Origin of the sequence: Marinobacter sp. F4206 (assembly GCF_019392195.1) — a bacterium.
Taxonomy (GTDB): domain Bacteria; phylum Pseudomonadota; class Gammaproteobacteria; order Pseudomonadales; family Oleiphilaceae; genus Marinobacter.
Map to the genome: position 1 here is coordinate 1,375,287 of NZ_JAHXKI010000002.1, position 115,343 is coordinate 1,490,629.

The window sequence follows — 115,343 nt, forward strand, 5'->3', positions numbered from 1 at the left end:
GATCACCGCCATCCATTTTTTCCTGAAGTGGCTGAACACCGTGGGCATGTGGCCGTATGTGGTCTATCGGATTATTCTGGCGGGCGTGATTTACGCCGTTCTGATGTAATCGGCAAAAGAACAGGGCTGGAAGCAGCGGTCCGGTAAGGCATTCCAAAACTGTGCGGAGCCATGGATGGCGGAGCTCAAGCGCCACATGGACGTGCTTGAGCGGGTTTTGGAATGCCTTACCGGACCGCTGCCACCCACGACGACTAGCAAGCCTCCAAAGGCGCATACGCCAGCACCAGCCACTTGGCACCGTCTTCGAAGTTCACCTGAACCCGGGTGTGGTGCCCAGTGCCCTCGGAATTCATCACAATGCCCTCACCAAACTTGGGGTGTCGTACCCGCTGACCGAGACTGAACCCGGATTGCTGGGCCGAATCCTGGCTGAACAGGCTCTCGTTGGGCCGTTCAACCATCGCCGGGCGGGTAACCGTGTTGCGTAACCGCACTTCCTGCAGGCAGTCGCCGGGAATTTCCCGGACAAACCGGGACAGGGCGTTGAATTTTTCCTGGCCATACAAACGGCGGGATTCCGCGTAAGTGAGTACCAGCTTTTTCATCGCCCGGGTAATGCCCACATAGGCCAGCCGCCGCTCCTCTTCCATGCGCCCGGGCTCTTCCAGGGACATGCCATGGGGGAACAGGCCCTCTTCCACGCCAGCCAGAAACACCAGCGGAAATTCCAGGCCCTTGGCAGAATGAAGGGTCATCAGCTGAACGCTGTCTTCGTGCGCCTCGGCCTGGGACTCGCCGGCGTCCAGCGCGGCCTGGGCAATAAATTCGGCCAGCGGGTCGACGCCGTCGTCCACTTCGAAATCGGACAGGGCATTGACCAGTTCCTCCAGGTTTTCCACCCGGGCCTGGCCTTTTTCCCCTTTCTCGCTGGCGTGATAGTCCTTCAATCCGCTGTCTTCGATGGTCTGCTTCATCAGGCCATGGAGGGTGGCATCGCCGACCATGCCCGAGAGCCCTTCGATGATGGCAATGAACGATTGCAGGCCGGTCCTGGCCCGGCCTTTGACCTGGCCCGCCTCCAGTAGCCGTTCCGCCGACTCCCAGAGCGAGATGCTCTGTTCAGTGGCGTATTCCCGCAGCTCTGCCAGGCTCTTGGCGCCGATGCCGCGGGGCGGCACGTTCACCACCCGCTCAAACGCGGCGTCGTCCCGACGGTACTGAACCAGCCTCAGGTACGCGAGGGCGTTGCGGATTTCCTGGCGATCATAGAACCGCAGCCCCCCGTAAACCCGATAGGGAATGCCCTGGCGCATCAGCGCTTCTTCCAGCACCCGGGACTGGGCGTTGGAACGATAGAGAATCGCCGATTCGCTGCGAAGGTTGCCGTCCTGAACCCAGGCCGAAATACTGTCGGCAATGTAGTTGGCTTCGTCCTGCTCGTTAAACGCGGCATACAGGCTGATGGGTTCGCCATCCGGCCCGTCGGTCCAGAGCTCTTTGCCCAGACGGCCCTGGTTATTGGCAATCACCGCGTTGGCCGCCTTCAGGATCATCTGGGTGGAGCGATAGTTCTGTTCCAGCCGCACCAGCCGGGCATTGGGAAAATCCCGCTGGTACTGCTGGATATTCTCGATCTTGGCGCCCCGCCAGCCGTATATGGACTGGTCGTCGTCGCCCACGACGGTCAACGGCACCCGATTGCTCGCCAGCACCTGCAGCCAGGCATATTGAATGGTGTTGGTGTCCTGGAACTCGTCGACCAGAATGTGCTGGAACCGCTTCTGGTAATGGGCGAGCAACTCGGGCCGATGCAGCCAGAGTTCGTGGGAACGCAGCAGCAGCTCGCCAAAGTCCACCAGCCCACCCTGCTGACAGAGCTTCTCGTATTGGCGATAGATCTTGAGCATCACCGAGGTGAAATGGTCACCGGGGTTTTCCTGGATGTGGTCGGCCCGCAGCCCCTCGTCCTTCTGACTGTTGATGAACCACTGGGCCTGCTTGGGCGGCCACTTGCTCTCATCAATCTGGTTTTCCCGCATCACCCGCTTGACCAGCCGCAACTGATCGTCGCTGTCCAGCACCTGGAAATTCTCCGGCAAGCCGGCATCCTGCCAGTGCGACCGCAGCAGACGGTGGGCAATGCCGTGGAAGGTACCGAACCACAGCCCCCGGGCCGGGATATTCATCATCTGCTCGATGCGGTAGCGCATTTCCTTGGCGGCCTTGTTGGTAAAGGTCACTGCAAGAATCCCGGTGGGTGGCACCCGGTCGACCGTCATTAACCACGCTATCCGATGCACCAGAACCCGCGTCTTGCCACTGCCAGCACCCGCCAACACCAGCAGGTGATCGTTCTGGGCGGTAACGGCCTCGCGCTGGGCGTCGTTGAGGGGATCGATAATGTGGGAGACATCCATAGGGAATCGTTCGCTACTGGTTAAATAAACAGGAGTGGAAGTATAACAGGAGAAAAAAGGGATTTCCGCGCGGAAGGAGTATCAGAAAAGCCATCAGCAAAAGTCAGAAAAAGCGCGGGGGATGATCCCCTCCAGGACTGTGTGTGGCCAGGGATGGCCACACCCAAGCGCACATGGATGTGCTCGTAGCGTGTCCTGAAGGGGATCATCCCCCGTGCGCCCCCACCGTGGAGGGCCGTCGGCTTCCGTTTTCTCTTAAAAGCCTCTGGGCACCGTCTGGGCCTCAACAAACTCAAACAGGCCTTCCAGACCGCCCTCGCGGCCAATACCGGAGGCCTTCATGCCGCCGAACGGAGCTTCCGGCGTGGGACCGGTGCCGGTGTTCCAGCCACAGTGGCCGAAGCGCAAGCCGGCGGCCACGCGCTGGGCGCGCGCGGCATCGCCGGTGAAAACGTAGGAAGCCAGACCGAACTCGGTGTCGTTACCCGCGTCAATGACCTCTTCTTCGGTACGGAACAACGCCATGGGAACCAGCGGACCGAAGGTTTCTTCGCGATAGCAGCACATGTCCCGATCCACGTCGGTGATCACGGTTGGCGGGAAGAACAGGTTATCGCCAAGGTCCTCCGGCTTCTTGCCGGCCACCAGCCCGGCGCCTTTCTCCAGCGCGTCCTCGAGATGGCGCTTGACCTTGTCAAACCCTGCCTGGTTGATCAGCGGACCGAGATCCACGTCACCGTTGATGCCGTCGCCCACGGTCATCCGGTTAACCCGTTCGGCAAGCTTCTGACCAAACACGTCGGCCACTTTCTCATGCACGAAAATCCGGTTGGCACAGACACAGGTCTGGCCGCCACCCCGGAACTTGTTGGCAATCAGGTTATCCGCGGCCGCATCCAGATCCGCATCGTCAAAGACAATGAAGGGTGCGTTGCCGCCCAGTTCCAGCGCCAGTTTCTTGACCTGCTCCGCGGTGTCGAGAATGAGCTTCCGGCCCACTTCGGTGGAACCGGTGAAGCTCAGCATGGGCACGTCCGGGCTCTCACACAGAACCTTGCCAATCACGCTGGCCTTACCCATCACCAGATTGACCATGCCATCGGGCATGTCGGTGTGTTTGTCCATCAGGCTGAACAGGGCAATCATGGTCAGCGGCGTTTCGCTGGCCGGCTTGATCACCGACGGGCAGCCCGCAGCCAGCGCGGCCGAAAGCTTCTTGGCGATCATGCCAATCGGGAAGTTCCACGGAGTGATCAGACCGGCAACCCCGATCGGGCGGTAGTGAACCGTCCAGGTGCAGTCTTTCGGTTTCTCAGGAATCGTGTGCGCGTCCAGAGCCTGGATGTGCTTGGAGCAGTAATCGAAGAAACCGGCGGCATAATCGACCTCGCCCTGAGCTTCCTGCAGCGGTTTTCCGTGCTCCATGCAGAGGATACGGCCCACTTCTTCCTTGTTGGCCTTGAGCGCATCCCGGATATCTTCCAGCCACTTCCTGCGGGTCTCAATGGAGTAGGGTGTGGTCAGCCGAAGCGCCGATTTACCCGCAGCAACCGCTGCCTTCACCTCGTCCTCGGTCATCGAGGCCGCCTGCGCGATCACCTTGCCCGTTGCCGGGTTGTAGACGTCAAACGTATTGCCATGGGCGTTGTCCGTCCAGCGACCGCCGATATAGCCAGTCAGCTTTTCCAGCAGTGGTGACTCGATCATCTCGGCTCCTCTTCTGTCAGTGCCTGCATGCCCTAAGGGCATGGTTGCGTCGGTTGAATATGTCTTCCATAGTGGATGCTGATTCACTGGCTGTAAAGTCAATGGCCAGGCTTTTGATCACCCTCCGACTGTGCCTATACTCGGAGAATCGAAAACCACGGAGGTCGGATAATGAAAGCGTTTTTCCATCCTGCTCAGGACCAGCATATCCCCAAGACCTACTTTACCCGCGGGCAGATGCGACAACCGCAGGAGGTCCCGGACCGCACCGGACAGATGCTGGAGGGCCTGAAGGAGATGGGAGTTCCGGTGCTGCAGCCCTCTGACCAGGGCGCCGCATCCATTGCGAAGGTCCATGACCTCGGTTACCTCCGCTTTCTGGAATCGGCCCACCGGCGCTGGGTGAAGATGGACGACTGGGGTGACGAGGTGATTTCCAACATCTTCGTGCGTTCCCCCAATCACCTGAACGGCATCCTGGCCGAGGCCGCCCGCTATCAGGCCGATGGCAGTTGTCCGATTGGCGAAAACACCTGGCACGCCGCTTACTGGTCAGCGCAGACTGCCCTGGGTGCGGCGGATGCCCTGATCGCCGGTGACCGCACCTCTTACGCCGTTTGCCGGCCGCCCGGCCACCACGCCCGAAAGGATGCCGCCGGTGGTTTCTGTTACCTCAACAACGCTGCCATCGCCGCCGAGCACATGAAGAGCCGGTTCCCTCGCATTGCAATCCTCGATACCGACATGCACCACGGCCAGGGCATTCAGGAGATCTTCTACGACCGCAGTGACGTGTTGTACATCTCGATCCACGGCGACCCGACCAACTTCTACCCGGTGGTCACCGGTTTCGAGAACGAGCGGGGCGAGGGTGACGGCTTCGGCTACAACATCAACATGCCCATGCCCCACGGCGCCTCGGAGGATGATTTCTTCGAAAAACTGGACGAGTCCCTGGCGGCCATCAAACTGTACCAGCCGGATGCCCTGGTCCTGGCCCTGGGCTTTGATATCTACAAGAACGACCCCCAGGCCAAGGTTTCGGTCACCTCAGAGGGCTTCTGCCGGCTCAGCTCCCACATCCGCCAACTCGGCCTGCCGACGCTGGTGGTGCAGGAAGGCGGGTATGACCTGGACGCCCTGAGCGAGAACGTCCAGCAATTCTTCAAGGGTCTGGCCGGCTGACCGGTCAGGAGGCGGGTGCGTAGACCTTGACGTTGTCGTGCCCCTCGGCCTTCAGATGGCCAGCGTGCATCCGGCTCATTGACCCCCGATCGCAATAGAGCAGGTACTGCCGGTCCCCCGGCAGTTCAGCAATTTGCTGATTCAGCTCGTAAAACGGAATCTGCACCACCTCGTTGTTGGTCAGGGTCAGGGGTGACTGTTCGCCCTCGCTGGGGTGGCGCACATCGATGATCACATCGTCCACGCCCGGGGTCTGCACCAGTTCCACCTCTTCCGGGGTGTGGGTGGTTTCCAGCAGCCGACTGATCGCGGTTTCCTCACGGGCTTCCACTGCTCCGGCCAGCACCGCGGGATCCATCTCGGCCTCGTCCGCTTCGACCCGGTGCAACTTGGCGCGCGTGGCCGGCTTCTGGGAGATCACGCCACAGTACTCGGGCATGTTGCGGGCATAGGATTCGGTGCCAATCTCCCGGGCAATGTTGATGATGGTTTCCTTGTCCATGGAGATCAGCGGGCGCAACACCACTTCGTCGCTGGCCCGGTCCACCACATTGAGGTTACTCAGGGTCTGGCTCGACACCTGCGCCACCGCATCGCCGGTTACCAGACCCACGGCATTGTTCTTCTTGGCGATCTCCGCCGCCGCCTTGAGCATCTGCCGCTTCAGCACCACGCCCCAGTGGCGGTGATTGACCGAACGCATGATTTCGGCGACGACCCCGTCGAAGGGCACGGAAATGAATTTGGCGTGATGGGAAGCGCCGTAGCGGTCCCACAGGTAGTGCACCACCTGACGAACGCCAACCTCGTGGGCCGTTCCACCGAGATTGAAGAACAGGAAATGATTCCGGAGCCCGCGACGCATCATCAGATACGCCGCCACCGAGGAATCGTAGCCACCGGAAATCAGGGTCATCACGTTCTCGACGCTGCCCAGCGGGTAGCCTCCCAGCCCCCGGTGTTTGCGGTGGGCAATGTGGAACTGGTTGTCCCGCACTTCAATTCGCACTTCCACATCCGGTGACTTCAGGTTCACGCCCGTGGCCCCGGACGCCTGCATCAGGGCAGCGCCCACAGTGCGTTCGAGATCAATCGACCGGAAGCTATGCTCGCCATGGCGGCGGGCGCGGACGGCAAAGGTCTTACCGGCCAGCCGGTCGGCAAAGGCATCCACGGCTTTTTCGGCAACGTCATCCAGGTCGATAAACGGAAACACACCGATTTCCTGGATGGTGGAGATGCCAGGAATGCGCAGCAGCTCCTCAACCACAGCCCCTGATAGCCCCCGATCCTCCGGAACGGCCACATCCACCCGGTCCCAGCTGCCTTCCACGACAATGTCATGATCCAGCCTGGCCAACAGCTTGCGGATATTCTGCCGCAGATGACGCATCTGTTGGCGGCGGACGGGTTTGCTCTTGATGGCGACTTCGGGAGCCGGACGAATAAGTAGTTTCATAATCGGAGTATTGTCGAGTGGCGTAAGACGCGGAAAGATCTTAGTCTACCTTTTTGGGACCATGCCTCAAAATCAGGCATTGCCGAAACACCGGCCCAAGGTGCGTCACACGCCCTCGCGGCCGGAACCATTCAGGAGTTTTACCGTTCATGCAAGAACCCACCATCAATGCCCTGGTATCCCCGGAGGGCAGCCTCGAAATCCTCTCCAATCATGAGGTAAGCCGCCTCAAAGACCGGAGCGAGGGCGGCCTTTACCGACTGTTCCGCCAATGTGCCCTGGCGGTGCTTAACACCGGGATCGAGACCGACGACTGCAAGGCCCTGATGGAATCCCACGCCGATTTTGATGTCCATCTGGTGCCCCAGCCCCGGGGCCTGAAGCTGGAACTGATCAACGCACCTGCCCACGCCTTCGTGGACGGTGAGATGCTGCGCGCGATTCGCGAGCATCTGTTTTCCGTGCTGCGGGACATCATCTACTCCCATTCGATTCCCCAGAGTGCCGCCGGCTTCCGTCGCGACGATCCGGAAGACCTCACCAACCTCGTTTTCCATGTACTGCGCAACGCCCGGGTCCTTGAAGCGGGACGACAGCCAGACCTGGTCGTGTGCTGGGGCGGCCACTCCATCAGCCACGACGAATATCAGTACAGCAAGGAAGTCGGACACCAGCTCGGTCTGCGCTCCCTGAGCATTATCACCGGCTGTGGCCCCGGCGCCATGAAGGGTCCGATGAAAGGTGCGACCATCGCCCACGCCAAGCAGCGCGTGAAGAACGGGCGTTACATCGGGATTACCGAACCCGGCATCATCGGGGCCGAGGCGCCGAATCCGATCGTCAACGAACTGGTCATCATGCCGGACATCGAAAAGCGCCTGGAAGCCTTTATCCGCTGCGGCCATGGCGTCATCGTATTTCCCGGTGGGGTGGGTACCGCCGAGGAAATTCTGTATCTGCTGGGCATTCTGTTACACCCCGACAATGCCGACCTGCCCTTCCCCGTGGTCTTTACCGGGAAACAGGAAAACGCGGAGTATTTCGAGATGATCGACAAGTTCATCCGGAATGCCCTGGGTGACGAAGCGGCCAGCAAGTACGAGATCATCATTGATGACCCGACGCGGGTTGCCCAGACCATGAAGAAGGGTATGAAGGAGGTGGAGACGTTCCGCCGGGCAATGCAGGACGCATACTACTTTAACTGGATGCTGAAGATTGACCCGGTGTTCCAGCTGCCGTTCCATCCCAACCACGAAAACATGCGGGCGCTGGAGCTGCATCGTGACCAACCGGTACACCTGATCGCGGCCAATCTGCGCAAGGCGTTCAGTGGCATTGTGGCGGGAAATGTGAAAGAGGACGGGATTCGCCAGGTTCAGGCGAAGGGGCCATTCGAGATTGCCGGAGACCCGACCCTCATCGAACCGCTGGAAGCCATGCTGACCCAGTTTGTCGCACAGAACCGGATGAAACTGCCCGGCTCGTCGGCCTACCGGCCCAGTTACCGAATCGTCAGCGGGGCGGCCTGAGCCGCCTCACTGATCAGCCGAACGGTTTATTTGCCGCCGTCAGCGGGCAGACTGGCAAAATAAGCGGCCAGGTTGGCGATGTCAGTATCACTCAGCGCGGCGGCCTGGCCCTGCATGATAGCCGCCTGACCACCGGTGCGCTGCTTGTTCTTGTAGGCCTTGATCGAGGACACCAGGTACTGCTCGTTCTGGCCCGCCAGGTTCGGGTAAGTCGGAATCTGGGCCAGGCCGTTCTGGCCATGGCAGGCCGCGCAGACAGCCGCTTTCGCCTTGCCGGCTTCCACGTCGGCGGCAGAAGCGATGGCCGGAATGGCAGTGCTGAGCGCAAAAATTCCTGCAACGGCGTAGTGTTTCAATGTCATTGTCTTTACCCTCTCATCATCGTTTTTAGTAGTTGCCTGCCGGCGGTCGATACCGGACTGTAAACCGTGTGACTTTTATATCACAGAGACTGTTGAAGCCAAATGCGTTATATCAACGGCTTTGTTCGACGTTGGTCCTCTTTTAATCCGGGATGATTGACAAGACAGTACGGAGAACGACGTGGCCCAGATTATTTTTGAACACCGGAGACTCCTTCAATGCCCATAGAGGTTCAGGAAATTGAATGCCTGGAAGGCCACATTGGCCTGCTCACCCTGAATGCCCCCGCCACCCTCAATGCGCTCTCGGAGGCCATGATCGATGAGCTTCAGGCCACCCTTGATCGCTGGGCGGCGGACGACCGTATCTGCGTGGTATTGCTCCAGGGCAAGGGTGATCGGGCCTTCTGCGCTGGTGGCAACATCCGCGACCTGTACGACGCCATCAAGGGCGACGGCGAACAGGAGACCGCCGCCGGCTTCTTCACCCGGGAGTACCGCCTGGACTACAGCCTCCATCGCTTCCCAAAACCCGTTGTCGGCATCGGACACGGCGTGGTGATGGGCGGCGGACTGGGCCTGCTTGCGGCCTGTCGTTACCGGTTGGCAACGCCGGACGTCACCGTGGCGATGCCGGAGATCTCCATCGGGCTGTTTCCGGATGTCGGCGCCAGCTGGTTCTTGAACCGGCTGCCCGGACGGATCGGGCTGTTTATGGGCCTCACCGGAGCCCGGCTGAACATCACCGACACCATCCGCATCGGCCTGGCCGATATGGTGCTGCTGGCAGAGGACCGGGAACTCCTGCTGGGGGAGTTGCAGAACCAGCGATGGACGGGCGAACCGGCAGCGGACGACAACCGTCTGTTCCGGCTGCTCAACCAGATGCACGCACCGGACTACCGCTCGCTTCAGCGCAGCAATCTCGAACAGCACGAACAGCATATTGCCCGGCTCAGTGCCGGCGATGAGCTGCCGGAGATTGTGGATCAGCTACTCTCGGCGGAAATCGACAGCGAGTGGTGGAATGCCTGCATGAGCAATCTCAGGGGTGGTTGCCCGGTATCGGCATGGCTGGTCTGGACTCAGCTGCAAAAAGCCCAGCAGATGTCGCTCAAGGACGTGTTCCGAATGGAATTGGCCATGGCGATGGAGTGTACCCGCCGACCCGATCTGCCGGAGGGCGTCCGGGCGAGGCTGGTGGACAAGGATCAGAGGCCGGTCTGGTCCTTCCCCAGTGTGGCGGACGTTCCGACGGACGTGGTTCAGGCCCACTTCCAGCCGGAATGGGACGATGAAACCGATCCGATGCAGCTCGGCTAAGCCCTACAGCTGGGCGCCGGCCTGGACCAGCAACATTTCAAGATCGCGGTTGTTGCTGGCCCGTGCCATATCCAGCGCGGTGCGGCCATCGTCGGTACGGTAATTCACATCGGCACCGGCAGCCAGCAGCATTTCCGCCGTCAGCAGGTCACCACTGTCGACAATCTTCATCAGTAGCGACTCACCGCCCTGGCTGACATTAACGTTGGCGCCGGCGGCCAGCAAAACCTTGACCACCGACAGGTGGCCCTGCTCGGCAGCTCGAATAACCGGAGTATAGCCATTGGCATCCCGGGCGTTCACCCGTGCACCGGCGGACAACAGCAGCTGGACCAGGCGGCGACTGCCTTTGGCCGACGCCACCATCAGCGGCGTTTCGCCATCGGCTGCGGCGAGATCGGGGGACGCCCCCTCCGACAACAGATACCAGGCGACACGGTCCTGCCCCCCGCTTACAGCCGCCATCAAGGGTGAGCCTTTTTCGGTCAGGGTATTGAGCGATTCCCCGGCCTCCGAAAGCGCCATCACCCGATCCAGATCCCCCTGCTCCGCCGCCTCAATCATGGGCGTGGCCGCCCGGGTGGCGGTTTCATGTTCCAGGTTGGTCGGTTCGGAGCGCGACGCGCATCCGGACATCCAGGGCAACAGAAACATCAGGACTGGAAGCAGATAACGGGGGGAGCCGGTTCCCTTGGCCATAACAACGATCTCGGTCAGATAGTGTTTGGCCTATTCTGGGCAGCGGGGAATGAAAATTAAATCGAGCGGGTCACAACTCCGGCCCCTTTTGCAGGAGTTCACGAATCAGCGCACGCAGGCGATCTTCACCGTCCCGCTGGCCGAGGCACAGTCCGGCAGCCTGCAAACCAGGCCAGTCCCTTTGTTGCAGTACCGCCGCCACCCAAAGCGCGAGGTCATCCTGTGCCTGTAGCCAGGCCCCGACGTTATTCACCATGCTCGTTTTCCGGAGCACCGGCAGGCTGAGCAGAAACCCGCGATGGCCTTCGGCAAAACTGTGCAGGTCCCGACGGTCATGGTCATTGAGGCGCTCGGTTGCCGGCAGGCCCGCACCGATGGCTGCCAGCAGGCCGGGCTCCAGTGACGGCCAGGCCAGCGGCAACAGCGCCAGCCAGTGTTCGGCCTGGCGCTGGCGAAGCTGCGTTAGCAGTCCCACCCCCGCCTCACTGAGCCCGAGCAGCATCTGGATCGGGTATTCGCCACTGGTTGCCTCCTGATTCAGCCCGAGACGCACCAGCCGTAGACCACAGGCGCGCCAGAACGCCAACAACGCCTGGCTGCCACCAAAGCTGGTGCCGACGGTGTCCAGACCTTCCTCGCGGGCTGCCTCGCTCGCCGCTGCCACCAGCCGACGACCAATACCATCGCGCCTGGCCTTGTCAGACACGGCTATCCGGACCACCCGCAGGCAGCGTTGGCACGCGGCGTCCGGGAATCCGCTGTGGCTCGCCAGCGACTGTGGCAGCAAGTGCCCCCGAAGTCGGCGCTGCCCGAGGGTCACCTGTTCGGCCAGTTGCGGCGCCAGACCGCCTTCCACCGCGCCCCACAGTATGCCAACCGTGACCTTGCCCACCCGCGCCCGCCAGCTCCGCGCCGACGGCGCATCCATCCACTGCCGCAGGTCCGCCGGCGTGGTGCGGTAGTGCGCATCCACCAGCAGTCCAAACGCATCCGACAGGTCTGAATCGTCTGCGTCCCGGGGATTGAAGGGCTCGATGATCACGTCCCCGGGCGGGATGACCCCGGAGGCCGCAGCCCGATTCTCGGCCGCCAGCAGAAACAGACGCGACACCAGCGGCTCCAGCGGGTCATGGGCGGACCAGCGGACCGGCGCGGACAGGCTGATTGACTGCCAATGCGGCGTCTCCCGGTCCAGGATCTGCCGAAAACGGATGGCAAACCCCCGACCGGCGCCTTCATAGCCATGGACGGTGGAGGAAAAGGCAACCCGGGGCCAGCCCAGCAACACCTGTTTCAGCAACGGGGCCGGAATCGCCGCCGCTTCATCCACCAGCACCACTTCCGCTTCGGGCTTCTCCGCCAGCAGATCCCGAATTGCGAGAAATCGCAGGCAGCCGCCCGACCGGGTCTCCAGAACGGATTCCGAGGCAGCGAGGAGCTGATCACCCAGCACTTGCCGGGCGTGACGGAACAGGGTGGCTACGTTGTCACGGGATGGCGCCGATACCAGAATCTGACGCCGCCCCTGGTTCAACAACTCCGCGGCCGCCACCCCCAGCGCCGCGGATTTGCCCCGGCCACGGTCCGCCGTTACCACAATCGGCCGGCGCCGACGGCCCAGACCAAAGTGCACCAGGCGTTCGATCAGGTGCTGCTGATCGTCGGTGGTGTGAACGGCAAATCCGGTGTCCGGTTCGGAAAGCTCCGGCAGTACCCCGGACGTCCCTTTGGTGGGGGCAACGCGTATGACCGCCGGATCGGCCGCCAGAATGCTGGCCATTCGGGTCGCAAAGGGGTGTTCGGCCAGTTCGCCCAGCCCGGTCCGAGCGTAGTCCGGATCGTCAAAGCCGGACCACTGGTCCAGCGGTGGCATCAGCCAGAACAGCAGACCGCCCGCCCTCAGGGTTCCCGAAAGTGCGGCCAGGGCGTCCGGCGGATTGCCCTGCCAGCCATCCCAGACCACCACCGAGGACTCACGGCCCAGCCATGTCCGGGCACGCCCGGGCACCAGCGGAGTCAGGGCCGAATTCGGGCGGTCTGCCTCCGGACCGGTCCAGATGCCGGGATCCGTTGTCAGTGCCGGCAACAGGGCCTTCAACCAGCTCAGCGCCTCTGCACGCTCGCCTTCAAGCAACACCAGACGCCGCTCCCCCCGCTGAGCGAGGCGGTGCTGGAGCTGCCGCCAGGATTCGAGATCGGCGTCGGTGACCTCGACCGGGGTCATTAACTGAGATCCACCGAATGCCGCTTGAGGTCGTTCAGGTCGCACATTTCCAGCGTGGCCTGGTGAGTGGCCCGCAGACGCACCCTTGGTGCCGAGCCTGCTTCGAAGGCTTCCTGCCAACGCGCGGCGCACAAACACCAGCTGTCGCCCGCCTTCAGCCCCGGAAAACCGAAATCGGGACGCGGGGTGCTGAGATCGTTGCCGCAGCTTTTCGAGAATTCCAGAAACTCGTCGGTGACCACCGCACACACGGTGTGGAAGCCAAGGTCATCGGGACCGGTGTTGCAGCAGCCATCGCGGTAGAACCCGGTTTTCGGATCGGTGCCGCAGGTTTCCAGTTCTTCGCCCAGTACGTTTACGGATTCGGATATCTGCATGCGTTTATCCTCCAACTCCACAAGTGAGCAGCCTTTGGGGTTGGCTTTCCAAAACCCGCTCAAGCACGTCCGTGTGGCGCTTGAGCTCCGCCATCCATGGCTCCGCACAATTTTGGAAAGCCAACCCCAAAGGCTGCGGCCAAGCGGGGAGTATTCGTTGAATGACTTTCAGTAATTGGTCCTGATTATGCGGGACCAGTACCCGCACTGCCAGTTGGCCCGTACAATACGCGTTATGCCAATCGAACCCCAACAATCTACCCCCCTTGATCTCCCGGAGTTCCTCACCGACGAGCAACGGGCCATCATCACCGCCGGTTACGAGCACTCGGTGATCACCGCCGTGGCCGGCAGTGGCAAGACCTCCACCCTGGCCTGGCGGATCCGCTACCTGCTGCAGCAGGGCCACGATCCCAACCGTATGCTGGTGCTGATGTTCAACCGTAGCGCTCGCGTGGATTTCGAGCGCAAGCTGCAGGAGGTTTGCCACCAGAGCGGGCTGGCGCTGCCTGAAATCCGCACCTATCACGCCATGGGGTTACGACTGTACAAACGTTTCGTGCGTGAAGGCTATCTCCCGGGATTCTCCGACAAGATCCTGACCGAGCAGGAGATCAGCTTTCAGGCCTGGCAGCTGACCCGTCGGCTGGCGCCGGAGGATCTGGCCGATGAAATCCGTCGCAACAAGAAGGATTTCGTGGAAACCGCCACCGGCTTCATTGATCTGGTCAAGACCACCCTGTCGCCCGCCGAGATCGTATTCGAGGAACTCGGCTACGCCGACAAACACCGCTACCTGATCGACCTATTCCACAGCTTTGAGCAGTGGCGCAAGAGCCAGGCCCGGATCAGCTACGCCGACATGCTTTACGAACCGGTGATGGCGATTCACCAGAATCCGCCCCTGCAGCGACTGGTGGGCAACAAGATGGATCTGATCCTGGTGGACGAGTACCAGGACACCAACGAGATCCAGCACCTGTTGCTGCGCTACGTCGCCGGCGACCGGGCCCGGGTCACAGTGGTCGGCGATCCGGACCAGACCATCTACGAGTTCCGGGGCGCCAAGCCCGAGTTCATCCTCAAGCGCTTCAGCGACGAGTTTGAAAGCCCGCTGGAGCAAACCCTCAGCTACACCTTCCGCTATGGCCATCGGGTGGCCCTGCTAGCCAACCATCTGATCTGCCACAACACAGGCCGCAAGGACGTGCTGTGCCATTCGCACCCGTCCACCCCGGCCACGGATGTGACACTGCACCGGGTCGACAACGACAGCGACACCATCGTCCAGATCCTGCAACAGACACCCGGGAGTTTGCTCAGCGGCACCGCGATTCTGTTCCGGGTGTGGAGCCAGAGCGTCCCGATCGAGCTGAAACTGCTGGCCCGGCAGATCCCCTATCGCATCGATGCTGGCAAGGGCGCGCTGTTCAGCCGCGAAGTCCAGGCCCTGGTCTCGCTGTTGATGGTGGTCACCGGTCGGCTCGCCAACCTGCCGGACGAAGACCGGATCGAGGTGGCCCGCCAGCTGCTGCGCTTCCCCCATGTGGGACTCAAGGAACCGGAACTGGAACAACTGGCCCGCTTCCTGGCCGGCTTTTCCGGCGACTGGCACGAGCGCCTGCTGGCGATGGACTTTGACGCCCTGTCGCCGATGGCCGGCCGCAAGCTGCGCAAACTGGGCGAGGTGCTGGGCCAGCTGAGAGATTACAAGGGTCCCGTCGCCGGTCTGATCAGCGTGTACGCCGAGCACACCGACTTGCACGAAGGTATCCGCAGCCTGGCACTGACCCACGAGGGCGCCGAAGAACGCATCGACACCATTCAGGGCTTCCGGCAGTACCTCAAGGGCCTCGATGTTGACGCGAACGGTGCCGTCGACCACCTGCAGACCCTGAAACAGCAGGCCGGCGAAAACCGACAGGGCGGCGTACTCATGTCGACCATCCATCGAACCAAGGGGCTTGAGTGGCCCCGGGTGATTATTCCCGGTCTGCAGGAGAAGTACCTGCCCTACAGTCCCCGGCCCCACGACGACGCCCGCGCCTTTCTGGAGAGCGAACGGCGCCTGCTGTACGTGGCCATGACTCGGACCCGCCAGCAACTCCACCTGATCAGTCGCCCGGTCACTTCCCAGCCTCACCTGGACGGCGACCAGGGACCCAGCCGCTTTGTCGCGGAGTGCTGTTTCGACCTTTCCAGCGAGCTTGGGCAGTGGCTCGACGAGCGAATCCAGGAACCTGGTCAGTCGGTCAGGCTGGACCGACCCATCACCCCGGTCAGCCAGCGCTATGCAGAACGTGAGGGGATTGTGCTGGACGGCACCGTCGCCACCGTGTCCGATGCCGCGGAAGCGCTGTGGCACCACGAGCGTCTGAGTCACGCCATTTTTGGCGCCGGACAGGTAGTGGCCGAGGACGAGAACTCCTTTGAAGTCCGTTTCGACAACGGTGACACCCTGAACTTCAGCAAAAAAAGCGCCCACCTGTATTTCAGCCCTCTGGCCCAAAACGACTGAAACCAAACCAGTTCCGGAGGCGTAATATTGCTGTAAGCGTGGATCGTGTCTATATTCTGTTTTTCTACACCCAACAGACCGATAGACACCGGGTATCCCCGCAGTTTCCCGCTAATGCAGTCTCAATAACGAACTATGAACAGGAGGTTCAGCATGGATTTCATGCGCTCGTGCGCGATGGCTGTCATCGCATCTGCTCTGGTGGCCCCGGCGATCGCCGCCGAACGGAAGGACACTTTCTACATTAATCCGTTCGCGGCGTACCAGTATTTTGACGACAAACGCGATCTGAGTGAATCCGACACTTACGGCGTTGGCCTGGAATATCGGTTTGCACCGAGATGGTCGCTGGAACCGGTGTACTCCCGGGCGAACGTGGACCGAAAAAATGCGGTGGGTGAGTCCGACTTCGATGAGATTCGTCTGGATGCCACCTACTACTTTGCCGGTCCGGACGAGACCTGGAATCCCTATGTTTCCCTGGGTGGCGGCCACGCTGACTTTGGGGACGACGCCAACGGCCCGCTGACGTCAGGCAGCAACCACGACGAAACCCGGGTCAACGTTGGCACCGGTTTTCGCTACAACCTCAGCGATTCCCTGTCCCTGCGCGCCGATTTGCGTGAGTTTCACGGCATCGATGAGAGCACCTTCGACACCCAAGTGTCTCTGGGCCTGAGTTTCGCGTTCTTCCGAACAGTGGCCGCCCCGGCGGATGCCGATGGCGACGGCGTTCCGGACGACGCCGATGAGTGCCCCGGCACCCCGGCCGGCGCCACGGTGGACAGCACCGGGTGTGAGCCGGATGCCGACCGCGATGGTGTGGCGGATGCCCGTGACGAGTGCCCGGATACCACCCTCGGCGCCGAGGTAGATAGCCGCGGTTGCGAACCGGACAGCGACAACGACGGCGTCATTGATGGCGTCGATCAGTGCCCGAGCACAACCCCCGGCGCCACCGTCGACGAGCGGGGCTGCGAAGGGGTCACCGAAGTCATCCAGACCTTTGAAGTGGACGTTCAGTTCGCCAACAACAGTTCGGTGATCAACAATGCCTACGATGAGGACCTCCGACGCGTCGCGGACTTCCTCAAGGAAAACCCGAGAACCTTTGTGGAAGTTGCCGGCCATACTGACAGCGTTGGCGATGCGGACTACAACCAGTTCCTGTCCCTGCGTCGGGCCGAGGCCGTGGCCGCGCGCCTGGTCGACTCCCTCGGTGTCGATCCGAGTCGGGTGAAAGCTTCCGGGTATGGGGAGGAGCAGCCGATTGCCCGCAACGATACCGCCGAGGGCCGCGCCGCCAATCGCCGGGTTGAGGCACTGATCCAGGTCGAACGCTGAGGCGCTCGGTCTGGTGCAACCTGATGCAGTAAAGGCGCCCGCACGGGCGCCTTTTTTCTTGGAGGCGCAATGATCAGAGCCGCTTACGTTCTGGTGCTACTGATGCTGGCCATGAACGCCCCCCAGGCCGGGGTGTTCCGCTGTGAAACCGCAAACGGGGTGGTATTTACCGATCAACCCTGCAATGGCGAGGGGGAGCGTATCGAAATCCCCGACAACCGGATCGGCGGTCAACTGGACCGCAACCTGCCGCCGCCACAAGTCGAACCACCGACCGAGCAAGTCGACAAGGAGGTGTCGACCGAAGCGCCTTCAACCTGTCGGTTCATCAATTCCACCGATCTAAGGCGTCATATCGTCCGGGAGGAAGTGGTCCGGGGCATGACCCGGGAGAATGTCCGCCGGGCCTTTGGCAGTCCACCGGAAACCTACAGCAGCCCCCAGGAGGTCTGGATTTATCAGACCCGATATTACGGGGCTCTGTACGAACTGACCTACGTCTATTTCAGGGATGGCTGTGTGCAGCGGGTTGAGTACCGCAAACCCTGACCGCATCCAGCAACAGGTTGCGGGGGGTCAGGTCACGGTCGCAGAATTCGCCCAGCCGTACCTGGTAACCCTGCTCTTCCAGGAAGACGGCATAGTCGAGCACGATCCACAGTTCCAGGGGGCGTCGGAACAGGTGGCGCAGCAGTTCCTGGCGCCGGACCTGCTGCCAGCGCCGGGCGCCGAATTCGGACCAGTGATCGAACACAATGTTATCCGGCAGGACCAGTCCCTTCTTTTGCGCGGCCCAGTGACAGAACGCAGCAAACCCTTCATGCACCAGGCTTGGCGGGTGGGAAGGCACCGGCAGGTACTCATCACGTCCCCGAAGCTGACGTTGAAGGCCATCAAAGCCCAGACGCCATTGGCTGAACAAGCGGGCCTGTTTCCTCACACGGGTGGGCGCGGTCACCGTTTCCCGAACCGCCAGGCGTATGTCGCTACGGCTCAGTTCGAGGGTATCGACATCGGCTGCAGCACGACTCGACAATGGCCGATAAATTCCCGTCCCCGTCAGGTGGTAGCAACAGGGAGATACACTCAAACGCGGCAGGCTGGCCTCTGCGCCACGGCGGAGCAACTGTCGGTGCAGGTCCCCACAGGCGTGCAGGGCAACGCCGTGGACGCTCTCCGGCAGGGCAAGGTCCGGGGCCATCACATCCCGGCATTGCACCGACACCGAATCACCAAAATGCGCCGCCAGCCGGTTGCCGTCGCGCACCAGTTCGGCATTCCATTCATAACCCTGGACCGGCTCCGGACAGTCAGCCGCCAGAGTCCGCGACAGATGGCCCTTGCCACAGCACCAGTCCAGTATCGGCTGACTCAGTGGCCGAACCGCAGCCGCAAAGGCCCCGGACTGGAGTCGTTTCCGGCCCGGCATGTCAACGGCTTTAACTTCTGACAACGTGGCGCTCTGCACCGCCGCTGGCGAGGGCGACAAGACCGGCAGGGCTATCAGCCGCGCGTAGGATTTCAGTGACGGCAGATGCTCAGATGCCAGGCTTGCCAGCCTCTCCGTGTCATCATTCAGGCCCTCGCACTGACCGTCACTGAGCCCGGCCACCATTCGAGCCAGGCCCGGGTATTGCCGGGTCCATTCGGGCGCCGGCTCCATGAACGGCGCCGGCTGCCAGAGCGACCGATGCTGCAGCAACCAGTCGTTGAGCTCTCGCCAGCGGAGGTAAAAAGAGTCGGCGGGATCGTACATGTAGCTACTCGCTGAATCGCCCGGGACGGAAGGCATCGAGACAAACCGAAGGCGTTTCGCCATCAATCACCTGGGCGATCACATCGGCACTGCCGGCGGACAACGTCCACCCGAAGGTGCCGTGGCCGGTATTGAGAAACAGGTTGTCCCTCGGCCCCCGACCGATGATGGCGGGACCATCCGGTGTCATTGGACGAAATCCGGTCCAGGTTTCCGCGGCGTCCAGATCGGCACAGCCGGGGAACCGGGACATCACGGACTTCCGGATGGTCGCCAGTCGGGCCTCCGGGATATCGCGGTTGAAATCCGCCAGTTCCACAAATCCGGTGGCCCGAAGCCGATTACCGAGGCGGGTGGACACCACCTTGTAATTATCATCGTGGATGGTTGAAGCCGGAGCGCGGTCGGGATTGCTCAAGGGCGCGGTCAGGCTGTAGCCCTTGACCGGATAGATTGGCAGTTTCAGACCAAGGGGACGGACCAGGAAATCGGACCAGCAGCCGGCACTGATGACGAAGGCGTCGGCCTCAACACGCTCCCGCTCCCCATCCTGGCTCGTGAGCTCAATGGCCTGCACCGCGTGGTCATCGGCCACCAGGCGTTCCGCCTCAACCTGATACCGGAACCTCACGCCGTTGGCCTCACAGGCCCGGGCCAGGGCCTGTGAAAACTGGTGACAATCTCCGGTGCCATCGGTGTCATAACTCAGGGCGCCGTATAGGGGGCCGCCGCCCACCATGCCCGGTTCCGCTTCCCGGACCTGGTCCGGCGTCATCAGCCGGGAGGGAATACCCAGTTCCTTGAGCAGCTGATGAGTGCCTCGATAGCCCGCCAGCGCTTCCGGAGTACTGGCCAGATGCAGCAGGCCCTGGTGGCCGCCATCAAAGGCCAGGTCGAGTTGGTTTTCCAGGGCCAGGAACCGTTCCCGGCTGTGGATACCGAGGCGCAGCATGGCGCGCCGGTTCAATCCGAACAGACCGGGGGACCAGGCGTAGCGCAGGGTGGCGAACATGAACCGGACGGCCTCGACAGAAGGTGGCAGCCGCATTTTCAGCGGGCCATCCTGTTTCAGTAACCAGGGCAGAGCCTTGAACACCATTGCCGGATCCGACCACGGATAGACGACGCCGTAGGAACGTTGTGCGGCGTTACCCTTGCTGGTCTCGTTACCAGCCACATCGTGCCGTTCCAGTACGGTTACCTCATGGCCCCGGCGGTTCAGTTCGTAGGCCGTGGTTACCCCCACAACACCGCCACCCACTACAACTATGCGCATCTGCGCCTCCCTGTGTTGGTCTACTTAACGCCCTTGCTGGCCAGCAATCGACGGTACTCCTTCAGTACCGACTCGTCTTCCTTCGGGTAGTCCGGAGCCAGGCTCTGCAACTGCTCCGCCAGGATCGCCGCAACTATCGCCCGGGCCTGGGGTTTCCGATCACCTGGCACCACAAACCAGGGAGCCTCCCGGGAATGGGTCTGGGCCAAGGCTTCTTCGGCAAACTGCCCATACTGATCGCGTTTTTCCCAGCCATCAATATCGGATTTGTCGAATTTCCAGCGCTTGCGGGGTTTGTCCAGCCGTTTCAGCAAGCGACGGCGATGCTCGTCTTCCGAGAGATTCAGCCAGACCTTGACCACGGTTGTGCCCTCCTCCACCAGGTTCCGCTCAAAGTCCCGGATTGCGCGATAGCGGTTGCCCCAGTTGTAACTTTCGGGGTCATGAACCGGCCAGATCCGCTCGCTGATCACCGCCTCGTGGTGGCTGCGATTGAACGCGACCATCTCGCCGAAACCCGGCAGGAACGACACCACACGCCAGAGGAAATCATGGCGGGTTTCCGCCCCCTGGGGACGACTGAACGACCAGGCATGAAATCCAGCGGGATCGGCATAGGTCGCCAGGGTCCGAATCAGGCTATCCTTGCCACTGGTGTCCGGCCCGTGAAGCACCACCAGCAGTGCCCTACTCCGGTTGGCCCACAGCCGGCGCTGATATTCCCCGATCTCCTCAAGGCTGGACTCCAGGGCCGGCAGGGGATCGTCATCCTCCAGCAGCGAGGGGTAATCGCGGAACCGGGGCTTGCCGGGGTCATAAATCCAGGTCTTTGCAAATGCTGAAACGTGCATTCCGGAAACTCCCTATCGCTGTAATGTGCGTCAACAATCGTACAAGCTGGTAAACTGTGGTCGACCAAATTTTCAGGATAGCAGTCACAGCCCGACTGCGATGGAGCTGAACGCCCGGCAATGAGCAAAAAACGTCGCGAAATTCCCGTTTTCGATCATCCGATTATCGAAACCCACTGCCATCTGGACTACCTCAAGGATCGCCCGCTCGAGGAGACCCTGGATCAGAGTCAGCGGGTCAACATCGAGAAGGTGATCACCATTGCAGTGTCCCCGGACAACCTGGCCCGCGTCCGGGAACTGAGCCAGGCCGCACCGTGGGTTTATGGCACCCAGGGCATACACCCCCATGAGGCCGAAAGCTATTCCGATGCGGCCGAAGCGGAAATCCGTGCCCACGCCAGCGACGACAAGATCGTCGCCGTCGGCGAGATCGGGCTTGATTATTTCTACGACAATGCCGATCGGGACGTGCAACGGGAGGTATTCCGCCGCCAGCTCCAGATCGCCTGCGACCATGGCCAGCCTGTGGTCATCCACAGCCGTGAGGCCGACGACGACACCATCGACATTCTCCGGGACTTCGAGGAGACCCTCACCCGCCGAGGTGTGATCCACAGTTTCACCTCCGGCCCCGGACTCGCCCGCTACGCACTCGACCAGGGCTGGTGCCTGGGCTTTAACGGTATTACCACTTTTAACAAGGCAGAGAACGTGCGGGACATTGTGCGCATGTCGCCGATCGAGCAGATCCTGCTGGAGACCGATGCCCCCTTCCTGACGCCAGTGCCTTATCGGGGCCGCGAAAATGCCCCGTTCTACCTGCCCTTCGTGGCAGAAAAGATTGCCGAGGTGAAGGAACTGGCGCTGGAGGAAGTGTTAAGCAAGACCTACCAGAACAGTTTACGGACGTTTTTCCCGGCTCAATGATCAAGCGCGTTCCCATTTCGGCACTGAAGGTCGGCATGTACATCACCGACCTCAACAATGACTGGATTCCTCACAACAGCCAGCGTAAGCGCGGTGTCATCAAAAAAGAGGAAACCATCGAGAAAATCCGCCGGATGGGCGTGGCGTTTGTCTACATTGACGCCTCGAAGGGACTGGACACCCAGGATTCCGAAACCGCCACCGAGGTTGATCGGCGCAATGAAAGCGCACTTCAGAGTGCCGGTGAGCAGACACCCGGGCTTCGGGCGCAGGTGCCGATGGCAGAAGAGCTGGTCATCGCCCAGAAAATACACAGCCAGGCCCAGGGGCTCGTTGGCGACTTCATGAACAACGTGAAGATCGGTGGCGCCATCGATATTGCCCCCATTCACCAGTTGGCCGACGAGTTACAGAATTCGGTTTTGCGCAACGCCAACGCGCTGAGCTGCCTCGGGCGCATCCGGGAAAAGGACAACTACCTGTTGGAGCACTCGGTCAACCTGAGTGTTCTGATGTCACTGTTCGGCAACTACAGGGCGCTGCCGGGAGACGTTCTGCACCAGACCATTGTTGGCGCCCTGCTGCATGACCTTGGCAAGATCCTGACGCCCGACGAGATCCTGAACAAACCAGGCCGGCTGTCCGCTGAAGAGTTCGAGGTGATGAAACTGCACGCCCGCCATTCCCGGGACATTCTGTCCACCACCGAGGGCATTGGCGAACTGGCGGTCATCACCGCCGCACAACACCACGAACGCCTCGACGGTAGCGGCTACCCCGAGGGCCTGAGGGGCGACGAAATTTCCGTTTATGGCCGCATGGTTGCCATCACCGATGTCTACGATGCCATTACCGCCGACCGGGTCTACCACAAGGGCATGACACCAACCCAGGGGCTGAAGAAACTGCTGGAGTGGAGCGGCGATCACCTGGACCCGGATCTGGTCAAGCAATTCATCCGCTGCATTGGCCTGTACCCGGTTGGGGCCATGGTATTGCTGGAAAGCGGCCGACTGGGCGTGGTGGTGGAGGCCAATGAGCAGGATCAGCGCCTGCCCGTGGTCCGGGTTATGTACCACACCCGGTTCCGCATGCCGATCACGGTGGACACCGTGGACCTGGCCAAGCCAGGAGCCCAGGACCGCATTCTACGATCGGTGGACCCCGAGGACTACCGGATCGACGTTCGAAAATTTATGGTCTGAATGTCCGGTTACGCAGACCCTCTGCTAGGCTTCAAGTACCCCCCCTGACCGGACGCCGACATTCCGATGACTGACTCCATTTTCCAGATACTAGGTGGCGTGGCGCTGTTTCTGCTGGCTATGGAAATGATGACCGACGGTTTGAAGCATGCTGCCGGGCACCAGTTGCGCCACATGCTCGCGGACTGGACGAAAACCCCGCTGAAGGGATTTGGCACCGGGTTCTTGATCACGGGTATTGTGCAGTCCTCCAGCGCCGTCACCATTGCCACCATCGGCTTCGTCAACGCCGGACTACTGAGTCTCGGCCAGTCGCTTGGCGTGATTTTCGGCGCCAATGTCGGCACCACAATGACCGGGTGGCTGGTCAGCCTGGTGGGATTTGGCGTCAAGATTGAAGCGTTTGCCATGCCCATGCTCGCCATCGGCATGATGCTGAGACTGATCAGTTCCGGGCACCGGGGTAAAGCCGTGGGCGAGACGCTGGCCGGCTTTGCCCTGTTCTTCCTAGCGCTGGCGTTGCTTAAGGATTCCCTGGGAGTATTTACGGAAGGCGTTGACGGGGAGGGCATGCTGGGCCAGAACTACAGCCTGCCTATGTTTCTACTGTTCGGCTTTATGGCTACCTTGCTCACCCAATCCTCGAGCGCGGCCCTGGCCATCATTCTCAGCGCTGCCTCCAGCAACCTCCTGTCCATTGAGAGTGCGGCTGTCGCCGTCATCGGCACCAATCTGGGAACAACGTCTACCGCAGCCATTGCGGTTCTCAATGCGACGGCCAATGCCAGGCGGTTGGCGCTTGCGCACGTCACGTTCAATCTGGTGGCCGGAGCCATCGCCTTGGTCATCCTGCCGCTTCTGATCTGGCTGGCAACCGCACTGGCCCAATGGATTGAACTCGATGCCAGCCCGGCCGTTTCCCTGGCGCTGTTTCACACCCTGTTCAACGTCCTCGGCGCTGCCGTCATGTTGCCATTGGCACCCCGATTTTCCCGCTACCTGAGCCGCCTGTTCCGTAGCAAGGAAGAAGACAATGCGGAACCGCGCTACCTGGACGACACGCTGGTGACGACGCCGGAACTTGCCGTCGGGGCCGTGGATCAGGAAATGATACGCTTGATCAGTCTTACCCGCGGGATCCTGAGGGTCTGTGTCGACCGAGAAGACTTGAAGCCAGGCCAGATACAGCCGAAGTCCGAATCGGCCCTCAGCCTTAACGCCGCGATCACCGATTATATCTCCCGACTGCGTGCCGAAAAAATGCATCCCACCACGGTCGATGCCCTCACGCGAAGCATCCTGACCTGTCGCTATCTTGCCGAGGCCACCGACCTGGCACCAGCACTGTTACAGCTTCGAAAAGCCAGGCAACAACAAGAGCTTGCTCCCCTCAGGACCGTGTTGGAGCGTTATCTGGATGTGCTTCGTACGCTGATTGCCTCGGAGGACACGTCTCCCGGAACTTTTGACGATGCGGAGCAGACTTATCATCAATTGAAATCCTCCCTGCTCGAAATGGTCGTCAAGCGGGACGTGCCAACCAGCTCCGGAGACCGGTTACTGGACGATCTCAGCTCGGTGCGCCGGCTGTCCGACCAGTGGAACAAATCCCTGCAATGGAAGCCGGGAACTGACGCGCTCATCGAAGACGATCAGGCACTGTCGAGAAAGAACCGGCAATAACGGTTTTTGCCCTGCTGTTTGGCTCGATACATGGCCTGGTCAGCCTGGCGCAGGAGTTGGTCGCCATCCAGATCGGTCAACTGCGGGAACAGCGTGTAACCAATACTGGCGGATACCTCAACCGCATAATTCGACACCCAGACCGGGGCCGAAACCGATCGCAGCAACCGTGACAGCAACCCCTCCAGATCGTCCTCATCGGGCACATTAACCACCACAGCGGAGAACTCATCCCCCCCGAGACGGGCCAGCGTGTCCTCCTCCCTCAGGGCCAGACGCATCCGATTGGCAACCTGCACCAGCAACGTGTCGCCGGCTTCATGGCCAAAGGCGTCATTGACGGGCTTGAACTCATCCAGATCAATGTACACCACCGCGATTTTGTACTCCTGACGCCGAGCCTGGGCCATGGCCTGTTGCAGGCGATCAGCAAACAGAACGCGGTTGGGCAAGCCGGTGAGGGCATCGTAGTGCGCCAGGGTGAGCAGCTTCTGCTCCTGCTCTTTCAAACGGGTCACGTCACTGAAGATGCCGACAAAATGAGTGATATCTCCATTATCGTCCCGAACAGAGCTGATTGTTACCGCCAGGGCCATAGGTTCACCATCGCCCCGGGTGGCGGTGAATTCGCCGTGCCAGAACCCCTGGCTCCGGGCACTCTGAAACACGCTGCTGCCCTCATCGACGGGCAGGGGCGGCTGCCGTCCAATGATGCAGCTGCGCGGGCTTCGGGTGATCGAAACGTAGGCGTCATTCACGTCGACGACCGTACCGTGACGATCGGTGATGAATATGGCCTCCCGGGCATAGTCAAACACACTGGCGGCGAGTCGCTGTTTCTGCTCCGCCTGCTTGCGCCCGGTGATGTCGTACAGTGAGCACAACAGAAAAGGAATGGACTCGCTGGAGTCGTAGGCCGGTGCGATCGTCATATCGACCCAGACACTGGCGCCGTCGGCCCGTCGGAACACCCACTCGCCGTGGTTCACTTCCCCACCGCTGACCCGGTCGATAAGGGCTGTCATCTTCTGGCGGGACAGCTGGCCATCCGGCTGCAGCTCCGGAGAGAAGGCGGCGATATCCTTGCCCATCAGGGATTTTCCGGAAGCATAGCCGAACAAATCCACCGCTGACCGGTTGGTATCCACGAACACGCCGCCCTGAATGATCATCATGGGCTGGGGCCAGCTCATGATGAGCCGGCGCAAGCGTCCTTGCGCCACTGACAACTGGCGCGTCCGCTTTGCGAGCCACAACGTGCTGGTGACCAACAGCATCACCAGGACCAGTACCGTGAACACCCAAATCCGGTACTGATGAAGGGCATCAATCCAGGTGACTTCGGGCACCTTGTTGTAAGGTGCAATCCGCAGCTTGCGGGCCAGGTATTCCACCGACTGGTAATCCGCCGGCGGTGAGAAACCCGCAATCCCCGAAGCGCGGGCCACCGGGGTGTCAGCTTCCAGGGCAAACAAAGCGGAGGCCGCCCGACGGATAACACGGCTATCGACATGGGGGAGCGCAACCAACGGCCATTCCGGATACAGGCGTGTGGACACCCGGAACGGAAACCCCGTGAGACCCTGTTCGTTCACTACCCGAAACTGGTCCATCAGACCGGGCTGGCTCAGGTTCAGTTGCTCCAAAAGACCGGAACGAACAAAGCCGACATCGGCATCCCCGGTCAGTACGGCGCGAATCACCCGATCGTGACTGCCAACCAGTTTGATACGGTTGCTGCGGCGAACATCCAGTCCCGCCTCCATCAGTTCCAATACCTGAGCCTGGTACCCACCCAGAAAGTGTTCTCCGGGAGCAGCAATGCTTTTGCCACGGAGATCCTGGAGGCCATTGATATCCGTGCGCCCGGCACTGGTAATGATGACGCCGCCCAGGCTGGTCGTCGACGTTCCCTGCCAGGTCCGCACCATCGTGGCGAGCACCCCGGTCAGACTGCGTTCACTTCGAATCACCAGAAAGTGGCTGGGGTTGGTCGCGATGAAATCCAGCCGGTTGGACGCCAGGGCACGATCCATCTCGCTCTGGTTGAGCAACTGCAACTCGACGGGGTTACCGATCGCCTCCGAGAGATACTCGGCCAAGGGTTCGTACCTTTCGACCAAAATGGCCTCGGGTCGGGAGGCGAACACACCGAAAGTCAGCGTCGGCCCAGCCGCCCACGCCGCGGCCGGCAGCAGAACCCAAAGCGATACGACGAGGCGTAGAGTCCTCAAATGACACTCCGCGGCAGAAACGATGGGTCACAGAGCCGGCGGGAATCGGGCATCTGGCCGATCATGCCCTCGGTCGTCATGATATGCGCCAGGTTGCGTGCCATGAGTTCGACCCGACCGGTCGACGCGAGGTACCGCTGATTCGAGGCCAGATCGGGCAACATGACCGTCGCCAGGGCCTTCCGGATTGCAGCCGGCGATGTTTTGTGGCGACTCGCCACGCGGTAAACCGAATCATGCAGGTTGCGAACCAGATGCTGCAGCCCCGTAAAGTGAGCGGTCAGAAGGTCCCGGACCGCCTGGGGATCAGTCTCGGCGACCTGGCGGGTCACGACCAGCACGTCAAAAATGGTTTCAGGCAGGTCACCGCTGTCAAACAACCGGACGCCGCCCTGACTTTCGAGAACCGAAGAAACCGGCTCATAGGAGACCGAGGCGTCCACATCCCCGCGGTTCCAGGCGTCGACATGCTCATTCACCGGAAGATTCACTTGAACGATATCGTCACGACTCAGCCCCGCCTTCTCCAGAACCTTGATCAGCAGGATGCCGGACACGCCCGACAACTCGACGGCGACCCTGCGCCCCCGGAGCTCAGACAATTCTACAATGTCAGGCTTTACCATCAGCACATCAGCGCCGGCAGAGACATCCGTTACCCCGACAATAACCAGATCACCGCCCTGGTCCCTCACCCTCAGCATTTCGTCCAGGGTAAGGGCAGCACCCTCAAGCTCTCCGGCGAGCAGGCCGGCCATGGAATCCCCCGCTGCTTCCCCCTTGACCAATAGGACCGACTCGGGAAGCCAGCCGAACTCCTCGGCAAGATACAGGGATTCATAACCAATCCAGGGGTGGATTCCCAATCTCAGCGGTTGCGACCGCCCACACCCTGCAACACCGGTCGCCGCCATGGCAGCGGCAACAGAGAGTCCCAGAAAGTGGCGTCGGTGCATTGCTCAGTCCAGAGAGGAGAGGTTAACTTTTCTCAATCTTACTGTGTGCACTGTACCGGTAAAACCCTTACCTGCCCCGAAACACGCCAATTCAGCCCAACGACAGGAAAACCCCCATCATGACCGGTGACAGGAACGACAACAGAAAGCCCGAGGCAATGGCCACCGGAACACACGCCAGACCACCGCTGCTGCGTATCACCGGGAGGGTAAAATCCATCGCCGTGGCCCCGCCATAGCCGATCGCCATGGCAGGGCGAGTCGCGATCAGCAGCGGAATAATCGCCAGCGCGATGATTTCCCGCAGGACGTCATTGAGGAACGCAACGCCGCCCCAGGCCGGGCCCAGCGCCTCGCCGATCACAATGCCGGACAGCGAGTACCAGCCAAACCCTGAGGCCAGTGCCAGCACATCGTGCCAGGGCAAAGCGAGAACGGGGATCAGCAGAGCACCCGCCGCCAGAGAACTGAGTGTCAGGGCCACGGCAATCCCGAGACCCTGTCGATTCATCAGCAGCTTGCGCAGCGATAGCCCGGCATTGCGAAGCTGCAGTCCGATCAGGAACAACAACAGCATGAGCGACCAGGTGGCAACGTCTTCAACCAGAGGTACCGGCGGCAGCAGGAAATAGCCGGCGAGCAGGCCTAACAGGACCGCCAGCAACGGCTTGAGTCCAGCCATGAACAGTCGACGGTATCCCGGACTCTCGCCGCACTGGCCCTGTTCCGTCGCCATCGGCTGCAAGCGATGCAACAGCCAGAGCCCGGCCATGTTGGCCATGAACAGAACCACCACCAGCAACAGAACCTGGACCGCCATCCCCCCCAACTGGCTGGCCAGGCCCTCCATCTGCCCCAGCCCAAGGCCCAACAGACCGAGGATGAAATAGACAAGGATCTCGACCAAGTAGTGAATGACCGTCATTGCCCGACGGTTCTCCAATGGCAGGGCGAATCCCAGAAACAGGGGGGCGAGAATCAGCAAAGCACTGGTCAGCATGGTGTCCTCAGGCAGGATATGGGAAAGCGTCAATCAGACGAGGGGTTCGAACTGGTCGGGATCCAGCATGGGCCGGTCTGCACCAGTGCCTTGATCAAGTCGCAGGGTACGGGCCAGCCGTTGGGCGGTCACCGACCACACCACATAATCAGACGGGCGCGGTTCATAGCCGTTTCCCATCAGGGCGCCGGCGGTACTGCGCAGAACCGATTCTGCGCGGGCCAGGGTGGCCCAGGGGCCCTGGCAGTGCTGGCGTTGAGGCTGCCCCTGATCGGGGCCGGTAAGGGCCACCAGTGCCCAGGTACGCTCACCCACCGGCTTGATGAAGAGTTCCAGACGATGTTCCCGACGAACCATCACCAATGCCTTCAGGGGACCGCGACCATGAAAATAGTGCAGATTCATTTCAGACCCGCAGGGTGATCAGTGCAGCACATGGCCGGACCGATCCTGAACCAGCACCCAGGGCGCAATCACCACCGCCCAGAGTTCGGCATTGCTGTCGTACCAGGCCTGCGCCAGATCCGCCGGGATATCACCAACCTTGCCGTCCGTCATCCACTGCTGGAACCGGGCTTTGTTATCGGCTGCCAACTCGGTCGCGACATCCAGCAAATCCAATTCGGGGGCGACCCGAACGACTTGGCCGCGAGCAAAATAGGTTTGCAGATCGTGCCAGTGAATGCGGGAGGTTTCCAGGTTCAGCTTTGCTTTCAGCTCATCACTGGAGGGTTCAGACGACATGACGGGGCCTCAACAATGCCAGATGGTTCGTTCCCAACAGGGTAACCGAATCGCCGGCTGCGACACCAGTGCAAGCCGCCAGATTGCGTCATTCCGGACGTGCACTGGGGTCGAGGCTGGCCCAGATCTCGCGAATCCTGTCCGACAGCGCCATGGGGTCAAAGGGTTTGGGAATAACGGCCGCCGCGCCTTGGCCGAGATATCCGCTGACTTCATCCGGCTGCACCTTGGCAGTCATGAAGATCGCGGGCACCCGGGAAAAGCCAGGCAGCTGGCGAATCGCGCCCAGGGTAGAGGGACCGTCCATGCCCGGCATCATCACATCCAACACAATCAGCTGCGGCTGGAACGCTTCAATCGTTGCCAGGGCATTGTGGCCGGAAGCGCAGGTTTTCAGGGTAAATCCACCCACCGCTTCCAGGGCAAGTTCGGCCACCGCACGGATGTCCTCCTCGTCTTCGACCAACATGATTCGCTCAAGCTCGACACCCGTTTCCGCCATCTTAACTCCCATCGTTGCCTTGCCCCTTTTCCTGACCAGCTGCCTGCCAGTCTTCCAGTCCGAGCTGTCGCAACAGTCTGCTGCGTTCCGCCTCGGGCGTCGTATCATTGACCATCAACGCCGCCGCCCGCATGATCAGGCGGTCCTGGGTGACGTTTTCACGGGACACATAGTGAACCGCACCAATCAATTGCCTGAGCTCCAGTGGCAGACGCCACTGCACCTTCAGCCGGTTGCCGTAGGGCTGGGCCCAGTCCCGAATCGCCTGTTCTGTCTGCTTGTCGCCCAGGGTGCCACCCTGCTTCAGGTACTGATCCACCACTTTCAGCACGGCAAGTTCGCCCATACGGCTCAGCAAACCGGCGGTCTGGAACTGCGCGGACTTTTTCCCCAAGGCCAGCGCCATCCTCTGTGCCTCAAGGCCCACAGCCTCAGCCCGTTGCTGAAAGTCCACGGCCAGGTCGGTCAATAACCCCGAAGAGAACGCCGCACTGACGTCCAGCGATAACGCCAGCGCCTGATTCAGCGCCATGGGCACACCCATCGACGAAATCGCGTCGCGCAGATTTACCAGCGGGGTGCCGGTTCTACGGAACGAGGACCGGTTGGCGACGTCCAGTAACCGGCTACACAGCGAGGCGTCATTCTGCCACCGCTCCGCCAGTTGAGCAGCCGCCAGGCCCTCAGCACGGGCCATAAGATCAATCACACTGGCGGCATCGGTTTTCGCCGGGAGCTGAATAACCGAATCGAGGCCGCCTGAGAGCATCTCATCCAGGGAGGTAACGTCGGAGGTACCCTCGGGCAGGGCCTTGCCGACCATCGCCAGCAGGCGCTCGTGCAACATCTCGACCTTGAACGGTTTGCTGATATAGCCGTTTATCCGGTAATGCGCCGCCTTGAGAATGGACTCCCGATCGGCACGCCCGGTAATCATCACAATGGCCACGTCCCGGTCCGTGGCCCGGACCTGACGGACGATTTCCAGACCCGAACCGTCCGGAAGATTCCAGTCGACAACCAACAGCCCCGGCTTTTTTTGCTGCCAGAGCGCTATGGCTTCCTGAAAACCGGCAGCCTTGGAGACGGTCATGGCCGGGTGCAGTCCCGCAACCACGGTTTCCAGCAGGTCGGCCATCAGATCGTCATCTTCTACAATCAGGGCATCCATCACTCAGCTGACCGTCCCTGCCGGTTCCGGTTCGTCACCACTGACCATAACCCCATTGCGCCCGCTCTGCTTGCGCCGGTACAGAGCCTGATCCGCCGCCTCAAGGGCATCGTCACCGGTCGGAGAATTCTGGAGTGGCGCTACCCCCACGCTCAGGGTGACGGTGAATTCCTGGCCATTAGCAGTGAAAATAATCCCGGCCATGTGATCGCACACGGATTGCAGGACCTGGCGGGCATTCTCGACGGAGCAATCGGGCAGCGCTACGACAAACTCCTCCCCGCCATAGCGGCCGATGACGTCGGACTTTCGGAGCCGATGTCGCAACAGGTTCGCCAGCCCCTTGATGACCAAATCACCGGTTCTGTGGCCGTAGCGATCATTGACCTGCTTGAAATGATCAAGGTCGAGCATGGCGACCACGGACTGCTGACCCAGGCGCTGACAACGGGCATGCTCTTTCTGGATTTCAAATTTGGCGACCGAATGCTTGAGCAGCCCGGTCAGACTGTCCCTTGAGGCCAGCTTGCCCAGTTGCCGGGCGCGGTAACACCTGACTTTCACAGCACGCAGCAGGAAGGCGTCTGACACCGGCTTGGTCAGAAAATCATCCCCCCCTTTGGCGAGGGCGGCGACCTGGAATTCCCGGTCTTCCTCCGATGACAGGAAGATGATGGGCAAGCCCAGCCATTCCGGATCAAAACGCAGCATTCGGGCAAGGTTGGGGCCCGTAAAGGTCCCCATCTGCACATCCATCAGCACGATGTCCGGCCTGAACTCTGACAGGACGCTCAGAATCTCCGCCGGTTTGTTCACTCGCCGGACTTCCATTCCGCCCTCTTCCAGCACCAATCCGTAGTGCTCCAGCAGCTCGGGATCATCGTCCACGATCATCACCCGGCCGGAACCACCTTCATCGCGCTCCGTAATAAGCCGTTCCATGTAGTCCGCAAGCACCGGGATGTCCACCGGCTCGCACACGAACCCATCAACGCCGCGCTCAGCGAGCCGGTACCGCTGGCTGAAAGAATCCCCGGCACCCACGCAGATGATCGGAGGCTTGTCAGCAACTGAACCGAGTTGCCGGCTCTCCCGGATCACCAGATCGTCCCTGACCACCATCACCGAAACGCCGGCCAACCCGTTCACCACGGCACTCTCGACTGAAGGAAAAATGTTGGCCAGAAACCCGTGAAACTCCAGACCACAGGCAAGATCCCGGGCAGCATCCTGATCCGGATCCACGATCAGCACCACCGACTCTTCCGAGCGCTCGGCCGACGCCCGCGGCGAGGCGTCGTCACCGGTCAGGGGCGCGCCCTGCTCCAAAGACAGCAGACTTTCCAGCTGAGCCACCCGGTCCACGAACGCCTGGTTGACGACGTCCCGTCCCTGCTCAGCCGCTATGGCCGAGCCCGATGAATCGTCATCCATGTCGGCCAGCGGCTTCAGCATGATCTCCAACGACCGCGCTTCCTCACCCAGAGCACTGAAGCCAAACGTGCCTGCCGACCCCGCCAGCCGGTGGAGAGAGTGGTAGACGGACGCGATGTCGCTGGCGCTGAAATCACCTGCCCGGAACCGGTCCGCCGCTGCCCGCAAGAGACCAATGTCCGTCGTTGCTTTTTCCTTGAACCGCAGCTTGAGAAGTTCCAGCTTCCGTGCAACTTCAGAATTTTTCTCTTCAGGCATGGTTGTTCAGTGTAATCTGCTCCAGAATTCGTGTGTGCCAGATTCAAAGACATCAAAGCAATATTTTCGGCAAAGTACCAGTAAGGAAGTCGGTTTGCGTTCATTTTCACTGGGCACGCGCCTTGCCCTGATCATTCTGGTCGGAACCATCGCGACGGTCGGGTCGGTGCTCTTGATTGCCTACGGTGCCCTGGTCGACGATTTCGAGACCATTCTGACCGAACGACAGCTGTACGAAACCCGCCGGATTTCCGCGGAAGTTGACCAGCGGCTGCAGTTAAAGCTCGATGTTCTGTCGGAATCCGCCAGCATGCTCAGCGATGGCGACCGGCTTCACAACCAGAACGAGATCGCCGAACAGCTCGAGCGCCAGAGACTGCTGCAATCCCTTTTCCCGGACGGCATTCTGGTGTTCGATGAAAAGGCAACGGCCATCGCCCAGACTCTGTTTGTGCCCGGGCGCATCGGCACCAACTATGCTGACCGGCAACACTTCAAGGAGGCCATCGAAACCCGGCAACCGGTGATCAGCCGGCCCATTATCGGTCGGACCACCGGCGTCCCGCTGATTTCCTTCATCGCGCCCATCGAAACGGATGACGGCGACCTGCTGGGATTCCTTGGCGGCACCATTAATCTCGGTGAAACCAGCATCCTCCCCGCAGCCATGCTGAGGGAAATTGCCAACGACGATGCCACGTTCAAGGTCATTGATTCCGACAACTTCCTGTACATCGAGGGCGGACCGGAACCGGAGAGCGACATCCAGTCTCTGCCGGACCCCGGCACAGACCCGCTGATTGACGCGGCACTGTCCGGTATCCGGTTTGGCCAGACCCAGGGGCCGGCTGGTCAGGACCTGATTTATGCCACCAGCCACCTCCAGAAGCTCGGCTGGCAGTTTATACGTGCCGTACCCTACGAATGGGCCACAGCACCGGCGAAGGAATCGTTCGCCCGCTTTTTCGGGATCAGTCTTGGCATTGCCGTCCTGATTTCGCTGATCAGCTACTGGCTCAGCCGGTCGGCGACCAACCGCCTTGACCGCATGACCCAAAAGATCGAGAACATGGTGAAACACCCCTCCGAGGCGGCAAGACTGGCCCCCGCCGGCCCGGGTGAAGTCCGCAACCTGGCCCTGGCGTTCAACCGCCTGATGGACGAGCGCGATGCCATCAGCCAGATGAAGGAACAGTTTGTTTCCAATGTCAGCCACGAACTGCGCACACCCCTGACCTCCATCAACGGCGCGCTGAGACTGATTCAGTCCGGGGCGACGGGCGAGCTGCCGGAGAAGGCTCAGCAGATGAACACACTGGCGCTTCGCAACGGCGAGCGGCTGCAGCTTCTGATTTCGGACTTGCTGGATTTCAGCAAACTGTCTGCGGGCCAGATGTCGGTCACGCTGGCCCGGGAACCGCTACAACCGATCATCGAAGCGGCGGTCTCCGGCAATCAGGCCATGGCCAGCGATCACGACATCACGCTGACAGCCACGTGTGATCCCGAGCGCGCCGTGGTCGCGGACCCCCACCGTTTGCGCCAGATACTCGACAACTTTGTCAGCAATGCCATTAAATTCTCACCAGCCCGGGGAACGGTGGAGATCCGGGTTGAGGACGGAGACGCCGGGTCGCTTAGGATCACCGTTCAGGACAGCGGTGAGGGCGTGCCGGAAACATTTGTGGAGCGCCTGTTCGAGCGCTTTTCGCAGGCTGAGGCCGGCACCACCAGATCGACAGCCGGCACCGGGCTCGGGTTGGCCATCTGCCGTGAGCTCAGCATTCTGATGCAGGGCCGAATCGGTTACTACTACGAACAGGGTGCCAATTTCTGGATTGAGCTCCCCACCGCCGAACAAGAGAACTGAACACACCATGAAAGCGCCGGAATTCACCGCACATGAACAGGAGCGCCAGGCCGCGCTTGACCGGTCCGGGCTATTGGACTCCAGCCCCGAGGAACGATTCGACCGTTTCACCCGCATAGCCTGCAAGATGTTCGATGTGCCAATTGCGCTGGTCAGTCTGGTCGACCGGAACCGGCAATGGTTCAAGTCCTGTCAGGGCCTGACGACGCCGGAAACCCCCAGGGACATCTCCTTCTGTGGCCACGCCATCCTGCATTCGGACGTTTTCGTCATTGAGGACACACTCCATGACAGCCGCTTCAATGACAATCCGCTGGTTACCGAAGCGCCCTTTATCCGATTCTACGCCGGTGCCCCGCTGCACAGCGCCGACGGTTTCAGACTGGGCACGCTGTGCCTGATTGACCGCAAACCACGCCGGTTCAGTGAGGATGATCAGACCCTGTTACGGGAACTGGCCGATTGTGTAGAGCGTGAGATCAACCTGCAGGCCGCCTCAGACTTTTACCAGGATCTCCGGCAGAGCGAGCGGCGGGCCCGGGCGGTGATTGATGGGACCCGGGTCGGAACCTGGGAATGGAATGTCCAGACCGGAGAAACCGTCTTTAATGAGCGCTGGGCCCAGATTTGCGGCTATCGCCTCGAAGAGCTGGAGCCGGTCAGTATCCAGACCTGGCTCAACCTGGCGCATCCCGAGGATTTGCCGGAATCCGAGCGCCTGCTCAACGCCCATTTTGCCGGCGAACTTGACGAATATGACTATCGCTGTCGCATGCGGCACAAGAATGGGCATTGGGTCTGGGTTCACGACCGGGGCCGGGTATTCGAGTGGACCGGGGATGGCGCCCCCCTGAGGATGTACGGCACCCATGCCGATATCACCGCCGAGATGGCCAACCTCGAAAAAATGCAGCAGCAGAATACGGCGCTGAGCATCCTGAACGATCTGGCCCTGGACCCGGAAACAGACGATGACGTCCGCATCCGCAAGGCCCTGAGCCTGGGCGCCGACTACCTGAACATGCCCCTGGCCATTGTCAGCGAGATCACCAGCAGCGTATACACCATCCGGTGGTTCGATGCACCGGCCGACGCCGGACTCGAGGCCGGACTGAGCTTTTCCCTCGCCGACACCTACTGCTCGATCATGGTGGAACAGGATGACAGCCTCTCCATTGACCACATGGCACGCTCTCCCTACCGGGACCTTCCCTGCTACGAGCTTTTTGGCCTCGAAAGCTACGTCGCCGCGCCGATCTACCTTCATGACCGGCTGTTCGGCACGCTTAACTTTTCCTCGCCCACGCCACGGGAGCATGGCTTCTCTGAGACCGAAGTCACCTTTGTCACCCTGCTGGCGCGCTGGGTCGCCGGCGTCCTCGAGCGACGTATCAGCGTGCAGACCCTGACCAAACTGGTCGAGCAGACGCCGGGCATGCTGTACCAGTACCGGTTATGGCCGGACGGCTCGTCGGCCTTTCCGTTTTCCGGTCCGGGCATCCGGGAAATCTACGGCGTCGAGAGCGGGGATGTTGCCGACGATGCGTCGGCGGTATTCAGTCGCATCCATCCGGACGATCTTGACGCAGTGGGCGCAAGCATCAACGAGTCGGCCCAGCGGCTTTCCGTGTGGCAACAGCAATACCGTACACACCGGGGCGATGGCGATTGGCGCTGGGTCGAGGGGCGGGCCACACCGGAACTGCTGGCCGACAAGAGCATCATGTGGCACGGCTACATCGCCGATATCGACGACAAAAAACGGATCCAGCTGGCCCTGCAGGAAAGCGAGGAAGAACTGCGACGCCTGTTCGAGCTGTCACCCATTGGTATCGCCCTGAATGACTATCGTCAAACCCGTTTTCTGGATGTAAACCAGGCACTGCTGAAGCCAACGGGATACAGCCGGGACGAGTTCATGGCACTGGACTTCAAAAACCTGCTCTCCGGCGGGTTCGTCGGCATGCGGGATCGCGCGTTATCGCAACTCCAGGAGACGGGGCGCTTCGGCCCATTCGAACAGAACATCCTGCGCAAGGACGGCTCCAGCTATCCGGCGGTTATCCAGGGTCTGCGGATCACCAACTCCTCCGGCCGCACGCTGGTCTGGTCGCTGATTGAGGATATTTCCGAGCGCAAGAAGGTGGAACGGATGAAAAACGAGTTCATTTCCACCGTCAGCCACGAGCTACGCACCCCCCTGACCTCCATCGCCGGGTCGCTCGGCCTCATTGCCGGCGGTGCCCTGGGCCCGCTGCCCGAGCAGGTGAAGCGAATGATCTCCATTGCCGCCCGGAACAGCGACCAGTTAAAGCAACTCATTGACGACCTGCTGGACATGGAGAAGCTGGTTTCCGGCCGCATGAAGATTCGGCTGCAATGGCAAACTCTCAGCCCTGCGATTCAGGACTGCATTGACCGTATGCACACCTATGCGGTTGACCGGCAGGTTTCGGTCCGCTTCGAGGACCACTATGCGGACCAGGAGCTTCAGGTGGATCGCCAACGCCTTGAGCAGGCGCTGGCCAACCTGTTGTCCAACGCCATCAAGTTTTCCCCCGAACAGAGCGAGGTGGTCGTTGAAACCCGATTGAAAGAAGGGCAGTTCCGCATCCAGGTCTCCGACCGGGGGCCCGGCGTACCCGACAGTTTCCGCAGCCGGATATTCCAGAAGTTTGCCCAGGCCGACAGCTCCGACACCCGGGGACGGGGCGGCACCGGTCTTGGGCTGGCCATCACCCGGGAAATCATGACCCAGATGGGCGGCGGAGTTGGTTTCGAATCGGTGGAGGGCCGGGGCGCGAGCTTCTGGCTCGACATTCCGCTCCGCTAGCGGCCATTGAGCACAAAACCATGAAAACAAGAAATCAGGACAAACTGTTTCATTGGCTGATCTGGGCGGCCCGGATTGGCATTCTGCTGCTGATGATCGCCGTGGCCCTGTCTCTGGATTCCGCCGGCACCGCCCGACATCAAACCGACGTCAGGCACCAGTGGCAGGAGCGACTCGACGAGCTCAGCCTGCGGCTCCAGAGCACCATCCTGCAGAATATTCAGACCGTCTGGGGTCTGGCAGCGAATGTCGCCGTGCAACCCGACATTGATGAGCAGCGCTTCCGGGAACTGGCCTCGGTCATCTTCAGGCTGGCACCGGAGCTCCGGAATATCGGACTGGCCCCCGACTTTGTTATTCGCCATATCTACCCCCTCGAAGGAAACGAATCTGCCCTGGGGCTGGATCTGACGGCCAAGAGTCTCTCACCCGAGCAAATCCGGCGGATGCTGGTAAATCGGCAGGTGGTTTACAGCGGGCCGATCGACCTCGTGCAGGGCGGCCAGGGGCTCGCCGGACGGATCCCCATATTCGAGAGCCAGACCGGGGAATTCTGGGGCGTGACGTCCGTCATCCTGGACCTGGACCGCCTCTACCATACCGCGGGCCTGGTCCCGTTTGCAGACGACATGACGTTCGGACTGTCCACGTCAGAGGATCCCGCTGACCGTGCCGCAATGTTCCTGGGGACCGAGCCAGCCACGTGGCACAACCCCGTCACAACCAGCCTGAATATGCCAGGCACCCGATGGACCCTCTTTGCCGAGCCTGACACCGGCTGGCCAAACCATCCGGAATCCCCCCTGCTGGTAAGGGGTCTGCTGACCCTGATGGTACTGTTGGTGACCTCCGGTACGTTCTGGCTTACCAGCCTGATGCTGAAAGACCGGAAAATGCAACGCCGGTTCAAGGGCCTGTTTGAGCTCGCACCCATTGGCATAGGGCTATACAGTGCTCACCGGGGAGAGCTGCTGCAGGCCAACCGCGCCTTCGAACGCAGTTTTGGCAAGGCGGCGCAGTCGTTGGACTATTTCGACAATGCTTTCGATCAGGACGGCAAGCTCCGGACCGCCGGACCGGGCATTCGGGACACCCTGAAGAAAAATTTCCGGTTCAGTGGCCTCGAAGGTTATTTCCCGAATCCGGAGCAGCAGATGGTGCCGGTGATGCTCCAGGGCCTTCAGCTCGATAGCCACGACAGCGAATCCGTGATCTGGCTCATCACCGAAGACATTTCCGAACAGAAAAAAGTGGATCGCCTGAAAAGCGAGTTCATCTCGACGGTCAGCCATGAGTTGCGAACCCCGCTTACCTCGATATCCGGCTCGCTGGGGCTACTGGCCAATAACGCCGCGGGCGAGCTGCCTGAGAGCGCGTCCCGGCTGGCACAGATTGCCTACCGCAACAGCCGGCAACTAACCATGCTGATCAACGACTTACTGGACATCGAGAAACTCGCGGCGGGCAAGATGCCCTTCAAGCTCGGAGATCACACTTTGCCCGAACTCGTTCGCGAATGCGTTGAGAACATCGAACCCTTCGCCCGGGAACGCCAGGTCCAAATTCACACTGGCGAACTTGCCGGGGCGACGGTCCGGGTGGACCGGCAACGGTTCGATCAGGCCGCCACCAATTTGCTGTCCAACGCCATCAAGTTCTCGCCCGAGGGCGCCAGCGTGGAGGTCTTTACCGAGCAGCAAGGTGACCGGATACGTCTGTGCGTCAGGGATTACGGAGAAGGCGTGCCCCAGGGATTCCGGGAACAGATCTTCCAGAAATTCTCCCAGGCTGACGGCTCCGACCGCAGGGCAAAGGGCGGCACTGGCCTGGGACTCGCCATTACGCGGGAGCTGATGGCCAACATGAATGGCAAGGTTGACTATCGGTCGACACCCGGAGAGGGCGCCTTGTTCTGGCTTGAACTGCCGGCGGCCTCCCTGGTGATGAGAGACCAGGCGGACTGAGGCCCGGCGAGCCGTCCCGCCGGGCCACGTAAGGTCACGCGCTGTTAAGCAGATTTGAGCATTTCCCGCACCACGTAGTGCAGGATGCCTCCGTGCTGGAAATAGACCGCCTCATTGGCCGTATCAATGCGTGACTTCAGGTCACAGGTTTCGGTAGAGCCGTCCTTGTAGGTCACCGTCATTGTCAGGGTCTGACCCGGCTTAATGTCACCCGACAGACCTTCAATGCTGATGGTTTCCTCACCCGTGAGCTTCAGGCTCTTACGGTCCGTGCCTTCCGGGAATTGCAGCGGCATTACGCCCATACCAATGAGGTTGGACCGGTGAATCCGCTCATAGGATTCCGCCACCACTGCCCGGACACCCAGCAAGCGGGTTCCCTTGGCCGCCCAGTCGCGACTGGACCCGGTGCCGTACTCCTTGCCGGCGATGACCACCAGCGGGGTGCCCTCTTCCTGGTACTTCATGGCCGCATCGTAGATGGGCATCTGCTCGCCCGAAGGCACATGCCGGGTGAAGCCTCCCTCTACGCCGTCGAGCATTTCATTGCGGATGCGGACATTGGCAAAGGTGCCACGCATCATGACTTCGTGGTTGCCCCGGCGTGAGCCGTAGGAGTTGAAGTCTTTCGGATCGACACCCTGCGCCTGCAGGTACTTGCCGGCCGGTGTATCCGGCTTGAAGGAGCCGGCGGGCGAAATGTGATCGGTCGTCACCGAATCGCCCATCAGCGCCAGGATGTTGGCGTCCCGGATGTCCTCGATGGCTTCCGGGTCTTCACCCATGCCTTCAAAGAACGGTGGATGCTGGATGTAGGTGGACTTGTCGGACCACTCGTACACCTTGCTCTCGGGCACCTTGAGGGCCTTCCAGGTGGCGTCGCCATCGAACACTTCGGCGTATTCCTTGCGGAACATGTCGGTTTTCACCTTCTCGACCGCCTCCGCGATTTCCTGCTGGCTCGGCCACAGGTCCTTCAGGTAAACCGGGTTACCGTCCTTGTCGGCGCCAAGAGGATCTTTCTCCATATCCAGACGGACGTTACCGGCCAGCGCGTAGGCTACGACCAGGGGCGGCGATGCCAACCAGTTGGTTTTCACCTGGGGATGCACCCGACCCTCGAAGTTGCGGTTACCTGAGAGCACCGATGCCACGGTCAGATCGCCATCGTTGATCGCTTTCTCAACGGCATCGGGCAGCGGACCCGAGTTACCAATGCAGGTGGTGCAACCATAGCCGACCAGATTGAAGCCCAGTTCATCGAGATCGTCCTGGAATCCGCCCACCCGCAGGTAGTCGGTCACCACCTTGGAGCCCGGCGCCAGGGACGTCTTCACCCAGGGCTTGGTTTTCAGGCCCTTCTGGACCGCTTTCTGGGCGATCAGGCCAGCAGCCATCATCACACTCGGGTTCGACGTGTTGGTGCAGGAGGTAATCGCCGCAATCACCACGGCGCCAGGGTGCAGGCGGAAGGATTCTCCGTTCATCTCGACATCTTGGCTGGCGTGGTGTTCATAGCTGTCTTCCACGCCCACGGCGGTTTGTCCGCCCTCCGATTCCAGTTTGTCCTCCCGGGTATCCGCCGGCCCTTCGGCGGTTTCCATCAGCAACTCGAACGACGCCTTCATGTTCTTCAGGGCCACCCGGTCCTGGGGACGCTTCGGACCTGCCAGGCTGGCCTCGACTTCGCCCATGTCCAGTTCCAGGGTGTCGGTATAGATCGGCTCATGGCCCGGCTCCCGCCAGAGGCCTTGGGCCTTGGCATAGGCCTCCACCAGCTCGAGCTGATCGTCCTCGCGGCCGGTCAGGCGCATGTACTTGATGGTCTGCTCATCGACCGGGAAGAAGCCGCAGGTCGCCCCGTACTCGGGGGCCATATTGGCAATGGTGGCCCGATCCGCCACCGGCATGTCCTTGAGACCGTCGCCGTAGAATTCCACGAACTTGCCCACGACCCCTTTCTTGCGCAGCATTTCCGTCACCGTCAGCACCAGATCGGTGGCGGTAATGCCTTCCCGAAGCTTGCCGGTAACCTTGAAGCCGACCACTTCGGGAATCAGCATGGACACCGGCTGGCCCAGCATCGCGGCTTCGGCCTCGATACCACCAACGCCCCAGCCCAGAATACCCAGACCATTGATCATGGTGGTATGGGAATCCGTGCCAACCAGGGTGTCCGGGTACGCAAAGGTCTTGCCGTCCTGGTCTTTCGACCACACGGTCTTGCCCAGGTACTCGAGGTTGACCTGGTGACAGATCCCCGTGCCCGGCGGCACCACCCGGAAGTTGTCAAAGGCCTGTTGGCCCCAGCGCAGGAACTCGTAACGCTCCTCGTTGCGCTCCATCTCGATCGCGACGTTGTCCTTGAACGACGACGGATCGCCGAAATGGTCCACCATCACCGAGTGGTCGATCACCAGGTCCACCGGGGACAGCGGATTGATCAACGCCGGATCCTTGCCCGCCGCCTTCACGGCCTCGCGCATGGCCGCCAGGTCCACGACGCCGGGCACGCCGGTGAAGTCCTGCATCAGGACCCGTGCTGGTCGAAACTGAATCTCGGTATCGGAACGACGGTCCTTCAGCCATTGCACCATAGCGTCGATGTGGCTGCGATCGACCGTGATGTCGTCCTCGTTGCGGAGCAGGTTCTCCATCAGAACCTTGAGCGAAAAGGGCAGCCGGTTGAGATCACCGAGGGTGTCTGCCGCCTTTGGCAAGCTGTAATAATGGTAGGTCTTGCCACCCGCATCCAGGCTGGACAAGGTATTCAGGCTGTCTTTACTGGGACTGTCGTTCGACATGTGGTGCCTCCTTTTCGTCGTTATCCGAACATTCGGGAAGGCCGTTCGAGCATGGCGCGCCGCGAAAACCGGCGACACTGGGCCATGCGCGAGCCCTTGCATCAGTGTGCGCGCGACATTGGATCAAACACAATACGGGACAGACTGGTGTAAGAACTCGGCGATGTGAAGTCATCTATAACTATTGCACCGATTGGCCAGAGTTCAACCGCGCCCGGTGAATGTTCGGAATTCGCCGGATGAATGTCCGACCAAGATCATACGCCCCGGTAATCGCGAACAAGACCATCCACATCACCGATGATCTGCTCCAGATGCCGGGCCATCGTCCGGGTACGTTCCGCTTCCTGAACCACCTCGGCGTTCTGGTCAGCCACACGCTGAACACCGTCATTGATTTCCGACGAAGCAGTCGCCTGTTCTTCCGCGGCGGCTGCAATTTGATGGTTCATATCGCTGACGGTGGCAATGGCCATTTCAATCTGGCGAATGGCATCCCCGGTGCTGCGAACCGCTCTGCTGGTTTCGCCAGAACGGGTCTGGCCTATTTCGATGGCGGCAAAGGTCGCTTGGGAAACGGCGGTCAGGTCATCAATGGTACTGCCAATTTCACGGGTAAAATCCTGCGTTCTCCGCGACAGATTCCGGACTTCCTCCGCGACGACCGCGAACCCGCGGCCATGCTCGCCCGCCCTCGCCGCCTCAATCGCCGCGTTGAGCGCGAGCAGATTGGTCTGGTCCGAGATTTCGTTGATGGACGCGACGAACGAACCGATCGATTTCACCTTGTCCACCAGCTCCGTCACCATCTGCGACGAGTCACCCAGGGCGCTATTAGTGGCTTCCGTCAGCTGCACCGCATGCTGGACATTTTTCCGCCCCTCCGCGGCTGCGTCCGACGCGTTGCTGGCCGACTCTGACGCCGCCTGGGCATTCTGTGCCACTTCATGGACAGTCGCCGTCATCTGGTTGATGGCGGTTGCCGCCTGGTCTGTCTGCCGATGCTGCTCCTCGACAACGCGGCTGGTCTGGTCACTGACGCTGGTCAGCTCGTCGGCGCTCTCCCGCAGTCGTCCCGACAGCTTCCCAACGTCACCAATCAAGCCCGCGAACTGATCCATCATGCCATTGAACGAACGGGCGGTCAGGGCGTCACCGGTTCCGTCCAGACGGCCACTGAGATCCTTGTTCGCTCCGAATTCACGGACAACGTCGATGATCTGAAACGCCTGCCTGCGCTCCATGGCCATCCGGAGCGCAAAAAACACCAGAATCCCGGCTTCAAACACCACAAACCCGGCATGCAGGAATGCCATGCCATAGGTCGCTTCGTGATTGAACAACATGATGGGCATGGTCCCCACTGTCAGCCCGGACTGCTGCAAAGCCGTCAACACCAAGTGATGGACAGCAATAACGCCGGCGCCCGCTACCACCGGTAGCCAGTCGCGATAGATGATGATCAGGGCGAGGGCCGCAAAGATATGGAAATGCATTTCCACCCGCCCCATCTGGGATTGAATCATGATTGCCGACCAGGCCATCAGGCAGGCGGCAAAGAACACAGAGCAGGCACGCTGGCCTCGCAGTAGGAAATACCCGCCAGTAACGACCAATCCCAGCAACAGAGATGCCAGCAGAGCGAACCCACCGGTCTCAAATTCCAGCGGGATCAGGAACGCCACAACGGGTATATGGGCAAGCAGAATAAAAAGCAGGTAGCGGTCGTTACGCAGCGCTTCCTGGTGAGCGTGATTAAGGGATTCAGCCATCGTACAAGACCTCAAACTCAAAACGGCAGGTACCGTGAATCCGTTCAACACCAGCAACGTTTGTTTTTAGAATAATCGACTGTGACTCTTATACGGTCGCCAAATGCGTCAGATCAGCTGTTGATGTAACCAAGAGTATCCATTCGCACCTGACCCCGGGAAAACGGCTGTCACATCTGCCGTTCACCATACAGCTGGGCGTACAGACCTTCGCGCCGGATCAGCTCATCGTGGTGTCCTTCCTCTATAATCCGGCCGTCCTCAAACACGCAGGCGCGGTCGGCCTGTTTCACGGCACTCAGGCGGTGGGCGATGATCAGCGTGGTACGCTGACGCAGGAAGGCTTCCAGGTCACGGTGCAACTGGAACTCGGTTTCGGCATCCAGCGCCGAGGTGGCTTCGTCCAGGATTACCACGGACGGGTCGGAGAGGATCATCCGGGCAATCGCCAGACGCTGCCGCTGGCCGCCGGACAGACGGACGCCCTGGCGGCCGATCATGGTGTCCAGCTGTCTGGGCATGACGGCCACTGTGTGATCCAGCTGGGCAATGCGCAGGGCATCCCAGAGTTCGGATTCGGGCTTGTCGCGCCCCAGGGTGAGGTTCTGGCGCACAGTGTCATTGAACAGTGCCGGGTGCTGCAACACCGTGGCAACGTGTTCCCGCAGGCAGGGCAACCCAATGCGCTCAACCGGCACGTCGTCGATCAAGACATCGCCGTGCTGGGGCGTGTACATCCCGAGGATCACCTGCACCAGTGTCGATTTGCCGCCGCCACTGGCGCCCACCACGGCCACTTTCTCGCCCGGTTTCAGATCCAGGTTGATGCCCCTCAGCACCGGTTCATCGTCGTAGCTGAAGTACACATCCCTCAGGGTCAGGCCCACCGTATGGCGGCCCCGGAACGGGTTTTCCAGGGCCGGGTAGCGGGGTTCTTCTTTCAGCTCCAGCAGTCGATTGATCCGACCCAGGGCCGCATTGGCGGCAAACCAGGCGTACTGCATGTTCAGCATCTCCTGCACTGGCGTCAGCATGAACCAGAGATAACCAAAGATGGCGAACATCATGCCGATGCTCAGATCACTGAACAACACGGTCACCATGGCCGCGCCCCGAAACACGTCGACCCCGAACTGGAACAGGGCAAAGCTGGCCCGGGAGGCGGCATCGCTGCGCCACTCGAACTGGATGGCGTGGTCCCGCACCGTGCGCGCCCGATCAATCAGCTGGCGCAGGTAGTGTTTTTCCCGGTTCGCCGCCCGGAGCTGGTGAATGGCATCCAGGGTCTCGGTAAGGTCACCCTGAAATTCCTCGTACGCGGCGTTCTCCCGACGCTTGAGTTCCTTGACCCGCTTACCGATCAGGATGGTGGCAAAGATCACCAGCGGGTTGAACAGCAGGATCAGCAAGGCCAGCTGCCAGTGCACCCACAGCAGCACCAGCGCCGTGCCGGTCACGGTCAGACTTGCCACCAGGAACCGGCTGATGGTGGTACCCAGAAACTGGTCCATGGTGTCGAGGTCAGTAATGAAGTGACTGCTGATCCCGCCCGAGCCACGGGTTTCGTATTCGGACATGGCAACCCGCTGCAACCGGCCCAGCAGACGGCACCGGATCCGGAATACCACGTCCTTGGAGACCTTGGAGAATTCCCGGGACTGAAGGACATTGAAGGAGAGCGCCGCCAGCCTCAGCGCGAACGCAGCCAGCACCATCAGACCGATGTAGACCACGGGCTGCTGCCAGGCCTCCGGCAGCAGCCGGTTCATCACCGGCAACACCGGACCTGCCTCTTCCAGCAGCACCTCATCCACCAGCACCGGCAGCAGCAGGGGCACCGGCACGCTCATCACCGTCGCCATGATCGCCAGCAGGTTCGCCTTGACCAGGCGCGGTTTGTGCTTGAGTGCCAGCGCAAACACATCGCGCCAGTGGTACAGGTTCTGCGTGCTGTCGGGTTTGCTGGTCTGGCTGGTACGCGGTTGCTGGTCCAAGAATCCTCCGGTTTGACTGCCTGCCCTGACCCATACGTCCGGGGCCTGACAATAGTCTACCTGTTAACCGGTTTGCTGCGATTGCCGATGACATCTGTCATGATTGGCGCTCGATTTTTTCTGACGGACCAGTACGAAGGCCAGCCGTGAAACACGATTGCGATTACCACCCGGGAGCCCCGGCCAAATGGCACTGCGGAGAGTGCCAGATGCATTACTGCAGCCGCTGTATGCCGGATGCCGATACCCGGCAACGGCGGGCCCTGTGCCCCCAGTGCAGCAAGGCCATGCGGTACCTGGGTGCCGCGACCGAAGTGGTGCCGTTCTGGAACCGGGTCGGCGCGTTTTTCCGGTACCCCTTCCACAGCGATCCTTTGATCGTCATCGCCATTTGCACCCTGGTACCGGTGGTGGCCCCGGCCAATCTGATTGGCATCCTGATCTGGCTGGTGCTGGCCCTCGCCCTGTTCAAATACACCTATGCGGTGATCAACCATACCGCCGAAGGGCATCTGAAACCGCCGCCGGTTTCCACCGCATTCACCGGTAGCGGCTTCGACATTGTCATCCTGCAATTGCTGGTCTTTGTGCTCATGGGCGGTCTGGTGGCGGCAGCCGGCATGCTGGGCGGCCCGCTGTTGATGATGCTGGCCCTGGCCTTCGTGGTGCTGGCCCTGCCGGCGAGCATCATGGTGCTGGCCATGGAACGCTCGGTGGGTGCGGCCGTCAACCCGATGAACCTGGCGCTGCTTATTTCCCGGATCGGGAGCCCCTACTTTCTCCTTTACGGCTACCTGATCCTGCTGACCCTGGCCTCGGGCGCTGCCCAGGATTTTGCCGTCAGCCATTTCCCGTTCTGGGTGTCGCAACCTCTGGCCGGTTTCCTGAACAGTACCTTTACCCTGATCCTGTTCCACATGCTCGGTTACCTGTTGTTCCAGTACCAGGAAGAGCTCGGCTTCGCATCAGACCTCCAGGACGGCCCCGAGGGACAGGACAACCACGAACGTGACCGCAGCGCCCGCTTCGACGCCGACATCGACATGAACCTGAAGGACGGCAACTACGACCGGGTTCAGTCCATGCTGAAAGAGGCACTCAAGCGTGACCGCGATAACGCCCTTCGCATTGGCCAGCTTTACCAGTTGCTGACCGCGTGCAACGACGTCACCGAGCTCTATCGCTACCATCCCAGAATCCTCGGCTGGCTGGCCGACCGCAACGACGGCGATGGCATGGCGGCAATGCTGGCGTCCCTGTACGCCGCCGAGCCCCAGTTCCGCCTGGATGATCCGGAGCTGGCCGTGCGCTGTGCCCGCGCCCTCTACCATCGCGGCCAGTTCAAGCCAGCGCTGAAGCTGCTGCAGGATTTCCACAAACGCTTCCCGGACAGCGACCAGCTTGCGCCGGCCTACCTGCTGGTGGCGCAAGCACTCGCGAATGGGATGAATCAGTGGGAAAAAGCGACGGCCTTCCTGACCTTCATCCAGAAACGCTGCATGAACCACCCGCTGCACGAGCAGATTGCCACCTACCTGGAACAGGCCGAGAAGCGCGAGCCCCTGAAAGGACCGAAGGCGACCTTCGCAGTTCACGATTAGGGCAAGTGGACGAGGCTTCCCAAAACCGTGCGGAGCCATGGATGGCGGAGCCGAGCATACATGGACGTATTCACAGCGTGTTTTGGGAAGCCTCGTCCACTTGCCCTGCCCGCTAGGCTTGAAGCAACTGCCGGTAATGCCGGGCCTTGGGCTCCATCTGGCGTTTCTCGAATTCTTCCACCAACAGCCGGCAAGCCTCTGTGGTCAGCAATTCTTCACCGGTGCCGCGCAGGCGTTCGAACGCCTTCTCGGCGGCCTTCAGGTCCTGCTGCTTGAGGCTGGTGAACAACACCCGGTTGTGGTCTTCGGCACTCAGGGGCTGATGGCTTTCCCCCTTGCCCAGATATTCCTGCCAGACCTCAATCATCTGTTCCGGCTGCCGGCGGACCATCGCGTCGTTCATCAGTTCGCGGGTGCGGTCCCGGTATTCCGGCAAGTCCGGCCGCAGTTTGGCCAGCCGGTAGAGATGCTCCAGCAGTATCGGGCGATCCGGGTAATGGTCACGTAGCGCCTCGAACTGCCGGCGCGCCAGTTCAAACTCCATTCGCCCGAGGCTGGCCATTGCCTGGGCATAACCGTTGGTGAAGCGGGCATCGAGCTCTTCATCCTCGGGTTCGAAAAACTCTTCCCGCACCTGTAACCAGCTGCGCCCCAGCATCCAGACCAGACCCGCGCCGGCAATCAGCCCCCCGGCGTGGGCCATGTAGGCGATGCCGGTTGCACCGGCAAACCAGTAATCGTAGATTTCCTTGCCCAGCCAGACCGGCAGCATGGCCAGGGCCGGCGCCCGAAAATAGTTGAAGTAGACCCCGAGAAAGTAGAAGAACCGAATTTGCTGCAGGCCGTAAATGGCCACGTACATCCCCATCAACCCGGAGATCGAACCGGACGCGCCCACCAGGGGCACCGGGCTGCCAGTGGAAAAGGCGGTGAAGACCAGACCGGACAGGGCACCACACAGCAGATAGGCGATCAGGAATCGCGACGGCCCAAGGGCTTTTTCAACGGTGAATCCAAGCAGGAACAGGAACACCAGGTTACCGATGATGTGGCCCCAGCCACCGTGCAGGAACTGGTAGGTGATCAGGGTGTACAGGGACAGTTCCGCCGGCACCAGCCCGAGCTGAAACGAACTCAGTTCCTGGATAAACTTTTCTTCGATCGGCGCCCGCTGCTCGTTCCAGCGGGCCCGATCCCCAGCGGCCCAGATAACCGATTGATTGTTCTGCAAGTACTGGTAGAACTCTCGATCCATGAGCAGGTTCACCGCCAACCAGAACTGCTCATTGTCGGCCCGCAATTCCTGAAACTGCTGGAGTTCGTAGACCCGATCCTGGGCGCCCTCGAAACGGATCTGGCGCTGGAGGTAATCCTCATACGCCGGCGCCTCAAGTGTCTGGAGATCGGATTCGAGATACTGGGATACGGCCTGTTCGAGCTTCTGGCTATCGCCCCCCTGGTAAAACAGAAAAACCAGCAGGCACGCCAGCATCAGTCCAAGGGTGACCCAGGGCGGGCGTTTCCAGTTAACGGCGTTCTCGGCGGGAATAATCAGCATGGGCGGTCACAATTCATCACAATCTGTCCCTGAAAACCTGTTTTTTACCACAGTAAGGCCTTCTTTTCGCGTTCAAATGGTATCCGGCGTCAAGGCAAAGCCGATGCAAGCCCGGAAATGTGCCCGGTTCCATGGTTTCTGACTCCCCCTGTCATCGAAGGGTCACAGAAATGCCATTTAATCAGGCCATCAGGGAGCGGACCTGCCTTATCGACCATTCGCCAATTGCCGTTATTTCCGCTCCAGCCAATAGTGAACGGGAATAACAAGAAAAACCGGATACTGGAATCAAGGATACTGCCAATGACCGTACTCGTTTTGGACAACCCGGATCTGATTGCCAAGGCCGCCATGGCGTCCGGATTCGCCGCTGCCGCCCTGACCACCGAGACCAAACGCCCTCACCGGCTGAAATTCCATTATGGTTTCAACAAGCATGCGCTGGACGCGGCCGATGAAGCCATGCTGCAACAGCACGCTGTCTATCTCAGGCAGCACCCCACTGTCCGGATTCAGATTCACGGTCACTCCGACAATTTTGGCGGTGAGGATTACAACCAGTTCCTGTCCCGACTCAGGGCCAACGCCGTCGCCCGCCTGCTGATCCAGGAGGGGGTGACGGAGACCCAGATTGTGCTTACCGGGTGGGGGTCCAGCCGGCCACTGGCCACGCCGGAGGATCACGCCGCAAACCGTCGGGTCGAGCTGGAATACCTGACCCAGGAATTGGCTCAGGCCATGCAGGGCTGATCCTGATCACTCCGCCACCATAAAAAAGGGGCCCCACATGGGCCCCCTTTTCGTAACAGTCGGCATCACCCGGCGTACACCTGCCAGACATTCCACAGCAGCAGAATGGCGGTCACGAGGATCGCCAACCAGGTCAGGACTATGCCGAGCATACGGGCCCAATGGGTTCCGCCTCGGCCATTAATCATGCCCCATGCGTGCAGGATGCGACCGACCACCAGCATCATACCGGACCAGTAGATCAGACCTGAGGGGACGCCATTAAGCTCGGCCACAGCCAACATCAGCAACCCGATAGGAGCGTATTCCACCAGGTTCGCATGGGCCCGGACCGCCGCCTCGAAGTCCCGGTCATCGGTGATGCCCATTCCCTTCTTGTACTTGAGGCGGAACCTGACCACCTGCCCGGACAATACCAGCAAAAGAATGCCAATGACGGCGGCAAACACTCCAGTCACAGGTACGATCATGTTCAGCCCTTCTTGATCGCGCTGACGATGGCAAGCAACAGAACTGCACCCACGGTCGCCGTTACCAGTTCACCCACCGCGCCCTGAGCCATCAGGCCGAGCAGGCGAAAGACAAAACCGCCGATGAACGAGCCGACAATACCGATACCGATATTGGCCAGCACACCAAAGCCACGGCCTTTCATAATCAGACCGGCCAGCCAGCCGGCGACACCACCGATGATCAGAAACAAAATCAGATTCATTGCTTACCCCTCCCTGAAGGTCATCCAACATCGTGTTCAGACCCGCCAAGACTGCCCTGTTTCCGGAGGTGCTTCAAGAACTTCCCTCGGAACTGCGGGCGCTTCTACAACTCGGCGATGGCCTCGGCCATCAGGCTGTAGCAACGGACCATCAGGTCGGGGATGTCCTCGGTGGTCATGCCTGCGGTTTCTATTGGCGGCAAGATGCGGACAGGAACCGGTTCCCGTCGACCACTCCAGCCCAGGGTCTTGTCCTCGTACTGGCGGGCACACACCATGGTAATCGGGGCGCCGGAGGCTACGGCGGCATGGAAGGCACCTTTCTTGAATTTCTGCAGGCCACGACCCTGGCTGCGGGTGCCCTCAGGGAACACCCAGAGACTCTTCCGCTCACGGGTGATGGCTTCACTGGTGGCCCGCATGACTGCGATGGCCTTATGGGACCGGGCACGATTGAGAATCACGTTGCCACCAAGCCAGAACACCTGGCCAAAGAAGGGAATCCAGACCAGGGATGATTTTCCGACCGTCACGGTCCTCGGGGGTAACAGGTCACCGACCACAAACAGGTCATCGTTGTGCTGATGATTGGCAATCACCACCGTCGGGCGATCGGTGGGCATATTCTCGCGGCCCTCGAGAGGGCGTTTCATGCCCAGCAGGGCACGCCCCACCCGGGCAACCGCAAGGGCCAGCAGGCGATTGTTGTCCGGATTGAACGGCCGGGCAAGGTAAAATACCAGCGCAAACAGGCAGATAACCGGCACGCTCGCCCAAGCCAGCAATTTTCTCAATGCACCCATGTAATACAACTCTGTTGCCGAATTTTGGCGCACAAGTGTACGCCAACCTCAGGTTCCGGCAACAGTATCAATTTGTTCCATGTCATTGCCGGGCCCGCCTGCGCGGGCCTCCACCACGTAACGCAGGGGCCCACCGGCATCCATGCTGTCAAACGGGTAGCAGGTGACCAGCAACAGGGTATCTTCCGCCAGCCGGTGGGTATCTATCCGTTCAGAGCGGCTGTCGACAATGCGCGTTGCCAGCACACGGTAGGTCCGCCAACCACCATCCCGACTCTGCAGCCGCAGTTCACTGCCCGTCTCCAGAAACTTTAGCTCGTCAAAATGGGTATCGCGATGTCCGGCGATGACCAACGGACCCCGGCCGTTCTCGCTGCCCAGAACCTGTCCCGGCCCAAACGCCAGACTCTCGCCGTGCCCACCTGCCAGCACAATCATCGATTGCTCCAGGTCGGGCACGGTCAGCCGGGCCACCGGCCAGGTGTCGGCCCAGGGCCAGGGCCGGGTATCGGTTTGTCTGGCCTGGCTTTCGGCCCAGGCCAGCTCCAGCAGTTCCTGGGCAACCACTGCTTTCAGCGGGATCCAGAGCCCGAACACCAGCAGCGTGGCCGATGAGGTCACCAACAGCAGAAAGAGACGGCTCATACCAGTTTCCTCCGTTGCAGCAGACCCATGGCTGCGGCAAACATCAGGCCCATCAGTCCCAGGGCGGTCAACAGCGGAGCCAAGGTCGCGGTCTGCGGGTAGCGCAACATTCCGGCCTGACTGCCCGCCGGCAGAAGGGTCGGAAGATGCTCTGTGCCCTGGCGTGCATCCACCGGTCGGCCCGGTGTGTCGTCCACGGCCACAAAGCTGGTGTAGGGCGACATCAGACCGTGCTCCACGGCAAGGTGGGTCACGCGGGCTTTGTCCGGCTCTGTGCCCTCCAGCCGCGCTGCATCAAGCAGGCTGTCAATTTTCTCCCGTGCCCAGTGACGGGACAGTCCTGTACCCGTGGCCGCCTGTTGAAGGTCCAGCGAGCGCTCCCAGGTCCGGCCACCCGGCAGCTTGCCGGATACCTTCAGGACACCCGCCGGCCCGCTGCCCCGCACCACCTGGATCAGGGGCTCACCCTGGAACAGGTCCCCCGGCCGGGCCGGAAAACTCTCTATTTTTTCGGCCTGGGAGGGCCACTGGACCTGGACATCGGTCAGTACCGGCGCCTCCATGGCGGTAAACAGTGTTTCCAGGGGGCCGCCGACATCTGCCGGATCCTGGATCGCGGTGTACAAGCCGCGCCCCCAGCGGGCCGCCTCCCGCATGAAATGCAGGTTCGGCGCCGATCCAATACCCACCGTAAACAAGCGCTGGTGCCCCAGTTGCTGTCGAATCTGCGCAAACAGGGCCGCCTCGTTGCCGACCGCACCGTCGGTGATGAACACCACCTGATGCACCCGTTCCGCAGCGTCCTCACCCTCGCCGCCCGGTGTATCCAGCGCCAGTTCCAGTGCCGGAGCCATTTCGGTGCCGCCGCCCGCGTTCAGACCGGCGACATAACGGCGGGCGCGGGCCAGGTTGTTCCCGTTCGCCGGTTCCGGCTGCATGAACAGGGTATGAGTCTGGTTGTTGAACTGGATGATGTTGAACCGGTCCTCCGGTTTCAGGGTATCCAGTCCCCTCTGAAGCGCAGAGCGGGCCTGGCGGATTGACTCTCCGGCCATGGACCCGGACGTATCGATCACGAACACCAGTTCCCGGGGCAACCTATTGGCCTTGTCACTGCCCGGCACAATCATGGTCAGCAGGTAGTCCTCGTCCTGCCAGCGCTGGTGAAACACGGCCGCCGTGGGCTCCTTCCCTGTCAGCGGCCGCCAGCGCACCACGAAATCCCGGTTCATCAAAAGCCGCCCGTGCTCCGGCTGCACTTCCACGGTCTGTCCGTCGAGCCGGGTTTCCAGCCGGTGCGTGGGGCTGACCACCCGGGCCAGCGGCAGTCCCGCGTCAATTGTCATCCGGACCGATGCCCGATGACTGCCGGCGTCAACGTCGCTGGCGCGCACGGTAAACGGGCTGATGGCATCAGCATCCGGCACCTGGGTCGAGGGCATGGCCCAACCGCCCTGCCATTGCCCTGAGGACTCCGCCAGCGACTGTCCCGGCATGTACCGGGGTGTGAGTGTGGTCGGCAGGCGCAGTTCAAACTCACCGGCCCGATACGCCACCGGCTGCTGGTACCGAAGTTCCACCTCGATGGTTTCACCGGGCGGAATATTGGCCACACGCGCGGTGAACAGATTGGGGCGCTGCTGCTCAACGTTCGCGGCATGGCGACCGGCAGCCTTGGCGTTCTCATAGGTTTTACGGGCTTCGGCCTTGGGCTGCACCTTGCCAACGATGGTGCGCTCCCCGACCTTCATGGTCAGGCCGTAAACGCTGGCTTTCTCCGGCAGGGGAAACACGAATACGCCTTCGCGCCAGTCGTCACTGGTGTTCTGGAATCGCCGTGACAGACGGCTGTCGGCGATCAGGCCACTGACCTGGATATCAAAGTCACTATCCAGAACGATGGCCGGCTCCTGCCAGCGTCCCGCCGCATCCACGAAATGCAGCAGGCCCGCATATTCCGACTCTGACTGGCTGGCCTCGGCGTACAGCGGATGCACGAACAGCATCAGCAAAACCGCCAGCCAGAGGCTGACGCCTTCGGCCCAGCGCCGGGCCCGGTGGTATTGGCGGTCTGTAAGCCTGGGTGTTAGTTTGAGCAGTCCGGTAGAGAGCATCATGTCGGGGTCCTTGTTGCTGCATGATTGGTCGATGTGTCGTCATTTCAGCAACCCCATGAGTGCCTGAGGTGGCAAAACCGGGCATTCCGGCCGCAAAAAATGATCAATTGTGGCAACCCCCGGCGCCAGCCTTGCTCTTGCGGCGCTCCGTGTTTAAATAGAGGCTCACTGGTTACCCGAACTGTCTTTACCATGAAGAAACACATTGTTCTGATCGAAGACGAACCTGCCATTCGCGACAATTACCGAGTCGCCTTCGAGCGCCGGGGCTACCGGGTGTCCGCCTTTGGTGACCGGCCGGCTGCCTGGCAGGTGTTGCGGCAGGAACTGCCGGATCTCGCCATCATCGATGTCGGACTGGGTGACGAGCCGGAAGGCGGGTTCGCCCTGTGTCAGGACTTGCGGGGCTTGTCCCAGACCCTGCCCATCATCTTTCTGACGGCCCGGGACAGTGACATCGATTCGGTACACGGGTTACGACTGGGCGCCGACGATTACGTCACCAAGGACATGAGCATGGAACACCTGCTGGCCCGGGTAACCGCCCTGCTGCGCCGCGCCGAGGCATGGGCGGAGGCCCTGCAAAAGCCCGACGAGGTGCTGGAACGCGGGCGGCTCGCCCTCAATGTGGACCGGATGACCGTGGCCTGGGATGGCCGCCCCCTCGATCTGACCGTCACGGAGTTCTGGATGCTGCATTCACTGGTGCAGCACCCGGGGCATGTCCGCAGCCGCGATCAGTTGATGGAGGCGGCCAGTACGGTGCTCGACGACAACACCGTGACTTCCCACATCAAACGTATCCGCCGCAAGTTCACCCAACTGGACGGCAAGTTCGACGGCATCCAGACTGCCTATGGCATGGGCTACCGCTGGAATGCCCATGAGGCCTGACCGGTGACTCTGAAACGTCAGCTCCTGGTTGCCAGCCTGCTCATGCTGCTGATTCCCTGGGCGGGCCTGCAGTTTGTGCTGGAGCTGGACGATGCCCTGCGCCAACAGGCCCGGGAGCAGCTGCGGATGCAGGCCAAACGGCTGGCCGGCACCGCGGGCGACGCACTGATCGGTCAGACCCCGGTCACCTCCGGCCAGCCGGCGATCTATGTCGAGCCACTGGACCGATCCCTGAACCTTGACGGATACCCGGACGACTGGCCCGGGTACGAAGAGGGAGAACAGGCCCAACCGTGGCAGGGCACGGATGCCATGAAAGACTCGGGACAACCCGGGCTACAGTGGCAAGCCGCTTCCGACGGCCGTCATCTTTACCTGCTGATTCGCATCTCCAACCGAAAACCCACGCTGTATGATCCCGGTAATGCCGACGCCCCCCATGATCGCGTGAGGCTCTGGCTGCAGCCGCCGGACGACACCGTGGGTGTGGCCGCCGAGGACCGGTCCTGGCTGATCAGGGCAACGGCACCGGGCACCTTTTACGCTGTGACCGGAGCCGACAACGACACCCCGGACTACCGCGTGACCGGCAGCTGGCAGTCCACCCGCTCGGGCTGGCAGCTGGAACTCCAGATGCCCGAGCCACCGGCCGGCAGCCGACTTGGTTTTGCTGCCCGGTGGTCGAACGATAACCCGCCAGCCGGTGTCAGCACCCCGGTTAAGCCGATGCCCGTGCTTGTCCGCCCTGACCACGGCCTGGAACGGCAACTGGAACCACGCCTGAATCCGGGTCAGAGTGTCCGGGTCATAGAACCCGGCGGCTGGGTGATCGCACGACAGCAACTGACGCCGGGTCAGGCCCGGCCGGAATTCGACCAGTTGAGCCCACTTCAGGTTACCGAGCAGATCAGCCTGAATGCCCTGCGGGCGCTGATCCGGTTTTACCAGCCGGAGCCGGCGGAAGCGGTCAACGGCGGCAGTCAACTGGCGCCCGATACCGTGCCACCGGAAGGACTGGTCCAGCATGATGACGGCAGCATCTGGCTTCTGACCACCGAACCGGTGTTTGGCGGTCGCACCCTGATCCTTGAACAATCCCTGGACCAGCTATTGACGCTTTCGGGCTCCACCCTGGGTTCGGTGATTGCCCGCAGCACCCTGATCATCGTGGGCCTGACCCTGGTTCTGCTGGGCTACGCCAGCTGGCTGTCCTGGCGCATCACCCGGTTGCAGCGGGCGGTCAGTGCCAGTGTCGACGAAGACGGCCGGATTACCGGATCCCTGCCACCCTCCGGCTCCGACGATGAACTCGGACAGCTGCAACGCCACTTCAGCCAGATGGTAGACCGCCTGCATGGCTACAACCGCTACCTGGAAAGCTTTTCCCGACGCCTGTCCCACGAACTGAAAACGCCGGTCGCGGTGGTTCGTTCGTCACTGGAAAACCTGAGCCACAGCGAATCGGAAAGCGAGCGCCAGCAATACCTGGAACGGGCCTCGGCCGCGACCGACCGACTGCGTCAGATCCTCAATGGCATGAGCGAGGCGGCCCGTCTGGAACAAAGCTTTGACCACGCCGACAAGGAACACTTCGAACTCGCCGAGGTGGCGTCCCAGGCAAGCGCCGCCTACCAGTCGCTGGACCCACACCACCAGATCCGGTACGTCGGCCCCGAGCACGGTTGCGCCATGACCGGCTCCCCGGAACTCATGGTCCAGCTGCTCGACAAGCTGGTGGACAACGCCCGGGACTTCACCCCCGAGGGTGGGCTGATCCAGGTGGAACTCGAAGGCCACCCCGATGGCCTCTGGCTGTCGGTGTTCAACGAGGGGTCGGCACTGCCGGGCGACTCCGGAACCGATATTTTTGGCCCCTTTGTGTCCCTGCGTGAAGGGCAGGAGGAAGGCCATCTGGGCCAGGGGCTTCTGATTGCCCGACTCATCGCCGACTTCCATGGTGGACGAGTGGAAGCGGCCAATGGGGTCCAAGGTGGAATTGACGGCGTCCGATTCCGCGTTATCATCCCGACAGCCAATTCTTGACCACAGGACCTTGCCGTGAGCGCACGACTGGACTGCCTCGATATTCACCCGTTGCGGGATGACCTCTACAACGAACTGCACTCACGTCCGTTCCAGGTCCTGCCGACTCCGGCCCGGGTTACCCAGATGGCGGTCCTGACCACTCCCGAGCAACGCCGACTCCAGTTTTTGCACCTTCAGCAACTGCACCGCCAGCTGGGCTATCCGGTGCCCGAGCAGGAAGTCGGATGCTTCGAGCAGACCTTCGGCAACCTCCGGATTCGCCGGGAAATGCACATGGAGTTCGCCACCTACACCTTCACCAACCTGGCCACCGGTGACGACACACCGTTTTCCGAAACCGGTATCTCGCTGCTTCCGGAGGGCTGGCTGGAGCAACTGACGGGCACCGTGGTCGCGGCGTTTCACCTTGAAATCCGGCCGGCCACCGAAGATGCCCAGGGGGACCTGGCGTACGTGCGCAAACACTTCGAGGGAATGCGGTTGGTTGGCAGCAGCCCGCAGGAAGGCGCGGCACGGGTCTGGGGCACCTTCAAGCTGCACAGTGACGGGTTCGGACGCTTCATGGTGATGAACCACCACATGTCGGACAGCCAGCTCGGCCGACTGACCCAGCGGCTGATGGAAATCGAGACCTACCGCCTGATGTCGCTACTGGCCCTGCCGGTGGCGCGGGAAATCACGCCTGCGCTGAATGATATGGACCAGAAGATGGCGATCATCACCCAGTCGCTCGCCGATAACCAGGATGTGGACGAACAGCAACTGTTGGCGCAACTGACCAACATCGCCTCCCGCATTGAAGCCTTCCGGGCCCATTCCACCTTTCGCTTCTCGGCCACGCGGGCCTACCACCGGCTGGTGCTGACCCGGCTGGAAGAATTACGGGAAGACGAGCTCTCGGGCCACCTGACCATCACCGAATTCATGACCCGCCGTCTGACTCCGGCGGTCAAGACCTGCGAAGCGGTGAGCGAACGCCTGGAGGACCTGTCAAGGCGCGTCGACCGGGCTTCCGACATGATGCGCACCCGGGTTGAGCTGGCCATCCAGAGCCAGAACCAGCAACTGCTCAGCTCCATGGACCGCCGTTCAAAAATCCAGCTGATGATGCAGCACACGGTGGAAGGGTTTTCCGTGGTGGCCATTTCCTACTATCTGGTGGGGCTGCTCAAGCTGGGACTCGAATCCATGTACGATGCCGGTTTCGACTTCAACAAGTCGCTGGTGCTTGGCATTGCCATCCCCGTCACCCTGCTGCTGGTGTTCTTCGGTGTGCGCACCATCCACAACCGGTTCATCAAGCTCGCCAAACGGCAGTAGCCTAGCGCGGATCCGAGAGATTTTCTCCGGCGTACTGTCGATAGAACTGCTGCGCCGTCCGGCCATTGCGCACACCTTTGCCGGTAGCAAACCGGATCGCCTGCCGGTGCAGGGCTTCCCGGTCGGCCACCTCCGGGAACAGGGCGTCCACCGCCTGCAGATAGACATCCTGCGAGAACGGGTAGAACGACAGCTGGAGGCCGAAGCGGTCGGCCAGGGAGACCTGCTCCTCGACGGCCTCGGCCGGATGCAGCTCCCCGTCCCGGATCTCACTCTTGAGGTTGTCGGACATGAATTCCGGCATCAGGTGCCGGCGGTTGGAGGTCGCGTACACCCGGACATTCTCCGGCGGCAGTTCCAGTGAGCCTTCCAGCACGCTTTTCAACGCCTTGTAACCGGACTCCCCCACATCGAACGACAGGTCATCGCAGAAGATCACAAAGCGGAAGCTGAGGTCACAGATGTCGTCGACGATCTCCGGCAGATTCACCAGATCGTCCTTGTCCACTTCAATCATCCGTAGCCCACGATCGCTGTAGCGGTTCAGCAAGGCCTTGATCAGGGACGATTTCCCCGTTCCCCTCGAGCCCCAGAGCAGCACATTGTTGGAGGGTTGCCCCGCCAGAAAGCGCTCGGTGTTCCGGGCCAGCGCCTGTTGCTGCCGGTCAATGCCTGTCAGGTCCTGCCACTGCACCGGATCAAGCCGGCGAATGGCCCGCAAACCGGAACGGTGGCGACGCCAGAGGGCGGCGGAGGTGGTTCTCCAATCAACGGTGTCGGTCACTGACATAACCCTTCTGTCCTATTCCGTCCGGTGGCCGGCTATGAAACACTGGCCGTCGGATTCGTTCAGTAAAATGGAGACTTTACCTTAAATGGCCGTAAAATCCGTCGCCCTGGTGGCACACGACAACAAGAAAAAGGAACTGGTGGACTGGGTGGCCGAGAACCGCACCCGCTTTTCCTCGCTGGCCCTGTACGCAACCGGTACAACCGGCCGCCTGCTCGGTGAGCACCTGCAGCGGGATGACATCCAGTGCCTGCTGAGCGGCGCCCTGGGCGGCGACCAGCAGATTGGCGCCAAGATCGCCGAAGGCGAAATCGACCTGCTGGTGTTCTTCTGGGACCCGCTCGAACCCCAACCCCACGACCCGGACATCAAGGCACTGTTGCGGATTGCCGCCCTCTGGAACATCCCGGTGGCCTGCAACCGTGCCACCGCCGAATTCATTCTGACCTCGGCCTACATGACCGACGACCAGCACCATCCGAAAAAGCCTGACTTCTCGGATTACACCGGCCGGAACGTGAGCCCCTGATTCGCCAGGGACTGACATCTTGAATTCCGCCACCCCGGGCTCCATCTGAACCAGAAGGCCCTTCAGGAGAACGCCCATGACCGATGTCCGTCAGATCACATGCCCTCACTGCCTCAGAACCAACCGTGTGCCCGTTGCCCGTCTTGCGGACAACCCCAACTGCGGCGCCTGCAAACGGCCGTTGCTGGCCGGCGACATCGCCACGCTGAACGACGCCACCCTGACAAAAGTCGTGGCGCAATCCGATCTGCCGGTACTGGTGGACTTCTGGGCCAGCTGGTGTGGCCCGTGCAAAACCATGGCACCGGAATTTCAGCAAGCCGCCAGGCAATGGGCCGGAAAGGTTGCGTTTGCCAAGGTAAATACCGAGGAAGCACCGCAGGCCTCCGGTCAGTTCGGCATTCGAAGCATTCCAACCCTGATACTCTTCCGCGGCGGGAAAGAAGTGGCTCGGAAAAGCGGTGCCATGCCGGCATCCCAGCTGTCAGCCTGGCTGAACCAGACCATGAGCTAGCGCGGAAGCCCGTTGGGCAAAGCCGGTCGCAGCGTCTACACTGAAGTCCTATCAGGGACTGACTACTACCGGCAACGCAATGAGCGACTGGTTTGCCCCCCGTTCAAACAATTATCTCACCTGGCTGGGGCTTACCTTTCTTGCCGTCTTGGGTCTGTGCGTTTCAAATGCCACCCACGGCGCCGAAGAATCAACCCCCAGTGACACCGTTTCCATCGGCATCGTCGCCGACAACAAGCCCTATTCCTTTTTTGAAGGCCGAACCACGTCCGGGTTTTCGGCAGATGTCCTGAAAGAGATTGAGGCCAACAGCGGCATTCAATTCGAATTCCGGGCCGGCAACTGGCCCGAACTCTATGAAGCCTTTCTCGCCGGTCAGCTGGACGCCATCGATTCGATCTCATACCGGGAAGACCAGACGGACCGGATCCTGTTTACCGAGCCCTACCACATACGCCAGACCTATCTGATGCAGGATAGCGGCCGGCCGATAGGAGACATCAAATCTCTGGCTGATCTGGAAGACCTTAGGGTCGGTGTCGTGGAGGACGTCTATTACCGTGATCTGCTGGTTGGAAGCGGAATTGATGTCAGGACTTATGACTCAATTCCGAGCCTGGTCCGAGCCCTGGCGTTTGGTTGGGTGGATGTGATTGTCGGGCCGCGTCTCAGCATGAAGTATCAGGCCAATATTGCGGGCCTGTACTTTCTGAGCATTGTCGGCGCCGCGCCGCTTGGCCCCCAATCCCAGGAAGACCTGCGTATCGGCGTGAGAAAAGACAATCCCGAGCTGTTCCGGCGCATACAGCTTGGCCTCGGGGCGATCCCGGAGTCCAGGAAAGCGGAATTGCTGCAACGTTGGCGGGAGTTTGGCGGCACCAGCATCAGCGAGAGCCTGAAATTCAAGCTGAGTGACAGCGAACAGCTGTTCATCTCACAGCTGGGCCCGGTGCGGGTCGGTTTAATGGGGGACTATGCGCCCTTCAGTTTCAAGGCAGGCGGCAAGCTGCAGGGGCTGTCCGTGGATGTACTGAATCGCCTGTCAGACCTCACCGGGCTGCAGGTCATTCCTGTAAGCGGCACTTGGTCCGAGCTTTTCCCCATGCTCCAGGATGGCACTATTGATGTTCTTGGAAACATGTCCCTGACGGAAAAACGCCAGGCTTTTACACAGTTTACGGCCCCCTATTACATAATTCCCAATGTTGCATTTACCCGTGATGGTGGGCTCGACTTCAAGGGGTTGAACAGCCTCTCAGGCTACACCGTCGGTATTACCTCTGACATCTACTATCAGGACGAGGTGCTCCGGATAGTGGGGGCCAACACCAAGGTTTTTGATTCCCAGGAAGCCATGTTCCAGGCTCTCGAACATGACCGAGTGGATGTCGTACTCGCCGCTTTGCCAAATGGGAATTTCTGGGTTCAGGAGCTGCGTATTCCCGGTGTCCGGATTGCCGGGGAACTGGTGTTTGAGGATCATCCCGGAGAGGACCTTCGCTTCGGTGTCCGGGCTTCACTGGCGCCACTGGCAGATATTCTCAATCAGGCGCTGGCCGCCATAAGTCCCATGGAAATGAGGACCATCGAGGATCGATGGCTGGGCGCGTCCAAGGCTACAGAATCCCGGGGCATGGCCGAGCTCCGGCTCTCACCCGAAGAGCAGGCGTGGCTCGATCAACGCAACCGATCCGTTTCCTACTGCATTGATAACGACTGGATGCCCCTCGAAGGGCTGGATTCATCCGGCAATCATGTGGGCCTGTCAGCGGAAGCCTTTCGTCTGTTCAGTGAGAGCAGCAACATACGCTTTGAACTGGTAAAGACGGACTCCTGGCCGGAAAGTCTCGAAGCTGTCGAGGAACGGCGCTGCGATATGCTGGCGCTGGCCATGAAGACCCCGGATCGAACCCGCTTCCTGAATTTCACCACACCCTATCTGCAAGTCCCGAACATCATTCTCGGCCGCATCGAAGCACCCTTCATCGAGAACGTGGGCGACCTGCGCGACAAACGGGTGGGCCTGGTTAAGGGGTATGCGTTCGCGGAACTCCTGCAGTACCGTTACCCGGGTCTCAAACTGGTTGAAGTTGAGAATGAGACGGAAGGCATGAAGCTGTTGCAGGACAATGAACTGGCGGGTTACGTCACCACCCTTGCCACCGCCAGCTACCACATGCAGGAGCTCGGTTTAGCTGACGTCAAGGTGATCGGCCGCATCCCGGCCGACTGGTCACTGTCTGTGGCCACCCGGAGCGACCAGCCCACTTTGCTCGGGATCATGCAGAAACTGGTCGACAGCCTGACTCCCGAGGAGCGTAGCAGCCTCGAAAGCTACTGGCGCGATATCAAGATCGAGCAGTCCGTGGATTACCGGTTGGTATGGCAGCTGGTGGGTATCGCAGTTATCGGTGCCGCACTCATGTTCTACTGGAACCGCAAACTCAATCGACTCAACCGCCAATTGGCGAGCGCCAATGACGCCCTGGCCCGCCTCAGTGTAACCGACGATCTTACCCAGCTGGGCAACCGCAGCTACTTTGACCGGGAGTTCCGAAAAAGCTTCCAGTGGTGCCAGCGCAACCGTGACGGCTTTGCGGTGGCCATGGTCGATGCCGACCTGTTCAAGTCAATCAACGACACCTATGGCCATGAAGCCGGCGACCACTGCCTGAAGACCCTGGCGGATACCATGAGACGGCATTTCCGGCGGGAAACGGACCGGCTGTCACGGTTTGGCGGAGAGGAGTTTGTCATTTTCACCACCTACCAGGATCGCAAGGAAATCATCGAACGGCTGGACCGCTTCAGAAACGCCATCGCCGACTGCTCGACGGTCTTCGGCGGTCAGGAAATTAACCTGACCGTCAGCATCGGGCTTGCCACCGGCATACCGGAACCGAGTGATTCGCCGGCATCGTTTCTCCGGCTTGCCGATCAGGCACTCTATTGCGCCAAACAGAATGGCCGGAACCGTCTGGAGGTTCGGGCCATTAAAGAGTGAGTGGTGCTAGACTTCCCTAAAAACGACAAGGAGCACACCATGGCACGCATCTATGAAGACAACTCCCTATCCATTGGTAACACCCCGCTGGTTCAACTGAACCGGGTGAGTGACGGGGCAACCATCTGGGCCAAGATCGAGGGCCGCAACCCGGCCTACTCCGTGAAATGCCGCATTGGCTCGGCGATGATCTGGGATGCGGAAAAACGGGGCACGCTCAAACCCGGCATGACCATTGTGGAGCCGACCAGCGGCAACACCGGTATTGCGCTGGCGTTCGTGGCAGCAGCCCGCGGCTACAAGCTGATCCTCACCATGCCCTCCTCCATGAGTCTGGAGCGGCGCAAGGTACTGAAGGCACTGGGCGCAGAGCTGGTCCTGACCGAGCCACCCAAAGGCATGCCCGGCGCTATCTCGAAGGCCGAGGAGATTTATTCCTCCGATCCGGACAACTACTTCCTGCCCCAGCAGTTCCAGAATCCGGCCAACCCGCGCATTCATGAAGACACCACAGGGCCGGAAATCTGGCACGACACCGATGGCGAGATCGACATCTTCGTTTCCGGCGTTGGCACCGGCGGCACCCTCACCGGTGTATCCCGCTACATCAAGGAAACTCGGGGCAAGAAAATCACCACCGTGGCCGTTGAGCCTGCCGACTCCCCCATCATCACCCAGACCCTGAACGACGAAGAGCCGACTCCCGCCCCTCACAAAATCCAGGGCATCGGAGCCGGTTTCGTGCCCAAGAACCTGGATCTGGAACTGGTGGACCAGGTGGAAACCGTCACCAACGAAGAAGCCATGGACATGGCCCATCGGCTGATGCAGGAAGAAGGCATCCTGTGCGGTATATCCTGTGGTGCTGCGGTGGTCGCGGCAGTGCGAGTCAGCAAGCAGCCGGAACACAAGGGCAAGAATATTGTCGTGGTACTGCCGGATTCGGCGGAGCGATACCTGTCGTCGGCACTGTTTGCCGACCGTTTCGGGGATCTGGAGAACAAGCAGTAAGGAAGGGCTGAACGGGGACGCCGCCAGTGGCCGCGTCCCCGGTTTGTCCCCACACCGATACTTTACGGTCGTGTCCTTCCCCGTCCATCAGTGACGAGAAGACTCGTCCGCCAGCCCCATGCAGTTCGCGTAGAACGTTGTGGTGGCAGGCCAGTCAGAAAAGATGCCAATCACCCCCACGTCCCGCGCCAGCACGTCAATCACTTTGAGCACGTCACCATCGTTGTTGATGGCGTCCGTGACGCTTTGGTAGTACCAGCCACCGCCGTTAGCCAAGGGACCACTGCGCTCGACCGTCCAGGCAATCAGGTCCAGACCGGCCCTACGGGCGTTCTCGGCGTATTCGGATGGCACGATTTCCTCATGACCGTTCAGGGCCAGCATCTTCCAGAGCGCAGGTGCCAGAATGTTCACACCCTGGGCTTTCAGGCTTTCCATATAGGCGAGGGATGTATTCTCTCTGTTGGGTGCGGCCTGGTCCAGAAAGACTGCCTGCTCGCCGTAGCGCGGGGTTTCGTTCACCCAGAACAGCACGTCCTCCAGGTTGAAGGATTGCGGCCAGACATCATCGGGCGACACCCCGGCCTCGCGGTAGTCATTGATCATCTGGCGGGCATAGTCCTGCTGGCTGTACTCGCCTTCATAAGGCATCTCGACCACGGGTGATTTCAGCTCCGGGGTGAATTTCACGCCGAGGGCCTGGAACAGCTCGATGCTCTCGCGATGGGTCATCAGGGTGCCTCGAGCGGTGTAAAGATCCGTCCGCCAGTCTGCGGTGCCGCCCACGTATTCTTCCGGCGTGGTTGCCATGGGGTTGGAGGCATCCATCTTGCCCTTCAGGGATTTGAACTCGGCGAGGGTGATGTCGCTGGTCCGGCACTCCGCCTGGGCCGGGGTGCCGGTTGCCGGGTCTGCGGGCACGAAGGGCTGTGTGCACTTGGCATTCAGTTCAGGAATGGTAACGATGTCGGTGGTGGTGTGCAGGTCATTCTGGGCATGGCGGCACACCAGCTCCCGGTCCTTGGTGAAGGCGACATCACACTCAACAATGCCGGCACCCATTTTGGCTGCGGCTACATAGGATTCGAGGGTGTGCTCGGGAAACTGCAGCGGCGCGCCCCGGTGGCCGATCGAGAAACCGGTTCGCTTCAGGTGCTTGGTGCCGCAGGCCTGCAGGCGTTCTTTCAGCGGGCCTTCATCCATGTCTTCAACCAGCCAGAATGGACGCGGCCCGATCTCAATGGTGTCATGGCCGTTGGCACCGTGCTTCAACACACTGTGCCAGTCAACCTGCCCCGGCGGCATCCAGTACTGGGCACCCTGGGCATTTGCCGCTGCGTGCGCTAAAGCCAGGGGAAGTGAGCAAAGTGCGATGCCCAACAATGTGCGTAAACTCATAACCAGCTCCTTGTGAAATGAATAATACTGCCGATTCAGTGTTCACAGGGAGGGTTACGTAGGCGTGACCGTTATTTGACCACTTGATGGGCCTTTTGTGTCAGCTGGCGGCGTCTGCCTCGTACTCCCGAATCATCGTGTACAACTGATCCTTCAGGCTCAGGCGCTGCTTCTTCTGGTTTTCGAGGTATTCATCAGAGGTGTTTTCTGCACCCGATTCGATCCGGTGAATCTCATGGTCCAGTTCGTGGTACTCATCAAACAGCCGGGCAAAGTGGCCATTGTTGGCTTTGAGCAGGTGAATGGCTTCTTTCGACTCAGGCAGTTCGTGCAACAGATCGTGTTTTTCCAAGGACATCGGGCATTCTCCGTGACGGGGTTAAGGACTAATCCCGATCAGTCTAGAGTGCCGCGTGCCGGGGCTTCTTGATCCCGGTCAACGGGCGGTTCCGGATCGCCCGATAACGCGGCAATCGCATGGCCAAGGCCAGCGGCGGCCAGGCTCACGCTTCGGTAGCTCAATCGTGAAATACCATGGTGCGAAACCCGCACCAGCCTGCTCCAGGGACGGGTAACAGGCACGCGTTCGAGGATGCCGAAGGTTTCGTCTGCGATCGCAAGATGAACCCGCTCGAGCTTTATCGCACTGTGGCGGGCGCCGTGCGTAAGCAGGTCCCCCATTCCCAACCACCAGCGCCGCTGGTGTTTATCGAACTGAATACTCATACCAACCACTCCTGCAGTTGCGTTGCCACATCCGGGTGATGGGCCAGGCGAATGTGGTCAATACCCGGAAACGTGGCCATGCCCGCCAGCTGCCATCCCGACTGTTCCCGACCCTGCGCACTGGCCTCATGCACCAGGGCATCACCAAACCAGGCATTCACGGGGTGTGTCCTGGATCGGGACAACAAACCGCAGACCACATAATGCCGGGCTCCGGGGAGCAACGGCGCTTCGCCAGTGTCCTGTTCCAGAATGTCGCCCCGGGAAAGGTTGCGAATGCCCGAGCTGCGCAAATCAATCACCTCGCCAATCACCTTCAGGTAATCACGGGGCATGTCATTGAGCATCCCCGCCACCGAACGCGCGCCCCGGGCCAACCACGAGCCATCGTGAGGCGAGCCAATGTACACACAATCGCTGAGAGCATTCAGCCACTGGTGGCCCGCCGTTTTACCCGACTCGCAAGCGCTGCGAATCACCAGACCACCCATGCTGTGCCCAAGCAGAATAATGCGGGTTACGGGCACGGGCCAGGATGCAACAACCCGCTCCAACAACTCGGACAGATCATCGCCATTGCGATAAATGGGCCGACCGGTGTTGTAACGCAGAACCAGATCGGTAACCCCACCACGAATGCCGGCAGAGAGCGAGGCGCCGTAGCTGCCACCGAACGCATCCGGCAGGCGCCAGACCGTGTCCAGCTCCATCAGGCCATGTATGGATATGCACAAGGTACCGGAGGGCTCGTCGATATCAGGCCGGGCGGGATCCAGCTCGGTGCCGCGGTGCAGCAATGCCAGAGTGACCGCCAGCGGATTCCTCCGCGACTCCAGCCAGTCACCAAGAAAGCCACTCGCGATAGCAGACGTGTGGCGCTGCCATCGGGGCATGGGAGCAGACGACATGGGCAGAATCCTTCTGTGCAATTTATCCCCAGTCTACACCCATTATCGCCAATAGAATTGACCCCCATGGCTTGGCGGCTGCGTCGTTTCAGCGGCTGCAGGTTTGCTGCACCTTCTCCCGGAAACGCTCCCGAATCTGGCTATTCTCGGCATCATTGACGAACACCCGCTCGCCCTGGTCGTTCAGACTGTAGAACCCGGAGACACTCTTCATGTATTTGAGGCGGGCACGAAGCTTCTGACACACCTCGGCCTGCTTCGCAGCCCGCTGTTCCGCCTCGGCACGCACCGCTTGCTGCTTACTCCGCTCCTGCTGCTTCTGATCGAGAAAACTCTCAATTTTCTCCTGCCGCTCACGGGTGGTGGCATCAGGCTGAGCTGGCGCCGCCTCTATCTGGACCTGTTTGGAAGTGACTTCGGAAGGGGGGCGATCGCCGAAATGGGTGCGGCCTTCGGCGTCTACCCATTGGTAGACACCCGCAAACGAAAACGTAGAGAAAAGAGCCGAAAACACAAAAAACATCCTTATAAACACAATAATTTCTTTCCCTGAAAGCCTAATGAAATCTCAACCTTAGTAATTCTCGAGAAGGTTTCAACTACCTACGTAGATTTAAACAGAGCCCCACTGGCGGAATTAAGCCACAGAATATAGTTCCATCCAAAGGATGCCTAAACGTTGAAGCATAGAGTTCTTACTGGCTGCGGATGGCGACACCATAATTTGGTTGGAAATTGACAGCACAATGCGACCGTTAGGCAACTCTGGTCGCAAAGCGAACATTCAGTCGGATAGACCAATACTTTCCCTTTGCGAAATACAGCCTCTTTTTAGGAATGTCCGCCGCAACGGGGTAGAACCCGGCAGGTGTGCCGCCAGTTTTATAGACCCTTTCAAACTCACCTTTTGCTCGCAATTAATGGTGAATACATTCAACCATACGGCTATCAGACTTAGAAATTTCGCAGCCATCGCGAGCAACATAATAGCTATTCCAAGCTCTTTGTTTCTTTGCATATTCTTAGGATTTTTTCTCGCAGCCTCGATGTAATTGCAGCGATCGAGGACCAACAACCCTTCTCCTCTGTATATTTTTTGATCTATCCTTGTTTTTGTGTATCCAAGCGCTGGGCCTAGCAAGCGCCCACGCGGGTGTGCGGAGCACTCAGAGATTCTGATTTTTCGAATCATAAAAGGGACGGTTCGATGAAAATTGGTAATACGTGCTCCAAGCGTTCTCGAAGTGAAATTGTTACACCCTGTTTTAGTATGGCGGCCCTAGCCCCAAGTTCGGCGATTTCACGAAGTGACGCCGCAAGCGAACCGGCCGAAATCAAAAACGCCCTCCTCCCCACTGCTTACCATTCAGGCCGGCATTCAGTACCAGTCCAAAGAAATCAGCACAGACCTGAACACCGGGCTGTTCGAAGCCCTGTATACGCAGCCTTTCCTGAGGCCTTGCAAAGTCACGAATTGCTCTTTGGGCGTGAATCTATCATCACATGACTAGTTGGGAGAGAAAGGAAATGAGCAACATTCTAGAAGGTATAAAAGTTATCGAAGTGGCCTCTATGGCTGCTGCACCCAATGCGACGGTAATCCTCGCCGATCTAGGCGCGGAGGTTATCAAGATAGAGCCTCTCGGTGGTGATCCTTGGCGCTATGGACACTTAACACCTGGACTACCGCCGAGCAAGATCCCATGGACGACCTACATCCAGAATCGGACCAAAAAGTCGATCGCCATGAACCTCAAGAAGCCGGAGGCTCAGGAAGCACTGTACAAATTGGCGGCGACGGCCGACGTCTTTCTGACGAACTCGCCTCATCCGGTTCAGGTCGCTCTCAAACACACATATGAAGACATCAAGGCAGTCAAGCCAGACATCGTCTATGCCTCGATCAATGGCTTCGGCAAAGCCGGACCCGATAAGGACGCGCCGGGTTTCGACATGACCGCATGGTACGCCCGAACCGGCATCATGGAGGAAATGCGGGCCAAGGACGGTGACCCGGTCGCTTTGCCCGTCGGAATCGGTGACCTGGGCACGTCGGCAACGCTCGCCGGTGCTGTCCTGGCAGGGCTTTACCACCGAGAACACACTGGCAAGGGCTCCGAGGTTTTTACCTCGCTAATGCACAACGGCCTGTGGGCAAACGCCTGCATGACACAGGCGGCACTCGTCGGCACGCCGCCGATGCCCAAGTTCCATATGGATGAGTGGCCGAACCCGGTCGCCGGTGGCCGGTTCAGAACCAAAGACGGTCGCTACATCATCATCGTTGAACTTAATCCGAACAACATCGAAAACCTTCGAGATGCCTTCGGCGCCGATCACCTGAAGGGGGATGAGCGCTTCGCGACACCGCAGTTGCGCCTCAAAAATGCCAAGGCGCTGTTCGACGAAATGCAGAAGATCGTCGTAACCCATGACCTGGAGGTGGTCAGAAAGCGCCTGAGCGATTTCGGCGTGAACTACAGCGTGGCGCAAACCACCGCGGAAAACACGCGCGACGAACACATGATTGCAAACGGCTGTTTCCCGGAGGTCGAGGGCTCGGAAGGGGTTCGTACCGTCGACAGTCCGATACATATCTTTAGTGATGGGTATGAAAGGGTTAAACCGCAAAACCCGCCGGGTGTCGGTGAGCATACGATGTCTGAATTGACGGCGCTGGGATATAGCGAAGAAGACGTCAACGCACTGGCGGCAGCAGGGGCAATAGGCTTGCCTCGTTAGTGCATGTCGTGTAGTAGCGTTCACATTCACTATGGAGAAATCAACATGAGCGGTGAGCATAAATATTTCGAGGACTTTGAGATTGGCGAGTCCTTCGTGACCGGCGGTCGGACCATCACTGAAACGGACATTGTGATGCACGCCATGCACTCCGGCGATTGGCAACCCCATCACACCAATGAAGAATTCGCCAAAGAGCAATCCTTCAAGACCCGGCTCGCCCATGGAAACATGACCTTCTGCATCAGTACAGGTTTGATCTTTCAGTCCTCATCGGAAAACCCGAACATCATGGCGTATGGCTACAATAAAATCCGTTACCCTGCCCCGGTCTTTCCGGGCGACACGATCAAGGTCGAAGTGGAAATCACCGACAAGCAGGATCATCCGAAGGTCAAAACCCATGGGCTGATGACCCAAACAGAGACAACGACCAATCAACGGGGAGAAACCGTCGCTTTCGTCGAGCACGTTCTCTTTGTGACCAAGAGGACTCCGTCAGCCTGATTGGAGGTATTCCGCAGAGGAAGATGTTGATCGTTGCTGCTGTCATTTGGCCTCGATCAAATTATTTGGGAACGGGGCGCCTGCAAACAAGGTGCCCTGACGATCAGCAACGCAAGGTCGTCAGAAAGGAGCTCGAAATGACGGAGGCCAAAGAATACAAAGAAGTTGCGAAATTTTTTGAAGACTTCGAGATTGGGGAAAGCAGGGTTACGGCCGGCAGGACGATTACCGAAGCCGATTTTATTATGCATGCCATGCATTCTGGTGACTGGATGCCCCACCACACAGACGCGGAGTGGTGCAAAACCCAGCCTTTCAAAGAGCCGATCATCCATGGCAATGCGACCTTCAGCATCAGCACCGGGTTGTGTATTCAGGGCGAGCCGCTGAACCCACACGGGATGTCATATGGGTATGACAAAATCCGCTATCCGAGACCAGTCTTCGCGGGCGACACAATCAAAGTCACGGTTACGGTAATAGATAAAAGGGACCACCCCGAGCAGTCCAGTCATGGGCTGATCACGGAAGAAAAAATTACGACGAATCAGAATGATGAAGTCGTCTGTGTAGCCCATCACGTGATCTACGTCGAAAAACGAAATCCCTGACAAGGAAGCCCTTTTTGACTGCTAAACGGAAGTGACGTCGATGAGCACAAACGGAAATCGCCATTCAAAACTTGGGGCATTCTATGGCATGGATGTCCCCTCACTGCTTGAGCAGTGGGCCGAGCGCCAGCCAGATAAAACCTTTGTGGTCTGGGCCCCCTTCGATGGTCCCGAGCGCCGCTGGAGCTATGCCGAGATGGCGCACGAGGCCAAACGTCTTGCCGCGGGTTTAAAAGCGCGCGGGATTGGCCCGGACGATTTTGTTTTGATGCACCTGGACAACTCGCCCGATTTTCTTGGCACCTGGTTTGCCTGCGCCTATTTGGGTGCAGTTCCTGTGACCACAAACACTCGCTCTGTAGCCGAAAATGTAAGATATTTTGCCGAGGTGATGCAGCCCAAGTGCGCCATCACTGACCCCACCTATGCAGCGCTTGTCCGTGAAGCCTGCGGTGACAGCACGCCATTGATTGTCTCTGGCCAGCTTACAGACGAGCAAACACAAACGCTGAATGCCGAGCCTGTATCGACAGTGTTGTCCGACACCGAGATTCCCAGGCTTCCAGTAGATTGCCTTCGTAATTTCGCGGTTCAGTTTACTTCTGGTACCACCTCGCGGCCAAAGCCAACGGTCTGGACCCAGGCCAATGCGCTCTGGGGCGGCAAGTCCATGGCCATGAATCTGCGGCTGCGTCGCGACGACATAACACTTGTTTATATGCCATTGTTCCACGCCAACGCTCAGATGAGCCTGCTTTCGGCTTTCTGGTCCGGCGGTACGATTGTGGTGCACCCGAGATTTTCCGCGTCGCGATTCTGGGACACCTGCGCTAAATATGATGTCACCTGGGTCTCGATGATCCCTTTTAGCTTCAAAGCCCTCAAAGGTCGGCCCGTGCCGAAGCACAAGGTGAGAATCATGATTGGCCTGGAGCGACTGCCAGAGGCTGAGCGGGAATTTGGAGTGCAAACGCTGGCGCTCTGGGGCATGACCGAGACCACCACTGCCTGCATTGTCACCGACCCGGATCAACCGGGCCCTGCCGGCACCATGGGGCGACCATCGCCACTGTACGAGATTGAAGTGCTCAGGGACGATGGTGAGCTAGCTGGGCCGGGCGAACAGGGTCTGTTGTACATTCGCGGCGAACGCGGCGTCTCACTGTTTAAAGAGTACTACCAAAATCCCGAGAAGACGGAAGAAGCATTCAATGAAAGCGGCGCCCTCGATACTGGCGATATAGTGCGCATCGACGAAAACGGCTGGATGTTCTTCGTAAACCGCGATAAAGACATGCTCCGCGTCGGTGGGGAAAATGTCGCGGCTCTGGAAATTGAAACCGCGATCAACGAAATCGGACTGGCTCTGGAGTGTGCGGTCGTGGCCCGGAAGCACGCCATGCTTGGGGAGGTCCCGGCCGCATTTATTCGCCTGAACGATGCCAATAAGTCATTGACCGAGGCTCAGGTTAGCGAACGGGTTATTCAATACTGCCGCAACGCACTGGCCGATTTTAAAGTGCCAAGATCCGTACATATTGTCGAAGACTTCCCACGCTCAACGCTTGATCGCATTGCCAAAAATAAATTGCGCGAACAGTTACCGACTATCGAGGCGGATAAACCAGCAACTGAATAGGCTCGCCAGTTTTTGCGGAGGAAAAGCCGGATGAGCGAATATCAGTTCGTAACCACAGAACGCAAAGACAACGTGGGCGTCGTTACCTTCAATCGCCCTGAAGCATTGAACGCATTGAATGAGCAGGTCGCCAAAGATGTGACCGACGCATTGATGGCGTTTGATGCCGACGAAAGCGTTGCCTGCATGGTTCTCTCCGGTGGCGATAAAGCTTTTTGCGCGGGCGCTGATCTTAAGTGGATTGCGTCCAAAGATTTTGAAAGTGCCTATCGTACCGATCTCGCTGCTTATATGGATCAAGTGGCCGAATTGCGCAAGCCGGTCATTGCCGCTGTGCGCGGTTTCGCCTTCGGCGGCGGCACGGAGATCTCCCTGATGTGCGACATGATCATTGCGGATACCACTGCCCAGCTCGGTCTGCCGGAAGTGACTCCTGGGTCATTCCAGGCGCTGGAGGGCCCGCCCGACTGACGCGTGCCGTCGGCAAGTCAAAGGCCATGTACTACGTCTTGACCAGCCAGAACTTTGACGCCGAAGAAGCCGAACGAATCGGCGTTGTCACCAAAGTGGTGGCGGAGGGAGAGCAATTGGAAGAGGCTCTGAAAATTGCGGGTGCCATTGCCAAAAACCCGCAGCTGGCGGTGATGGCCGGTAAAGAGGCGGTCAATCAGCAGGCCGAAACGCCACTGATTCCCCGGTTTAAAGCTGGAGCGCCGATTATTTCACGGTCTGTTCAGTACTCCAGATCAGAAGGAAGGTAGGGTAGCGTTTGCTGAAAAGCGCCAACCCAGATTCAGGAAATACTGATCGCGCGGCAGATTAAAGCATGACTCAAGTAAGGAAAGGAGAACGTCATGGACAAAGTTATCGTTGAAAAATCAGGTGGCATCGTTCACGTCAGGATCAACCGACCGGACGTCATGAATGCTTGCGATGGCGAGACGTACAACGCGATCGCCGATGCATGGGACGATCTTGAAAACGACCCCGATCTCAGGGTAGGAATCGTTAGCGGCGAGGGCCGCGCCTTTTGTGTCGGAACCGATATCAAATGGGTCAAATCGCCGGATGCCGAGGGTTTCGTGGATCGCCTTTACCCCCGCATGTTGACCTTGACGAAGCCAGTCATTGCCGCCATCCAGGGTCACTGCAATGGCGGTGGCCTGGAGCAGGTGTTAGCCGCTGATATTCGGGTTTGTACTGAAGATGCCCATTTTGGCTCCGGTGAAGTCCGGCTTGGCTGGATTCCCGGCGGCTACGGCACCCAACGACTGCCTCGCGTGATTCCTTTGGGGCCAGCGCTCGAGATGCTCTACACCGGCGGCCGCATCAATGCTAGCGACGCCTACCGCCTAGGGCTGGTCAATCATGTGGTTCCTGCGGATCAGTTGATGTCGAAATGCGAACAGATTGCCACAGAAATCATCAAGAGCGCTCCGCTGGCCGTGCAGAAGATGAAGGAAGTTGTCATGCAGGGCCTGGATATGCCGCTGACCCAGGCGGTCAGACTCGAGAAAGAGTACTTCGACTGGCTAATGCGGACCGAGGATTCGAAAGAAGGCGCCCTCGCGTTTGCTGAGAAGCGGGCGCCAAAGTGGAAAGCGAAGTAGTCATCGAAGCCCAAACCGGCTACTCGAATGTCTCCGCATATTATCCGCCTTGAGTACACAGGGGATAAGGCACAACCGGAAGCGCTTGGGAAATCCGTGCCCCTGGATCAGCAGAGAAGAAATAGCTGGTGCTACTCACCAGCCCAGCTATCTGTTCGAGTCTTGTTTGCTCGCTGCGCGGCTGATCCGGAGCGGTACAAAGCGGTAAGTCCAGGTATTACGCATCAGTGTCCAGCTTCGAAGAAAGCGGTCAGCTTGAGGTGTCCATCGCTGCGGCCGATACGTTCACAATGCTGTATCGCCACACGGAAGAAATGGCGATGCCTGAAGGGGGCAGCTTCACCTACAGGATGTTCCTGATGGTGAAGGCCAATGGCGAGCTTTTCTGGGTGGACAACAATTCCACGATTCGGGATGCCGGTGACTACCGTGGTGGTCCGAGCGAGACGGTGTATACCTGGTCAGACGACGATACTCGACGAGGTGTCATTGAGCCGATGGTGTACAGCAACGTTTACACCAAAGACCCGGAACAAATCAGCGTCAATGAGGTATACGGTGAACTGTTCTTCGGTACCGTTGTCCTGGAAAGCGTGAGCGATCCGGCGCTGAATCTCTCTACAACCTGGGGCAACTATCCACTATGTGATCTTACTTCGTATACCTGCACTAACGATGAGGTTATCGCGTTGGTGGACGATCCCGCTGAAAATAACGAAAGCGATCTGCATGTTTATGCGCCCTATCGCACGGCGGGTGATCTCCAGTTGATCTGGGATTACAAGCCAGGTAACAACAACTTTGAGTTCCTGCTTTTGCGCTCTACGTCCAAGGCCCTGATTCTCTCAGTGCAGGATGAGTTCAATGCACGAGATGATGGCACACAGGGAACCAACTGATCGATAGGGATAAGACCGGTCGATAAAATGTACCGAACCGCTTGCTTTTGGAAGTAAGCGGTTCTTCAACAAGAAAACTAAGCCCCATGCTGGTTGCACGGGACTCTCATTGATCGACTGGAATTAGCCAGTCTCAGCCCTTTCCCGCCCACGTTCCAGGTCATACAGACGCTTGATTATCCCCTGATCCTTGTTGGCGTCCTTCTGAGTGCTATGCTCTGCGTGACAAAAACTATTAGTTCTACTCATCACCTTCAGCTGGAATGCAATTAGGGTTCTACCCCGTTAATGCGGACATTCCTAAAAAGAGGCACACTGTGCCAAAGGAGTGCTCATGTCCAGACGCAGAAAATATAGCCCAGAGTTCAAGCGCGAAGCTATCGCTTTAACCCGTCAACCCGGTGTGAGTTGTCGCCAGATAGCCTTGGAAATCGGTATCAATCCCAACCTGTTGTCTCGTTGGCGCAGAGAAGCGGATGAGGAGACAGACAAAGCCTTTAAGGGCTCTGGTTCTCCCCGAGACGAGGAGGTTGCCCGCCTCAAACGAGAGTTGGCCCGTGTGAAGAAGGAGCGTGATTTTTTTGCGCGAAGCGGCAGTGTTCTTTGCAAAGGAGTCGTCCTGAGGTATCAGGCGATTCAACGTTGTCGCAATAACTTCCCGATACGTCTTATGTGCCGATGCCTGAAGGTGTCGGCCAGCGGTTATTACGCTTGGGTATCTCGCCCTCAGTCGGCCAGGGCAAATGCCAACCAGCACTTGCTGTCACGCATCAGAGAGATTCACGACGACAGCGGTGGCATGATCGGCTCACCCCGCATGCACGAGGCCTGGTTGCCGAGGGCGCTTCAACCAGTCTGAACCGTATTGCGCGATTGATGGCCAAATACGGTATTCAGGGTTGGCCACGGAAGAAACGCGGACGCTTGGGGCGTCAATCTTATAGGCCACCGGGTATCCGGAATCAACTGGAGCGGAATTTCTCCGCCCTAGAGCCGGACACCAAATGGGTGACGGATATTACGGAGATACCCACGCAGGAAGGAAAGCTCTTTCTCTGCGTGGTTCTAGACCTGTTCAGCAAGCTGATAGTTGGTTGGTCCATGCATCATCGACAGGATCGGCATATGGTGATCAGAGGGGTTGAGATGGCCGTTTGGCAACGCCAAGGGAAAGTTCCGGTGATTTTACACTCTGATCGAGGCAGCCAATTCACCAGTGGTGACTACCAGCGATATCTCGGCAGCAACCGCCTGGTAAGCAGCATGAGCGCGGTCGGTCAGTGTGGCGATAATGCTGCATGCGAGAGATTCTTCGGAATGCTCAAACAGGAGCGAGTTCACCACCGGCGTTACCGCACTCAGAACGAAGCACGAGCTGACGTATTTGATTACATCGAGCGGTTCCATAATCCTAGGATGCGACGTAGAGTTGCCGCCCAGGACAAGAAGTTGTCAGCCGTTTTAAAACCGTCCGTGTAAAAGGGGTAGAACCCTTAAATGCCGAGAACGGTTAAGCTTCAGGGGTGGTAAAAGTCATCTCGGATCAACCGTACGGAAGCGAGTAAGGCCTTGTGACCAGAATCATTGTGATCAACATCGACGATGCCAAGGACAGATGGGAGCATATCTCGCGACAGCTCAGTGAAATGGGTCTCGTCGCTGAACGATTTGCTGCAATTAATGGAAGAAAGCAAAATCACCCGCTTTTCGAGCGCTATGACGATAGTCTGAGAAAGAAGAGAAAGGGTGATTCATTGAGCCTTGGACAGCTGGGATGCTTTGCAAGCCACTTCCTTGTCTGGAAGCGTTGCATGGAGCTTGATGAGCCCGTCATTGTGTTAGAGGACGATGTTACCGTAGTCGTCGAAAGACTGGACGAGTTTCTGGAAGTGGCGGGCAAACTTGACGATCGCATTGAGTGCGTTCGCCTATTCAACAACAAGACAAAGCACCATAAGGTTATCCCCTATGCTGTCTTTGGCGACTTGGCCATCGTCAAATATACCAAGGGCCCGATGAGCGCTATGGGTTATTATTTGACGCCAAAAGGGGCTCACAAGCTCATCTCAAACGCCGACAAATGGTTTCTCGCCGTTGACATGTATATGGACCGTTTCTGGGTAAATGATGTGGAATGCTTCGGTACCGTACCCGCCTGTGTAAAGCACGATTATATTTTCGACTCCATGATTGGCTACGAGGCCAAACCGACAAGATCCTTTTCAACGAGGGCGAGAAGGGAACTGTTTTCGTTCACTGAAAACACTCGTCGTTTTCTTCATAACCTGAAATTCCGGACCCATCATTCGGGCCTATCCCACCCTGTTCGCAATGAAAGAACCGTTTGATGGCGGAAAACAAACAGAAAATCCCAAAAAAACTTCATTTCGTCTGGGTCGGTGACGACAGGCTTCGACCTGACGCCTACATCGAAACCTGGCGACGGATGCACGAAGGCTTTGACGTAAAGGTTTGGGGTAACAATGATCTTCGTGATATTCCCTGGAAGACAAAGCATCTAATGGAGCATGTCCTGAAGGTCGGAGGGCAATATGCTGCGATAGCCGACCTCATGAGATGGGAAATTCTTCTGAATGAGGGCGGCATAGCCCTTGATGCTGATTCGGTATGCTTGAAAACGTTACCGATCTGGTTATTGGAGTGTGACCTTTTTGCAGCCTGGGAAAATGAATATAGCCGACCGGGGCTTGTCGCAAACGGGTACGTCGGATGTGCCCCGCAACACCCAGTTATTCAGGGTATTGTTCAGGATCTATCAGAACTTGAGCACTGGCCAAGAAGATTCTCTTTCTCAAGAATGGGGTGGCATTACTCGCCCGCGTGGAAATTAACAGGGCCCGGCGTATTTACAGAGGCCTTGATGTCGTCCCCTGACAAGACTGCAACGATTTTACCAAGCCATTTCTTTATCCCCATTCATTACTCAGGGATAAAATACAAGGGCAGTGGACCTGTCTTTGCCTGCGAGTTCTTCTCCAGCACGCCTCAATCCTCTGAAATGACAGACCTTTCCTTATCCGCTGACGAATTAACTGCATTAGCCAAAGGCTTTCTTAATGAATGATTTTATCCAGAGAAGGCTGGAGGAGCTTGTCAGCGCAGCCATCTTGTTGTTTTTCGCATGCTCGATACTCTTACCTTGGGCAGAAATTGGTCGTTTCTTTTTCTTTGGGTTGTCGCTCCCTTTGGCATTTTATTATGTCTACAAACGAAAGCTTCCCAGGGAGTTTTTGTCTTTTCCGATGCTGGCAATGATGGTCCTGGTTGGTTATCTGGTGGTTAACTCTTTCCTGTTAAGTGATGTTAGCGGCAATCAGGATTTTCGTCGGCTTCGTTGGGGAGTAGAGATCGCTCTCTTCGTACTCGCATTCACAATAGCTTGCCATTACTGGATCAACAATCCCTGTACGATGGGACGAAGTTTTGCCCTTATCTCGGGGCTAGCCGCGTTATTACCGGTTGCGGCCTATATCGTGACCGGGGATTTTTCTCAAAGGATCACCGGCGCGGGCTTCCTCGGTCACCCTATTCGGGGTGCCTCGACTCTATTGGTGCTGTGGGCACTTGGAGCAATTGGTTTCTTGCTGGCAAAAAGTCGAGTGGACCTAATCGACTGGGTTCTTCTGGTTATTTCGGGCGCCCTGGTTTTTTTATTCGTTGTGCTCTCACAAAGCCGAGGCCCGATTGGCTCCGCCGTTCTGCTGTTTGGGCTGCTCCTGTTCAGTGTTTCCGTAAAAACCGCGAATAGAAAGAGCCTTTTTCTCTGGGGGAGCGGTCTATTAGTGGGGCTTGCTGCCTCGGTATGGTTGTCTGGCGCTTATGAATCGATTGTGGAGAAGGTCAGTGATCGAGGGCTGTCTTATCGACTGGAGATTTGGACGGCGGTCATTCAGCACGCTTCTTCATTCTGGACATTTGGCGTGGGTCAGGCCACAGACTTCATTGACACACTTCCCGGAAAGGATCTCGCGACAGGTGTCGGCCTGACGTTTGATCACACTCATAACATCTTCCTTCAGGCACTACTGGTCGGCGGGATCCCCGCACTCGCGTTGATTGTGGTGATCATAGGATCTTTGATGCTCAGGCTCGCATTGATGAAACATGAATCACTGGAGGTCCGCGTGGGGGTGTTTGCGCTGTTGCTGTTGGTCGTTTCTATTAACGTAACGGATACCATCCGTTTCCTATCTTCGCCGAAGCCTGACTGGGTTCTCTTTTGGGCACCATTGGCATTTTGTGCGGTGTACACAGGCGCCGCACGAAAAACGGCATCAAGATCAAAGAGTGTGAGGCAGGGGTCAAACTTGTAAATTTAGGGCAAATACATTCGGGCATCTGACACTTGGGCTTGTGGTGCATGTCATGGCTAGGGGCATATTGAAACATCTGCTGGAAATGCGGAGCCACTTCGATGCGAAGAGACGTGCGCCTGATGCTCCCTGTTGGCTGGCAACACGCCCTTCACGACTGCCCCTAAAAATATGATGCCAATCGCATCTAGCACAATGCCCCGACATTGAAGAGTCTCCAAAGCCCGAGCTTTCAGACGCATGTTGTAGAAACGCCGAACAAAAATGCAGCACCACGTCACCTTCACCCCTCCGATATTCGCCACCCGCTAGATACCAGTTGTACTCTTGGTGCGGACGGTAGCTAACTCCCGCTTTAGTGAGGGATACCAAAGCACACGCCAGCGTCTCGACAGGACTGTTCAGACTCTGGAAAGACAGCCAACCAGTCCTGTGCTGTGCTGGCAACAGGTGGAGCGTGAGCGAAAACGAAGTGAGGCTGAATCAGCCCCACTCACAAGTACGGTGGTTTATTCGCTGCCGCGCGCTCGGCCTGCCACTGCTCCAACGTCTGAGCGGCTTTCTCTCCTTCCAGCGATCCTACGACTTCAAAAAAGTCACTGCGCAATTCGTCGCTCAAGACCTGATCTCTGGGTTTGCTGCGAACCACGTAAACAGTTTGAAGATTCTGGTGATCGAACGCTCGCCATTTCTGACGGTCCTTCAACAGGGTGTACTCATGCCCTTCCAAAGCCTTGATCAGGGCTTTCGTATCGGTGGTGCCGGCACGCTCAACAGCGTCCTTGTACTGGTAAACATTGCCATAAGCGGTGGCCGCGGTTGAGGTGGGCCTTATCCCGTACGCTGCCGTAAATGCCTCAACAAACTCCTGGCCACGGGGATAATCCAGTTGATAGGGAATCATCCATTCCCAGGGCGTTGTGGAAATAGCGCCCTCCAGGATGGTGGCACCCACCGCCTGGGCGATACCCAACGTGATATTGGGCAGGACAATCTGGACCTTGTCTTTCAGACCCATTTCATAGGCCACCTTGAGTGCCCGAACCAGATCGTCGCCATATAGAACGAGTACCAGTACGTCCGCGTCGCTATCTTCAGCGGCTTCCAATGCCGCCCTGAAATCCCTGATGAGCGCCCTGGGGAATGGCGTAAGCGCGTGGGGATGCCTTTGCTTGTCGGTGGTGTTGGTGAACTCTCGAAGAGACGCCTCCGAGGAATGGCCCCAGGTATAATCGGCGGTCACATAGAAATAATTGGCGTCACCAAAGTTGTCCGTCAGGTAGTGCCCCAGCGCGTTTGCCGTCATCCAGGCATTGGGGTACTCACGAAACATGTGATCGTGCCCTTCGCTACCGGTGGTAGCGTTGGCAGAGGTTGTGGTTCCGAAATACAGGCGGCCCAACTTTTTCGCCACCTTGCCCGAGGCAATGGTCACGGCGCTGGAAGCACCACCAAAGACCATGTCCACACCTTCCTCGCGGATCAGCTCTTCTGTATTGGCGGCTCCCCTTTCGGGTGACCCTGTTGTGTTGCGAATGACCAGCTCGACATCCCTGCCAAGGATTCCGCCGGCTTTGTTGATCTCATCAACCGCCAGGAATGCTGCCAGTCTTTGCTGTAAGCCAAGCGCTTTGTAACGACCGGATTCCGGGTAGTTGAATCCAAGCTTAATGGTTTCTGCCATTAGCGGAAAACTGCAAAGGCACAGGATAAACCCTGCCAGCAGGGCTGCTCTCCTTTTCATTGATACCATCCTCTTGTTTGTCTTGTATTTTTGTTGAGGCGGGACTCTATCAAGCGAGCTTTGACATCGCTGTTAGCATAAAGGTGTAGGGCGACTCCATCCCGCCCCCTTTCACCGCCTGAACACTGCGCCTGCAACGCCGAAAAAACGACCACCATCCATGCGCACCACCAACGATTCCCCAGCCCATTCAAGTGTTCCGACATTGGACGCGGACCACCGGAAAACGCCGGAGGTGAGATGACTTATTATGGATGGGACATATTCAGAAACGGGGCAGTTATATGTTACGACTGGCTGGCCAAAAGGCTCCTGCCCCCAATAAACGTAAGGTTTTTGCTGAGGTGGACCGGCCTCAATTCTGGACCACTGCGAGTGCCGTGGAGGCATTAGCTATCTGATGGATGGCGATTTCAGCAAAAACGAGCCCTAGCAAAATTCCTGATAAAAATATGCCGCATTCTTCAGCCTCATCCCTGCAAAACTGACGCATCGAGAGATATCTTATTCTCTTATCTAGAGGAATAGCCCTTTATAAGCCCCCGGTTTGACAAGGATCAATTTCCCGACGGCATGACATCGAGCTTATTCATTGAGGCGGGCAGGATTTGGGATTAAGGGTTTAGGGCAACCGTCATACAACTGCCCCTCCAAGCTCAGGATCTCCGGAGGAGGGGCATGCATTTTGAAGAGATCTATCGACGCTTAGGCGTCCATGCCCACACCATCTCGATTTCGATAGGTTCCTTGCCCTCGCTGTCGCGAATGACGACCGGGACAGACACGTCGCCCTTTTCTTCGGTGCGCATGCGCTCACGCTGCTCGTCCGTCAGATGGGCTTCAACGGTCATGTCGCCTTTGGCACGACGGGTGTATTCAGCTTTGGCGGTCTTGATAACGGGAACTTTGTCATCCGGCACATTCAGGCCAACCAGAAAGCCGGTGGCGGACTCTGCCAGCACCAGGGAGGCAACGGCATGCACACCACCAATATGGTTTTGAACACGGCGCTTGTTGGCCAGGCTGATGACGCAACGCTCGTGATCCAGTGACTCAATACGAATGCCGGTGGTACCGGTAAACGGGACGACCTTTCCAAAGAACAGGGTCAGGGCTCTGGATCGGGCGAAATCAGGCAGTCGATTGATTTTATTTACGATTCCCGACAACTTGTTGGTGCTGGCCATGAACAACTCTCCGCTTATCTAATTTTTCGGCTCGGGACAATACCCCATTCGTCGAAGGAAAGGAACGTTTGGCCAATGACGTCAGGCCACACGCTGGCTATACTCGGCCAACCCCTTCATGGATCCAACGCATACCAACAAGGAGAACACGATGAGTGACCTGAAAAGCCAGTTCGACGAAGCCGTAAACTACATCCAGACCGCCGAGGGCGATTTTCAGCCGTCCAACGAGATGAAACTGGAGTTCTACGCGCTTTACAAGCAGGCGACCGCGGGCGATGCCACGGGTAAACGCCCGGGCATGATGGATTTTGTCGGCCGCGCCAAGTACGACGCCTGGGCCAAGCTCAAAGGCACTTCCAGCGACGAGGCCATGCAGCAATACATCGACAAACTCAATGCCCTGAAGTAAGCCCCTGCCAGCGAATCCCGGTCAGTTTGACCGGGATCACCCTTCCCCTAAAAAGTTTTTGCGGCGTTCAAACGTTTGTCATAAGATGCGCCCAACATAACAAGAAGAACCCTATCGGAAGAGTTGTTCATGGATATCACCGAAGCGCTGGAACAATCCCAGCCCGGCCTTGTTGGTCGTGTAAAAGACGCCATTCGTAACCAGCACCTGAACCAGCGTGCCGAACAGAACTACCTGCACTGGATTACCCGTTTTGTGCTGTTCAACGATCTGAAAGATCCTGAAACGCTTGCGGGTGAAGAGCGCCAGTTGTTTCTTACCTACCTCAGCGATCGTATGCAGGTTTCCCGGGCACGGCTGAACCAGGCCAGCCAGGCGCTAACGTTTTTCTATGAAGATGTTCTGGGACAGGCGAGCTTGAGTGGAACTGCCGCAGCCTGAGTGCTGCAGCAGTGCGAAATGACTTAGCGCTCAGTCATATTGACGTTCAGGGCGTCATAATTGCGGTTTTCGGGCGGACGGATCACGTAGTTGTTGCTGTGCGTCTGCCCGGGAATGGACTTGGGATTGCTGAAGCGGAATTCCACCGGAATCTCGGAGCGACCCAGGTCTGTTCGGCTATCTCGTGGCTGCAGAGCCAGCGGATCCAGGTAAAAATCATCGTCGGTCGCCGGCTTGACCGGAACACCAGCCGCCGGAGCGGACAATCCACCCTCGATCACCGTATTGGCGAGTGCGTCTTCTTCGATGGAGCGCAGCGGAATGTTGTGAATCGTTGAGCGCTCTTCGTATTCGAAGGCACTGTCTTTGGCAGGGATCTCACTCTGGGCGGCAGCCAATAGTGACAATGCCGCGGCACCGACCAGAGTCACTGAGCGACCAAGTAAACGCCTGATTCTTCCCATCCCCAAATACATACCCATGACCCAAACCCTGGCTGACTCATCCATCCATGCCAAAAGCACATGACAATTTTTGATCAGTCTATCGTCAAAAAAGACGGTTTGCGCAATTAATCGACGATTCTGTGACGCTTTTCACTAACACTCGGACTGAATACGTAGCAGCATTGGACAGGTGAATAACCTAGGCAGAGCCGATTCCACTGCTCCTGTTTGCTTAAGTAATAAATCCGTCTAAACTCCGGTTTAGCAAGCAATTCTCTCGCCCAGCCATGCTCCACCAACTCGGTTCAAGGATGTTCATATTGAAAGTCCGCCAGCACCTCAGGATCTCGGCCTTCATCTGGCTGTTACTTCCCGTGGCGGCAAACGCAGCATCCAATGACGACTCGCTCTGGGACATTCCTCTTGAAGAACTCAGCGAGATACGGGTGGTCTCTATTGCATCCGGGACCGCAACTCCCCTGGACAAAGCTGCGGCCATTACCTCGGTTATCAGTGCCGAGGACATCGCTGCCATTGGGGCAACAGACTTGGACCAGGTTCTGGAAACCGTTCCCGGCTTGCACGTAAACCATTCTGACCAGGGCTTCACGCCAAAGTATATTTTCCGTGGCATTACCTCGAGTTTTAACCCCCAAGCCCTGCTGTTGATCAACGGTGTTCCTGTCACCTCTATGATGTTTGGCAACAGGGGTAATGCCTGGAGCGGCATGCCGGTCAAGGCAATCAAACGGATAGAGGTGATTCGCGGCCCCGGATCAGCGCTCTACGGTGCGGACGCCTATGCGGGAGTCATCAACATCATTACCAAGAGCGCGCAAGACATTGATGGGGTGTCGGCCGGGGCCCGTGCGGGAAGTTTTGATACTCAGGCCGCGTGGATTGAGGCCTCTACCGCATGGAACGGCACCGACATCAGTCTGGTGCTTGAACAGCAGAGTACCGATGGCTGGCGCGAAACGATCGAACGTGACGCGCAGACCAACTTCGACGAAACGTTTGGCACCTCCGCCTCTCTGGCGCCAGGCCCGGTGAACATGGCGGCAGACCACTTTGACGCTCGACTGGATTTCAGCGGGGACCGGTGGCAGTTAAGGGCCGGCCTGCAAGACCGAAGGAACCTCGCCACTGGACCGGGCCTGGCCCAGGCGCTCGACCCCCAAGGGCGGTACCAGTCCCAGCGGGTAAATATGGATTACAGCTATCACTGGCTGGAAATCATGGAAGGTCTGGATGTTGAATCGCGAATCAGCTACTACAACTTGACTCAGGAACCCGAAAACGACGTCGCACTTTACCCCCCGGGAGCGTTTGGGGGTCAGTTTCCAGACGGTTTCCTCGGCAGCCCCGGATACAAAGAGCGACAGGTGCGGCTTGATCTGAACTCTATCTACAGTAACTTCGACGACCATCGTATCTTGTCGGGCGTCGGTGCCTTGTGGGCAGACCTCTACGACGTCACCGAGCGCAAGAATTTCAACGCCGACTTCAGCCCCAAGGGCCAGGTGGAGGACGTTTCAGGCGACCCGGACCAGGTCTGGATGCCGGAAGAAGATCGAAAGAACTACTACGTGTTCGTCCAGGATGAATGGCAGTTTGCCCAGAACTGGCAGCTCGTAAGCGGGCTCCGCTATGACTACTACGCCGACTTTGGGGAAACAGTTAACCCTAGAGCAGCGCTGGTATGGGCCACGACGAACGACCTGACGACCAAACTTCTCTATGGCCGCGCCTTCCGGGCCCCCTCCTTGAATGAACAGTATGTTGATAACAACCCGGTCACCGCGGGTAATGATGACCTCAACCCTGAAACCATCGATACTCTGGAACTGGCTCTTTCCTATCAAGCCAGTTCCCGATTGTTCTATGGCGTTAATGTTTTCTACTACGAAATTGATGACCTTATCAGCGCAGAACCTGTTTCCGGGCCGGTCTCCAGCCAATATCAAAATTCGGGGAAGCGCAAAGGCCACGGGGGTGAACTGGAGGTGACGTTTCAGGCGCTCGACAATCTCAACCTGACAGCAAATTACGCCTACCAAACCGCTGAGGACCAGGAAACCAACGAGTCGGTCGGGCAGGCGCCCAATCATCAAGTCTATACCCGGGTTGAATGGCAAGTGGTGCCAACCTGGGCCCTGAACACTCAAGCCAACTGGGTCGGGGAGCAAAAACGGGCCGCCTCCGATTCAAGGGATCCGGTCGACAACTACACAACGGTCGACTTTACCGCCCGCACCAACGGTTTGTGGCGCGGCTTTGATATTGCGGTTTCGGTGAGAAATGCATTCAATGCCGACGTTCGCGACCCCAGCCCTTACTCGGACCCGAGGCCAGCAATTCCCGGCGACTTCCCCATGCCGGGACGATCCGCTTACGTCGAAGCGCAGTATCAGTTTTAAGTGCCCCAACCTCGTTTGGCGGGGCCCTCGTAGACGATATTACTGCAACGTACAGGAAAAAAACTGCCCTCGGGCCTATCGCGAGCATCCTGATAGCAAGGAGCCAGGCCTGTGACAAAAGCGGGACTTCCAAAAATCTGGTATTCCTGACAACTAATCCCCATGTCCGCGGCGAGGCCCGCATGAACCGCCGCAACGTTCATGGAGTAGCCATACTTCTCAAAAAGATAGGTATGCACATCCAGTGCAATCTGCAAATAGCGGCCGCCATCCAGTTCAAACTCTTTGGCTTTGTCCAGCATGAAGGGGATTCGCTCATCGGTCCGGGAAAGAGGACGCCCATACCCATAGATAGTGCGGCCCGCCGATTTCTCATTCTCAACAAATTCGCCGAGATCGCCGCCTGCGTCCAGGTGTGCCCCAGCCCGATAGAAAAAATCGAGCGCCCGCACTTCAGGACGACGACCATAAATAGACGCCTCTGAAATGCTCAGCCCAGCCATGAGCGACAGTGATGCGGTGGCACGTACGGTCCCTGCCAAAGCCGTTACATGATTGGGCCATATCGAAGCGTCTGGATAACTGGTGGAAACCCAGAAGGCGCTCAGTAATTTCGCGACATTTTCGCCCGGATCGCGCCCCAGGATGGCGTACAGATACAGGTGAATCCAATCGTAGTCACCCAGATCCCGATGCAGATCCTTGCCGTGAAAAACGACTCGTTCCGACAAGTAAGCCTTGCCCTTGCGGGTCAGCCAATGTTTTTCGGTTTCCAACAGTCTCTTGTGGCTCATTTCGGCGTCGCCTCCTGATCACGCCCAGCCTCGGACGCGCTCTCATCAAGCTCAATCGCAGGGCCGTAATACGGAAATTTCTTCCACCCCATGTGCTTTTGCTCCACAGCGTGCGTTGCCGCTCCCGGGAGCCTGAGCATCAGGTACAACATGCTGCCCTGATCGGCATCCATCCCCAAATCAATCAGCGCAGCCGACGCCAGGCCGCTCATCGCCAGAGGATAGCCGACGTGCTGCTCGAGGGCCTGCCGATTGGCTTTCAACCAGGCGAGCGCGCCGTTGGCAGGTGCCAGCCCGGCAAGCAGCTCCAAGGATTGCAGGATAGGCGTCGGGGTTACGTCCCCGTTCGGGTCAAAGCCCGGAGCATGCTCCATGGGTAACCAGATGTCGGCACGCTCATCATCACTCGGGTTCAGTAGCTTGGCGCACCAGGCATCAAAGTCGAAACGGCACTCCCGCCATAGCTCAATGCACACCGACACTTCCTGGGAACCACCGTACTGGCCCGCGCCGACCGCCAGGGCGGCCATTAACGCTGAACTGTGATTGGTACCGGCGACACCCGCGTTCATCGCTGCCCGAACGCTGGCTTCCCGGGGGCCTGGGTTAGCCAGCACCATTGCCAGTTTCTCAAGCAGTTGCGCTTCATTCGCGCCGGGGCGCTCTCCCTTGAACATGAGCAGTAGATACTCAAACCAACCGGCCTTCTGAACCACCTCGCCATAGACATCATATCCGCTGCAGTAGCAGGCCTTTGCGGCGAACGGATTCTCAAGTTCCGGCTCCTCGAACCAGATATTCGAATGGTACTGGTACTCTGTTGCCATTGTGCTGTCCTGTCTATTCGGTTCCGGTGAGTACTTTCATTCGAGCGCCCATGGGGGGCACCTCGTCGGCATCAATCAATACATCAAGCAGACAAGGGCCCGAGCGGTCAAAAATTGCGGTCAGGTCGAGGGCATAGAGCTCCTCCATGCTCGCAATCCTGTGTGATTTAACGCCCAATGCTTCCGCCAACTTTGCAAAATTCACAGTGGGGAGGCTATTGGCAATTGGTTCTGCGCCCCCGAGGGCCTGGCCATGACGAACCATGCCCAACGACGAATCATTAAGCACCACCATCAGCACGTTCAGACCTTCCTGTGCAGCGGTGGTCAGCTCCTGCCCGGACATCAGGTAACTGCCATCGCCCGTGATGCACAGGACCGGAGCCCCCTCCGCAGCCATGGCGACCCCGACCGACGCGCCAATCGCCCACCCCATCGGGGCAAATCCAATCCCGATGTGAAACAGGTTCTTTTCCGGAGGCAATGTCTCTGTCCGCCGCACGTTCCAGTGATGGATTCCCCACAGGAAGCTGTTACCACTGTCAAAAAGAGCGCGAGTCGTGTCCGGGCAGGCCCGGCTAAGGTAGGTGATCAAGGCTTGTGGTTTGACTGGCCCGGAGGTGGCATAACAACCCTCACGAAACCGCTCGTCAATTATCGCCGGCAGCCCGTCATTGGCGGTCAACTGAGTCGAACTCGAATTGCGGGAGTCCTGCGCAAGCTCGCCCAGAAGCTGCTCAACCACCAACCGGGGTTCACCGAGAATGGCCTCGCGAGCCATGGTCGCCCGGGTGAGGTGGTCGGGATTTCTGGCGATATGGATCAACCGCCCGGACAGGATTCCCTCGGGATCCCAGCCTGCCGTTGACACTTCGTCCAGGGCAGCGCCCACGACAATTATCCTTTCGGCATTGTGGGGTTTCAGTGCTTCCGACGCACTGCGGTGCCCGGCAAAGCCGAAGACACCTCGATACAACGGATGAAAACTGTCAATGATCCCCTTTGCCCGGGGCGTGGTTACCAACTGCCAGCCTTTGATCTCGGCAAGCCTTGTCAGCTGAGCGACGGCGGAGGCCGCATCCTCACCCAGAACAATGGTGGCTCGGCTCACGTCCTTCAGATCTCCGGCCACTTTTTGCAGGTACCCGGGGCCCGGCATAACCTCATTGGCCACAAAGGCATTCAGGCTGGTATGGATGGCATCATCTGGTAAGGCGTGGCGCATGACGTCCAGGGGAATCGAAAGATGGACGGGCCCGGGTTGATGACCCAGGGCATGACCTATGGCGTGAAGCAGCTTCGGTACTAACTGTTCAGGATGCGACACCAGTGTGTTGTAACGGGTGCAGCTGGCGAACATGTCAATCGTGTTGACGCTGGTGCAGGAAGATTCCTGCAAGGCGCCCTGACCAAAACGGTCCAGCGAGGTCTGCGCGGATATAACCAGCATTGGAATGTTGTCGGCGTAGGCTGCGGCCACACCCGTGATCAGATTGGTTGCACCCGGCCCTGCCGTGGCGCAACACACTCCAAGCCGTCCGGATTCCCGGGCGTAACCGTCGGCCATAAACGCGGCGCCGGTTTCATGGCGTGCGGTTACGGACCGAATCCCTCCCCGACGCTCACTTCGGGCCAGGGCATTGTAAAAAGGCTCAATGCTGCCACCCGGCACCCCAAAAACGCAGTCAACCCCGAGGCGCTCCAGGTATCGCAGAATTAGATCACCACACTCAAGCATTGGATACTCATTGCAGGTGGCTGATGCGGACTGTGGAAGTCGCATCCATCCGGGTTAGTGGTCCAGGGGAGCAGGTTTGGCTATCCCATATCCCTGGGCGTAATCGAGGCCGAGCTTCCGCAGACACTCTTTCACTTCGTCCGTCTCAACGAACTCGGCTATGGTTTTCAGGCCAGCCGCATGTCCGATGCGATTGCAGGCATCGACTATCCCCATATCAATCGGGTCGGCAAGCAGGTTTCGGATAAACCCGCCATCCACCTTCAAGTAGTCTATGGGCAGGGCTTTCAGATAGGAGAAGGAGCTCATTCCCGAGCCAAAATCGTCCAGTGCGAACTTGAAGCCATCACTGCGGGCCCGCTCGATGAAGCCGATCGTGTCGCTAAGGTTCGCTATGGCAGAGGTCTCGGTGATTTCAAAGCACACCCGGCGTGGCAGGATGGAATACTCCTGAACCTTATCGCGGATGTAATTGAAAAGCTCACCATCACTCAGCGACCCACCCGACAGGTTGATAAAAAAGGTGCCGCTGGTTTCCCGCCCAAGCCCCGTTCGATCCAGATAGGCAAACGCCAGTTCGATGACCCGGCGATCAATTCTCGGCATCAGGCCGAAACGTTCCGCAGCCGGAATAAAGGCACCTGGAGGAATGATCTCGTTACCCTGGCGCAGGCGAACAAGAAATTCGGTGCGGAAGCCGTCGGCGCTGGCCTCCTGAAGAGGGATCATCTCCTGGTGATACAGGAAGAAATTGTTGGTTTGCAGCGCCTCTTGCAGGCGGCTCATCCATTGCATATCCCGCTGACGCTGGCGCATGTCTTTGTCGCTGGATTCATAGACCTGGACGTTGTTGCGCCCGCGGTCCTTGGCGGCATAGCACGCCAGGTCTGCGTGACTGAGCAATTCGCCCGCGGTTTTGTACTGGCCACTCATGATGACCATGCCCACGCTCAGCGAGACAGCGAACGGCTTGTCGTCCCAGACAAACCGGTATTCCCGGACCTCCTCGCACAGTGATTCAGCAACTTTACGAGCGTCCATGGCATCACAGCCACGGAGTAGTACCCCGAACTCATCGCCCCCCAGACGAGCGAGGGTGTCGTTGGCCCGCAGTTTCTGGCTCAGAACCTTTGCCAGCTGTTTCAACAACTCATCGCCGGCCATGTGGCCACAGGTATCGTTGATAATCTTGAACTGATCAAGGTCGAGGTAGAGCAGGACGCAGTCGCGAACCGACTTCCGGGAATCGTGGAGAGCCTGCACCAGCTGACGCTCGAACTCGCGCCGGTTCACCAGGTCGGTGAGGCTGTCGTGGTAGGCCATGTGCTGAAGTGTCGATTCCGCCCTTTTCTTGGCAAGCCGAACGGTCACTTCCCGCATTTCACGGTGGATCGCCGGTATCAGCCGGGCCAGATTACCCTTCATGATGTAATCCTGCGCGCCCGCTTTCATGGCGCTTACCGCGACATCCTCGCCAATCAGGCCGGATACGATGATGACCGGCAGGTCCGCGGCAAATTGACGCGTCAGTTCGAGTACCCGGAAAGAGGTGAATCCGGGAAGACTGTGATCCGTAATGACAATGTCCCAGTCTGCATTCATGAGCGCGGTCTCCATCGCGCTCTCGCTGTCCACCATTCTGTAATACGGCTCAATGCCACCCTTTTTGAGGGCACGCAGCAGTAGAAGGGCGTCATCCTCCGAGTCTTCAACCAGCAACACCCGCAGGCGGTCATTCATATCATTCACCAGCACCACCTTTTTGGAACGATCGGGATGCCCCCATCACGGGAAGCTTGTTCACGGTTAACCAGTATCGGGCCAGCAGGCTCATTTGCTCGCTGAACTTACTGTAGTCGATCTGCTTGGTTACAAAACTGTTGGCGCCCAGCCTGTAGGCTTCACGCAGTTCCTGCGGCTCATCCGAAGAGGTAACCATAACGACCGGGAGCCAGTCGGTCGTGGGCGATGAGCGGATACGACGCAACACGTCAAGGCCGCTGACTCTTGGCAGCTTGAAGTCCAGCAACACAACACCTACGGACTCAACCTGCTCAGAGCGTTCACAGGTGTCGGTTCCAAACAGGAAATCCAGTGCTTCCTGTCCGTCTTCCAGCATGATGATGGGATTGGTCCTGCTGGCACTCCTGAGTGCGCGCATCGTGAGGATCTGATCATCCGGATTGTCCTCCACAACCAGAATTGCATAGTCATCCATTCCCATACACTCTCCATTTCCATCGGGCATTCAGAAGTGTCGCAACCCGACACCGCCTCACTTTTGCATTGAGGACGGGAACTTTACATAGAAGCAGGCCCCCCTGTCGACTGACGAGTCAGCGTACACTTCGCCGAAATGCCGTCTCACAACCCGGTCAACAGTGGCCAGACCCAGCCCGGTGCCAATGAATTGCGAGGGAGTGTGCAAACGGTTGAAAGCGACAAACAACTTCTCCACGTATTTCATGTCGAAGCCGACACCATTGTCCTGAATTGCAACGGTAATACTGTCGGGAGCTTCACAGGCCGTCACATCAATCCGGCGCTGATCGTTCTTGGACGTGTACTTCCAGGCATTTTCGAGCAGGTTCTGAAAGGCCACCCGAAGCATCCGCTCATCCCCGACGACCCGGATACCCCGCTGTATCTGCACGTGAGTGGGGAGCGAATCGGTGGTCTCCCTGAGTTCATCCACGATTTCCTCAAGCATCACGCTGAGGTCAAGCTGCTTGATCTCCATCGCCTGACGGCTTACGCGGGACAACACCAGAAGCCCGTCAATCAGCCCACCCATTCGTACCGTCGCCGTTCGGATCCTGGACAGGTAGTCTCTACCGGTTTCGTTTAGCTGGTCACCGCAGTCCTCTTCAAGCGCCTGGCCAAAACCCTCAATCGCCCGCAGCGGCTGCCGCAGATCGTGCGAGACCGAGAAACTGAATGCTTCCAGCTCTCTGTTGGCCAGACTCAGTTCAGACGTCCGGTCAGCAACGGTTCTCTCCAACTCGTCACGACTCTCCAGAATTCTCAGGTTCTGTTGCTGGATGGTTCCGATCATCTCGTTGAAGGCAATACCCAGATGCCCGAGTTCGTCTTTGCCATAGACCGGTACCCGAATCGAGTAGTCATGTTCCCGGGCAATCCGCTGGGCGGCATTGGACAGCTCGAAGATCGGCTCGGATACCAGGCGCTGCAAACGCAACGCGACCCACGCCAGCGCCATCTGAATCACTATACCGATGCTGAAGGTTACGACGATGAACGCCCGGATATGTTCACGCAATACCTCAAGCCGCGACATCAAATAGAAATGACCGACGGTGTCGCCATCCAGCGTTACCGGCTCAAGAAGGCGATAAAAGTCTCCGACAAAACCAACCTGTGGCGCCCCACCAAGGTCGGGACAACCGGCGCCCCCCGAGCTATTGAGTTCACTCACCACCTCTCCCGAGACGTTGAACACGCATACCTGCTCGATGGTTCCAATCTGGCGCAGGCTCGAAATAATGGTGTTGAGTTGCTGGTCGTCCTCGAAGAGCAGCGCAGCTGCAGATTGCTCGGTCAGAATGTCAGTTATGACGTGCAGTTCGGATTCGAGTTGCTCCTGATAGTTTTCGTTTTCCACCACCACGAGGCTGGTGCACACCAGCAGAATTCCAAGAGTACTGATCGACAGGGTGAGCAGGAGCAGCTTGGTCTTCAATGGCCAGTACTGCCAGCGCAAGCGTTCCATCATCGGATAACCCTCACAGCCAGTTCCAGCAACCTGGAATTGACATGGATGCCCGCCCTTTGGGCCGCCTGGAGGTTAATTTCGAACCGGATAACGTTGCCCTCTTTCACGTATCCGATGATCCCGCCTTCCTCCACAAAGTCGGGGATCTCACTGATCGTAAGCATCTGACGTTCGTGGGCGTACTCGGTGATGGCCGGCAAGTCCCGGGACCTGGCGCTGCCGATAAACAGGACCTGACAACCGTCACTGTCGGACAGGGAACCTGGATAAGCCAATGCCAAAGGCCGGCCCTGAGAGACCCGGCCATTGAGTTGCTGGAGCACGTCGCCAAATGGATCCTGGCCCAGCACGCAGATCCTCATTTCGGGCGCTTCGGCCAGAGGGTCAGACCAGGTTATGAATCGGGTGAAATTGTAAAGAAAGGCGGCCTTGACCTCATATTCCGAGCGCACGGACGCATTGGCGGTGCCAACCAGGGACCACAGAAGCAATGCGATAAGGAATTTCAAAAACACCTAAAGGTAACCCCCGGCTATCCATTTCATCGAACCCTTATCCTGAACGGCGTACTCCGTGTACGCCCGATAAGTTAGCCCGGAGTGTTTAGATTGATCACAATCCAAATTCGACGTATCTCAATGCCTTGCACGACACATTGGCAAGTACCATCCGAATCCCACGAAGGTTAGCACTGGTTTTCGTCGCGTCAATAAGCCGACTGCGATTATCCTCTCCTGGTTGTGACGGTTGTGGCAGTGCCCCGCTCGATTTGCGATTCTATAACATCACCGCTCCATGCTTCTCTGGTAAATCGCCCACGCTATGAAAACGAATCTGATAACCCGCGAAGGTTTCGACAAGCTTCAACAAGAGCTGGATTTTCTCTGGCGCACAGAGCGACCGGAAGTGACCAGGAAAGTGACCTGGGCTGCAAGCCTGGGTGACCGTTCGGAAAACGCCGACTACCAGTACAACAAGCGACGCCTACGCGAAATAGACCGTCGAGTCAGGCACATCAGAAAACGACTGGAAAGCGTTCGGATTGTGGATTACTCAGAACTCCAGGAGGGCCGCGTGTTTTTTGGTGCGTGGGTCAGACTGGTCGACGAAGAAACCTCACTGACCTTCCGGATCGTCGGACCCGATGAGATTTATGAACGGAAGGACTTTGTATCGATTGATGCTCCGATTGCCCGCGCCTGCCTCAAAAAAGAAACGGACGATGAGGTCCTGGTCCGGACACCGGTGGGCGAGAAAACGTGGTACGTCGACCAGATCTGGTATGAATCGGACAAGGCATAAACCAAAAAAAACCCCGTAAAAACGGGGTTAAGGCTAGCGCTGTGCTGGAGGGAGAAGCAAGCAACAAATGATTGCTTCAATAACTACAGTTTCCATTATGCACAGCCGGGGTTACTACAGAGTGGCCGGTGAATTACGTTTTTGACAGGCTTTTGTCTGCCGTGGTGATGACGAAATTAGGTTGCACACTCTAGGCGCGGTCACTACCGTTCGCGATATACTTCTACCATGATTTCCATTCACGGAGTTTTCCAATGAACACACAGAAACTGCTGAACTTTGCCCTGGAAGGCATCGACACCATTGGTTACCGCCTCGACCAGATGGGCATTACCGGCAAGGTTAATCGCCACAACATTGCGGCGTACCTGGCGGCAGAACAGAAATACCTGGAAGGTGAATGGGACAGCATCCAGGCTCGAGTCGATCGCCGCCGGTCCCAGTTCGAACACATCACCCACGCCGTGGAGACACGTGCAGACGCCCTTCTTGGTCCGGTTTTTGACCGGGTTAACCGGTTCCGCGCCCGTCAGTAAGTTCAGACGTCGCTGGTCTTGGGCGGATTGTGGGCACTTTCCTCGCCCGAGCCTGCAGGCAACTCGGCCTGGGTGGCCTTGATGCGCTTGCGGACACCGGTGAAGGCCGGCATATGAATTGACACGGTCAGCCCGGGTGACGTCTTGCCCGGGTAAGTGTCGCTCAGCACGATGTGCCCCTGGTGGATCTCGGCCACCGCACTGACCAGACTCAACCCCAGACCATTGCCGGGCAATGAACGGCTCTTGCCAACCCGATAGAAACGCTGGAAGACCTGATCCTTCTCGTCGTCCGGTATCCCGATTCCGCTATCACGAACCTCGAAAACCGCGTCTGCGCCGTCTCTTCGGACCGCCACTCCGATGACGCCATGCTCCGGCGTGTACTTGATTGCGTTGTCGATCAGGTTGCTGACCATCTGGAACAACAGGTCCCGGTCGCCCTCTATCATTACGCCCTTGTCCAGACGCTGCTGGAAGGTCTGTTCTTTGTCTTCCGACAGCGCCTCGTACAATTCGCACGCGTCAGTTACCAGCTCGTCCAGGGAGACCGGCTTCATGTCGGCCGTGTTGCCCCGGGTTTCCAGGCGGGCAATGCGCAGCAGGGCGTTAAAGGTGGCCAGCAACTGATCCGCCTCGGCCACGGCGCGACCCGCCTGTTCGCGGGCCTCATCGTTGTCCACAGACATGAGCGTGCTTTCCAGCTGATTTCTGAGCCGGGTCAGCGGTGTCCTCAAATCGTGGGCAATGCTGTCGGACACGTGCCGGATACCCTCCATCAGATACACAATGCGATCGAGCATCTGGTTCAGGTTTTCCGCCAACTGATCAAAATCGTCGTCGGTTCCGCGGGTGGGGATTCTGAGCGACAGATGGCCGTTCATGATCCGTCGCGAGGTGTTGTTGATCACTTCGATACGCCGGGTGGTACTTCGGCTCATCAGAAAGCCCCCGAGCAGCGCCAGTGCCAGGGTGATCCCCATCCCCCAGTTGATGGCGGTTTCAATGACCCGCTTCAGATTGGTGAGCTCATCGACGTCACGGCCCACCAGTAATCGCAGACCGCCCTGAACTTCGAATATTCGGGCGCGGGCCAGACGCTGGGGACCGTTCCAGCCAACCGCTTCGTCCAGCGTGAAATTGATCCAGCCGCTGTCGGAACGGGAGCCCTGGGGCCAGGATTCGATGTTGCCGGCGAGCTTCAGGAAATCGTCGGTCGTCAGGAGATAGATGGACTTGGCGTTCGGGTCCCGGGACACTCGTTCACGAATGATGGTGATGAGACCGTTTACACCCCGGCCACGGTACTGCTCCGCCAAACCGGCGATTTCCGCTTCGATAGTCTCGTCGGTCTGGGCAGTCATGAAGCCCGCTGTACGCCAGTAGATAAAGGCCAGTAATAAAAATACCGAGGTGGCAAACACCACCATGTACAGCAGAGCTAGCTGGAAAGACGAAGTTCTGAGTTGGCTAAGCAGTTTCACGCAACATGTACCCTGCACCCCGGATGGTCTGCAGTAAGGGTGTATCGAATTCCTTATCGATCTTCGCCCGCAGGCGACTGATGTGCACGTCAATCACGTTCGTCTGGGGATCGAAGTGATAGTCCCAGACTTTTTCCAGCAGCATCGTCCGGGTGACGACCTGGCCGGCATTACGCATCAGGTATTCGAGCAGACGAAACTCTCTGGGCTGGACATCAATGTTCTGTCCGGCACGCTTGACCGTACGCGCCAGTAGATCCATCTCCAGATCCGCCACGCGCAGCACCGTCTCAGTTTCGGCGGTCTGCCGGTTCCGGCGAACCAGGGATTCGATCCGGGCCAGCAGCTCGGTGAATGAAAAAGGCTTGGTGAGGTAGTCATCGCCACCGCCACGCAGGCCCTCAACCCGGTCGTCGACATCACCCAGCGCGCTCAGGATCAACACCGGCACCTGGTTACCCGTCGCCCGCACCGTTTTGATGATGGACAGACCGTCCATTCCCGGGAGCATGCGATCCACAATCATGATGTCGTAGTCTTCACTGGCTGCCATGAGCATGCCGTCTTTTCCGTCGGCGGCGTGATCGACAACGAAGTCGGACTCTCTCAGTCCTTTTACCAGATAATTTGCTACATCCTGATCGTCTTCGATTACCAGTGCTTTCACCGGCGGTCCTCCCGATAGCGGATTACATTAATTACCGACAAGGGTACGAAGAAGTCAGGGGGCCGGCCAGTTACGATCTTGTAAGAGGGTGTCGCCTATGGCGACGGTCGGGGCCCGCCAGAAAACCAGCCGAGACTGTCACCAGTCTCTCCCGAAGGCCTGTATTCCGCGCTTACCCAGCCTTCATAACCCATGCTGTCGATAGCCTCGAAAACATTCGAAAAGTTAATCTCCCCGGTTCCCGGCTCATGGCGGCCGGGGTTATCGGCGAATTGAATGTGCCCGATCCAGGGCAAGAGGCATTCCATGGACCGGATCAGATCTCCCTCCATGATCTGCATGTGGTAAAGGTCATACTGCAGCCGAACGTTATCGGCGTCTACTTCCTCGATCAAGGCCAGTACCTTGCCCGAGGTATCCAGCGCAAAGCCGGGCATATCCACCCGCGAGTTAATTGCCTCCAGACAGAGGGTGATGTCCTCGGCCGCCAGCTTCTCCGCCGCGAAGGCTACGTTGGCCACCAGTGTCTGCCACGCCACATCTTCAGTGACCAAGTCCGGTCGCAGCCCCGCCAGACAGTTCAATTGCCGGCAGCCCAGCGCCCTGGCGTACTCGATGGCCTGGTCTACACCGGCCCTGAATTCATCCATCCGATCCGGTAAACAGGCGATGCCCCGCTCACCAGCCTCCCAATTGCCCGGTGGCAGATTGAACAGAACCTGGGTCAGGTTGTTATCACCGAGGGCCCGGCTCAGCAGATCCTTGGGATAAGCGTACGGGAACAGGTATTCAACGCCGTCAAAGCCGGCGGCGCGGGCCTTGGCAAACCGTTCGGTAAAATCCACCTCGGTAAACAGCATCGACAGGTTGGCGGCAAAACGTGGCATGGTCTTACTCCTTGGGGCCGCGGCCAAGGGAGCCCAGGAGCGATCCGTTCAAATGCTCCAGCTCCAGCAGCAAACCGCTGTGGTCTACGTCACTGTGGCCGTTGGCGACCAATGACAGGTATTCGTTATGGACCTGTTGGGACAGCGGCAGCGTCAGCCCTTCCGCTCGGGCTTCGTCGAGAATCATACGCATGTCCTTGAGCTGAATACGGGCCGGCGCGCCGGGCGAGAAGTTCCGCTCCAGCATTCTCTGCCCGTGCAACTCGAGAATCCGACTCCCGGCGAAGCCGCCGAGCAACGCCTCCCGAACTGCAGCCGGATCAGCACCGCCCTTAGCCGCCAGCAACAGTGCCTCTGACACGGCCCCGATGGTGATTCCGACAATGGCCTGGTTCGCCAGCTTGGCCAGCTGACCGGATCCTACCGGCCCGATTCTTGTGCAGGTGCCCAACACCGAAAAGATTGACTCAGCGCAGGCAAGGTCATCCTCGGATCCTCCGGCCATGATGCTCAATCGGGCTTCGGCCGCCCCCAGTGTGCCTCCGGATACGGGCGCATCGACGTAGTGGGCGCCCTGCTCGGCCGCAAGTTCAGCATGGCGACGGGCGACCGAAGGCTGTACCGAGCTCATATCGATCAACAGCGCGCCGGTTCTGAGTGCGCCCAGAGTGCCCTGGCCTACCAGAACCTGCTCCACCACGTCGCTGTTCTCCAGCATGGTGATAACCACATCCGCATCGCGCACCGCCTCTGCCGGTGAAGGTGCAATTCCGGCTTCACCGGAGAATGGCTCGCATTTACTGGCCGTTCGGTTCCAGAGCGTCATCGGGAATCCCGCGTCCAACAGATTGCGCGTCATGGGCTCGCCCATCAGGCCAATCCCCAGGAAAGCAATGTGCGGTCGTTCTGAAGTCATACCCGTAAGTTCCATGCCGTGGTCTGAAGAAATATGTGTCGTCGAGTATACAAACAAAAACGCCACCAACCGGAACGGTGGTGGCGTTTTTGGGAGATCCGCTTCTCGAAGCCTTCGAGTCAGGCCACTTCGGCCATCTGGTTCCGGATCTTCTTCATGGCGTTCTTCTCAAGCTGGCGAATCCGCTCGGCAGATACCCCGTACCTGTCTGCCAGCTCGTGCAGCGTGGACTTGCTGTCCGACAGCCAGCGCTCCCGCAAGATGTCCTGACTGCGATCATCCAGGCCGCCCAGTGCTTCCATCAGACGTCCGTTGGAGTCCTCGGTCCAGTCAGCATTTTCAAGCTGGGTGGCGGGATCGCTGCGACGATCCTCGAGATAGTACGCCGGCGCCTGATAGGCGTTGTCGTCGTCATCGTCCATCGGGCCATCAAAAGCCGTATCCTGAGACGCCAGACGACCTTCCATCTCGCGGACCACACGGGGCTCGACGCCGAGATCGGCAGCCACAGCATTCAGCTCGTCGTGATTCAGCCACGCCAGCTTTTTCTTCTGACTGCGCAGATTGAAGAACAGCTTGCGCTGGGCCTTGGTGGTCGCGACCTTCACGATGCGCCAGTTACGCAGGATAAATTCATGGATCTCTGCCTTGATCCAATGCACCGCGAACGAGACCAAACGCACCCCATATTCAGGGTTGAAACGCTTCACCGCCTTCATCAGGCCAACGTTTCCTTCCTGGATAAGGTCGGCCTGGGCCAGACCGTAGCCGGAATAGCTCCTGGCGATATGAATCACGAATCGCAGGTGAGACAGAACCAGTTGACGGGCGGCCTCAACATCACCGTCGTAATGGAGCTTTTCTGCCAGCTCCCGCTCTTGATCCGCCGTGAGAACCGGAATGCGACCCGCAGCCTGAATATAAGACTCGAGATTGGCACCCGGAACCAGTCTGTCAATCAACTGTAAACTCGTACCCATGCTTTGCCCTCCGAACCTGACAGTCATTAAATATAGCAACTAAAAATTTGACTGCCAAGAACCTGAAAAGTTCCCGAATTCTTCAGTAAAACGTTTAAAATCAACTACCTGAAAAACTCACCGTGGCTTGCTCTGGCCCCCAAACTACCCCGGGCCCCTCTGCACTTTCAATACGGTTTTCCCGCAATCCGGATCATCCTCCGGCTATTTCGCCAGGCTCAATATCGTCCAGATGCCGCTTTACTGCGACCCAGGCGCCCAGCCAGCCTAGCAGCATCGCTGCAATAATCAACGCCAGGGCACCATCAAAGCTTAGTCCGTTCAGGGAAAACTCGCTGCGATAAAGCCCGGCCAACCGCTCAATCGGGCCGCTCAGCCACCAGAGCGACAGTTGCAGCAGTACCCAGGCAACAATGCCACCCCCGAGGCCGAACCAGGCACCGGTGTAGAGAAATGGCCGTCGCACGAAGGCATCGGTTCCGCCCACCAGCTTGGCCACCAGAATTTCATCACGCCGGTTTTCGATCGCCAACCGGACGGTATTGCCAATCACCAACACCACGGCAGCCGCCAACAACAGAGAGAGGGCCCAAACCGCCCGCGCCAGCAGATCGGTCATGGCGTTCAGTCGCTGCAGCCAACCCAGATCCACCTGAACCCGCTCGATGCCTTCCATTTCCTGGACAAAGCGCAGCAACCCTTCGACTCCAGCTTCGGAGCGAGCACCCTCTTCCGGTGTGATGAGCAGAGTATGGGGCAGCGGGTTGTCCTCAAGATAGTCCAGCGCATCTTCCAGGCCCGAGGACGCCCGAAATTCGCTCAGCGCATCCGCCCGATTGACCAGCTCCACCTCGGCCACCCGTCCATCGCCCCCGATTTCCTCACTCAGGGCGCGGGCATCTTCCAGGGGCACCTCCAGCTCAAGGTAGGCGGTCAGGCGGGCACTGCTCTCCCAGCCGGCACTTACACCTTCGAGAGAGGCGAGCAATAGCAACAGGGCGACGGGCAGCGCCAGCGCCACCCCCATAACGGTCCAGGTCATGAGACTGGCTACCGGCGTTCGCCAAAGACGTTCGGCGCTGTCGCGGGCGACCTTGCGATGGTGGTTCAGGTAGCTTTCCGCCTGCTGACGCCAGGGCGCACGGGAAGTGTTTGCGCCCCGGACAGCATCGGTCTTTCTGCGCGGGTCAGTGGCCACTCACACCTCCCACCAACGGGGTGCCGCCGGCAACCAGCCGACCGTGATCGAGGGTCAGGGTACGGCGACCCATCTCGTTGATCAGGGCAATATCGTGGGTGGCGATCAACACCGTGACACCGACCTGACTGAACTGCCCGAACAGGTTCATGATGTCCGCCGACAGCTCCGGGTCCAGGTTACCGGTCGGCTCATCCGCCAGCAGTACCGGCGGTTTATTGACCACCGCCCGGGCAATCCCGACCCGCTGCTGCTCACCGCCAGAGAGCTGCATGGGATTCATCTTTTCTTTGCTGAGCAATCCGACCTTGTCGAGCGCTGCCCGCACGCGGCGACCGGCATCCCGGGGTGACGCCCCCATGACTTCCAGGGGCATGGCAACGTTGTCGTACACGGTGCGGTCAAACAGCAACTGGTGGTTCTGGAATACCACACCGATATGGCGACGGATATAGGGAACCTGTCGGCGAGGCAAGCGATTCAGAAGCTGCCCACCGACAACCAGCTCGCCGGCACTGGGCCGCTCCATGACCATGATCAGCTTCAACAGGGTGCTTTTCCCGGCACCGGAGTGGCCGGTCAGGAACGCCAGCTCGCCTCGGTCGAGGTTGAAATTGACCTGACGCAGGGCCGTGTGATCACTGTCGTACCGCTTGGTGACCTGACGAAACTCAATCATGGCTGGCTACTGCTCCAGTAAAGCCGGTGTTTAGTCAAAGAGTGCATCCACGAAGGTTTCGGCATCGAAGCTACGCAGGTCATCAACCTGCTCACCGACACCGATATACCGGATGGGCAGCTGCAACTGACGGGCAATGGCGAACACGATACCGCCTTTGGCGGTGCCGTCCAGTTTCGTCAGGGTGATCCCACTCACGCCGACGGCCTGCTGAAATACCTGGGCCTGACTCAGGGCGTTCTGCCCAGTCCCGGCATCCAGCACCAGCATCACTTCATGGGGTGCCGAGTCGTCGAGCTTTTTCATCACCCGAACCACCTTCTCCAGCTCGTTCATCAGGTTGTCCTTGTTCTGCAACCGGCCGGCGGTATCGGCAATCACCACGTCAACCTCACGGGACTTTGCGGACTGGATGGCATCGAAGATCACCGACGCGCTGTCGGCACCTGTGTGCTGTGCCACGACCGGGACATCGTTGCGCTCGCCCCACACCTGCAGCTGTTCCACTGCGGCGGCACGGAAGGTATCCCCCGCCGCCAGCATCACCGACTTGCCCTCTCCCTGGAACTTCTTGGTGAGCTTGCCGATGGTGGTGGTCTTACCCACGCCGTTCACGCCCACCATCAGGATGACGTACGGCTGCTTGCCAGCATCGATCGTCAGTGGCTTGGTGACATCCTTCAGCAAACCGTGCAGCTCATCCCGCAGGGCCTGACGCAGGGCTTCCCCATCCTTGAGCTGATTGCGCTCAAGTTTGTCAGTCAGGGATTCAATGATTTCCGAGGTTGCGGTCACGCCCACGTCTGCCATCAGCAAGGTGGTCTCGATCTCCTCCAGCAGGTCTTCGTCGATCTTCTTGGTCAACGAGAACAGATCAGACATGCCACCGGTCAGGCTCGCACGGGTCTTCCCCAGGCCCTGCTTGATGCGGTCAAAGACGCTGAGCTGGGGTTCCGGTTCGGGAGCAGGCTCCGGTTTTGGTTTTGGCTCTGGTTCAGGCGCCGCCTCTGGTTCGGGTTCCGCTTTCGCAGGAGCGGACTCCACCGCGGTGCCTTCGACCTCAGGGCTTTCCTTTTCAACCGGCTCGGCCGGTGCCGGACCTTCCGCCACCTCCGGCTTGCGCTGGGGCACCGGTTTCGGACGCGGTGCTCGACTGCGGTTGGCCGCGATATCCAGCACAAATACGAGCACAAGAAGGGCCAGGAGGCCGATTGAAATCCACTCTGCCGTCATAAAGTCATACCATCAATCTGAATGGGCGGGACAAATAAAGCCGACATTCTAGCAGACTGTCCCGTTGAAGTGAGGGGCACCAGGATTATCGCGCCCGGCACCGTTTCGGCTAACATGCTGCCCGGAAACACCGAATCCGAACCACCTCTGGAGCTACTATCATGGCGCGCAGAAAACCCGCTGGCCGGGGACCGTTGAACAAGCCCGCCCGCGAAGCCGGACGCACCGGGGACGGCGTGGGTGAGCTGCGCATCATTGGTGGCGACTGGCGCAGCCGGAAACTCCGGTTTCCCGATGCCGGCGGCGTGCGGCCATCCCCCGCCCGCACCCGAGAAACCCTGTTTAACTGGCTTTCCTTCCAGCTGGCCGGTAGCGACTGCCTGGATTTGTTCGCCGGCTCCGGCGCTCTGGGACTGGAAGCCCTGTCCCGCGGTGCCGGCAGCGCCACTCTGGTTGACCACACCCCGGCTCTGGCACGAGCCCTCCGTGACAACCTCCGGTTGCTGAAATCGAAAAAAGGGACTGTGGTCTGCGCGAGCGTGGACACCTACCTTGCCCATCGCGAGCGCGCGCCCTTCGACATAGTCTTCATGGACCCGCCTTTCCGACAGGGTTGGCTCGAGCGCATCATTCCACTGCTGGATGAACAGGGTTGGCTGAAGCCGCGAGGCTGGGTGTACATCGAGCACGAAAGTGACAGGACCACACCCGCCGTCCCCGCCCACTGGCACCTTCATCGTCAGAAAACCGCAGGCCAGGTCACCTACTGCCTGTTCCAGGTTCAGCCAGACCAGGTCGAGGGCATCAGCTAAGCCACGAAGCGACCGACCGGCCACAAAAAACCCCGCCGAAGCGGGGTTTTTGATCAGGCGGCGGGCCTCAGCGAGTAGGCGCGCAGGTGCTCGGCAAACTCTTCCAGGTAACGGATGCCACTGGCCTCCGCCTCCTTGCACCATTCCATCAGCGCATTCAGTTTTTCCTGGGGCTTGAGCCCCCGCTGACGCCACAACGCCTGAAGCTCGTGACTCTTTTCATACAGCTGGCGGAGCATGGCATTGCGCTCCAACACAGACTCCAGGGTTTCTTTCTCTTTTGGGTGGATCAGCGAGACCTCCCGGGAAAGCAGCTGTTTCAGCTTGCGGTACCGTGGCCGGATTTCGTCGTCCATCAGCACTTTTTGCTGACGCAGGGCCGGCTCCATCACCCGCTTGCGATACTGTCGCATGATGTCAAACCGGTTATTGGCAATGGCCTGTACGGTTTCCACATCCACGTCCTGCTTGCCCGGCACATGGTGGGCAATCGGACGATAGCCCTTGGGCTTCGCCAGTCCAAACAATTGGAACAGACGGATATAACCCCAACCAATATCCACTTCGTACCAGCGACGGGACAGCTTGGAGGAATTGGGGTAGGTGTGGTGATTGTTGTGCAGCTCTTCTCCACCGATCAGGATACCCCAGGGAGAAATATTCCGGGCGTTGTCGGCACATTCGAAATTACGGTAACCGAACCAGTGGCCAATGCCGTTAACCACACCGGCAGCCCAGACCGGAATCCACATCATCTGAATCGCCCAGATCCAGATCCCGTGGACGCCAAACAACGCCAGATCGATGACCGCCAGCAGCATGATACCCAGCATCTTGTAGCGGCTGTAAACGTTGCGCTCGATCCAGTCCTCCGGAGTACGCTGACCATAGCGTTCCAGGGTTTCCGGGGTCGCGGCGGTTGCATACAGTTCGGCGCCTTCCAGCAATACTTTCCGGATGCCGAGAACGACCGGGCTATGCGGGTCTTCTTCGGTTTCACACTTGGCGTGATGCTTACGGTGAATGGCCGTCCACTCCTTGGTATTCTGAGCAGTGGTCAACCACAGCCAGAACCGGAAAAAGTGCTTGAGAACCGGGTGCAGATCCAGCGAGTTATGGGCCGAATGGCGATGCAGATAGAGCGTTACACTGACAATGGTGATATGGGTCATACCCAGGGCAACAAGAATCAGCTGCATCACCGACAGGTCAAGAAGACCGTTAAACCACATATAAATTCCTCAAATCAATTCAGCGGCTTGCGCCACATCGAAAGGCAAGGCGAGAGGCACTATTCGACTTTCGAAGGGGATAACAAACCATCCCCACCACTTTAGCGTACGCCTGTTCGCTGTCACAACAGCATTTGGCTCCAAATTTGTTACTAATTACACTTAATCTGTTTTTTGCCCCGCAGCCAACCAGCTGAACAACGATCGTTTTCCGCCCGGAGTAGCGCCGAGTGCCTGAATTGCCCGAAGTTGAAACCACCCGACGTGGCATTGCCCCCCACTGTGAGGGCCAGACCATTACCCGGGTTACCGTACGTAACCCCAGCTTGCGCTGGCCGGTACCCGAGGACCTGGCCCAACGGCTTGAAGGTAAGGTCATCCGAACCGTCGACCGTCGGGCAAAATACCTGTTCCTGAACCTGGATGGTGGCACTGTGATCGTGCATCTGGGCATGTCCGGAAGTCTGCGCGTCGTAACTGACCACACCGCTGCCCTGACCCACGACCACGTTGAACTGGAGCTGGGCTCCGGCGTCATTCTGCGCTTCAACGATCCTCGCCGCTTCGGGTGCTGGCTCTGGTCCGACGCTGCAGACCACCACCCCCTGATTGCAAACCTGGGGCCGGAACCGTTGTCGCCCGAGTTCAACGGCCCGCTGCTGTATCGCCTCTCCCGGGGCAAGCAAACGCCGGTGAAGTCTTTCATCATGGACAATCACGTTGTGGTGGGCGTTGGCAACATCTACGCCAACGAAGCCCTGTTCAAGGCGGGCATCCACCCCAAACGAAAAGCCGGGCGCATCAGCCTGGACCGCTACCATCGCCTGGCTGAGGCGATCCGCGAGACCCTCAGTGCCGCCATTCTCATGGGCGGCACCACGTTACGGGATTTTGTTAACAGCGATGGCAAACCCGGCTATTTTGCCCAGTCGCTGCTGGTATACGGCCGGACCGGTGAGCCCTGCGGCGAATGCCAGAGCCTTTTGAGGGAGATCCGCATGAACAACCGGTCCACCGTCTACTGCCCCCGTTGTCAGCGGTAGCAGTCCGCACAAATGCACATTTTGCAACGAAAAACCGTTTGAAAATACGTAAATATGATTCATAGTTAACAGAGAAACTATGCCCTTCGTTTACACTGGGAAGGCATATTGAGCGCTCAAACTGGCGCCACCGGAACCCAAAGGGCCGATAAGTTCAGGAGACAGTACAATGACCCTAAAGATTTCCCGCACACTGATGGCCACCCTGGCCGCCTGCCTGCTGGCATTTTCCTCCGTTGGGCATGCGCGCGCCGTGGACGAGACGCCATCAGCCCTGGCCATGACCGGTGACGCCATTTTCGCCCGCCCGGTTCTGTTTGCCACCACCATCGTTGGCAGCGCCGTATACCTGGTGTCCCTGCCATTTTCACTGCTCGGCGGCAACGCCGGAGAGGCCGGCGAAGTACTGGTTATGGGCCCGGCCAAAGCCACGTTTGTTCGCTGCCTTGGCTGCTCCCGGACTGGCCGCAAACCGGAATCGGTCGAACAGACCAGCAACTGATTCTTTTCGAATCCGTATTATCCCGGCTTGCCAAGGCCGGGCTTCTCCGGCAGCCTGAAGAAAATCCTTCAGGCTGTTTTGTTTATGGTGAACTGGTCTTCCCTCGATACAGTGTTCCTCGATATGGATGGAACCCTGCTCGATCTTCACTTCGATAATTACTTCTGGCTCGAACACCTCCCACGCCGGTACGCGGAGAAGAACGACCTGGCGACCGAGGCGGCGAAGGACCACCTGATCCCGATGATTATGGCCGAACGTGGCTCCCTGAACTGGTACTGCACCGACTATTGGAGCGACCGCCTTTCCCTCGACATTACCGGCCTCAAGGCCGAAGTCGGCGATCGAATTGGCTACCGCCCGCACGTCACCGACTTTCTTGATGCGCTGGGGACACTCGGACTGCGCTCGGTGATAGTCACCAATTGCCACCCCGACCCCCTGAATCTCAAGCTTGAGCGCACCGGGCTGGACAGCCGCGTCGATGGCATCGTCTCCAGCCACCAGTTGGGCAAGGCCAAGGAAAATCCTCAGTTCTGGCAGGATCTGCAACAACTGGCCCCTTATCAGGCCAGCACCACTCTCATGGTGGATGACAGCTTCCCGGTCCTCGAAAGCGCCCGCCGGGCCGGCATTGGCCAGTGCCTGGCGGTACTGGCCCCGGACAGCCAACAGGGTGCCCGTGACCACCATCCGGAGATCCCCGGCATTCATCACTTTGACGAACTGTTACCGGCGTTGCGTCAGCACCGGTCTGTGCCATCCGGTCAATGAGCGGGTTATAATCACAGCATACGCTCATCAGGTGAGGAGACATGACGGCATCCACCGCTGACGAACATCGTGTAAGACTCGACAAATGGCTTTGGGCAGCGCGCTTCTACAAGACCCGCAGCCTGGCCAAGGAAGCCATCGAAGGCGGCAAGGTCCACTACAACAGCCAGCGCTGCAAGCCCGGCAAGGTGGTGGAAACCGGCGCCAAAGTGACCCTGCGACTGGGCTGGCAGGAGAAGGTGGTGATCATTGATGACATCAGTGACCGTCGCCGGGGTGCGCCCGAAGCCCAAAAGCTTTACCACGAAACCGAAGACAGCGTAAAAAAACGCGAAGATCTGGCCTGGCAACGCAAAACCATGCAGGCCGCGCAGTTACCGCCGGCCCGGAGACCGTCCAAAAAAGACCGTCGCGACATCCAGCGCTTCCGTGAGCAAAACAACATCTGAACCCTTTCAGAGCGCCCCCGACCATCCCGGGACGCGGAATCGAACCCAATTAGCAGTCAGTATTTTCAGGAGACACACCATGGCATCCCGTGACCAATTTCAGCGCTTTATTTTCGAGGACAGCCAGGTCCGGGGCGCATGGGTCCAACTGGGTGAGAGCTACCGGGAGATCGGCAGCCAGGCCCCCTACCCCGAATCCATCCGGGACCTGCTTGGCGAAGCCCTGGTCGCCAGCGTACTGATGAGCAGCACGCTGAAGTTCGAGGGCACCCTGTCATTGCAGGCCCAGGGAGAAGGCCCCCTGCGAACCCTGATGGCGGAGTGCAGCCACGACCGCTACATTCGCGGGCTGGCAAGGTTCGATGAACATGCCATGAGTGAAGACGACTTCCACAACCTGCTGGGCGAAGGCCGAATGGCCATCACCATCACCCCGAACAGGGGTAACCGGTACCAGGGCGTGGTACCCCGGGAAGAAGAAACCCTCGCCGCCTGCCTTGAAGAATATTTCGAGCGCTCCGAGCAGATTTCCACCAGCCTGATACTGTTTGCCGATGAAAACAGTGCTGCCGGATTGCTGCTCCAGCGCCTGCCCGGTGCAACCGATGGTGACGACGATCTATGGGACCGGGTGAACCACCTGGCACGGACTGTGGAAGAGTCAGAACTACTGGAACTGGACAGCGAAACTGTCCTCCACCGTCTGTTTCACGAAGAAACCGTGCGCCTGTTCGAACCCGAAGCGGTGGCATTTCGTTGCAGCTGTTCAAGGGAACGGACTCTCGGTGCGCTCGAGGCGATTGGCCAGGAGGAGTGCTACAGCATCCTCGACGAACAGGGCCAGATCGACATGGATTGCCAGTTTTGTCACGCACACTATCGCTTCGATAGAAACGATATTGATCACCTTTTCACCGGTCATACGCTACACTAAAGGCTTTATTGATTCGCCCGAAAGCCAGTCAGGACGCGGCTTTCAGGGCAGTCGTTTTTCACCGGCGTCTCTGGCATAATAGCGCGCCTGAATTGACCCGATTGCTCAGATTTCCGCCAGTTAATGGGGGGGCGGCCTGAGCAGTCACGAAGACATTCCCGAGGGCGAGGTCGAAGTGAGCAACACTTATACTGATCTGAGTACAGCACGACTGGTCGAGCTGGCACTGGCACGTAACGAAGGCCAGCTGGCTGCCAACGGTTCACTGGTTGTGAAAACCGGTGAACGGACAGGCCGGTCTCCCATGGACCGCTACATCGTCGAAGAACCGAGCACGGCTGACGATATCCACTGGGGACCAATCAACCGCCCGTTCGACGCCGACAAATTCGACGCCCTCTGGGACCGCGTTGAGGCCTACATCGCCGAGAAAAACCAGTTCGTTTCTCACGTTCATGTGGGCTCAGATCCCGAGCATTACCTGCCGGTCAAGATGACCACCGAGACGGCTTGGCAGAACCTGTTCGGCCGTAACCTGTTCATCCGCCCGGACAGCTACAACCCGGCCGACAAGCAGGAGTGGCAGATCCTGAACGCCGCCAATTTTGAGTGCGACCCCGAGCGTGATGGCACCAACAGCAACGGCTGCGTAATGATCAACTTCGCCAAGCGTAAGGTCCTGCTGGCCGGTATGCATTACGCGGGCGAAATGAAGAAAGCGATGTTCTCCGTGCAGAACTTCCTGCTGCCGGAGAAAGACGTACTGCCGATGCACTGCTCGGCCAACGTTGGCGAAGACGGCCAGACCTGCCTGTTCTTCGGTCTCTCCGGCACCGGCAAGACCACCCTCTCTGCGGATCCGCACCGCTTCCTGATCGGCGATGACGAGCACGGATGGGGCCCCGGCACGGTCTTTAACATTGAAGGCGGCTGCTACGCCAAATGCATTGATCTCTCCCAGAAGAACGAACCGATCATCTGGGACGCGATCCGCTTCGGCGCCATCGTCGAGAATGTCACCATTGATCCGGAAACCCGTGAGCCGGACTACACCGACGTGTCGCTCACCGAGAATTCCCGCTGCGCATACCCGCTCGAGCACGTTGAAAAGCGCGTTATCGAGAATCGCGCCGGCGAGCCTTCGCACATTGTCTTCCTGACCTGCGACATGACCGGTGTACTGCCGCCGGTATCAATCCTGTCCAAGGAAGCAGCGGCTTACCATTTCCTGAGTGGCTATACCGCACTGGTCGGTTCCACCGAGATGGGCTCCTCATCCAAGCTGAAGTCCACCTTCTCCACCTGCTTTGGCGCTCCGTTCTTCCCGCGTCCGGCCGGCGTTTACGCCGAGCTGCTGATGAAACGCATGGACGAGTTCGGCAGCAAGGTCTTCCTGGTCAACACCGGCTGGACCGGTGGTCCCTATGGCGAAGGCAACCGATTCAGCATTCCGACCACACGGGCCATCATTGCCGCCATCCAGAATGGCGACCTGGACGATGCCGAGACCGAGCATCTGCCAACCCTGAACCTGGATGTTCCCAAGCATGTGCCAGGCGTGGATTCCGAGCTGCTGAACCCGCGTAACACGTGGGTAAGCCCGGATTACTACGACGGCAAGGCCGAGGAGTTGATCGCCCAGTTCGTCGATAACTTCAAGAAATTCGACGTCTCGGAAGCCATCGTCGAAGCTGGCCCGAAGCTCTAAGGCCTAACCCGACGTTGAAAAAAGCGCCCGGCGAAAGCCCGGCGCTTTTTTTGGTCAGGGGAAAAGTGTCTACAATCGCGGTTACACCGGGCAGTCCCCACAGATCGCTGTTTTGTGGCAAAGTACTCGCTTAAGGACTGCTTTTTATTTCTCCAAACACGGTCATGGTATGAAAGAAACGCTTCGACAGCTTTGCTCGCCAATTCTCAAGCCGCTGGAGTCGGGAGAGGTTGGCCCCAATTACAAAGCCTCCCACCGAACCATCCTCAATGTGGTTGGCGTCCTGTTTCTGACGCTCTCGACAATTTCCACAGGTGCACTCCTGTACACGGGCCAACTGGGCGCCCTTGTTCCGGTCCTGGTTTTTCTGGGAATCGGTGGACTGTCTCTGATCGTCGGGGTCCTGGGTAAGGATGCCGCGGTTTCCCGGATGTGGGGCAACCGCTGAACGGCCCGACAATAATCCTCCAGAGGAACCAGAACCCCGTCATTCTGTCCAAGCTGCAAAAAGGAAAACAAGGCCAACATTCTGAACGCACGTTTTGATGTCGTGCCCCGAAAGAGGAGGCTGGCATGAGCACTGCGCGCGTATCGGAACCCGAGCAGACAGCACGGGCCTATGAACAACGACTGGTACCGGCGCTGTTTCAGGACGTCGCGCAACGCCTGGCGGAGGTTGCCACCGTCCACACCGGCCAGGACGTCCTCGACGTGGCCTGCGGCACCGGTATTCTCGCTCGGGCGATTGCACGGCAGTACGAGGGCCTGGGCTCGGTCACCGGGCTGGATCTCAACCCCGACATGCTCGCCGTCGCTCAAAGCCGGGCACCGGGCATCGACTGGCGCCAGGGTGACGCCGAATCGCTTCCGTTCCAGAACCAGTCCTTCGATGTGGTCGTCAGCCAGTTCGGGCTGATGCTCTTCCCGTCCCCCGCCCTTGCACTGCAGGAGATGTACCGGGTTCTCCGGCCCAAGGGGCGACTGCTGGTGGCGGTATTTGACTCAATCGACCGGATACCGGCGTACCAGGCAATGTCAGCAGTCTTTGGTCGCACAGTCGATCCAGCGGTCGGTCAGGCGCTGCAGCTTCCCTTTGCCCTGGGTGACACCCGCAAGCTCACCGCACTGTTTGCCAGCGCCGGCATCAGTGCGCCCGAAATCAAAACCTTCGAAACCACTGCTCGCTTTCCCGGAGTCCGGGAGATGGCCCTGGCCGACATCAAAGGCTGGTTTCCATTTGCCGACATCCACCTGGACGATCCAGTCATTGAGGCGGTCGTTGCGCACGCTGAACCGGCGCTTGCGCCATTTTGCACGGGCACAGGGACCATTGAGTTTCAGGTTCCGGTCCACGTTCTCAGCGCCGTAAAATTCTGATCCTTAACCCCGGACACCCGGACAGGACGTTATCCAGGTGCTCAGGCGTAGAACATCAATGGCACAAACGCCACCACCAGCAGTGAGAGGCCCATGGCGATGAGCGGCATGATGATCCGTTCATGGCGCTGGTAGAAGGTGCCGGTTTCCTGCTGCGCCGCCATCACTTCCGCCTCACCCACAACCTGACGGGTGAGCAAGTGGTTCAGGGCCACCGGCGGACTCAAATACCCGAGCTCAAAGGCAACGAGCGTGACCATCCAGAAATGGATGGGATGAATGCCGCTGCTGTAGGCAATGGTGGCCACGGTCGCCGTAACCAGGATCACCGCACCGAATGCATCCATGATCATGCCGAGAATAACCAGAATGACCACCATCAGGAGCATCGCGGACCAGGCGCTGTCAAACGCCTGGGGAAAGCTCTGCATGATGTGGGAACGCTCAATGACGCCGCCGATGCTGACCGACAGACCCAGCAGCAACAGCAACGCCCCGATCTCTGCTGTGGTGTCGTTGGTGGCACCCCTAAGACTTCGCTCCAGCCCCTGATGATTGAACTCGCCGGAGGTCCTGCCCTTCGCATTCTTCAGGCTGAGGTGTTCATACACCAGGACGGCCAGCATGATCACCGGCAGCAATCGGGGCGCGGAGAATTCGTCCATGGTGACGTCCAGTGCAAAGCGGTACAGCAGGACCACCGCCGTAATCACCAGTACATAGGGGATCAGGGGCTTCAGCGCCTGGATCATCGCGGGGAACGCGGTCGACGAAGGCGCCAGATCAAACTTGCTCTGACGATTTACCGCCAGCGCTACCAGGGTAAACATGGTGGCGGTCAGGACAAACACCCAGACACCCCAGCCAAACAACTCGTCGGTGGTGACTTCCCTGTTCAGGTAAGCAATGACAACGACCAGTAGGCACGGGCGCAGGACCACGCCCAGCGACCCCGACATGGCGGTGGCCGCCAGCGCTAACTGTCGTCTGGCACCGGCCGCCCGAAGTTCACTGTAGATGACCGCTCCGGCCGCAATTACGAAGATACCGGACGCACCGGTATAGGCCGTCGGAATCGCAGCCACCAAAACAGCAACAACGGCCAGCATTTCCGGCGGCATGCGCCAGGGCCGGAACACATTGAACACCAAGGTAGCCAGCCGGGTCTGCTTGAGCATCATGCCGACCCAAACGTACAGGCCCACGTTCAGGAACATATCCGACAGCTCCATCATTTTGCCCAGATAGATGCCGATGCCGGACGCGTGGCCGATCAGGGCAAAGTAGGTACCGGAGATCAGACACATCACCGTGTAAAGCGGTACCGCCAGGAACGCCTTGTTCAGAGTGCCGCCACTCTGAAGATCCTCGGGTACCCGCAACAATCGATACAGACTGGCCAGGGTCAGACAGGAAAAACCCGTGATCCAGAAGTTGTGCAACAGCAGTTCCTCGGACGACACCGACGTCTCTGCCCCGAGGGTCGACTGGCGGAAAATGACGCTGGAGCCCAGCAGCATGGCGTTGGCGATGGTTTGCAGGGTATAGGAAACGGTGTAATCCAGGCGGGTTTCCATGGCCCGCATGGCGATATGGTGGCGGCTCAGGGTGGCGGTAACCGCACACAGCATCACCAGAATCACCAGAATGTAGCGCTGGGAGGACAACCCGAAAGCAATCAGATCGGCAACGAATAGTTCGACCGCCCGGTAGGCTCTCAGCCCCGGGGTCAGCTGGCCTTCGAGGCTTTCATAACTCGCGTACGCTTCCCGGCAGTCGGCCAACGCGCGCTCAATGGCAAGCCGAATATCCGCGGGATTCTTCGCCTCAGGCGCACCCAGAAGGGCTGCCATGGGATCGTCATCGGCGGGAGCTTCAGCGAGTTCGGCCGCGACGGCGGCATCGATATCCCGATTCGGATTGCAGGTGGGCGCCACCGGATCCATTCGCAGCTTGTAGTAACCGCTCCAGATCTGTTCGCCACCGCGCAGCATCTGGTTATGGATGTCACTGCTGGTCGAAAAAATAACAACGGCCAACAGCAACAGGCAGGCGGGCAAAGAGGAAAACCACTCCAGCCCGCTACGTTGCAAGCCTATCTTGGATAAAGCGACATTCTGGGACATGGGTTCTTACAACAAATCATCCAGGTTCATGGTATCCACCTCTGCCTTCTGGTCATCCCAGAAGGTGCCAAGCTGGCCCAACGGCGTCCGGTGACCGGTATTCTCCACCCAGAGACGGTCCGAAATGGCGACAATCATGTTGGTCGCCATGGCATCGACAAAACGCCAGTCGGCATCGGCCGGTGTTTCCTCCAGAGACTGGGCGTGGTCCCGGATTACGCTCTTCACCATGGCCTCATCACCCTTGTTGATGGCGGCAATGGCGTGGAATACGTGGGGCAGTCGAACGCCGGCGGCCTCGCCCTGCTCGTCCGCAATCGCCAGACGTTCAAAGGCATCCTCACCCTGGGGCTGGGCTCCGGGTATCATGGCCCAGACGGTAGCCCTCAACGCCATGGGCGCACCCCACCACTTGTCGTTTTCCAGACAACTGGTGGCCCGGGCCACAATCGAACCGACGTTCGCAGGGACCCCGATCGAAGAGGTTGACTGGACCTGTGCGTTCAGCGCCTGCAGGCCGGAGAGCAGGCCCGCCATGTAAATGAACTCATCCTTGTCATCATCAAAATCCGGACACTCTCCGGTGCCGGGCTCGCCATAGTAGGCGTTGTGGTGTTTCCAGCTTTTGAAGTAGCGCTCTGACGCCAGCACGTAGGCCCGCTGCTGACGAATCAGGGCATCCTCGGCTTCGTTGGCCTTCATCG

General features: G+C 59.0%; 100 protein-coding genes and 1 pseudogene (2 of these 101 cut by a window edge). 47 read left to right on the forward strand and 54 right to left on the reverse strand.

Going from position 1 to position 115,343, the window contains the following annotated elements:
- Positions 1-109 carry the final stretch of an undecaprenyl-diphosphate phosphatase gene (locus KZO34_RS08740; protein ID WP_219475780.1) on the forward strand. Its footprint begins 689 nt before the window's first position, so 109 of the gene's 798 nt are visible here — the last part of the coding sequence; the start codon falls outside the window, past its left edge; its stop codon occupies positions 107-109.
- Positions 110-254: 145 nt separating this feature from the next.
- On the opposite strand, the gene uvrD is transcribed toward KZO34_RS08740, so the two are convergent.
- A complete protein-coding gene (uvrD, locus tag KZO34_RS08745) occupies positions 255-2,420 on the reverse strand; it encodes a DNA helicase II (protein WP_219475781.1) in 2,166 nt (721 codons plus the stop codon).
- Between the two features lie 255 nt (positions 2,421-2,675).
- Positions 2,676-4,127 (reverse strand): NAD-dependent succinate-semialdehyde dehydrogenase, encoded by a 1,452-nt coding sequence (locus tag KZO34_RS08750; RefSeq protein WP_219475782.1) that lies wholly within the window; start codon positions 4,125-4,127, stop codon positions 2,676-2,678.
- A 171-nt stretch (positions 4,128-4,298) separates the two neighbouring features.
- Here KZO34_RS08750 and KZO34_RS08755 point away from each other — a divergent pair, with 171 nt between their 5' ends.
- Entirely contained in the window at positions 4,299-5,312 is a 1,014-nt protein-coding gene (locus tag KZO34_RS08755) for a histone deacetylase family protein (RefSeq protein WP_219475783.1), read from the forward strand.
- A 4-nt stretch (positions 5,313-5,316) separates the two neighbouring features.
- Here KZO34_RS08755 and thiI read toward each other — a convergent pair whose 3' ends face one another.
- The gene (thiI, locus tag KZO34_RS08760; RefSeq protein ID WP_219475785.1) at positions 5,317-6,771 is read right to left on the reverse strand and encodes a tRNA uracil 4-sulfurtransferase ThiI; all 1,455 of its coding nucleotides are present in this window, start codon (positions 6,769-6,771) and stop codon (positions 5,317-5,319) included.
- A 149-nt stretch (positions 6,772-6,920) separates the two neighbouring features.
- Here thiI and ppnN point away from each other — a divergent pair, with 149 nt between their 5' ends.
- Entirely contained in the window at positions 6,921-8,303 is a 1,383-nt protein-coding gene (gene ppnN, locus KZO34_RS08765) for a nucleotide 5'-monophosphate nucleosidase PpnN (RefSeq protein ID WP_257900231.1), read from the forward strand.
- Positions 8,304-8,329: 26 nt separating this feature from the next.
- On the opposite strand, the gene KZO34_RS08770 is transcribed toward ppnN, so the two are convergent.
- A complete protein-coding gene (locus KZO34_RS08770) occupies positions 8,330-8,665 on the reverse strand; it encodes a c-type cytochrome (protein ID WP_219475786.1) in 336 nt (111 codons plus the stop codon).
- A gap of 219 nt (positions 8,666-8,884) precedes the next feature.
- Here KZO34_RS08770 and KZO34_RS08775 point away from each other — a divergent pair, with 219 nt between their 5' ends.
- Positions 8,885-9,988 carry an enoyl-CoA hydratase/isomerase family protein gene (locus KZO34_RS08775; RefSeq protein ID WP_219475787.1) on the forward strand — a complete coding sequence of 368 codons (1,104 nt, stop codon included), beginning with the start codon at positions 8,885-8,887 and terminating at the stop codon, positions 9,986-9,988.
- A 3-nt stretch (positions 9,989-9,991) separates the two neighbouring features.
- Here KZO34_RS08775 and KZO34_RS08780 read toward each other — a convergent pair whose 3' ends face one another.
- From KZO34_RS08780 to KZO34_RS08790, 3 genes are all read right to left on the reverse strand, one after another.
- Positions 9,992-10,687: an ankyrin repeat domain-containing protein gene (locus KZO34_RS08780; protein ID WP_219475788.1), complete on the reverse strand. Its 696-nt coding sequence runs from the start codon at positions 10,685-10,687 to the stop codon at positions 9,992-9,994.
- A gap of 70 nt (positions 10,688-10,757) precedes the next feature.
- On the reverse strand, positions 10,758-12,911 hold the full coding sequence (locus KZO34_RS08785; RefSeq protein WP_219475789.1) for a tRNA(Met) cytidine acetyltransferase TmcA: 2,154 nt from the start codon (positions 12,909-12,911) through the stop codon (positions 10,758-10,760).
- The gene (locus KZO34_RS08790; RefSeq protein WP_219475790.1) at positions 12,911-13,288 is read right to left on the reverse strand and encodes a DUF2237 family protein; all 378 of its coding nucleotides are present in this window, start codon (positions 13,286-13,288) and stop codon (positions 12,911-12,913) included. Before KZO34_RS08790 ends, KZO34_RS08785 begins: the two co-directional genes overlap by 1 nt.
- Positions 13,289-13,475: 187 nt before the next feature.
- On the opposite strand from KZO34_RS08790, the gene KZO34_RS08795 reads away from it, so the two are divergent.
- The 3 genes from KZO34_RS08795 to KZO34_RS08805 all read left to right on the forward strand — a co-directional run bounded on the left by KZO34_RS08795 (position 13,476) and on the right by KZO34_RS08805 (position 17,699).
- Positions 13,476-15,806, forward strand: coding sequence for an ATP-dependent helicase (locus KZO34_RS08795; protein ID WP_219477260.1), 2,331 nt, complete (start codon positions 13,476-13,478; stop codon positions 15,804-15,806).
- 153 nt (positions 15,807-15,959) lie between these two features.
- A complete protein-coding gene (locus tag KZO34_RS08800) occupies positions 15,960-17,150 on the forward strand; it encodes an OmpA family protein (protein ID WP_219475791.1) in 1,191 nt (396 codons plus the stop codon).
- Positions 17,151-17,219: 69 nt separating this feature from the next.
- A complete protein-coding gene (locus KZO34_RS08805; protein WP_219475792.1) occupies positions 17,220-17,699 on the forward strand; it encodes a DUF4124 domain-containing protein in 480 nt (159 codons plus the stop codon).
- Here the strand turns inward: KZO34_RS08805 and KZO34_RS08810 are convergent.
- From KZO34_RS08810 to KZO34_RS08820, 3 genes are read right to left on the reverse strand one after another with little or no spacing between them, the layout of a single operon-like run.
- Positions 17,656-18,969, reverse strand: a complete 1,314-nt coding sequence (locus KZO34_RS08810) for a methyltransferase (RefSeq protein WP_308318784.1) — start codon at positions 18,967-18,969, stop codon at positions 17,656-17,658. The genes KZO34_RS08805 and KZO34_RS08810 overlap by 44 nt on opposite strands.
- Positions 18,911-20,182: a D-amino acid dehydrogenase gene (locus tag KZO34_RS08815; RefSeq protein WP_219475793.1), complete on the reverse strand. Its 1,272-nt coding sequence runs from the start codon at positions 20,180-20,182 to the stop codon at positions 18,911-18,913. The genes KZO34_RS08810 and KZO34_RS08815 overlap by 59 nt, the downstream gene beginning before the upstream one ends.
- 20 nt (positions 20,183-20,202) lie before the next feature.
- On the reverse strand, positions 20,203-21,033 hold the full coding sequence (locus KZO34_RS08820; RefSeq protein WP_219475794.1) for a polyphosphate kinase 2 family protein: 831 nt from the start codon (positions 21,031-21,033) through the stop codon (positions 20,203-20,205).
- 120 nt (positions 21,034-21,153) lie between these two features.
- Here KZO34_RS08820 and KZO34_RS08825 point away from each other — a divergent pair, with 120 nt between their 5' ends.
- The 3 genes from KZO34_RS08825 to KZO34_RS08835 all read left to right on the forward strand — a co-directional run bounded on the left by KZO34_RS08825 (position 21,154) and on the right by KZO34_RS08835 (position 24,851).
- Positions 21,154-21,963, forward strand: coding sequence for a TatD family hydrolase (locus KZO34_RS08825; protein ID WP_219475795.1), 810 nt, complete (start codon positions 21,154-21,156; stop codon positions 21,961-21,963).
- Complete coding sequence (locus tag KZO34_RS08830; RefSeq protein WP_219475797.1) at positions 21,960-23,168, forward strand: HD-GYP domain-containing protein; 1,209 nt, start codon at positions 21,960-21,962, stop codon at positions 23,166-23,168. The genes KZO34_RS08825 and KZO34_RS08830 overlap by 4 nt, the downstream gene beginning before the upstream one ends.
- 66 nt (positions 23,169-23,234) lie before the next feature.
- Positions 23,235-24,851 carry a Na/Pi cotransporter family protein gene (locus tag KZO34_RS08835; protein ID WP_219475799.1) on the forward strand — a complete coding sequence of 539 codons (1,617 nt, stop codon included), beginning with the start codon at positions 23,235-23,237 and terminating at the stop codon, positions 24,849-24,851.
- Here KZO34_RS08835 and KZO34_RS08840 read toward each other — a convergent pair.
- The 8 genes from KZO34_RS08840 to KZO34_RS08875 form a co-directional block, all read right to left on the reverse strand.
- On the reverse strand, positions 24,821-27,085 hold the full coding sequence (locus KZO34_RS08840; RefSeq protein WP_219475802.1) for a diguanylate cyclase domain-containing protein: 2,265 nt from the start codon (positions 27,083-27,085) through the stop codon (positions 24,821-24,823). The two genes, KZO34_RS08835 and KZO34_RS08840, sit on opposite strands and share 31 nt — an antisense overlap.
- Entirely contained in the window at positions 27,082-28,041 is a 960-nt protein-coding gene (locus KZO34_RS08845) for an ABC transporter substrate-binding protein (protein WP_219475804.1), read from the reverse strand. Before KZO34_RS08845 ends, KZO34_RS08840 begins: the two co-directional genes overlap by 4 nt.
- Before the next feature lie 91 nt (positions 28,042-28,132).
- Positions 28,133-29,041, reverse strand: a complete 909-nt coding sequence (locus KZO34_RS08850) for a LysO family transporter (protein ID WP_219475806.1) — start codon at positions 29,039-29,041, stop codon at positions 28,133-28,135.
- 33 nt (positions 29,042-29,074) lie between these two features.
- Positions 29,075-29,446: a PA4575 family protein gene (locus KZO34_RS08855; protein ID WP_219475808.1), complete on the reverse strand. Its 372-nt coding sequence runs from the start codon at positions 29,444-29,446 to the stop codon at positions 29,075-29,077.
- Positions 29,447-29,464: 18 nt separating this feature from the next.
- Entirely contained in the window at positions 29,465-29,785 is a 321-nt protein-coding gene (locus KZO34_RS08860) for a DUF2288 domain-containing protein (RefSeq protein WP_219475811.1), read from the reverse strand.
- Positions 29,786-29,873: 88 nt separating this feature from the next.
- Positions 29,874-30,287, reverse strand: coding sequence for a response regulator (locus KZO34_RS08865; RefSeq protein ID WP_219475812.1), 414 nt, complete (start codon positions 30,285-30,287; stop codon positions 29,874-29,876).
- A gap of 1 nt (position 30,288) precedes the next feature.
- The gene (locus KZO34_RS08870) at positions 30,289-31,458 is read right to left on the reverse strand and encodes a response regulator (RefSeq protein WP_219475813.1); all 1,170 of its coding nucleotides are present in this window, start codon (positions 31,456-31,458) and stop codon (positions 30,289-30,291) included.
- Positions 31,459-31,461: 3 nt separating this feature from the next.
- Positions 31,462-33,150 carry a diguanylate cyclase gene (locus KZO34_RS08875; RefSeq protein ID WP_219475815.1) on the reverse strand — a complete coding sequence of 563 codons (1,689 nt, stop codon included), beginning with the start codon at positions 33,148-33,150 and terminating at the stop codon, positions 31,462-31,464.
- A 94-nt stretch (positions 33,151-33,244) separates the two neighbouring features.
- On the opposite strand from KZO34_RS08875, the gene KZO34_RS08880 reads away from it, so the two are divergent.
- From KZO34_RS08880 to KZO34_RS08890, 3 genes are read left to right on the forward strand one after another with little or no spacing between them, the layout of a single operon-like run.
- Positions 33,245-35,020 carry a sensor histidine kinase gene (locus KZO34_RS08880; protein WP_219475816.1) on the forward strand — a complete coding sequence of 592 codons (1,776 nt, stop codon included), beginning with the start codon at positions 33,245-33,247 and terminating at the stop codon, positions 35,018-35,020.
- A 7-nt stretch (positions 35,021-35,027) separates the two neighbouring features.
- Complete coding sequence (locus KZO34_RS08885; RefSeq protein WP_219475817.1) at positions 35,028-37,853, forward strand: PAS domain-containing protein; 2,826 nt, start codon at positions 35,028-35,030, stop codon at positions 37,851-37,853.
- Positions 37,854-37,873: 20 nt separating this feature from the next.
- Positions 37,874-39,817, forward strand: coding sequence for a sensor histidine kinase (locus KZO34_RS08890; protein ID WP_219475818.1), 1,944 nt, complete (start codon positions 37,874-37,876; stop codon positions 39,815-39,817).
- Positions 39,818-39,861: 44 nt separating this feature from the next.
- Here the strand turns inward: KZO34_RS08890 and acnA are convergent, their stop codons facing one another.
- From acnA to KZO34_RS08905, 3 genes are all read right to left on the reverse strand, one after another.
- A complete protein-coding gene (gene acnA, locus KZO34_RS08895) occupies positions 39,862-42,621 on the reverse strand; it encodes an aconitate hydratase AcnA (RefSeq protein ID WP_219475819.1) in 2,760 nt (919 codons plus the stop codon).
- A 257-nt stretch (positions 42,622-42,878) separates the two neighbouring features.
- Entirely contained in the window at positions 42,879-44,393 is a 1,515-nt protein-coding gene (locus KZO34_RS08900; RefSeq protein ID WP_219475820.1) for a methyl-accepting chemotaxis protein, read from the reverse strand.
- A 170-nt stretch (positions 44,394-44,563) separates the two neighbouring features.
- Positions 44,564-46,387 carry an ABC transporter ATP-binding protein gene (locus KZO34_RS08905; RefSeq protein ID WP_374706519.1) on the reverse strand — a complete coding sequence of 608 codons (1,824 nt, stop codon included), beginning with the start codon at positions 46,385-46,387 and terminating at the stop codon, positions 44,564-44,566.
- A 146-nt stretch (positions 46,388-46,533) separates the two neighbouring features.
- Here KZO34_RS08905 and KZO34_RS08910 point away from each other — a divergent pair, with 146 nt between their 5' ends.
- The gene (locus tag KZO34_RS08910; RefSeq protein ID WP_219475821.1) at positions 46,534-47,988 is read left to right on the forward strand and encodes a hypothetical protein; all 1,455 of its coding nucleotides are present in this window, start codon (positions 46,534-46,536) and stop codon (positions 47,986-47,988) included.
- A 112-nt stretch (positions 47,989-48,100) separates the two neighbouring features.
- On the opposite strand, the gene KZO34_RS08915 is transcribed toward KZO34_RS08910, so the two are convergent.
- The gene (locus tag KZO34_RS08915) at positions 48,101-49,546 is read right to left on the reverse strand and encodes a rhomboid family intramembrane serine protease (protein WP_219475822.1); all 1,446 of its coding nucleotides are present in this window, start codon (positions 49,544-49,546) and stop codon (positions 48,101-48,103) included.
- Between the two features lie 303 nt (positions 49,547-49,849).
- On the opposite strand from KZO34_RS08915, the gene KZO34_RS08920 reads away from it, so the two are divergent.
- Complete coding sequence (locus KZO34_RS08920; protein WP_219475823.1) at positions 49,850-50,296, forward strand: OmpA family protein; 447 nt, start codon at positions 49,850-49,852, stop codon at positions 50,294-50,296.
- 65 nt (positions 50,297-50,361) lie between these two features.
- Here the strand turns inward: KZO34_RS08920 and KZO34_RS08925 are convergent, their stop codons facing one another.
- The 5 genes from KZO34_RS08925 to KZO34_RS08945 all read right to left on the reverse strand — a co-directional run bounded on the left by KZO34_RS08925 (position 50,362) and on the right by KZO34_RS08945 (position 54,576).
- Positions 50,362-50,766, reverse strand: a complete 405-nt coding sequence (locus KZO34_RS08925) for an MAPEG family protein (RefSeq protein ID WP_219475825.1) — start codon at positions 50,764-50,766, stop codon at positions 50,362-50,364.
- Between the two features lie 2 nt (positions 50,767-50,768).
- Positions 50,769-51,011, reverse strand: a complete 243-nt coding sequence (locus tag KZO34_RS08930) for a GlsB/YeaQ/YmgE family stress response membrane protein (protein WP_219475827.1) — start codon at positions 51,009-51,011, stop codon at positions 50,769-50,771.
- 104 nt (positions 51,012-51,115) lie between these two features.
- Entirely contained in the window at positions 51,116-51,814 is a 699-nt protein-coding gene (locus KZO34_RS08935) for a lysophospholipid acyltransferase family protein (protein ID WP_219475829.1), read from the reverse strand.
- A 48-nt stretch (positions 51,815-51,862) separates the two neighbouring features.
- On the reverse strand, positions 51,863-52,459 hold the full coding sequence (locus tag KZO34_RS08940; protein WP_219475831.1) for a class GN sortase: 597 nt from the start codon (positions 52,457-52,459) through the stop codon (positions 51,863-51,865).
- The gene (locus KZO34_RS08945; RefSeq protein ID WP_219475832.1) at positions 52,456-54,576 is read right to left on the reverse strand and encodes a marine proteobacterial sortase target protein; all 2,121 of its coding nucleotides are present in this window, start codon (positions 54,574-54,576) and stop codon (positions 52,456-52,458) included. The genes KZO34_RS08940 and KZO34_RS08945 overlap by 4 nt, the downstream gene beginning before the upstream one ends.
- Before the next feature lie 192 nt (positions 54,577-54,768).
- Here KZO34_RS08945 and pdsR point away from each other — a divergent pair, with 192 nt between their 5' ends.
- Genes pdsR through KZO34_RS08960 form a run of 3 tightly spaced genes read left to right on the forward strand, consistent with a single transcriptional unit; the run spans position 54,769 to position 58,836 of the window.
- The gene (gene pdsR / locus KZO34_RS08950) at positions 54,769-55,470 is read left to right on the forward strand and encodes a proteobacterial dedicated sortase system response regulator (protein ID WP_219475834.1); all 702 of its coding nucleotides are present in this window, start codon (positions 54,769-54,771) and stop codon (positions 55,468-55,470) included.
- Positions 55,471-55,473: 3 nt separating this feature from the next.
- Positions 55,474-57,513: an ATP-binding protein gene (locus KZO34_RS08955; protein WP_219475836.1), complete on the forward strand. Its 2,040-nt coding sequence runs from the start codon at positions 55,474-55,476 to the stop codon at positions 57,511-57,513.
- Positions 57,514-57,528: 15 nt separating this feature from the next.
- Complete coding sequence (locus KZO34_RS08960; protein WP_219475837.1) at positions 57,529-58,836, forward strand: DUF3422 family protein; 1,308 nt, start codon at positions 57,529-57,531, stop codon at positions 58,834-58,836.
- A 1-nt stretch (position 58,837) separates the two neighbouring features.
- Here the strand turns inward: KZO34_RS08960 and KZO34_RS08965 are convergent, their stop codons facing one another.
- Positions 58,838-59,626 (reverse strand): ATP-binding protein, encoded by a 789-nt coding sequence (locus KZO34_RS08965; RefSeq protein WP_219475839.1) that lies wholly within the window; start codon positions 59,624-59,626, stop codon positions 58,838-58,840.
- A gap of 85 nt (positions 59,627-59,711) precedes the next feature.
- Between KZO34_RS08965 and KZO34_RS08970 the strand changes: the two genes are divergently transcribed.
- The 4 genes from KZO34_RS08970 to cysK all read left to right on the forward strand — a co-directional run bounded on the left by KZO34_RS08970 (position 59,712) and on the right by cysK (position 64,684).
- A complete protein-coding gene (locus tag KZO34_RS08970) occupies positions 59,712-60,155 on the forward strand; it encodes a methylglyoxal synthase (protein ID WP_219475841.1) in 444 nt (147 codons plus the stop codon).
- 76 nt (positions 60,156-60,231) lie between these two features.
- Positions 60,232-60,669, forward strand: a complete 438-nt coding sequence (gene trxC / locus KZO34_RS08975; RefSeq protein ID WP_219475844.1) for a thioredoxin TrxC — start codon at positions 60,232-60,234, stop codon at positions 60,667-60,669.
- Positions 60,670-60,748: 79 nt separating this feature from the next.
- A complete protein-coding gene (locus KZO34_RS08980; RefSeq protein ID WP_219475846.1) occupies positions 60,749-63,673 on the forward strand; it encodes a transporter substrate-binding domain-containing diguanylate cyclase in 2,925 nt (974 codons plus the stop codon).
- Between the two features lie 39 nt (positions 63,674-63,712).
- Entirely contained in the window at positions 63,713-64,684 is a 972-nt protein-coding gene (gene cysK, locus KZO34_RS08985; protein ID WP_219475847.1) for a cysteine synthase A, read from the forward strand.
- Between the two features lie 87 nt (positions 64,685-64,771).
- Here cysK and KZO34_RS08990 read toward each other — a convergent pair whose 3' ends face one another.
- The 5 genes from KZO34_RS08990 to KZO34_RS09010 all read right to left on the reverse strand — a co-directional run bounded on the left by KZO34_RS08990 (position 64,772) and on the right by KZO34_RS09010 (position 68,230).
- Positions 64,772-66,082 carry a glycerophosphodiester phosphodiesterase family protein gene (locus tag KZO34_RS08990; RefSeq protein WP_219475849.1) on the reverse strand — a complete coding sequence of 437 codons (1,311 nt, stop codon included), beginning with the start codon at positions 66,080-66,082 and terminating at the stop codon, positions 64,772-64,774.
- 100 nt (positions 66,083-66,182) lie between these two features.
- Complete coding sequence (locus KZO34_RS08995) at positions 66,183-66,440, reverse strand: YdcH family protein (protein ID WP_219475850.1); 258 nt, start codon at positions 66,438-66,440, stop codon at positions 66,183-66,185.
- Positions 66,441-66,478: 38 nt separating this feature from the next.
- Complete coding sequence (locus tag KZO34_RS09000; protein WP_219475851.1) at positions 66,479-66,808, reverse strand: hypothetical protein; 330 nt, start codon at positions 66,806-66,808, stop codon at positions 66,479-66,481.
- Positions 66,805-67,716 (reverse strand): esterase/lipase family protein, encoded by a 912-nt coding sequence (locus KZO34_RS09005; protein ID WP_219475852.1) that lies wholly within the window; start codon positions 67,714-67,716, stop codon positions 66,805-66,807. The genes KZO34_RS09000 and KZO34_RS09005 overlap by 4 nt, the downstream gene beginning before the upstream one ends.
- Positions 67,717-67,804: 88 nt before the next feature.
- Entirely contained in the window at positions 67,805-68,230 is a 426-nt protein-coding gene (locus KZO34_RS09010) for a DUF4124 domain-containing protein (RefSeq protein ID WP_308318786.1), read from the reverse strand.
- Positions 68,231-69,243: 1,013 nt separating this feature from the next.
- Between KZO34_RS09010 and KZO34_RS09015 the strand changes: the two genes are divergently transcribed.
- From KZO34_RS09015 to KZO34_RS09070, 11 genes and pseudogenes are all read left to right on the forward strand, one after another.
- Positions 69,244-70,458 carry a CaiB/BaiF CoA transferase family protein gene (locus KZO34_RS09015; protein ID WP_219475853.1) on the forward strand — a complete coding sequence of 405 codons (1,215 nt, stop codon included), beginning with the start codon at positions 69,244-69,246 and terminating at the stop codon, positions 70,456-70,458.
- 45 nt (positions 70,459-70,503) lie between these two features.
- Complete coding sequence (locus KZO34_RS09020) at positions 70,504-70,965, forward strand: MaoC/PaaZ C-terminal domain-containing protein (RefSeq protein ID WP_219475854.1); 462 nt, start codon at positions 70,504-70,506, stop codon at positions 70,963-70,965.
- 137 nt (positions 70,966-71,102) lie between these two features.
- Positions 71,103-71,576, forward strand: coding sequence for a MaoC family dehydratase (locus KZO34_RS09025; RefSeq protein ID WP_219475855.1), 474 nt, complete (start codon positions 71,103-71,105; stop codon positions 71,574-71,576).
- A gap of 40 nt (positions 71,577-71,616) precedes the next feature.
- The gene (locus KZO34_RS09030; RefSeq protein ID WP_219475857.1) at positions 71,617-73,215 is read left to right on the forward strand and encodes an AMP-binding protein; all 1,599 of its coding nucleotides are present in this window, start codon (positions 71,617-71,619) and stop codon (positions 73,213-73,215) included.
- A 30-nt stretch (positions 73,216-73,245) separates the two neighbouring features.
- Positions 73,246-73,976: pseudogene (locus tag KZO34_RS18675) on the forward strand (enoyl-CoA hydratase-related protein).
- Positions 73,977-74,069: 93 nt separating this feature from the next.
- Complete coding sequence (locus KZO34_RS09045; protein ID WP_219475860.1) at positions 74,070-74,825, forward strand: enoyl-CoA hydratase/isomerase family protein; 756 nt, start codon at positions 74,070-74,072, stop codon at positions 74,823-74,825.
- A 227-nt stretch (positions 74,826-75,052) separates the two neighbouring features.
- Positions 75,053-75,724 carry a hypothetical protein gene (locus KZO34_RS09050; RefSeq protein ID WP_219475861.1) on the forward strand — a complete coding sequence of 224 codons (672 nt, stop codon included), beginning with the start codon at positions 75,053-75,055 and terminating at the stop codon, positions 75,722-75,724.
- 334 nt (positions 75,725-76,058) lie between these two features.
- Positions 76,059-77,203 (forward strand): IS3 family transposase gene (locus KZO34_RS09055; RefSeq protein ID WP_219475862.1). Its coding sequence is split into 2 segments (ribosomal slippage): positions 76,059-76,551 and positions 76,551-77,203, totalling 1,146 coding nucleotides; the frame shifts between segments, so codons are not numbered across the junction.
- A 107-nt stretch (positions 77,204-77,310) separates the two neighbouring features.
- Positions 77,311-78,072: a glycosyltransferase family 25 protein gene (locus tag KZO34_RS09060; protein WP_219475863.1), complete on the forward strand. Its 762-nt coding sequence runs from the start codon at positions 77,311-77,313 to the stop codon at positions 78,070-78,072.
- Positions 78,072-78,809 (forward strand): glycosyltransferase family 32 protein, encoded by a 738-nt coding sequence (locus KZO34_RS09065; protein WP_219475864.1) that lies wholly within the window; start codon positions 78,072-78,074, stop codon positions 78,807-78,809. The genes KZO34_RS09060 and KZO34_RS09065 overlap by 1 nt, the downstream gene beginning before the upstream one ends.
- Positions 78,802-80,058, forward strand: a complete 1,257-nt coding sequence (locus KZO34_RS09070; protein WP_219475865.1) for an O-antigen ligase family protein — start codon at positions 78,802-78,804, stop codon at positions 80,056-80,058. Before KZO34_RS09065 ends, KZO34_RS09070 begins: the two co-directional genes overlap by 8 nt.
- A 493-nt stretch (positions 80,059-80,551) precedes the next feature.
- Here the strand turns inward: KZO34_RS09070 and KZO34_RS09075 are convergent, their stop codons facing one another.
- Together KZO34_RS09075 and KZO34_RS09080 are read right to left on the reverse strand one after the other, a co-directional pair.
- Positions 80,552-81,802, reverse strand: coding sequence for an ABC transporter substrate-binding protein (locus KZO34_RS09075; RefSeq protein WP_219475867.1), 1,251 nt, complete (start codon positions 81,800-81,802; stop codon positions 80,552-80,554).
- 695 nt (positions 81,803-82,497) lie between these two features.
- Positions 82,498-82,989, reverse strand: coding sequence for a DUF4442 domain-containing protein (locus KZO34_RS09080; RefSeq protein WP_219475869.1), 492 nt, complete (start codon positions 82,987-82,989; stop codon positions 82,498-82,500).
- A gap of 151 nt (positions 82,990-83,140) precedes the next feature.
- On the opposite strand from KZO34_RS09080, the gene KZO34_RS09085 reads away from it, so the two are divergent.
- Both KZO34_RS09085 and KZO34_RS09090 read left to right on the forward strand, forming a co-directional pair.
- Entirely contained in the window at positions 83,141-83,401 is a 261-nt protein-coding gene (locus tag KZO34_RS09085; protein WP_219475871.1) for an acyl-CoA-binding protein, read from the forward strand.
- Between the two features lie 129 nt (positions 83,402-83,530).
- Positions 83,531-83,842, forward strand: coding sequence for a site-specific integrase (locus KZO34_RS09090; protein WP_219475873.1), 312 nt, complete (start codon positions 83,531-83,533; stop codon positions 83,840-83,842).
- Between the two features lie 23 nt (positions 83,843-83,865).
- On the opposite strand, the gene KZO34_RS09095 is transcribed toward KZO34_RS09090, so the two are convergent.
- On the reverse strand, positions 83,866-84,306 hold the full coding sequence (locus KZO34_RS09095; RefSeq protein ID WP_219475875.1) for a hypothetical protein: 441 nt from the start codon (positions 84,304-84,306) through the stop codon (positions 83,866-83,868).
- Between the two features lie 302 nt (positions 84,307-84,608).
- Between KZO34_RS09095 and KZO34_RS09100 the strand changes: the two genes are divergently transcribed.
- The gene (locus tag KZO34_RS09100) at positions 84,609-86,708 is read left to right on the forward strand and encodes a TonB-dependent receptor plug domain-containing protein (RefSeq protein ID WP_308318787.1); all 2,100 of its coding nucleotides are present in this window, start codon (positions 84,609-84,611) and stop codon (positions 86,706-86,708) included.
- Here the strand turns inward: KZO34_RS09100 and KZO34_RS09105 are convergent.
- The 7 genes from KZO34_RS09105 to KZO34_RS09135 are packed head-to-tail and all read right to left on the reverse strand — an operon-like array spanning position 86,705 to position 94,309.
- A complete protein-coding gene (locus KZO34_RS09105) occupies positions 86,705-87,484 on the reverse strand; it encodes a citrate synthase family protein (RefSeq protein WP_257900233.1) in 780 nt (259 codons plus the stop codon). The genes KZO34_RS09100 and KZO34_RS09105 overlap by 4 nt on opposite strands.
- A gap of 14 nt (positions 87,485-87,498) precedes the next feature.
- Complete coding sequence (locus KZO34_RS09110) at positions 87,499-88,329, reverse strand: citryl-CoA lyase (RefSeq protein ID WP_219475881.1); 831 nt, start codon at positions 88,327-88,329, stop codon at positions 87,499-87,501.
- Positions 88,330-88,342: 13 nt separating this feature from the next.
- Positions 88,343-90,067, reverse strand: a complete 1,725-nt coding sequence (locus KZO34_RS09115; protein ID WP_219475884.1) for a thiamine pyrophosphate-binding protein — start codon at positions 90,065-90,067, stop codon at positions 88,343-88,345.
- Between the two features lie 54 nt (positions 90,068-90,121).
- Positions 90,122-91,807: a putative bifunctional diguanylate cyclase/phosphodiesterase gene (locus KZO34_RS09120; RefSeq protein ID WP_257900363.1), complete on the reverse strand. Its 1,686-nt coding sequence runs from the start codon at positions 91,805-91,807 to the stop codon at positions 90,122-90,124.
- A gap of 1 nt (position 91,808) precedes the next feature.
- Positions 91,809-92,285 (reverse strand): response regulator, encoded by a 477-nt coding sequence (locus tag KZO34_RS09125; protein WP_219475886.1) that lies wholly within the window; start codon positions 92,283-92,285, stop codon positions 91,809-91,811.
- A 57-nt stretch (positions 92,286-92,342) separates the two neighbouring features.
- The gene (locus KZO34_RS09130) at positions 92,343-93,800 is read right to left on the reverse strand and encodes an ATP-binding protein (protein ID WP_219475888.1); all 1,458 of its coding nucleotides are present in this window, start codon (positions 93,798-93,800) and stop codon (positions 92,343-92,345) included.
- Positions 93,797-94,309: a YfiR family protein gene (locus KZO34_RS09135; protein WP_219475889.1), complete on the reverse strand. Its 513-nt coding sequence runs from the start codon at positions 94,307-94,309 to the stop codon at positions 93,797-93,799. Before KZO34_RS09135 ends, KZO34_RS09130 begins: the two co-directional genes overlap by 4 nt.
- Before the next feature lie 313 nt (positions 94,310-94,622).
- Between KZO34_RS09135 and greB the strand changes: the two genes are divergently transcribed.
- A complete protein-coding gene (greB, locus tag KZO34_RS09140; protein WP_219475891.1) occupies positions 94,623-95,102 on the forward strand; it encodes a transcription elongation factor GreB in 480 nt (159 codons plus the stop codon).
- A gap of 254 nt (positions 95,103-95,356) precedes the next feature.
- Positions 95,357-95,638, forward strand: a complete 282-nt coding sequence (locus KZO34_RS09145) for a hypothetical protein (RefSeq protein WP_219475893.1) — start codon at positions 95,357-95,359, stop codon at positions 95,636-95,638.
- Positions 95,639-95,640: 2 nt separating this feature from the next.
- On the opposite strand, the gene KZO34_RS09150 is transcribed toward KZO34_RS09145, so the two are convergent.
- From KZO34_RS09150 to ftsY, 8 genes are all read right to left on the reverse strand, one after another.
- Positions 95,641-97,122, reverse strand: coding sequence for a sensor histidine kinase (locus tag KZO34_RS09150; protein WP_219475895.1), 1,482 nt, complete (start codon positions 97,120-97,122; stop codon positions 95,641-95,643).
- Entirely contained in the window at positions 97,109-97,789 is a 681-nt protein-coding gene (locus KZO34_RS09155; protein ID WP_219475898.1) for a winged helix-turn-helix domain-containing protein, read from the reverse strand. Before KZO34_RS09155 ends, KZO34_RS09150 begins: the two co-directional genes overlap by 14 nt.
- A 95-nt stretch (positions 97,790-97,884) precedes the next feature.
- Positions 97,885-98,676, reverse strand: coding sequence for a hydroxypyruvate isomerase (gene hyi, locus KZO34_RS09160; protein WP_219475899.1), 792 nt, complete (start codon positions 98,674-98,676; stop codon positions 97,885-97,887).
- A 4-nt stretch (positions 98,677-98,680) separates the two neighbouring features.
- Entirely contained in the window at positions 98,681-99,592 is a 912-nt protein-coding gene (locus tag KZO34_RS09165) for an NAD(P)-dependent oxidoreductase (RefSeq protein ID WP_219475902.1), read from the reverse strand.
- 119 nt (positions 99,593-99,711) lie between these two features.
- On the reverse strand, positions 99,712-100,572 hold the full coding sequence (rpoH, locus tag KZO34_RS09170) for an RNA polymerase sigma factor RpoH (RefSeq protein ID WP_219475904.1): 861 nt from the start codon (positions 100,570-100,572) through the stop codon (positions 99,712-99,714).
- A gap of 193 nt (positions 100,573-100,765) precedes the next feature.
- Entirely contained in the window at positions 100,766-101,770 is a 1,005-nt protein-coding gene (ftsX, locus tag KZO34_RS09175) for a permease-like cell division protein FtsX (protein WP_219475905.1), read from the reverse strand.
- On the reverse strand, positions 101,760-102,449 hold the full coding sequence (gene ftsE / locus KZO34_RS09180) for a cell division ATP-binding protein FtsE (protein WP_219475906.1): 690 nt from the start codon (positions 102,447-102,449) through the stop codon (positions 101,760-101,762). Before ftsE ends, ftsX begins: the two co-directional genes overlap by 11 nt.
- Positions 102,450-102,479: 30 nt before the next feature.
- A complete protein-coding gene (ftsY, locus tag KZO34_RS09185) occupies positions 102,480-103,682 on the reverse strand; it encodes a signal recognition particle-docking protein FtsY (RefSeq protein ID WP_219475907.1) in 1,203 nt (400 codons plus the stop codon).
- 161 nt (positions 103,683-103,843) lie between these two features.
- Between ftsY and rsmD the strand changes: the two genes are divergently transcribed.
- Complete coding sequence (gene rsmD, locus KZO34_RS09190) at positions 103,844-104,494, forward strand: 16S rRNA (guanine(966)-N(2))-methyltransferase RsmD (protein WP_219475908.1); 651 nt, start codon at positions 103,844-103,846, stop codon at positions 104,492-104,494.
- Positions 104,495-104,547: 53 nt separating this feature from the next.
- Here rsmD and KZO34_RS09195 read toward each other — a convergent pair whose 3' ends face one another.
- Complete coding sequence (locus KZO34_RS09195) at positions 104,548-105,726, reverse strand: DesA family fatty acid desaturase (RefSeq protein WP_219475909.1); 1,179 nt, start codon at positions 105,724-105,726, stop codon at positions 104,548-104,550.
- 230 nt (positions 105,727-105,956) lie between these two features.
- Between KZO34_RS09195 and mutM the strand changes: the two genes are divergently transcribed.
- The 8 genes from mutM to KZO34_RS09235 all read left to right on the forward strand — a co-directional run bounded on the left by mutM (position 105,957) and on the right by KZO34_RS09235 (position 112,513).
- Positions 105,957-106,769 carry a bifunctional DNA-formamidopyrimidine glycosylase/DNA-(apurinic or apyrimidinic site) lyase gene (mutM, locus tag KZO34_RS09200; RefSeq protein ID WP_219475910.1) on the forward strand — a complete coding sequence of 271 codons (813 nt, stop codon included), beginning with the start codon at positions 105,957-105,959 and terminating at the stop codon, positions 106,767-106,769.
- A gap of 169 nt (positions 106,770-106,938) precedes the next feature.
- Positions 106,939-107,271, forward strand: coding sequence for a hypothetical protein (locus KZO34_RS09205; protein WP_219475911.1), 333 nt, complete (start codon positions 106,939-106,941; stop codon positions 107,269-107,271).
- A gap of 84 nt (positions 107,272-107,355) precedes the next feature.
- Positions 107,356-108,045 (forward strand): GMP/IMP nucleotidase, encoded by a 690-nt coding sequence (gene yrfG, locus KZO34_RS09210; protein ID WP_219475913.1) that lies wholly within the window; start codon positions 107,356-107,358, stop codon positions 108,043-108,045.
- Between the two features lie 41 nt (positions 108,046-108,086).
- Positions 108,087-108,494, forward strand: a complete 408-nt coding sequence (hslR, locus tag KZO34_RS09215; RefSeq protein ID WP_219475914.1) for a ribosome-associated heat shock protein Hsp15 — start codon at positions 108,087-108,089, stop codon at positions 108,492-108,494.
- Between the two features lie 79 nt (positions 108,495-108,573).
- Entirely contained in the window at positions 108,574-109,428 is an 855-nt protein-coding gene (hslO, locus tag KZO34_RS09220; RefSeq protein WP_219475917.1) for an Hsp33 family molecular chaperone HslO, read from the forward strand.
- Between the two features lie 175 nt (positions 109,429-109,603).
- Positions 109,604-111,136: a phosphoenolpyruvate carboxykinase gene (locus tag KZO34_RS09225; RefSeq protein ID WP_219475918.1), complete on the forward strand. Its 1,533-nt coding sequence runs from the start codon at positions 109,604-109,606 to the stop codon at positions 111,134-111,136.
- Between the two features lie 169 nt (positions 111,137-111,305).
- Positions 111,306-111,584 carry a hypothetical protein gene (locus KZO34_RS09230; protein ID WP_219475920.1) on the forward strand — a complete coding sequence of 93 codons (279 nt, stop codon included), beginning with the start codon at positions 111,306-111,308 and terminating at the stop codon, positions 111,582-111,584.
- A gap of 125 nt (positions 111,585-111,709) precedes the next feature.
- The gene (locus tag KZO34_RS09235) at positions 111,710-112,513 is read left to right on the forward strand and encodes a class I SAM-dependent methyltransferase (protein WP_219475922.1); all 804 of its coding nucleotides are present in this window, start codon (positions 111,710-111,712) and stop codon (positions 112,511-112,513) included.
- Positions 112,514-112,554: 41 nt separating this feature from the next.
- Here the strand turns inward: KZO34_RS09235 and KZO34_RS09240 are convergent, their stop codons facing one another.
- Both KZO34_RS09240 and KZO34_RS09245 read right to left on the reverse strand, forming a co-directional pair.
- Complete coding sequence (locus KZO34_RS09240; RefSeq protein WP_219475924.1) at positions 112,555-114,639, reverse strand: TRAP transporter large permease subunit; 2,085 nt, start codon at positions 114,637-114,639, stop codon at positions 112,555-112,557.
- A 6-nt stretch (positions 114,640-114,645) separates the two neighbouring features.
- On the reverse strand, positions 114,646-115,343 hold the 3' portion of the coding sequence (locus KZO34_RS09245; RefSeq protein WP_219477265.1) for a hypothetical protein. 325 nt of this gene lie beyond the right edge of the window; 698 of the gene's 1,023 nt are visible here — the last part of the coding sequence; its start codon lies off the right edge, out of view; the stop codon is at positions 114,646-114,648.

Coding starts and splice junctions, on each gene's coding strand:
- KZO34_RS08805 (WP_219475792.1), top strand. CDS start 17,220: ATGATCAGAGCCGCTTACGTTCTGGTGCTACTGATGCTGGCCATGAAC.
- pdsR (WP_219475834.1), top strand. CDS start 54,769: ATGAAGAAACACATTGTTCTGATCGAAGACGAACCTGCCATTCGCGAC.
- KZO34_RS08825 (WP_219475795.1), top strand. CDS start 21,154: ATGAGCAAAAAACGTCGCGAAATTCCCGTTTTCGATCATCCGATTATC.
- KZO34_RS08925 (WP_219475825.1), bottom strand. CDS start 50,766: ATGATCGTACCTGTGACTGGAGTGTTTGCCGCCGTCATTGGCATTCTT.
- uvrD (WP_219475781.1), bottom strand. CDS start 2,420: ATGGATGTCTCCCACATTATCGATCCCCTCAACGACGCCCAGCGCGAG.
- KZO34_RS09020 (WP_219475854.1), top strand. CDS start 70,504: ATGAGCGGTGAGCATAAATATTTCGAGGACTTTGAGATTGGCGAGTCC.
- KZO34_RS08790 (WP_219475790.1), bottom strand. CDS start 13,288: ATGCAGATATCCGAATCCGTAAACGTACTGGGCGAAGAACTGGAAACC.
- KZO34_RS09195 (WP_219475909.1), bottom strand. CDS start 105,726: ATGTGGTTTAACGGTCTTCTTGACCTGTCGGTGATGCAGCTGATTCTT.
- KZO34_RS08775 (WP_219475787.1), top strand. CDS start 8,885: ATGCCCATAGAGGTTCAGGAAATTGAATGCCTGGAAGGCCACATTGGC.
- KZO34_RS08900 (WP_219475820.1), bottom strand. CDS start 44,393: ATGGCTGAATCCCTTAATCACGCTCACCAGGAAGCGCTGCGTAACGAC.
- KZO34_RS08965 (WP_219475839.1), bottom strand. CDS start 59,626: ATGTCAGTGACCGACACCGTTGATTGGAGAACCACCTCCGCCGCCCTC.
- KZO34_RS09235 (WP_219475922.1), top strand. CDS start 111,710: ATGAGCACTGCGCGCGTATCGGAACCCGAGCAGACAGCACGGGCCTAT.
- KZO34_RS09205 (WP_219475911.1), top strand. CDS start 106,939: ATGACCCTAAAGATTTCCCGCACACTGATGGCCACCCTGGCCGCCTGC.
- KZO34_RS08995 (WP_219475850.1), bottom strand. CDS start 66,440: ATGTCCTTGGAAAAACACGATCTGTTGCACGAACTGCCTGAGTCGAAA.
- KZO34_RS09145 (WP_219475893.1), top strand. CDS start 95,357: ATGAACACACAGAAACTGCTGAACTTTGCCCTGGAAGGCATCGACACC.
- rsmD (WP_219475908.1), top strand. CDS start 103,844: ATGGCGCGCAGAAAACCCGCTGGCCGGGGACCGTTGAACAAGCCCGCC.
- KZO34_RS08870 (WP_219475813.1), bottom strand. CDS start 31,458: ATGGATGCCCTGATTGTAGAAGATGACGATCTGATGGCCGACCTGCTG.
- hslO (WP_219475917.1), top strand. CDS start 108,574: ATGGCATCCCGTGACCAATTTCAGCGCTTTATTTTCGAGGACAGCCAG.
- KZO34_RS08850 (WP_219475806.1), bottom strand. CDS start 29,041: ATGCTGACCAGTGCTTTGCTGATTCTCGCCCCCCTGTTTCTGGGATTC.
- KZO34_RS08940 (WP_219475831.1), bottom strand. CDS start 52,459: ATGAGCCGTCTCTTTCTGCTGTTGGTGACCTCATCGGCCACGCTGCTG.
- KZO34_RS08815 (WP_219475793.1), bottom strand. CDS start 20,182: ATGCGCATAGTTGTAGTGGGTGGCGGTGTTGTGGGGGTAACCACGGCC.
- KZO34_RS08885 (WP_219475817.1), top strand. CDS start 35,028: ATGAAAGCGCCGGAATTCACCGCACATGAACAGGAGCGCCAGGCCGCG.
- KZO34_RS08930 (WP_219475827.1), bottom strand. CDS start 51,011: ATGAATCTGATTTTGTTTCTGATCATCGGTGGTGTCGCCGGCTGGCTG.
- KZO34_RS08915 (WP_219475822.1), bottom strand. CDS start 49,546: ATGCTGATTATTCCCGCCGAGAACGCCGTTAACTGGAAACGCCCGCCC.
- rpoH (WP_219475904.1), bottom strand. CDS start 100,572: ATGGGTACGAGTTTACAGTTGATTGACAGACTGGTTCCGGGTGCCAAT.
- KZO34_RS08785 (WP_219475789.1), bottom strand. CDS start 12,911: ATGACCCCGGTCGAGGTCACCGACGCCGATCTCGAATCCTGGCGGCAG.
- KZO34_RS09165 (WP_219475902.1), bottom strand. CDS start 99,592: ATGACTTCAGAACGACCGCACATTGCTTTCCTGGGGATTGGCCTGATG.
- thiI (WP_219475785.1), bottom strand. CDS start 6,771: ATGAAACTACTTATTCGTCCGGCTCCCGAAGTCGCCATCAAGAGCAAA.
- KZO34_RS08970 (WP_219475841.1), top strand. CDS start 59,712: ATGGCCGTAAAATCCGTCGCCCTGGTGGCACACGACAACAAGAAAAAG.
- KZO34_RS08860 (WP_219475811.1), bottom strand. CDS start 29,785: ATGTCGTCTGAACCCTCCAGTGATGAGCTGAAAGCAAAGCTGAACCTG.
- KZO34_RS09025 (WP_219475855.1), top strand. CDS start 71,103: ATGACGGAGGCCAAAGAATACAAAGAAGTTGCGAAATTTTTTGAAGAC.
- KZO34_RS09075 (WP_219475867.1), bottom strand. CDS start 81,802: ATGAAAAGGAGAGCAGCCCTGCTGGCAGGGTTTATCCTGTGCCTTTGC.
- KZO34_RS08945 (WP_219475832.1), bottom strand. CDS start 54,576: ATGATGCTCTCTACCGGACTGCTCAAACTAACACCCAGGCTTACAGAC.
- KZO34_RS09015 (WP_219475853.1), top strand. CDS start 69,244: ATGAGCAACATTCTAGAAGGTATAAAAGTTATCGAAGTGGCCTCTATG.
- KZO34_RS08830 (WP_219475797.1), top strand. CDS start 21,960: ATGATCAAGCGCGTTCCCATTTCGGCACTGAAGGTCGGCATGTACATC.
- KZO34_RS08990 (WP_219475849.1), bottom strand. CDS start 66,082: ATGAGTTTACGCACATTGTTGGGCATCGCACTTTGCTCACTTCCCCTG.
- KZO34_RS09230 (WP_219475920.1), top strand. CDS start 111,306: ATGAAAGAAACGCTTCGACAGCTTTGCTCGCCAATTCTCAAGCCGCTG.
- KZO34_RS08890 (WP_219475818.1), top strand. CDS start 37,874: ATGAAAACAAGAAATCAGGACAAACTGTTTCATTGGCTGATCTGGGCG.
- ftsE (WP_219475906.1), bottom strand. CDS start 102,449: ATGATTGAGTTTCGTCAGGTCACCAAGCGGTACGACAGTGATCACACG.
- KZO34_RS09125 (WP_219475886.1), bottom strand. CDS start 92,285: ATGGATGACTATGCAATTCTGGTTGTGGAGGACAATCCGGATGATCAG.
- KZO34_RS08875 (WP_219475815.1), bottom strand. CDS start 33,150: ATGCCTGAAGAGAAAAATTCTGAAGTTGCACGGAAGCTGGAACTTCTC.
- KZO34_RS08855 (WP_219475808.1), bottom strand. CDS start 29,446: ATGAATCTGCACTATTTTCATGGTCGCGGTCCCCTGAAGGCATTGGTG.
- hslR (WP_219475914.1), top strand. CDS start 108,087: ATGACGGCATCCACCGCTGACGAACATCGTGTAAGACTCGACAAATGG.
- KZO34_RS08755 (WP_219475783.1), top strand. CDS start 4,299: ATGAAAGCGTTTTTCCATCCTGCTCAGGACCAGCATATCCCCAAGACC.
- KZO34_RS08865 (WP_219475812.1), bottom strand. CDS start 30,287: ATGGCGGAAACGGGTGTCGAGCTTGAGCGAATCATGTTGGTCGAAGAC.
- KZO34_RS08780 (WP_219475788.1), bottom strand. CDS start 10,687: ATGGCCAAGGGAACCGGCTCCCCCCGTTATCTGCTTCCAGTCCTGATG.
- KZO34_RS08795 (WP_219477260.1), top strand. CDS start 13,476: ATGCGGGACCAGTACCCGCACTGCCAGTTGGCCCGTACAATACGCGTT.
- KZO34_RS09110 (WP_219475881.1), bottom strand. CDS start 88,329: ATGGCAACAGAGTACCAGTACCATTCGAATATCTGGTTCGAGGAGCCG.
- KZO34_RS09115 (WP_219475884.1), bottom strand. CDS start 90,067: ATGCTTGAGTGTGGTGATCTAATTCTGCGATACCTGGAGCGCCTCGGG.
- cysK (WP_219475847.1), top strand. CDS start 63,713: ATGGCACGCATCTATGAAGACAACTCCCTATCCATTGGTAACACCCCG.
- ftsY (WP_219475907.1), bottom strand. CDS start 103,682: ATGACGGCAGAGTGGATTTCAATCGGCCTCCTGGCCCTTCTTGTGCTC.
- KZO34_RS09095 (WP_219475875.1), bottom strand. CDS start 84,306: ATGGGAAGAATCAGGCGTTTACTTGGTCGCTCAGTGACTCTGGTCGGT.
- ppnN (WP_257900231.1), top strand. CDS start 6,921: ATGCAAGAACCCACCATCAATGCCCTGGTATCCCCGGAGGGCAGCCTC.
- KZO34_RS08920 (WP_219475823.1), top strand. CDS start 49,850: ATGACCGTACTCGTTTTGGACAACCCGGATCTGATTGCCAAGGCCGCC.
- KZO34_RS09045 (WP_219475860.1), top strand. CDS start 74,070: ATGGACAAAGTTATCGTTGAAAAATCAGGTGGCATCGTTCACGTCAGG.
- KZO34_RS09080 (WP_219475869.1), bottom strand. CDS start 82,989: ATGGCCAGCACCAACAAGTTGTCGGGAATCGTAAATAAAATCAATCGA.
- KZO34_RS08770 (WP_219475786.1), bottom strand. CDS start 8,665: ATGACATTGAAACACTACGCCGTTGCAGGAATTTTTGCGCTCAGCACT.
- hyi (WP_219475899.1), bottom strand. CDS start 98,676: ATGCCACGTTTTGCCGCCAACCTGTCGATGCTGTTTACCGAGGTGGAT.
- yrfG (WP_219475913.1), top strand. CDS start 107,356: ATGGTGAACTGGTCTTCCCTCGATACAGTGTTCCTCGATATGGATGGA.
- trxC (WP_219475844.1), top strand. CDS start 60,232: ATGACCGATGTCCGTCAGATCACATGCCCTCACTGCCTCAGAACCAAC.
- KZO34_RS09030 (WP_219475857.1), top strand. CDS start 71,617: ATGAGCACAAACGGAAATCGCCATTCAAAACTTGGGGCATTCTATGGC.
- KZO34_RS08800 (WP_219475791.1), top strand. CDS start 15,960: ATGGATTTCATGCGCTCGTGCGCGATGGCTGTCATCGCATCTGCTCTG.
- KZO34_RS09090 (WP_219475873.1), top strand. CDS start 83,531: ATGGATATCACCGAAGCGCTGGAACAATCCCAGCCCGGCCTTGTTGGT.
- KZO34_RS08845 (WP_219475804.1), bottom strand. CDS start 28,041: ATGCACCGACGCCACTTTCTGGGACTCTCTGTTGCCGCTGCCATGGCG.
- KZO34_RS09085 (WP_219475871.1), top strand. CDS start 83,141: ATGAGTGACCTGAAAAGCCAGTTCGACGAAGCCGTAAACTACATCCAG.
- KZO34_RS09000 (WP_219475851.1), bottom strand. CDS start 66,808: ATGAGTATTCAGTTCGATAAACACCAGCGGCGCTGGTGGTTGGGAATG.
- KZO34_RS09070 (WP_219475865.1), top strand. CDS start 78,802: ATGAATGATTTTATCCAGAGAAGGCTGGAGGAGCTTGTCAGCGCAGCC.
- KZO34_RS08820 (WP_219475794.1), bottom strand. CDS start 21,033: ATGCACGTTTCAGCATTTGCAAAGACCTGGATTTATGACCCCGGCAAG.
- KZO34_RS09120 (WP_257900363.1), bottom strand. CDS start 91,807: ATGAATGACCGCCTGCGGGTGTTGCTGGTTGAAGACTCGGAGGATGAC.
- greB (WP_219475891.1), top strand. CDS start 94,623: ATGAAAACGAATCTGATAACCCGCGAAGGTTTCGACAAGCTTCAACAA.
- KZO34_RS08935 (WP_219475829.1), bottom strand. CDS start 51,814: ATGGGTGCATTGAGAAAATTGCTGGCTTGGGCGAGCGTGCCGGTTATC.
- KZO34_RS08980 (WP_219475846.1), top strand. CDS start 60,749: ATGAGCGACTGGTTTGCCCCCCGTTCAAACAATTATCTCACCTGGCTG.
- KZO34_RS08810 (WP_308318784.1), bottom strand. CDS start 18,969: ATGGCGAAACGCCTTCGGTTTGTCTCGATGCCTTCCGTCCCGGGCGAT.
- KZO34_RS08835 (WP_219475799.1), top strand. CDS start 23,235: ATGACTGACTCCATTTTCCAGATACTAGGTGGCGTGGCGCTGTTTCTG.
- acnA (WP_219475819.1), bottom strand. CDS start 42,621: ATGTCGAACGACAGTCCCAGTAAAGACAGCCTGAATACCTTGTCCAGC.
- KZO34_RS09065 (WP_219475864.1), top strand. CDS start 78,072: ATGGCGGAAAACAAACAGAAAATCCCAAAAAAACTTCATTTCGTCTGG.
- KZO34_RS09240 (WP_219475924.1), bottom strand. CDS start 114,639: ATGTCCCAGAATGTCGCTTTATCCAAGATAGGCTTGCAACGTAGCGGG.
- KZO34_RS09130 (WP_219475888.1), bottom strand. CDS start 93,800: ATGATGGAACGCTTGCGCTGGCAGTACTGGCCATTGAAGACCAAGCTG.
- KZO34_RS08750 (WP_219475782.1), bottom strand. CDS start 4,127: ATGATCGAGTCACCACTGCTGGAAAAGCTGACTGGCTATATCGGCGGT.
- KZO34_RS09005 (WP_219475852.1), bottom strand. CDS start 67,716: ATGTCGTCTGCTCCCATGCCCCGATGGCAGCGCCACACGTCTGCTATC.